This window comes from Polaromonas sp. AET17H-212 (assembly GCF_002379085.1).
Taxonomy (GTDB): Bacteria; Pseudomonadota; Gammaproteobacteria; order Burkholderiales; family Burkholderiaceae_C; genus Polaromonas.
This window is the reverse complement of the sequence record NZ_NBZW01000001.1, coordinates 336,407-449,334: the sequence shown is the minus strand read 5'-3', so window position 1 is coordinate 449,334 and position 112,928 is coordinate 336,407. Positions and strand designations below refer to the sequence as shown.

Here is a 112,928-nt window from a genome sequence, read left to right as displayed (position 1 = left end):
AACCGACATGAACACGTCACCGCGCGCTTCCAGAATCACCGCATCAGCTAAAAACACGATGGAGAGTGATTCATGGGTCAGGGATTCGGCAAGGATTACGAGCAGGGTGAAGGCGTCAACACGACGTCCAACCCCTTCATTCATGAAGTAGACGGCGGGCGCCGCCATGTGCTGCGTTGCACGACGGCGGCGGTGGCGCTGCTGATGGGTTCGCACACGCTCACGGCCAACGCCGCCACGGCGGCCAAGGGCAAACCGCTTGGTTTTACCGGGGTGCCGGTGTCCAGCGCCGATACGCTGGTGGTGCCACCTGAATACGATGCGCAGGTGCTTTACCGCTGGGGTGACGCGACCGGCATGGCCGGATCGGCGGCGCCGGCCTTCAGTGCCGATGCGTCCAACAGCTGGCAGGAGCAGTTGCTGCAGTCGGGCATGCACCACGATGGCATGGAGTATTTCCCGCTGGACAAGAACCCGCGCCACGGCCTGCTCGCCATCAACCACGAATACACCGACGACGGCCTGCTGCATAGCGATGGCATGAAGACCTGGAGCGCCGACAAGGTGCGCAAGTCGCAGGCGGCGCACGGCGTCAGCGTGATCGAGGTGGTGGAACGCGCCGGTGTCTGGCGCGTGATGCCCAACTCGCGTTACGCGCGCCGCGTCACCGGCAACACACCCATGCTGTTCAGTGGCCCGGCCGCCGGACACGCGCTGCTGAAAACTTCGGCCGACCCGGCCGGCCTGCGGCCGCTGGGCACGCTGAACAACTGCGCCGCCGGCCAGACGCCGTGGGGTACCTTTCTGACCTGCGAGGAAAACTGGAACGGTTACTTCTCGGCGCAAGACAAGCCGACCCCGGACGAGGCACGTTACGGCCTGCGCGCCAAGGGCTTTGGTTACCGCTGGCACGAGTTTGACGAGCGTTTTGACGCGGCCAAACACCCCAACGAGCCGCACCGCTTTGGCTGGGTGGTGGAAATCGACCCGCAGGACCCGACACAGACCCCGATCAAACGCACGGCGCTGGGCCGCATCAAACATGAGGGGGCCACGACAACCTTGAGCCGCGATGGCCGCGCGGTGGTCTACATGGGCGACGACGAACGGTTTGAGTACATCTACAAGTTTGTCAGCCGCGACAAGGTCAAGCCGGGCGGCTACCGCGCCAACCAGGAAATTCTGGACCACGGCACGCTGTATGTGGCGCGCTTTGATGCACAGGGTTACGGCCGCTGGCTGCCGCTGGTGCATGGCGAAGACGGTTTGAATGCCGCCGCCGGCTTTGCCAGCCAGGCCGAGGTGCTGATCAAGTGCCGCCAGGCTGCCGATGCCGTGGGCGCCACCAGGATGGACCGCCCCGAGTGGGTGGCGGTGCACCCCAACACCGGCGAGGTGTTTGTCACGCTGACCAACAACAGCAGCCGCGGCAAGGACGGTCGCATGGCCGATGCGGCCAACCCGCGCAATGACAACATCATGGGCCACATCATCCGCTGGCGCGAAGGCAAGGGACGTCAGGACAGCGCGGTCAGCCGGCTCGACGGCGACGCCAGCGCCACCGAGTTCCGCTGGATGCACTTTGCGCTGGCCGGCGACCCGAATGCCGGCAAGGCCGAATACCGCGGCACCATCAAGGGCGACATGTACGGCAGCCCCGACGGCCTGCAGTTCGATGCCGGTGGCCTGCTCTGGATACAGACCGACATCTCGACCTCGGCCATGCACAAGGACGCCTACCAGGGCATGGGCAACAACATGATGCTGTGCGCCGACCCGGTGACCGGCGAGACCAAACGCTTTTTGACCGGCCCGGCCGGCAGCGAGATCACCGGGATCACTTTCACGCCGGACCGCCGCGCGGTGTTCATCAACATCCAGCATCCGGGCGAGACCGCCAGCGAGCGCAGCGACCCGGCCCAGCCGAAAGCAGTGAGCCATTGGCCGGACGGCCCGACAGGCGGGCGGCCGCGCTCGGCCACCGTCGTCATCCGACGCAAGGATGGCGGCGTCGTCGGTACCTAGTGTCCATGCATCAACAGCCCCGCTCTCCGGGGCTTTTTTACAGCAATTTTTGAGTGTCGCGTGTCGAGAGTCGAGAGTCATTTGCGAGAAGACAACCAGGAGTCACCATGAAAGAACTGCCCAATCCCACCTTTGCATTGTCGCCAGTCGCAATGCCACGGGGGTCACTTCATCAAAGCTCTCATGCTGCCGATCCGGTCGCTGTTCAAGGGGCTGCGCCGGGAAAAATCCAGGTAAGCTGGGCCCGGCACCAGGACGAGGTCCGGCAAGCGCAGCGGCTGAGGTACCAGGTCTTTGCGCTGGAGATGGGGGCGACGCTGCCCAGCACGCTGCCGGGCCACGACATCGACCTGTTCGACGATTTCTGTGAACACCTGCTGGTGCGCGACGAAGCCAGCCAGGAAGTCATAGGCACCTACCGCGTGCTCACGCCGACCCAGGCCAAACGCGTGGGCAGCACCTACAGCGACACCGAGTTCGACCTGACGCGTCTGCGCGCCCTGCGCGAACGCATGGTCGAGCTGGGCCGCAGCTGTGTGCATGCCGAGCATCGCCACGGCGGTGTGATTCTGGCCCTGTGGGGTGCGCTGGCCGAGTTCATGGCGCGCAACCAGCTCGACACCATGATTGGCTGCGCCAGCATTCCGATGCAGCACAGCGGCCACCCGGAATACGGCAGCGGGCATGCCGCGGCCAGCATCTGGCGCCAGGTCCGGCAAAGCCACCTCGCATCCATCGAATACCACGTGACGCCGCGCCTGGCCCTGCCGGTCGAGCAGCTCGACGACTCGCTGGACGTTGAGCCGCCCGCGCTGATCAAGGGTTACCTGCGCCTGGGCGCCAAAGTGCTGGGCGCACCGGCCTGGGACCCGGACTTCAATTCGGCCGACCTGCCCATGATGATGCGCATTGCCGACCTGCCGCCGCGGTATCGCAAGCATTTTTCCGTGCGGGGGGACTGATGCGCACGCTGTTCGACAAGCTCGGCGCGCTCAACCCGGGTCTCCCACCGGGTGAGGAGGATGCGCATGACGAGGCCGCGCTGCGCAAGCGCTACCGCAGCATCTTCATCTCCGACCTGCACCTGGGCACGCCCGGCTGCCAGGCCGCGGCGCTGCTGGACTTCCTCCGGGCGCACCCCAGCGACTACCTTTACCTGGTGGGCGACATCGTGGACGGCTGGCAACTGCGGCGCAAATGGTACTGGCCGCAGTCGCACAACGACGTGGTGCAAAAGCTGCTGCGGCGCGCACGCAAGGGCTGCCGGATTGTCTACGTGCCCGGCAACCACGATGAGTTTGCGCGTGAATTCATTGGCCACCAATTCGGCGGCATCGAGGTCATCGAAGAAGCGGTCCACGTCACGGCCGATGGCCGCCGGCTGTGGATCGTCCACGGCGACTATTTCGACGCCGTTGTTCAGTGCGCCCGCTGGCTGGCTTATGTGGGCGACAACCTTTATGAATTCACGCTCAAGCTCAACCGCCACCTCAACAGCCTGCGCGCGCGCATGGGCCTGCCGTACTGGTCGCTCTCGGCCTACCTCAAACACAAGGTCAAGAGCGCGCTGAACTATGTCACCGACTTTGAAGTCGCGGTGGCCAACGAGGCGCGCCGGCGCGGCCACCAGGGGGTGGTTTGCGGCCACATCCACCGCGCCGAGATGCGCGACATCAACGGCGTGCTGTATTGCAACGACGGCGACTGGGTCGAAAGCCGCACCGCGCTGGTGGAGCACTACGACGGCAAGCTGGAGCTGCTGCACTGGGCGCCCACCCACGAAACGCAGGGCCGCGGCCAGGTGGCGGGCACGGTGGCCGCATGAAGATTGCCCTGGTTACCGACGCCTGGCAGCCGCAGGTCAACGGCGTGGTCACCACGCTGGTGGAGCTGGTGCGTGAGCTGCAGGCCCTGGGGCACACGGTCGAAGTCATCCATCCCGGCCTGTTCCGGACGCGGCCCTGCCCGGGTTATGCCGGCATCGACCTGGCCGTGCGCCCCAAGGCCTTGCTGACCGCCCGGCTCGATGCGTTTGCACCCGAGGCCATCCACATCGCGACCGAAGGCCCGCTCGGCTGGGCGGCGCGCAACTACTGCCGCAAGCGGGGCCTGCGTTTCACCACCGCGTTCCACACCAAGTTCCCGGAAATCCTTCATGCCGCGCTGAAAATACCGCTGTCCTGGGGTTATGCGCTGTTCCGTCATTTTCACAAGGCCTCCGCCGGGGTCATGGTTCCCACCCACGGCGTGTTGCGCATGCTGGAGCAGCGCGGTTTTCGCCAGCTGCGCAGCTGGACGCATGGGGTGGACACAGCCTTGTTCCCGTTTCATCCCGAGGCGCGGCTTTGCCCCCGCATGGGCACCCTGGTGCGGCCGGTGTCGCTGTTTGTCGGCCGCGTGTCGTATGAGAAAAACATCGAGGCTTTCCTGGCACTGGATATTCCGGGGACCAAGGTGGTCTGCGGTGTTGGGCCGCTGGAGGCGTCGCTCAAGGAGCGTTTTCCGCAGGTGCGCTGGCTCGGTGTGCTACCGCGGGACGAACTGGCCAAGGTGTACGCTGCCGCCGATGTGTTTGTTTTCCCCAGCCGGTCGGAAACCTTTGGCCTGGTGATGCTCGAGGCCATGGCCAGCGGAACCCCGGTGGCGGCTTACCCGGTCGACGGCCCGCTGGAGGTGCTGGGCAAGCCCGACGGCAGCCGCCACGGTGGTGTACTGGATGAGGACCTGAAGCGCGCCTGTTACAGCGCGATGGCGGTGCCGCGCCATGAGGCCCGCGCCCGTTCGCTGGACTTCAGCTGGGCGCATGCTGCCCAGCTGTTCGAAGGGTACCTGGTGCCGGTACGTGGCCAGGCCCCCGGTTCCCTTGCGGCGGCGCAAGCGGCAGCCTGAAACATTTGTCATGATGTTGTCACGCTTCTGTCATCAAATCCGCGCACACTGACAAGTCAGATTCATGACAATTACCAGTTCGGATCGAATGTTTCAAAATTCTGCCAATTCGCCCTCGGCTGCAAGCGCACCTGCTGCGGCTGCAGCGGTCCAGTTTCTGGACCGGGATCACAGCATCCTGGCGTTCAATGAGCGGGTGCTGGACTGGGCCAGGCGGCCCGACGTGCCGCTGCTGGAGCGGCTGCGCTTCCTGTGCATTGTTTCTTCCAACCTGGACGAGTTTTTCGAGGTGCGCGCGGCGCTGCACCTGACGGCTGCGCTCAATCAGGAGCAGAAGGCCCCTTACTCGACCGAGTCTTTCAAGGCACTGTCTGCCGCCGCCCACGACATGGTGGCGCGCCAGTACGCGCTGTACAACGACGAGTTGATGCCCGAGTTCGCGAAGCAGGGCATACGGATTGTTTCCCACGGTGACCGCAATGCGGCGCAGCGCCGCTGGGTCAAGGCCTACTTCGAACGCGAGGTCAGGCCGCTGTTGATCCCGGTCGGGCTGGACCCCTCGCACCCGTTTCCGCAGGTGGCCAACAAGTCCCTCAATTTCATCGTCAGGCTGGGCGGCAAGGACGCTTTCGGACGCCAGAACGACATTGCGATAGTCAAGGTGCCGCGGGTATTGCCGCGGCTGATCCACATGCCCGACAAGGGCTCGCAGAAAAAGCTGCTGTTTGTCTCGCTGTCGAGCATCATCCGGGCGCACCTGGCCGACCTGTTTCCGGGCCGCGAGGTGGGGGAATTTTCGCAGTTTCGCCTGACGCGCCATTCCGACCTGGCGGTGGATGAGGATGACGTGAAAAACCTGCGCACCGCACTGCGTCTGGGCCTGGAGCAGCGTCACTACGGGCAGGCCGTGCGGCTGGAGGTGTCGGCCGGCTGTTCCAAATACCTGGCGGATTTTCTGCTGGGTCAGTTCAGCCTGCCTGCAGAAGCGCTGTACCGGGTGCAAGGCCCGGTCAACCTGGTGCGCCTGACCCAGCTGGTGGACCTGGTCAATGACCCGAAGCTGCTTTTTCCGCCCTACAAGGCCTGTTACCCGACACAGCTGGTGCCGGGGCAGTCGTTTTTCGAGCGGCTCAAGCAGGGCGACGTGACCATCCACCAGCCCTTCGAGAGTTTCAACGGCGTGCTCGATTTCCTGCGCGAGGCGGTGAACGACCCTCAGGTGCTGGCCATCCGGCAGACCATTTACCGCACCGGGCCCGACTCTGAACTGATGGTCCTGCTGCGCGAGGCGGTGCGGCGCGGCAAGGAGGTCACGGTGGTGCTTGAGCTCAAGGCGCGCTTTGACGAGGAGGCCAACATCAACTGGGCCGAGATGCTGGAGTCGATCGGGGCGCAGGTGGTTTATGGCGTGGTCGGGCTCAAGACCCACGCCAAGATGCTGCTGGTGACGCGGCGTGAAGGCCGGCACCTGGTGCGTTACGCCCATCTCTCCACCGGCAACTACAACCCGACCACCGCGCGCCTGTACACCGATGTGAGTTACCTGACCGGCGACCCGGAGTTGACCGCGGAGATCGACAGCGTCTTCGGGCATCTGGCCAGCCAGAGCAAGCTGCCCCGGTTGCAGCGCCTGCTGGTCGCGCCGTTTCAGCTGCACCGCAGGCTGATCGAGAAAATCGATGCCCTGGCGGAAGCCGCAGCCCTCGGCAAGGACACGCGCCTGGTGGCCAAGATGAACGCCCTGACCGACGAGGGCCTGATGCTGGCCCTGGTCAGGGCCGGGCAGTGCGGCGTGAAAATCGACCTGGTGGTGCGCGGCGCCTGCATGCTGCCGGCCGGCGTTCCGGGGGTGACGGACAACATCCGCGTGCGTTCCATCATCGGCCGCTTCCTGGAGCATTCACGCGTGTTCTATTTCCGTTGTGACGGGGAGGAAACCCTGTACCTGTCCAGCGCCGACTGGATGAACCGCAACATGCTGCGGCGCGTCGAGCTGGCCTGGTCGGTGACCGATCCCGTGCTGCGCCAGCGCATCATTGACGAGTGCCTGGTCGCCTACCTGCATGACAGCCTGGATGCCTGGGATCTGCAGCCCGATGGAAGCTACCTGCGCGCCGGTGCATCGCCGCAGGGCGAGCAGCACGGTGCGCAGGCCGCGCTGATGGCCCGTTACTCGGCCGCCGGCGCCGCGGTGCACGGATAGGCCGCCATGGACCTGCTCCTGTGGCGTCATGCAGAGGCTGAAGAGGTGCCTGCTGAAGCACAAAGCGGGAGCGACCTCGAGCGTTCATTAACGCCGCGAGGCGAGAAGCAGGCGGCCCGCATGGCGGCCTGGCTGGACCGGCAGTTGCCGGAGCGGGCGCGCATCCTCGTGAGTCCCGCGCGCCGCTGCGAGCAGACGGCGCTGGCGCTGGGGCGCAAGTACAAGATCCGTGCAGAACTCGGGCCTGACGCGCCGCTGTCGCAATTGCTGGAACTGGTGCAATGGCCGGTCAACAAGCTGCCGATTCTGGTGATCGGCCATCAGCCGACGCTGGGGCAAACCATCGCTCAATTGCTGGGTTTGCAGGAAAGTGACTGCGCGGTGAAGAAGGGGGCGCTCTGGTGGCTGCGCACGCGTGAGCGCGAAGGGGGCTTGCAGACCGTGGTGGTCACGGTGCAATCACCGGAACTTCTTTGAACCGGTTGAACCCGTATGGAAAATCAGGCGCCCACCAGCACCACCGTCCACGGCATTTTTTGCCAGGCCAGGACTTCTTCGCGCAACAGGTGCGCTGACTGGGGGAAGGCCTCGGCCCAGCCCGGTCGGCAGACCAGCGAAAACTGCCGGTTACCGGCGCTGGTGATCTGCATGCCTTTGACGTCGGGGTCGCGGCGCGCGTGGCACAGGATCACCGCCAGCCGCAGGCAGAGCAGTTGCAGCACAAAAATCTCGTCCTCGAAATCGGCTTCCAGCTTGCGCAGCTTGCCGCGGTGACCCAGCACCAGCAGGCTCAGGCGGTGCAGTTCCTGCAGGGTGAAGCCCGGTGCATCGGCGTTGTCCAGGATGTAGGCGCCGTGCTTGTGGTAATCGCTGTGCGAGATGTGGCTGCCGATTTCATGCAGCAGGGCGGCCCAGTCGAGCTTGCGCTGGAAGCGCCCCAGTTCGGCCGGTGACAGGCCGGTGCTGGCCTGCGCGAAGAGCGCGCGGGCGACCTTGCTCACGCGCTGGGCCTGCGCGGTGTCGATGTCGAACTTGTGGGTCAGCCGCTGCACGCTGGTCGAGCGCAGGTCGGTGGTTTCCTCCTCGCGGTCCAGCAGGTCGTACAGCACGCCGTGGCGCAGGGCGCCCTGGGCGGTTTGCATCTGCTCGATGCCCATCAGCTCGAACACGGCGCGCAGCACGCTGACGCCGCCGCCGATCACGGCACGCCGGTCGTCCTTCATGCCCTCGAGTTTGAGGCGCTCTGCGCTCTGGGCCTTGAGCAGGCGTTCCAGCAACCAGTCCAGCCCTTCGCGCGTGACCAGGCCCTGGGGCCAGCCCCCGGCCATCAGCACGTCGCTGACAGCACCGACCGTGCCCGACGAGCCGTAGGCCACGTCCCAGCCGCCGCGGTAGAGGTTGACGGCTTCGTCCAGCACCGCCTTGGCCGCCACCTCGGCCGTCTGGAAGGCCCGGGCCGTGAACTGGCCATCGGGAAAATACTTCATCGACCAGCCCACGCTGCCGACGCGGTAGGACTCCATGGTCACCGCGTCCAGGCCCTTGCCCAGGATCATCTCGGTGGACCGGCCCCCGATGTCCACGACCAGGCGGCGTTCGCCGGACTGGGGCAGCAGGTGCGCCACACCCTGGTAGATCAGGCGGGCTTCCTCGCGCCCGGAGATCACGTCGATCGGAAAGCCCAGCACCTTGTGGGCGCGCTGCAGGAACACGTCGCGGTTGCGGGCCTCGCGCAGGGTCTGGGTGGCGACGGCCCGCACTTCCCCCTTCCTGAAACCGGCCAGGCGCTCGCCAAACCGCGCCAGGCAGTCCCAGCCGCGCTGCATGGCTTCCGGCGTGAGGTTGCGCTCCTCATCCAGGCCGTTGCCCTGGCGGACGGTTTCCTTGAGGTATTCGGTACGGTGGATCTGGCCGTGATCGAGGCGGCCTATTTCGAGGCGATAGCTGTTGGACCCGAGGTCCACGGCAGCCAGGCGGGTTCCATTTTGCATGTGTGAGCGTCTGAGAGGAGGCTCAGCATAGCACTCGCGCGGCACCCGCATCCGCAGTTGCGCCTCTAGCCGACCAGACGGCCGTCCGCCGTGGTCATGCTTTGCGTCACGTAGGTTGCGCTGCGGCGCTGGGCGTCATAGCTGACGCGGAATCCGCCGACGTCGACATCGGCGCGCCGCTGGAACTCGGCCAGTGCGGTCTGGCGCGTCAGCGGGCCATTGATGCTGCTTAAAACATCGTGGGTATAACGGGCCGCGATGAAACCCGCCAGGCTCAGCGGCACCGGCGGCTCGTCGAACAGGCGGCCCAGCGTTTCCCGATAAGTACGCACCACCGGCAGGCTGGCGTTGACCAGGGGCACCACCTGCGTGGCAATGACCGGTGTGGTTCGTGCGCCGCCCATTTGCATCATGGTCTGGATGTTCACATCGGCCAGTGCCACGATGTAGCGCTGCCGTGCCTGTTTGCCGAGGCCCTGCGTGAATTGGGCCAATTCGGGGGTACCGCCCAGAAAAAGCAGGACGGCCGGCGTGTTCGGCGTGAGTTTCTGGCCCAGAACGCCCAGATCGCCAGCACCGTGAAAGGACAACAGCTTGAGCCCCATGCTGCTGGCGATGCGTTCGACGTCGGCGCGATAAACCGTCTGGTCCTGGCTCGAGGCGTACACCGCGCCCAGTTCCTTCAAGCCCATTCCCGACAGGGTCTTCAGGGCGTGGGTGATCTGCTGCTGGCGGGCAGCAAAAATGGGGAAAGTCTGGTCGTCGATGGCGAGGCTGGAGTTTTGCAGCCAGGGGGCAGCATGGGCAATGGCCAGCCTGTCTTGCGGCAGTTGTGCAACGACCTGGCCGGCAACCTGGTCGCCGACGGTGCCCGAGAGCACCACGCACGAGGGATCGTCCTTGATTTTGTCCAGCGCGGCGCGCACGCTGGCGGCCGTGCCGTCGGTTTCCAGCGTCAGGTGCCGCACGGTTTTGCCGCGCAGGCCACCGCGGGCATTGATGTCCTGCCAGGCCGCTCGCGACCCGATCAGGAAGTCCTTGGAGACATCCTGCTGGGCCAGCGAAAAGTCAACCAACTGTGCAACGACAAGGCTGCGTGCATTGCCAGCTGACTTGCCGGGTTGGGCCAGGGCGGGAAGCGCGACCTGCGCCGCCAGAAGGCCGGCGCCCTGCAAAAGCTGCCGGCGCCGAAGCTTTGAGTGGAAATGCATGGTTTTTTTAACTCCACGGCGCAGCCTCGATGGCGTCACCGTCTGGTTTGAAGTGCTATTGAATGAGTAGCGGCTCACGCCCGCTGGATGGGGGCAGAGGCCGGAAATGCCTGAATAATGCAGAAAGTCCGGCGACAGCCGTCGCCGGACCCGGGCATGGTTTATTTCTTGACGGGGGGAATCATCACGCGGTCCACGGTGTGGATCACGCCGTTGCTGGCAACGATATTGGCGGTCTGCACCATGGACTCTTCAACGGTCACGAACTCGCCGGCCTTGGCCAGTGCAACGCTGGCGCCGTTGACGGTTTTGACGGAACCGTTCTTGACGTCACCGCTCATCACTTTTCCGGCAAGGACATGGTAGGTCAGTACGTCCTTCAGCATGGCCGGGTCTTTTGCAAGGGCGTCCATGGTTTTGGCAGGCACGGCCTTGAACGCATCGTTGGTGGGGGCGAACACCGTGAAGGGGCCGGTGCCGTTCAGGGTGGAGGTCAGGCCCGCCTTGACGATCAGGCTGTTGAGCGTGCTCAGCGATGGCGTGGCGGCGATGGTGTCGGCCACTGGCGCGGGCACGGAACGGGTTGCGCAACCGGCCACCATGGCGGCTGCAGCGGCGATCAAAATCAGACGGCGATGGAACATTGTGTTACTCCTGGTTAGAAAACAAGGTGATGATAGGAACGTTCCATGACAATTTCGTGACCCCTTGCATTGCACGGGGCTCCCGTGGGTTTGGGTGGCCAGGCTCGGCCGGATGGATGTAGGGTGTCATACGGCTGTCACACAAGCCTCCTACAGTCCTTACATCTTTCATCAACTCAAGAGGTGTACAAATGAATCTGAATTTCAAGGCGACCGTCGCCAGCGTGCTGGCCCTGACCGCTCTGTCTTTTGCCTCCTTGGCCAGCGCCCAGGACGTCACGGGTGCCGGCGCTTCCTTCCCCGCACCGATTTATGCCAAATGGGCAGATGCCTATAACAAGGCGACCGGGGTGCGGATCAACTATCAGTCCGTGGGCTCCGGTGCCGGCATTCGCCAGATCCGCGGCAAAACCGTCGATTTCGGTGCTTCCGATGCGCCGCTGACCGATGCTGAGTTGCTCAAGGACGGCCTGCTGCAATTTCCAACGGTGATTGGCGGCGTGGTTCCCGTCGTCAACATCAAGGGCATCGCTGCTGGCCAGATCAAGCTGACAGGCGCCGTGCTGGGCGACATCTACCTCGGCAAGATCACCAAGTGGAATGACGCAGCCGTCACCGCCTTGAATCCGGGCGTGCCGCTGCCGGACGCTGCGATTGCTGTGGTTCGCCGCGCCGATGGCTCGGGCACCAGCTTCATCTTCACCAACTACCTGTCCAAGGTGAACCCCGAGTGGAAGGCCAAAGTGGGCGAGGGCACCGCGGTGAACTGGCCAACCGGTGCTGGCGGCAAAGGCAACGAGGGCGTGTCCGCCTTTGTGCAGCGTCTGCCCAATTCGATTGGTTATGTCGAGTACGCCTATGCCAAGCAGAACAAGCAGACCCACGTGGCCATGCGCAATGCGGCCGGCAGTTATGTACAGCCCAGCGACACGGCGTTCAAGGCGGCCGCCGCCGGAGCCGCATGGAGCAAGTCGTTCTACCAGATCCTGACCGAGCAGCCAGGCAAGGACGCCTGGCCCATCACCGGCGCGACGTTCATCCTGATGCACGCCAAGCAGGACAAGCCGGCCCAGGCCACCCAGACGCTGAAGTTTTTCGACTGGGCCTATAACAGCGGCGACAAGATGGCCGATGACCTCGACTACGTGCCCATGCCTGACTCGGTGAAAGCAGTTATTCGCCAGTCCTGGAGCAAGATCACCGATGGTTCCGGAAAGGCCGTTGCGGTCAAGTAAGTACGCTTCGGAGTGGGCGAAGCGACGGGTGTCGCTTCGCCTTTTTTCATATCTGTTTAGGAGTCTGCCGTGGCAGCTACACTTCCTGCAAGTTCATACAGCAGCAGAGAAACAACCATGTCAGTTCCCCCCTCACCGACCCAGCGCCGATCAAGCCGGACGGCCGATCTGGTCTTCGAGTGGATGGCCCGGCTGGCGGCTGTCGTCACCCTGTTGTTGCTGGCCGCCATCATCCTGGCGCTCGTCATGGGCGCCTGGCCGGCCATCAAAGAGTACGGCCTGAGCTTTTTGTGGACTTCTGAGTGGGACCCGGTGCAGAACAAATACGGCGGCCTGGTCATGATTTACGGCACGCTGATGACCTCGTTTGTCGCGTTGCTGATTGCCGTGCCCGTGAGTTTTGGCATTGCATTGTTTCTGACCGAGCTGTCGCCGCGCTGGCTCAGGCGGCCGCTGGGTGTGGCCATTGAACTGCTGGCGGCCGTGCCCTCCATCGTTTATGGCATGTGGGGCCTGCTCGTCTTTGGCCCCATTCTTGCCCAATATGTGCAGGCGCCGTTGCAGGCCGCTTTTGGCGATGTGCCTTACCTGGGCGCGCTGTTCTCCGGTCCGCCTGTCGGCATCGGCATTCTGGCCGCGGGCATCATTCTGGCCATCATGATCATTCCATTCATCGCCTCCGTGATGCGTGATGTGTTTGAGGTCACCCCGCCCATGCTCAAGGAGTCGGCGTATGCGCTGGGCGCCACCACCTGGGAAGTTGTTTTCAGGATTGTGCTGCCCTATACCAAGGCCGGCGTGATCGGCGGCATCATGCTTGGTCTGGGGCGGGCGCTGGGCGAAACCATGGCGGTGACTTTTGTGATCGGCAACTTCAACCAGCTCGATTCCCTGTCGCTGTTTCAGGCGGCCAACAGCATCACCTCTGCACTGGCCAACGAGTTTGCGGAAGCCAGTGAAGGGCTGCACCAGGCCGCGCTGATTTACCTGGGCCTGGTCCTGTTTTTCATTACCTTCGTGGTCCTGAGTCTGTCCAAGCTGCTGCTGTCACGCCTGCAAAAAGGCGAGGGAGCCCGCACATGAGCAGCGCAGGAACCAACCCCGCCCAGCAGGCCCGGCTGGCCAAGTTTCGTCAGCGCAAGACGGTGAACATCGTCGCCATCACGCTGTCGCTGGGGGCCATGGCCTTTGGCCTTTTCTGGCTGATGTGGATTCTTTTCGAGACCTTCCGCCTCGGTCTGGGGGGGCTCAGCATCGCCCTGTTCACCGAAATGACGCCGCCGCCCAATGCTGAAACCGGCGGGCTGGCCAACGCCATCTTCGGCTCGCTCACCATGGTGCTGCTGGCGACCGCGCTGGGCACACCAATCGGCGTGCTGGCCGGCATCTATCTCGCCGAATATGGCGCCCACACGCGCCTGGGCAAGCTGACCGGTTTTGTCAACGACATCCTGCTGTCGGCTCCGTCCATCGTGGTCGGCCTGTTTGTGTATGCCTTGATTGTTGCCCAGGTCAAAAGCTTTTCAGGCTGGGCCGGTGTGGTTGCCCTGGCGCTGCTGATCATTCCGGTGGTCATCCGGACCACGGACAACATGCTCAAGCTGGTGCCAAACGCGCTGCGGGAAGCCGCCTATGCCCTGGGCAGCCCCAAGTGGAAGGTGATCATGGGCATCACGCTGCGTGCCGCGCAGGCCGGTGTCGTGACCGGGGTGCTGCTGGCAGTGGCCCGCGTGGCCGGTGAAACCGCGCCGCTGCTCTTCACCGCGCTGTCCAACCAGTTCTGGACCAGCGATTTGAGCCAGCCGATGGCCAGCCTGCCTGTGACGATATTCAAGTTCGCCATGAGCCCGTTCGAGAACTGGCAGAAGCTGGCGTGGGCCGGCGTGCTGCTGATCACGCTGGGTGTGCTGGCGCTGAACATCCTGGCACGCGTGCTTTTCAGAAACAAGAATTGAGGAAGAAGCGAGATGCAAACAACTCCCCTGGCGCGCAATGAAACGGTCAAGATGTCGGTGCGCGACCTGAATTTTTACTACGGCAAGTTCCACGCGATCAAGAACGTCAACCTGGACATTCCGGAAAAGAAGGTCACGGCTTTCATCGGTCCCTCGGGCTGCGGGAAATCCACCCTGTTGCGGACCTTCAACCGCATGTATGAGCTTTACCCCGACCAGCGCGCCGAGGGCCAGGTCATGATGGGCGGCGAGAACATGATCACGTCCAAGGAAGACGTTTCGCTGATCCGCGCGCGCATCGGCATGGTGTTCCAGAAACCAACGCCGTTTCCCATGTCCATTTACGACAACATTGCCTATGGCGTGAAGCTGTTCGAAAGCCTGAACGCCAGCGACATGGACGAGCGCGTCGAATGGGCGCTGGGCAAGGCCGCGCTGTGGAACGAGGTCAAGGACAAACTCAACCAGAACGGCGCCAGCCTGTCGGGCGGCCAGCAACAACGCCTGTGTATCGCACGCGGCATCGCGATCAAGCCGGAAGTGTTGTTGCTCGACGAACCCTGCTCGGCGCTTGATCCGCTGTCGACCGCCAAGATCGAAGAGCTGATTGCCGAACTGAAGGAAGACTACACGGTGGTCATCGTGACACACAACATGCAGCAGGCGGCCCGCTGCAGCGACTACACGGCCTACATGTACCTGGGCGACCTGATCGAGTTTGGTGCGACCGAAGACCTCTTCTTCAAACCCAAGCGCAAGGAAACCGAAGACTACATCACCGGCCGTTTCGGCTGACCAGACACCAGGAGCGCACCATGCCCGAAAAACATTTGTCCACCCAGTTTGACAGCGAACTCAACACCGTGTCCTCGCGCGTGATGGAGCTTGGCGGGCTGGTCGAATCCCAGATTCGCCACGCCATTTATGCGCTGTCGCAGTTCAGCGCCGAAACCGCCAACCAGGTCATTGAGACCGAGGCCCAGGTCAATGCGATGGAAGTCGACATTGACCGTGACCTGTCGTCCATCATTGCGCGGCGCCAGCCGACCGCACGCGATTTGCGGCTGCTGATTGCGATTTCGAAAACCACGGCGAACCTGGAGCGTGCCGGTGACGAGGCGGAAAAAATCGCCCGCATGGTCAAGTCCATCATTGAGAGTGGATCCTCGCGGGCCCTGCCTGCTTCTGAACTGAATGTGGCGGCAGAGCTTGCATCGGCACTGCTGCGCAAGGCGCTGGATGCGTTTGCCCGTCTCGATACGGCCGCGGCGGTTTCGATCCTGAAGGAAGATGACCTGATTGACAAGGAGTTTGATGGTTTCGTGCGCAAGCTCATCACCTACATGATGGAAGACCCGCGCACCATTTCGCCGAGCCTGGACCTGCTGTTCGTGGCCAAGGCCATCGAACGCGTCGGCGATCATGCCAAGAACATTGCCGAGTTCATCATCTACATCGTCAAGGGCGCCGACGTCCGGCACACCCCGATGGATCAGATCGAGTCGGCGGTCAAGTAATGGACCTCATCTGCACATGAAACACCTGCCGCGCATACTGATTGTTGAGGATGAGCCGGCGATTGCCGAGCTCATCGCAGTGAACCTGACGCACGGCGGCTTCTCCCCGGTGATTGCCGGCGACAGCGTTGCTGCGCAGCGCGAACTCGATGCGGTGCTTCCCGATGCGATTTTGCTGGACTGGATGCTCCCCGGGCAAAGCGGGCTGTCGCTGGCGCGGCACCTGCGCAAACAGGCCCGTACCAAAAGCATTCCCATCCTGATGCTGACCGCCAAGGGCGACGAACCCGACAAGGTCGCCGGCCTGGACGCCGGCGCCGACGACTACATCACCAAGCCCTTTTCCACGCAGGAGTTGCTGGCCCGCATACGCGCGGTGCTGCGCCGGCGTGCGCCGGAGTCGGTCAGCGACAGCGTGACGGTTGGCGAGTTGTTGCTCGACGCTGCCACGCACCGCATTTCCTTCCAGGGTCAGGAACTCAAGCTCGGCCCCACGGAGTTCAAGCTGCTGCACTACCTGATGAAACATGCCGAGCGGGTGCACAGCCGCAGCACGCTGCTGGACAAGGTCTGGGGCGACCACGTGTTCATCGAGGAACGCACGGTGGACGTGCACGTCAAGCGCCTGCGCGAGGCGCTCGGCGCGGCCGGTGCGATGGTGGAAACGGTACGCGGCGCGGGTTACAGGCTGACGGGGCTGGCAACGGTCGGTCAACCCGCTGCTGCACAATCCGGCACATGATCAATCGCTGGATAACTTTTGCAGCCCTTCTGCTGCTCGGGTCTGGCTTGGGTTGGTGGTTGGGCGGCAAGGAAGGCGCGGCGCCGGGACTTCTGATTGCCAGCATTGTCTGGCTCTTGATCGACAGCTTGCAGACGACGCGTTTGTTGAAGTGGTTGCGGGCCGAGCAGAACGCGGAAGAGCCGGGCTCGTTGCCCGGCGCATCGCCGCCAGCCGGCGGGGTGTGGGGTGAAATCGCCGACCGGACCCGTCGCATGCTGAAGAATCGTGATCGCCGTTACCAGGAAAGCCAGGCACGTCTCAACGAATTCCTGGCGGCCATGCAGGCTTCTCCGAACGGCGTGGTGCTGCTCGATGCGGACGGGCGGATTGAATGGTGCAACCAGACTGCCGCCCAGCATTTTGGTTTTGACGCCCAACGCGACGTGATGCAGCATATTGCCAACCTCGTGCGCGCTCCCGCTTTTACGGCCTACCTGGCCTCGGGCAACTTCTCCCGCGATGTGATGATCCCTGGCGGCCGGTCAACGCCGGCGCGGCCCGTCAGGCTGGCGGTGCATCTGCATGCCTACGGCAGGGACCGCAAGCTGCTTCTGTCGAGGGACGTCACCGCGCTTGAGCTGGCGGAAGCCATGCGCCGCGATTTTGTGGCGAATGTGTCACATGAAATCCGCACGCCGCTGACGGTGTTGTCGGGTTTTATTGAAACGCTGCAGACGCTGCCGCTCAAGGAGCCCGAGCGAGCCAGGTACCTGGGCCTGATGGCGCAGCAGTCGCAGCGCATGCAGACGCTGGTCAACGACCTGCTCACCTTGTCCCGGCTTGAGGGCAGCCCGTTCCCCGATACCGCTGAGTGGGTGACGACCGGTGCCTTGCTGGCGCAATGCGAGCAGGAGGCTCGCTCGCTGTCGGCCATGCTGGCCCCTGCGGGCCACAGGCTGGAGTTTGAACCGGGTCCACCCTGCGAGCTGGCGGGCGTGCAGAACGAACTTCTCAGCGCCATGTCCAACCTCGTGACCAACGCCGTGCGTTACACCCCGCCTTCAGGCCTGATCAAGGTCAGCTGGCGGCTGCTCGACGACGGTCGTGGGGAATTCCAGGTGCAGGACACCGGACCCGGCATCGCTGCGGAACACCTTCCACGCCTGACCGAACGTTTTTACCGGGTGGATCGCAGCCGCTCGCGTGAAACCGGCGGGACCGGGCTGGGCCTGGCGATTGTCAAACACGTGACACAGCGCCACGGTGCCGAGCTTCGCATCGAAAGCCAGCCTGGCCAGGGCTCGCGATTTTCGATTGTTTTTCCCGCCGCCCGGGTGCGCCAGCTTCAACCCGTTTGATGCTTCCGGCTGATGCTGCCTTGACCGGCTGCGTCAGACCGTGGAGACGATCTCGACATCATTGGCGTAGACGTCAACCCGTTTGTCGTACAGCGGGATGGTGGTGCCGTTGACCCGGTTGCTGACCAGTTTGCCCAGGTCCACGTCGGCAATCACGATCTGCTCCATGTTGGGCACACCCTCGGCAGCGATGCCGTCCCGCGCAAAGGGAAAGTCGGACGGGGTGATGATCGCGGCCTGGCCAAAATGAAGCCCCAGTCCCTCGACGGCAAGATTTCCCACGGTACCGGTCACGGCAACGTACACCTGGTTCTCGATGGCGCGCGCATGGCAGCAGTAGCGCACCCGCCAGAAACCCTGCCTGTCGTCGGTGCAGGACGGCACGAAAATGATGTCGGCTCCCTGTTCGCACACCTTTCTCGAGAGTTCGGGAAACTCGATGTCGTAGCAGATCAGGATGCTGATGCGACCGTAGGGCGTTTCAAACACCTTCAATTCGTTGCCCGGGTCCCCCTTCCATTTCTCTTTCTCCCAGCGTGTCAGGTGAATCTTGTCCTGGGTGAACACCTTGCCGCCGGGCGTGAAAAGATAGGCGGTGTTGAGCAGGCGTCCGTTGGTGATGGTCGGGTGGCTGCCGCCGATGATGTGGACACCCCAATGCGCCGCCAGCTCGGTGAACAGCGCGATGTAGCGGCCGGTGTAGCTGTCCATTTCCCGCACCGCGCTGCGCAGGTCGCTGGTGTCCATGAAGGACAGCAGCTGGGTGGTGAAAATTTCCGGAAACATCACGAATTGGGGTTTGTAGTCGCCGGCTGCTTTCATCACGAAGCGGACCTGGTTCTCAAAGCCGTCCCAGTCGCTGATGGCGCGCAGCAGGTATTGCACCGCGGCAATGCGTACGGTGGTCTGCTGGGGTTTGTGCGCGGGTTCGCGCGCGAGGTCGGTGCTGCTCATGCTGTCGCCTCTTGCTGCAGGGCTGCGGCCAGCTGCAGGGCGGGTTTTTGCGTCGGGTCGTAGTCCGGGTTGATCCAGGCGATCAGCGCGGCGTGACCGAGAGAATCGCTGTCTTCGGGCAGGTAGTTTTCCATGATGCCGCAGTAGCGGAATCCCTCACGCAGCTGAAAGCTCAGCACAGGGTCCACGAAATCACCCCATAAGGTTTTTTTTGCATAGAGTTCTATCGACATCTGATGTGCCACGACGCTATACCCCGGCAGTCTGCCGCAGGCAATGATGCGCCGGAGATTGAGTTGCCGGCAAATGCGGCGCCGGCCTTCGTACAGGGCGTGGCCGACCCGTTTGCCGCGCAGGCGCGGATCGACAAAAACCTCGGCGCCGTACAAGGTGAATCCTGCCGGGTTGTGCGTGTCGAAGGTGCCGGCGGCGGTGATCTGGGACCAGGTGTGTTCGTCTGCCCATTCGTCCCAGGCAATCACCAGCGCGCTGGCGCAGCCGACGATGCGCTGGTCCAGCGTGGCGACCAGCTGTCCTTCGGGGAACAGGTCCAGCTGGTGGGCCAGTTGATCGCGCCGCCAGGGTGCGATGGTGGGGTAGACATGAGCCTGCAGCTTCAGTAAGGCATCAATGTCCGCGGGAGAGGTCGGACGGACGGATAGTTTGGTCATGCACCATTTTTCTCCTGCGGCCAGGCCTTCGTCAGAGGGTGTTGACGCAAGTGGCCGTAGGAGAAGGGCCGCATTGCGACCGTACATGTCTTGCGCATGGCCTTCCGGCGCGGAGTGGCGGGCCGCTTACGGTCGCTGGCGGCCCGATGCCGTGCCCGGGTCGGCCGCCTGGCCGGACGGCGCCACGCTGACTCTTTTGTACAGCGCCACGTTTTCGTTCTTGTCGGTGGGTCGGCGCAAGGTGGCCAGGTAGGCCCAGTCGGGCAGGTTGACGTGTTTGCTCAGCGTGTCCTGCGCATCGGCGTCCACCACCAGGTAGGGACAGGCGGCCCTGGCACCGGCCTGGCGCAGCTCAAGCTGACCGTGGTACTGAAAAGCGGCCACCTGGGCGCTGTTCAGGCCGTACACCTCGACGCAGGCACCGGGCTCGACACGCGCCGCGACCTGCCGCGAGAGCGGTGCGTAGCTGCGGGCGTAGTCGAGCAGGGGCAGCCACAGCGTCATCAGCAGCAGCCAGCACAGCGTGGCGCCGCCGGCGGGCAGCACCATGGATTTCCACACCGCCGCGCGCTGGCGGCCGGCCCGCCACTTGACCAGCCAGGCCCAGGCCAGCGTGGCCAGCGCCGCAGCCAGAAAGGCCAGCCACGAAAAGCTGGGCTCAAAGCCAGGCGCCAGCTTGGCGACGTTGGCGGCGGGCTGCCTGGGCATGCCGGTCTGCATCGCTATCCAGATCACCCAGATGATGATGCCGCAGCCGGTGAAAAACAGCAGCGTGAACCAGTCAATCAGCGAAGCCACGCTGCGCTTGAGGGTGGGCAAGGCAAAGGCCGCCAGGGCCGCCAGCGGCGGCAGGCTCAGCAGCAGGCTGCGGTCCGACGCGGGGGTGGTCACCGTGGCGGCCAGCGCTACCAGCGCAAACCACAGCGGCAGGGCCACGTGCCGGCTGGTCAGTTGCCGGCGCCAGCGCCACAGGGTCCAGGCGGCCAGCGGCCAGGTGGGCCAGGTGAACCAGACCAGCAGGCGCGCGATGCTGCGCCATTCCTTGCGGTCGGCCGGGCTTTCCAGGCCGGGAATTTCAATGCGCCAGCGCCAGAGATCCAGCGCCCAGGACAAGGCCGCGACCGCCAGGGTCAGGACGCCGGTCAGCAGCACCCAGCGCCAGGCAGGGGCCGGCTGGTTGTCCGGCCGGGTGCTTTGCGCGCGGCCCAGCGCGACCAGGGTGCTGCCGGCGCCCAGGAGGGCCGCCACCGTGGGCGCGCCACTCAGCGCCAGTCCGGCCAGGCCGACCCCTAGCCCGAGGGCCGGGCCCATGATTTTCCAGGCGTTGCGGTAGGCGCTGGCCGCCACGGCATAAAAAACCAGTGCCGTGAAACCGAGCTGCGCCAGGGCGGGGGTGGTTTCATGCGAGAGCTGGGCCAGGCCGAGACTGGCGATCAATGCCAGCAAGGCGGCGTCGGCAATGGCCCGGGCGTAATCAACCGGGCTGGCTTCTCCGCCAAAGGCAAACGCCACGGGCTGGGCCTGCGGGCTGCGCGCCAGGTAGTAAACGGCGTACCAGGTGCACAGCAGCGTCAGCGCCAGCAGCAGGCCGAACGGTATCCGCGCTGCCAACGCAGGGTCAAGAAAGGGCAGTGCCTTGATCGCCAGTGCGCCCAGCCAGTAGGGCGCCAGCGCTTCAAACTCGCCGGCCTGCCCCAGCAGTTGCGGATGCAGCCAGCTGGTGTGGCCGGCTGCCAGTTCGCGCATGGTGCCAAAGGCCGCAATGTCGGCATTTTTCCAGGGCCCGCGCCCCAGAAAACCCGGAAGCACATAGGCCAGGCAGAACAGCAGCAGCGCCAACCGGGGCAAGCGGCGAACTGCGGACTGGGCAATGATGGCTGGCGAGGGTTTGTTCAAGGGAGGTCAGGCGAAGCGGAAGCCCTGATTTTGGGGCAAAAAAAAGCAGCCTGACATTCAGGCTGCTTTTTCGTGTGGCCGAAGCTGTTTCGCAGCTTACTCGGCAGCAGGCGCTGGTGCAGCGTCTTTGGCAGCGGTCTTGCCAAAACGGTTGCGGAATTTCTCGACGCGGCCACCCATGTTGTCCACGGATTTCTGTGTGCCGGTGTAAAACGGGTGCGATTCGCTCGACGTATCGAGTTTGTACAGCGGCAGTTCGCGGCCGTCTTCCATCTTCACCATTTCTTTGGTGTTGGCGCAGGAGCGGGTCACAAACTTGAAGTTATTGGACATGTCCAGGAAACAAACTTCGCGGTAGTTGGGGTGAATGCCTTCTTTCATGATCTTTCCTTGTTCGTTTCGGGAGCCACCCAGACCAGTTCTGGGCACTTTCCGTGAAGCCTCGCATTATGCCATGGAATCAAGCACTTACGTGCCCCCACGCTTTTCACTGCGTGTAAACGCTGCCCCCCGAGGGGGCGCTGCGCCTGCGGCCCGGCAAAGCCGGTTCCGCGGCCCCGGCTGGACTAATTCAGTCAGCGGGCAGGGGGTTAACCACCCCTTCGCATCATGTCGAAGAACTCGTGGTTGTTCTTGGTGGCCTTCATGTTCTTGAGCATCAGCTCCATGGACTCGATTTCGTCCATGTTGTACATGAATTGACGCAGGATGCGCGACTTTTGCAGGATCTCGGGGGCCAGCAGCAGCTCTTCCTTGCGGGTGCCGCTGCGGTTCAGGTGAATCGCCGGGAACACGCGTTTTTCGTAGAGGCGGCGGTCCAGGTGGATCTCGCAGTTGCCGGTGCCCTTGAACTCTTCAAAAATCACCTCGTCCATGCGGCTGCCGGTATCGACCAGCGCGGTGCCGATGATGGTCAGGCTGCCGCCTTCCTCGATCTTGCGCGCGGCGCCAAAGAAACGTTTCGGGCGCTGCAACGCGTTGGCGTCGACACCGCCGGTCAGCACCTTGCCGGAAGAGGGCAGCACGTTGTTGTAGGCACGGGCCAGACGGGTGATCGAGTCCAGCAGGATCACGACGTCCTTGCCGAGTTCGACCAGGCGCTTGGCGCGCTCGATCACCATTTCGGCGACATGCACGTGGCGGGCGGCGGGTTCGTCAAAGGTCGAGGAAATCACTTCGCCGCGCACGCTGCGCTGCATCTCGGTGACCTCTTCAGGTCGCTCGTCGACCAGCAGCACCATCATGACCACTTCGGGGTAGTTGGCGGTGATGGCGTGGGCGATGTTCTGCATCATCACGGTCTTGCCGGACTTGGGCGGCGCCACCAGCAGGGCGCGCTGGCCCTTGCCGATCGGGGCAATGATGTCGATGATGCGGCTGGTCAGGTTTTCCTCGCCCTTGATGTCTCGCTCGAGCTTGAACTGCTCGCGCGGGAACAGCGGCGTCAAATTCTCGAACATCACCTTGTGCTTGTTGGCTTCAGGTGCGCCGTCGTTGACCTTGTCGAGCTTGTTCAGCGCAAAGTAGCGCTCGCCGTCTTTCGGGGTGCGCACTTCGCCTTCGATCATGTCGCCGGTGTGCAGGTTGAAGCGGCGGATCTGGCTCGGGCTGATGTAGATGTCGTCGGTGGACGCGGTGTAGCTGGAGTCCGGCGCACGCAGGAAGCCGAAGCCGTCGGGCAGCACTTCGAGCACGCCGTCGGCGACGATGGTTTCACCCGTTTTGGAGCGCTTCTTGATGATCGCGAACATCAGCTCCTGCTTGCGCATGCGGCCGGTGTTTTCGATCTCAAGCTCTTCGGCCTGCTTGAGGACTTCAGACACGTGCAGTGCCTTGAGTTCGTTTAAGTGCATGGGGAAACCTTGCGTGAAGTCAACTCCTCGCGGAGTTCAGATAAAAAACGGGGGAGGTTTGAAAGGAAGCTAGAGGCGCTTCACAAACCGGGAACTCGAACCGGCCGGCAGCAGCCGGTCAGCGAACAGGGCCATTATGACAGGAAATTCGGGGGGTCTAGCGGGGTGATGGGGGTGCGGGAGCCGGTCCTGCCGATCCGCTTCATGCCGGATGGCGCCCCGGCAGGCTGTGCAGGGACAGCGCGCCGGTGGCTGGGGACAAGGCCGGTCAGGCCAGTTGCTGGTCGATGAAAGCAGTCAGCTGGGCCTTGCTCATGGCGCCGACCTTGGTGGCAGCGAGCTGGCCGTCCTTGAACAGCATCAGCGTCGGGATGCCGCGAATGCCGAACTTGGCGGGAATGTCGCGGTTTTCGTCCACATTCATCTTGGCGATCTGCAAGCGGCCGTCGTAACCGGTGGCGACTTCGTCCAGAATCGGGGCAATCATCTTGCAGGGGCCGCACCACTCGGCCCAGTAGTCGACCAGCACGGGTTTGGAGGCCTGCAGCACGTCGGCTTCGAAGGTGGCATCGGTGGTATGTTTGATCAGTTCGCTCGCCATGGCGGCTCCTTTGTCTGGTTAGGATGGTTACGATACGTTAAGGGCTAAAGTTGCAGTCATTGTGGCAGAAAGCAAGTGGCCGGGTCGGGCACGCCGGGGCTATGGCTCCGATAGTGATCATTCAATTTGCGGCTTTTGGCCACCGCGCCCGCTTCATTTCACGGACTTTGCCCATTCCTTTCCTGCGACCAGCCTTTCCCAAACCCCGCCATGCCACTTGCCCCGACCGCTGACGCCGCCTTGCCTACGCCTGATGCGCTGTGCTGGCAGCAGGCGATGGGCCAGCTGGCAGCCGTGGTGCGGGCGCGGAAGGTCCACCCGGCAGAGGCTGTGGTGTTGCTGCCCTATGCCCAGCTGATCCAGCAGGCACGCCGTGCCTGGGCTGCGCAGGCGGGCGAGACCTTTTTTGTTCCCCGCTTTGAGACCACCATGAACTGGGCCAGCGGCCTGGGCGGCACGCTGGGCTTGCATGTGCCCTCGGGCGACGATGTGCGCATGGATGTGGCGGTCGACATGCTGACGGCCGCCTCGCTGCTGGGCCGCGCGGGCCTCGGCGCCCAGCAGGATGCGCTGGCCGGCCGGCTGGTCGAGGCGGCCTGGAGCCTGGCCGGTGTGGCCGCTGCCGTCGTGCCGGCCGGGCGCCGGGCCTGGAGCGAGCGGCTGGCGCTGACGCTGGGTGCAGGCCTGGATTCGCCGGTGCTGGCGCTCGAGGCTGCTGTGGGGCGCATTGCGCTGGCCTGGGTTGCTGCTTCAAGCTATCCGACAGACCGTCTTTTCCAGGCGAAACCGCAGCTGTTTGCGGTGCTGGAAGGCTTTCAGGCTGATCCGCTCACCGAAGCCCTGAAGGCGCATTTCGGCGAACGTTCGGTTTCCATCCCGCTGTGCCTTTCCCTGGAACAGCCATCGGCACCGACTGCGCTGCATATTGCGCAAGACGCTGAAGACGAAGCCGGCCGCGCCGCCGCCTGCGTGCTGGCGCATCTGGCGCAAGGCCGCAGCCCGGTAGCGTTGATTGCGCAGGACCGGCAACTCACGCGCCGTGTCGGCGCCATGCTGGCCGAGCGCGGTATCGCCATGCGCGACGAAACCGGCTGGAAGCTCTCCACCACCCGCGCCGCCGCCAGCCTGATGAGCCTGCTGCGCGCCATGCCCTGGGATGCATCGACGGATGCCGTGCTGGACTGGTTGAAAAACGCAGCGGCATTTGACGCTGCCCTGGTCACTGCTGCTGAAACCGAACTGCGCAAGACCGGCGTGCGTGCCTGGCGCGACCTGCCGGATTTTCCGGAAGAAGACATCCTGCCGCCCGCCTTTGCGGCAACGGGTCCGCTGGCGCGCGAAGTGAACGCATTGCGCAGCCCATTCGGCCGGGCTCGCCCTCTGGCGATGTGGCTGCGTGACCTGCGCGCCCTCCTGCAAGCGGCGGGGCAGTGGGATGCGCTGGCGCAGGACGAGGCCGGGCAAACAGTGCTGGATGTGCTGCGCCTGCATGAAGGCGCCGAGACCGAATTCGAAGCATCGCCGGTGATGCGGCTGCATGACTTCACACAGTGGGCCAACCAGGCGCTCGAAGGCGGCAAGTTTTCCCCTGTGCATCCGCCCGCAGAGCAGGTGGTGATCCTGCCGCTGCCGCAACTGCTTGGCCGGCCCATGCAGGCCGTGGTGCTGCCCGGCTGCGATGAAATCCGCCTGCCGGTGTCGCCGGAACCCGCCGGCCCCTGGACGCCCGGCCAGCGCGAGCTGCTGGGCCTGCCGTCGCGGGAAGTGCTTGCCGCCGCCCAGCGCCAGGCCTGGCAGTACGCCCTGCACATGTCGCATCTCGATGTGCTCTGGCGCACCAGCGAATCGGGCGAACATCTGATCCCCAGCGGCTTTGTGCAGGAGCTGCTGCTGGACCGAGGGCAGGGTGAGGACGCAGCACAGGGCATGGCCACCGACCCTCGCAGCCTGCGTGCCGTGGCCACCCAGCCCACGCCCCATCCCTTTCCGACCGGTGAGGCCTTGCCCGTCACCCGGCTTTCGGCCAGCGCCTATGAAGATTTGCGGCGTTGCCCCTACCGCTTTTTTGCGCTGCGCCAGCTGCGGCTTCAGGAGCCCGAAGAACTCGAAAGCGAGCTGGGCAAGCGCGACTTCGGCAACTGGCTGCACAGCCTGCTGCGGCATTTTCATGAAGCACTCAAAGCGGCGCCAACGTCCGATATATCAGCGCGGACAGCTATGATAAATGTAGCGGCCGAGCGCGCCACGCAGGAGCTGGCACTCAGCGACAGCGAGTTTTTGCCTTTTGCCGCGGCCTGGCCCGGCGTACGCGAGGGCTATTTGAAATGGCTGGTGGACCACGAAGCCAGCGGCGCGGTATTCGACGAAGCCGAAGTCTGGCGCGAAGTGCCCGTCGGCTCGCTCACGCTGCTCGGCAAGCTTGACCGCATCGACCGCCAGCCGGACGGACACGCTCTGGTGATCGACTACAAGACCGAGTCGCGCACCACCACGAGCGAGCGCATCAAGAACGGCCAGGAGGACACCCAGCTGGCGTTTTATGCCGCCTTGATGAGCGACGACACCCTGGCGGCGGCCTATGTCAACCTCGGCGAAAAAGAGCCCACCAAAACCTATGAGCAGCCCGACATCGTCGGCTTGCGCGACGAGCTCATCGACAGCATCCTGACCGACATGGCGCGCATCGCACGCGGCGCCAAACTGCCGGCGCTGGGCGAAGGCAAGGCCTGTGATTACTGCGCTGGCCGAGGACTCTGTCGTAAAGACTTTTGGAGTCTGGACGGGGAATCCACGGCAGGAGAGGGCGTATGAGCGCTTCAACCCCAACGCTGATTCCCCACGCCGCCGCCTACGAGTGCAACGGCGAGCCGGTCTCCGCCGATGCGTTCTACGCCATCGCCTGCGACCCGCGGCGCAGCGTGGCGGTAGAGGCTTGCGCCGGTGCCGGCAAGACCTGGATGCTGGTGTCGCGCATCGTGCGGGCTTTGCTTGACGGTGCCACGGCCGCACCCGGGCAGCAGGTGCTGCCGCACGAGATCCTGGCGATCACCTTCACCAAAAAAGCCGCCGGCGAAATGCGCGAGCGGCTGGACGACTGGCTCAAGGCCTTTGCCCATGCCGACGACGAGACCCTTCAACGCGAACTGGAAATACGCGGCGTCCGGGTCGATTTTTCAAGCCAAAAAGGCCTGCAGTCCGCACAGGTCGTGCGCGAGCAGCTATCAAATTTATACCGCTCCATCCTCGCCAGCGGCCGCTCGGTGCAGATCCGCACCTTCCACAGCTGGTTTGCGGCCCTGCTGCGCAGCGCGCCGGTGGCGGTGCTGCAGCGCCTGGAACTGCCGGTGAACTACGAGCTGCTGGAGGACGACGCACCGGCACGCGCGCTGGTGTGGCGGCGCTTTTACGCCGCGGTGTCAGCTGATACAGCGCTCAAGGCCGACTTCGAAGCCGTGGTGCTGGCCTATGGGCGTTTCCAGGCCGACAAGGCTTTGCAGGCCGCACTCGACAAGCGCACCGAGTTCACGCTGGCCGATGAAAAAGGCGTGATCGACACCTCGGTGCAAGCCTTCAGCGCACAGTTCACCGAATTTGACGGCCTCGATGAACCGGAAGAGCTGCTCAGCACCAACCGCGTTCACCGGCAAACCCTCAGTGACGCCGCCGTGGCGCTGGGCCGCGCGAGCGCACCGACTTTTTCGGCCAAAGGCGTGGAGCTGGAGCGCGCCCTGACCGCCGGCGACTTCCCGGCGGCCATCGCGGCCCTGCTGACCGAGAAGGGCACGCCGCGCAAGTTCGGCGAAAAAATCGTCGGCATCGAGCAGGTGCGCATGGCCCAGGACTTGGTGCTGCGCGTGGTGGCGGCTCGCCAGCAGCACGACGCCTGGCTGTACCAGCAGCGCATGGCGCGCCTGACGCGCGTGCTGATTGCCCAGTTCACGGCCCTGAAGCGCGACCGCGGCTGGGTCGACATGAATGATGTCGAGCGCGCCGCGCTGCTGATGCTGGCCGACCCTGTCCTGTCGGGCTGGGTGCAGGAGCGGCTGGACGCGCGCATCCGCCATCTGATGATCGATGAGTTCCAGGACACCAACCCGCTGCAGTGGCAGGCGCTGTACGCCTGGCTCATCGGTTACTCGGGGGCGGGCTCGGCGCCCAGCGTGTTCCTGGTGGGCGACCCCAAGCAGAGTATTTACCGCTTCCGCCGTGCCGAGCCGCAGGTGTTTCGGGCCGCGCAGGCTTTTGTGGTGCATGGTCTGGGCGGTGATCTGCTGAGCTGCGACCACACCCGGCGCAATGCAGAAGCCGTGATCGACACCGTCAACTCGGTCATGGCCACAGCGCGTGAAACCGACGCGTACGAGGGCTTTCGCGAACACACCACGGCCTCGGGTCTGGCCGGCGCCGTGGGCCGCCTGCCGCCCATTCCCCGCGCCAGGGACGAAGAAGAAACCTCGCCGCTGGCCGTCGGCTGGCGCGACAGCCTGACGACGCCGCGCGAGCTGCCGGAAGAAACCCTGCGCACCCGCGAAGCGCGGCAGGCCGCTGCCTGGATCTCCGAACAGGTCGCCGCCGGGCTGCGCCCCCAGGATGTGATGGTCCTCTCGCGCAAGCGCGCCGGCCTGCTGCCGCTGCAGGACGAGTTGCGTGCGCTGCACATTCCCGCGCAGGTCGGCGAAAAAACCGAGCTCATCGACTGCTGCGAAGTGCTGGACGTGGTGGCGTTGCTCGACGTGCTGGTGTCGCCGCAGCACGACCTGTCACTGGCGCGCGCCCTGCGTTCGCCGCTGTTCGGGCTGGCCGACGAAAGCCTGGTGCAACTGGCCCTGCTGCAGCGCGAGCACCACCTGCCGTGGTATAGCCTGCTACAAAAAGAGGAGCTGCTTGCGTCCGGCCTGAAAGGGCTGGGCCCTGTTTTGAGCAAGTGGAAGAGCTGGCTGGACCGCCTGCCGCCGCACGATGCGCTGCAGGGCATTTACGACGACGGCGATGTGCTGGCGCGTTTTGGTGCTGCCGCCCCGACTGCGCAGCGCAGCGCAGTGCTGGCGAATCTGCGCGCGCTGCTGGGTGTGTCGCTGGCGCTGGACGGCGGGCGTTACGCCACGCCCTATGGTTTTGTGCGCGCGCTCAAGGCCGGTGGTACCCAGGCGCCGGCCGCCGTCAGCAGCGAGGCGGTCCGGCTGCTGACCATCCACGGCGCCAAGGGCCTCGAAGCCGAGGCCGTGCTGCTGCTGGACACCGACACCGTGGAACGCAACGCCGACAGCATGGGCGTGCTGGTCGACTGGCCTGGCGAGGCGACCGAGCCGCGCAAGTTTGTCTTTCTGGTCAGCGAAAGCCGCCCGCCGGCCTGCGCCGCCGACACGCTGGCCAGCGAGCTGGCTGCCCGCAAGCGCGAAGAACTCAACGCCCTGTATGTGGCGCTGACGCGTGCCCGCCATACATTGGTGATTTCTTCGATCGAGCCACATCGCGTGACCACTGAAAGCTGGTGGCAGCGTCTGCAGGCGCTGGTGGGCGAGTTGCCTGCACCGGTGGCCGATGAATCCGCTGCGGCGCGGCCGGACCTGGCGGACACCGGCGTTTTTTACCTGCCCGAGCTGCCTGCCTTGCCCGAAGCCCTGGCGCCCGCTGCGCCTGCGGTGGAGCGGGTGGATGAAGACTCGCTGAAGGCGCGCATCGGCAAGGCCATGCACCGCCTGCTGGAGTGGGGCGGCGCCTTGTCGACGGAACAGGTGAAGGCAGCGGCGCGCGAGTTTCGCCTGAGCCCGGCGCAGGGGGCCGAGGCTGCCGGGCTGGCCAGGCGCATCCTGGCGGGCGAGGGCGCCTGGGCATGGAGCCCCGACGCGGTGGCCTGGCACGGCAACGAGGTCGACCTGGTCTACGCCGGCCAGGCGCTGCGGCTGGACCGCCTGGTGCAGCGCAAGGATGCCGGCCATGAAGGCCACTGGTGGGTGCTGGACTACAAATCGGCAGCAGCGCCGGAGCTGCAGCCTGCGCTGGTGGCCCAGTTGCAGGACTACCGGGCGGCGGTGCAGCTGATTTACCCCGGCGCGCCAGTGAAGGCGGCTTTCCTGACCGGGCGGGGAACGGTCGTCGAGCTTTCCTGCGAACTGCAATAATCAGGGCATCAGCGCATCGGCCTGGTGCCGGCACCTTTGCCAGGCTTCAAGTCTTTTTGCATCGCAGCCCATGAGGGACGGGCGCTGCCAGCTATAAAAAACAGAGCAAACCGGCCCCACCGGCATGCCCTGCTTCCTGTGCCATTTCACATTGCCATCACGTGCAGACGGACATTTCCTTGAACGATTCAACTTCTCCCGCCGCGCCACGGCGTGTGGCCATCATCGGCGGCGGCCCCGCCGGGCTCATGGCCGCCGAGGTGCTGGCCGGTGCCGGCGCGGCCCTGTCCGTGCAGGTGTACGACGCCATGCCCTCAGTGGGCCGCAAGTTCTTGCTGGCCGGCAAGGGCGGGCTGAACCTCACCCATTCCGAAGCCGCCGAACCTTTCCTCAGCCGTTACGGCGAGCGCAGCGCGCAGCTGCAGCCGCTGCTGGCCGCCTTCGGCCCCGACCAGCTGCGCGGCTGGGCCCAGGCCCTGGGGGTGGAGACCTTTGTCGGCAGTTCGGGCCGCGTGTTTCCCAAGGACATGAAGGCCGCGCCGCTGCTGCGCGCCTGGCTGCAGCGCCTGCGCGCCGCGGGCGTGAAGTTTTCCATGCGGCACCGCTGGCTGGGCTGGGCCGACGACGGTTCGCTGACGTTTTCAACCCCCACCGGCCCGGTGCAGGTGCAGGCCGACGCCGTGGTGCTGGCCCTGGGCGGCGGCAGCTGGGCGCGGCTCGGTTCGGACGGCGCCTGGGTGCCGCTGCTGGCCGCCCGCGGCGTGGCGGTGGCGCCGCTGCAGCCTTCGAACTGTGGCTTTGACGTGGCCGCGCGGCCCGACAGCCCGGCGCAGGTCGCCGAGGCCGTGGCGGATGCCGGCGAAACCCGGCGGGAGTTCTTCAAGGAGCTGATCGGCCAGAGCCCGGCGCGCCAGGCCGGCTGGACCGACCATTTCTCCAGCCGCTTTGCCGGCCAGCCCTTCAAGTCGGTCGCCATCCATTTCACCGATTCGCAAGGCCGCAGCTTCCACCGCAAGGGCGAGTTCGTGGCCACCGCCACCGGCGTCGAAGGCAGCCTGATCTACGCCGCCTCCCCCCTGCTGCGCGATGAAATTGCACTGAAGGGCAGCGCAACTTTCCTGCTCGACCTGCTGCCCGACAAGTCGCCCGAGCAGGTGCTGGTCGAGGTGCGGCATCCGCGCGGCTCGCGCTCGCTGTCCAGCCACCTCAAGAGCCGGCTCAACCTCGACGGCATCAAGGCCGCGATGTTGTACGAGCTGCTCGGCAAGGACGCCATCCACGACCCGGTGCAACTGGCGCACGCGATCAAGGCCCTGCCGGTCAGGCTGGTGGCGGCCCGGCCCATCGACGAAGCGATCAGCAGCGCCGGCGGCGTGCCTTTTGAGGCCATGGACGGCCAGTTGCACCTGCAGACCTTGCAGGGCGTGCCGCAGCCGGTGTTCTGCGCCGGCGAAATGCTCGACTGGGAAGCGCCTACCGGCGGCTACCTGCTGAGTGCCTGTTTTGCCAGCGGACGCGTGGCCGGGCAGGGTGTTTTAAGCCATTTTGGGCTCTAGCCCAAACCATGCGGGCGCCATCAGCTATTGATTTGATAGCATATCCAGTATTTGTTTTTGAAGAGGTGTTGCCATGATCGTGCGTTTTCACATTGACCCGATGGAACAGGACCAGTACGAATACCGCGTCAGCTACGAAGGCGAGGACCTGTACAGCGACGCCGGGCTGGACAGCATCGAGGCCTGCATCGTGGCCGCCACCGAAGGGCTGGGGCAGGACGCCATCGCTGCCGAAGTGGCCTACAAGGGCATCATCAGTGGCACCTACGCGCTGGCGTCACTGGCCCTGGTGTCGGCGCAGATTGCCGAACATGCGCTGCAGACCACGGCGGCGATTGAAGAGGCTTTGGAAGGTTGATTGCCTAGATTGCCCCATCGCGCCGCTCGAAGTAGTTGCTCCAGGCGTTCAGCCGTTCCGACTCGACATGCAGCCGCAGGAAGTCCTCCGGCCCCACCTTCGACAACTCGTAGATGGCCTCCAGCCGTTGTGACTCCGCCTTGATCAGCCGGCCCAGTGCTTTCAGGTAGCGGGCCAGCTCCTCGTGGGTTGGTTTTTCAAATGTGTCCATGGAAAAAATTCTAGGGAAAAGTTTTCGATGGAGAAAGCCCAAAACGGCAGGCGGGCGCCGCCTCCGTTTGTAGGAATTTGGCTAGGCGTCTGATTTGTGTGAATTTTTTCCGCCCAACGAGGCGCTCCCCGCCGGTGCGGTTTTCGCGCCGCAGGCCTTGTGCGTGCAGGTTATCGCGGTGTTTGTGGCTGGCCCACGCCCTTGCGTTTCATCTCGCCCCATTTTGCTTCGCGTTGCGCCGCCCAGCGGTACAGCCCGATCAGCCGCCACCACGAGTTGAGCTGGCGGTAACCGAAATTTTCAAGGACCACCACCAGCGCGAGCACGGCGAGCTGGCGGAATTTCGGGTACATGCGAAATGAAATTTCTTCCAGCAACAGTCCGGACACCGACAGCAGGATGCCCAGCCCGATGGCCATGAAGAGGAACACGGAAAACGCCTGCCAGGAGACCAGCCCAAAGGCGTAGGCATAGAGCATGAAGAGGTAGCCTCCCAGCTCGACCAGCGGGCCCAGCCATTCAAACAGGATCATGAAGGGAAAAGCCAGCCAGCCAGGCGTTCCGCCGTTGCGGCTGAACATCAGCCCCCAATTGCTGGTCAGGCTTTCGGACAGGCCGCGTTGCCAGCGTACCCGCTGGTTCTTCAATGTCTTCCGGTCTTCGGGGGCCTCGGTCCAGCACACCGGCTCGGGCACGAACTCGATCCGGTAGGGCTTTCCCTGCTGACGCAGCATGCGGTGCATGCGGACCACCAGTTCCATGTCTTCCCCAATGGTGTTCGCGCGGTAGCCGCCAACGGCAATCACGACATCGGTCCTGAAAAGCCCAAAAGCCCCCGAGATGATCAGCATCGCGTTGAGCCTGGACCAGCCCAGTCGGCCGAACAGAAAAGCCCGCAGATACTCCACCACCTGAAAAAGTGCCCAGATGTTGGTGGGCAAGCCGACCTTGGTCAGGAATCCGTCAATCACTTCACAACCATTGGCGACCCGGACCGTTCCTCCAGTGGCCACCGTGTCAGGGTGCGTCAAAAAGGGCTTGGCAACGCGTTGCAGGCTGTCCCGTGACAGGATGGAGTCGGCATCGACGCCGCAGAACAGGGGGTGGTGCGCGGCGTTGATGCCGGCGTTCAGCGAGTCCGCCTTGCCGCCGTTTTCCTTGTCAATCACGCGCAGGTTGGGGTGGGTCATCGAACGGTAGATGCCGCGCACCGGCTTGGTGGCCAGACCCTCGCGCGGTGCCTCGGGGAAGGGGAGAAGCGAAAACTCCCGCTTGAGCACTTCCAGGGTGTTGTCCCGGGAGCCGTCATTGATGACAACGACCTCGAAATCGGAATAGGTCAACTGGAACATGGAACGAACCGAGGCGGTGATGGTTGCCTCTTCGTTGTAGGCGGGCACAAGAAGGCTGATGCCCGGCTCCAGACCGGTGAATGCCTGGGGCAGTGCGTCCAGCAACTTTTCCTGGTTGTTGCGATGGAGCGCAAAGACCGACAGGAGGTTGAGTGCCAGGTAACTCCCGTTGAGCAGGATGAAGTAGCCAAGGATGAGCCAGGTGATCCATTCGGTCATGGTGTCAGACCCCCTCAGGCGCCGCGCCGGCGCCATGCTCGGCCAGCACGTGGTCGAGCATGTCCCTCACCGGCGCTTCCGTGGCCTGGCTGCGCAGCTGGCTGAGTTTTTGGGTGCCGTAAAAAGGCATGTCGGCCAGAGCCTGCGCTGCACGGTAGCGCACCCACCACTGCGCATCCTGCAGCAGTGATTGCAGGGGGGCCAGGTCCTCGGCGTCGCCGAACTGGCCAAGAAACCGGGCTGACTCGACCCGCACCCTCCAGTCGGGGTGGTGCAGGAAACCACGCGCAGCCGGCAGCAGTGTCGGACCCGAGGCCATGTGCAGCGCAGCGACCAGCGTGTCTACCGAGGGGGCATGGGTCAGGATGTACTGCATGGACGGAAAGGGCAGTTGCAGATGCAACGCATCGGCCAGTTGAAGCGCTCGCGGCCAGTGCTGTGTGTCAATGGTGAGGATATTCTTGGAAAGATGGAGCCAGAATGCCTGGTTGGCCTCACCCAGGAAATTGGCGATTTGCGCGACATCCCAGTCACGCCGCCTGAGGATCAGGGGCAGGAGAAGTTCGGTACCTCGCAGGGGATCAATCTTGATCAGCGCCCGCGCAGCATGGAGGGACGCGAGGCTGTCCGTACCTGTGGCCTGCTGTGCGAGCTCATCCCATGCAGATGCCTCGCGAAGATGGCCCAGCGTCAGCAGGGCCAGCAGGCGCTCCGCCCGATCGCCTTTCCTGAGCAGGGTACGGACGGCTTCATCGCAGTGGAGTTGACGCGCCAATGCATTGAGCCTGTCGCCAGCCGGTCCCCTCAGGGATTCCTGCAGGTAGTTCCACAATTTCAGGAAATACAGAAGGTCACGTCCGTGCAGTGCGTCAGGAATGCGCGGGGTGCCGTCGCTGACCACCTCCAGCAGGACAGGGCGCCAGACGGCAATGAAGGCAGTTTCACGTTGCGCGCTTCTCCGCAGGCTCAGTCGCAGGCTCACGATCACCAGGACCAGCAGCGCAGTCAGTCCCATGGCGGAAATACCGACTCCGAAGGCAAACTTCAGGTAAGGGTCAGAAAGCGTATTCAGCACCAATGCGCACGCTGTTTCTGTTGTAGAAATTACCTTGTCGGGTGTGGGTCAGGGCATAGTTCACAGCCCATTGCCGGGTCAGCCAATGGCGGCCCCACCAGGCCGTTGACCTGACGTCGGCCAGCACCACCAGGCTTGGCGCGATGGTGGTGGCCTCCTGCCCTTTGCTGAAGATCAAACCAGTGAAACTGGCATCGCTGTAGTAATAGGAGGTTCGCACCTCGGTGCTGCTGGAGCTGACGCCAGACGCCCGCACGGGCTTCCAGGCGAAAGAGGCGCTGAAGGAGGAAAAATAGTGCTCCAGCATCAAGGTGGCCTGATCCACATGGGTGGTGTCATAACGCCGGTTGCTCAGCCCTCCCTGCATCAGCCAGGCGGGTGCAAACTCGTATTGCAGCGCGCCTTCCAGGCCCTGCCTGGGCAGCACCCGATGCGTCGGGCTGAGACTGCCTCCCACGGTGGCCGTCAGCCGGTCCGACAAAGGCGTGGTCAGCTGGCCGCTGATTTCCTGGTCGTCCAGCCCAAAACGGCTGGTCTGCCTGAGGCCGAGGGATCTGACGCTGCGTTTTTCGGGCTGGCTGGTCAGGCGCAGCGATGTCTCGCGCCAGTCCGGGCTGCCGTTGCTCAGGCTGCTGGTTTCCGCACCCAGCTCAACCTGCATGGTGGGGCTGCCAGGGGCCGCTGCATCCGCCCATACCGGGCTGGCCAGGACGTGGGCCAGAACAAGGCCGGAAATTCGGAGGGTTGTATTTCTCATCAACGGGTCATGCCTTGCGCGAGGAGAAGCGCTTGATGCGGGCGAGAAGTTCAGCGGGCTGGAACGGCTTGACAATGTAGTCGCTGGCACCTTCGTCCAGCGCCCGGACGATATCCTTCTCCTGAGTCTTGGCCGTCAGCATGATGACCGGGACAATCTTCCAGGCGGGTTGGGCACGCAGGATGGTGACCAGTGCAAAGCCGTCGAAGAAGGGCAGCATGACATCCAGCAGGACAATGGCTGGCGGCGGGTTCTGCTCGATGAACGCCTTGGCTTCCCGCCCATCGCGCGCCAGTTGCACCACGAAGCGCTCTCGCTCGAGGATGAATTTGAGCAACTGGGCGATGTGCTCGTCATCTTCTACCACCAAGGCAGACACGGTCGGGTGATCGGGTGATGTCATGGCAGTGATGCGAGTCGGTCCGGGCTGGATTCCATGGCGGCTATCGCGCAAGTCCTGATCCAGGCTCTCAGGCCACGTTGAGTTGAATAAGGTGACGAGCCTCGACCCCGGCACTGGCTCCGCAGTTAGGGCTGCTTGGTTCCCCATCTGACCCGGTTGGCCGCTTCACCATGCGGGAAGGCCCGTCATTGACTATTGTAAGGGCAAGGGCCGGGACTTAAAGGGCTGTGGCCATAAAAACCCTGCGCCCCGCGCTTTAGAATCATCCGATGTCCTACCTCGTCCTTGCCCGCAAATACCGCCCCCGGAATTTTTCTGAAATGGTCGGGCAGTCGCATGTGGTGCAGGCGCTCAGCAACGCCCTGGGCACGCAGCGGCTGCACCATGCCTACCTGTTCACCGGTACGCGCGGTGTGGGCAAGACCACCATCTCGCGCATCCTCGCCAAGTCGCTGAACTGCCTGGGCGCGGACGGGCAGGGCGGCATCACCGCCACCCCGTGCGGCGTCTGCCAGGCCTGCACCGACATCGACAGCGGCCGTTTTGTCGATTACACCGAGCTCGACGCGGCATCGAACCGCGGCGTCGACGAGATTGCGCAGTTGCTCGAACAGGCGGTTTACAAGCCGGTGGTGGGGCGCTTCAAGGTCTTCATGATCGACGAGGTGCACATGCTGACGAACACGGCCTTCAACGCCATGCTCAAGACGCTGGAAGAACCGCCCGAGTACCTCAAGTTCGTGCTGGCCACGACGGACCCGCAGAAAGTGCCGGCCACCGTGCTGTCGCGCTGCCTGCAGTTCAACCTGCGGCCGATGGCGCCGGAAACCATCCTGGAGCACCTGGTGCAGGTGCTGCGGGCCGAAAACATCGAGTCGGAGCCGCAGGCCCTGCGTCTGCTGGCACGCGCCGCACGCGGCTCCATGCGCGACGCGCTGTCATTGACCGACCAGGCGATTGCCTTCGGCTCCGGCCAGCTGCAGGAAGCCAGCGTGCGCCAGATGCTGGGCAGCGTGGACCGTAGCTATGTGTTCCAGCTACTTGACGCGCTGGCGCGTGGCGACGGCAAGAGTGTGGTCGAGACCTCCGAGGTGCTGCGCCTGAACGGCCTGAGCGCCGCCTCCACCCTCGAGGAAATGGCCACCGTGCTGCAACGCATGGCGGTGCTGCAGGCGGTGCCCGGCATGGACGCGGGCGACGACGCTGCCGACCCCGAAGTCGCCGCCACGGCGCGCCTGGCGCAAACCATGCCGGCCGACGAGACGCAGCTGCTGTACAGCCTGTGCCTGCATGGCCGCGCCGAGCTGGGGCTGGCACCCGACGACTACGCGGCGCTGACCATGGTGCTGCTGCGCCTGCTGGCCTTCAAACCCCCGGGCGCGATGACGGCGGCCGCCGCACAGGGGGGCGCCGTCGAGCCCCCAAAAAAGCCGCAGCCTGAGAGTGTGCCGGCCAGCGCCGTGGCCGCCCGTCCCGTCGCGGCGTCTGTCGCGCCCCCGGCGCTGGTTCGCCCCCCGGTGGCTGCGCCGCCGGTTCGCCAAAACCTGGAAGAAAATCGGCCTTCTGCCCTTGTTCAGCGGGCGCCAACTGCTCCTGATTTTGTAGCATCGAGGGAGCCCTTGCCGTGGGAAGACGCCTTGCCCATGCCGGCTTCGGCGTTGCCAGCGGCGCCCGCACCGCCCCCAGCGCCCGCGCCGGTGGCAGCCCCGGTGTTGCCCCCTGCCGCAGCCCTGGTCACGAACAGCCCGCTCGGCGACGTCTGGACGGCGCTGGTCAACCGCATGGTGGCGGCCGAAACGATAGGTGCGCTGGCGCGCGAACTGGCGCTGCAGTCCGAGCTGCGTACGCAGGCCGACGGGGTCTGGACCCTGCGCGTGGAGCGCGAGTCGCTGAACCAGGCCGCCGCGCGCGAAAAACTCCAGCTGGCCCTGCAGGCCGTGCTGCAGGACAGCGGCCAGGCACCGACACTGGTGGTCGAACTCGGCCCGGTCGGCGATTCGCCGGCCCGGCGCAATGCCGCCGCCGCGCAGGAGCGGCAACGCCTGGCCGAGGAAACCATTCAGAACGACCCGTTTGTGCAGGACATGATGCGCGACTGGGGCGCCCGAATTGTGCCGGGCAGCATCAAACCGCTCGCCCCGGTGGCGGGCAAGCCGATATGATTACCACCAAGTTTTAAAGGAAAAAAGACATGTTCAACAAAGGACAACTCGCCGGCCTGATGAAGCAGGCGCAGGCCATGCAGGACAACCTGAAAAAGGCGCAGGACGAGCTGGCGTTCATTGAAGTCACGGCGGAGTCCGGCAACGGCATGGTCAAGGTCACCATGACCTGCAAGCATGACGTCAAACGTGTCGAGATCGACCCCAGCCTGCTGACCGACGACAAGGACATGCTCGAAGACCTGGTGGCCGCCGCTTTCAACGCGGCCGTGCGCAAGGCCGAAGATCTGAGCCAGGAGAAAATGGGCAAACTCACGGCCGGCATGCCGGGCCTGCCCGGCGGGATGAAACTTCCGTTCTGACTTTGGTATTCGCATTCACAAGCAGGGGCCGCGGGTCCGGCTCTGCCGGCCCGCAGGCGCAGCGCCCCTTTTTCAGTGCAAGGGGCAGAGTGCTGCCGCAGGCTCGCAGTGAGCGAACGTGGGGGCTCACAATCCATGGCTGACTCCAATGCTCTCGAGGGCCTGACCCAGGCGCTGCGGCGCCTGCCGGGCGTGGGCGCGAAGTCGGCCGCGCGCATGGCGTTTCATCTGCTGCAGCATGACAAGCCCGGCGCCCTGCAGATCGCGCGTGCGCTCGAACATGCGGTGCGCAGCGTCAAACACTGCGCGCTGTGCAACACGCTGACCGAGCTCGACATCTGCAGCACCTGCGCCAACCCGGCGCGCGATCGCAGCAAACTCTGCGTGGTTGAAACCCCGGCCGACCAGGCGGCACTGGAGCGCACGCTGGCCTACCGCGGCCTCTACTTTGTGCTGATGGGCAAGCTCAGCCCGCTCGACGGCATCGGCCCGCACGACATCGGCCTGCAAAAGCTGTTCGACCGCGTGTTGCCCAGGGACGCGCAGGGTGATCCGCCCGCTGCCGCGGAGCGCGAGGTGCAGGAGGTCATCCTGGCCACCAACTTCACCGCCGAAGGCGAGGCCACCGCGCATGTGATCGCGCAGGCGCTCAAAAGCCGCGGCGTGCAGGTCACCCGCCTGGCGCGGGGCGTGCCGGTGGGCAGCGAACTCGAGTACGTGGACCTCGGCACGATTGCCCATGCGCTGGTGGATCGCCGCTAGCGCGCGGCTGCACCCCAGTTTCATTGCTACTGTTTTCATAGCTGACAACGCCCGTCCATCCATGACTGCAAGCCAGAAAGGCACCTCACAATGACTTATGCACGTTTCACCGTGGCCTACTGGTGCCTGCTGGCCGCTGCACTGCTGCCGATCGCCTGCGCGGCGCTGGCCAAGTGGGGCACGATGACGACGCCGGCGAACAAGGGCGGCTTCGACAACCACAACCCGCGTGCCTGGCTGGCGCGCCAGACCGACTGGCGCGCGCGTGCCAACCATGCGCAGGCCAACACCTTCGAGGCCTTGCCTTTCTTTTTTGCCGCCGTGATCATTGCGCACCAGCTGCAGGCGTCGCAGGTACGGCTCGACGTGTTTGCGTTCGTGTTTGTCGTGCTGCGCATCGCCTACGTCATGATGTACGTGGCCGACATGGCCAAGAGCCGCAGCGTGATCTGGTTCCTCGCGCTGCTGGTCAACATCGGCATTCTTTTTCTGGGCTATCGGTAACGTCTGGTAACCAGAAACCGTTCCGTACAAACCCGCACGGGATGATACCGATGCGGTTTTTTTTCGCGCTGGCTAAGCTCTTCCGAAGCTAAAAAATCCGAGAGAGAACCCGCCCATGAACCATTTCACCGTCAACCGCAGGACTTTCGCCAGTGCGGCCGCACTCGGTGCTGCCTCCCTGGCCTTTCCGGCCCTGCGCGCGCAAGGCAAGCTGGAGAAAACAAAAATCGCGCTGGCTGTCGGCGGCAAGGCGGCGTTTTATTACCTGCCGCTGACCATCAGCGAGCAGCTGGGCTACTTCAAGGCTGAAGGCCTGGAGGTGGAGATCAGCGACTTTGCCGGCGGTGCACGGGCGCTGCAGGCCGTGGTGGGCGGCTCGGCCGATGTGGTGTCGGGTGCCTACGAGCACACCATCAACCTGCAGTCGAAAAACCAGATGTTCCAGGCCTTTGTGCTGCAGGGCCGGGCACCGCAGATTGCCTTTGGCGTGTCCACCAAAAACATGCCCAACTACAAGTCGGTGGCCGACCTCAGGGGTAAAAAAATTGGCGTGTCCGCACCGGGCTCGTCCACCAACATGATGGCCAACCTGGTGCTGTCGCGCGCCGGTCTCAAGCCCAGCGATGTGAGTTTCATCGGCGTCGGCACCGCGGCCGGTGCGCTGGCGGCCCTGCGTTCCGGCCAGATCGATGCCATGAGCAACACCGACCCGGTGATGACCATGCTGGAGCAAAAAGGCGAGGTGAAAATCATCTCGGACACGCGCACGCTCAAGGGCACGGTCGATGTGTTCGGCGGTCCCATGCCGGCGGCCTGCCTGTATGCGCCCCTGGACTTCATCCAGAAAAATCCCAACACCTGCCAGGCGCTGGCCAACGCCATCGTGCATGGCCTGAAGTGGCTGCAAACGGCCGGCCCCGGCGACATCATCAAGACCGTGCCCGAGAACTACCTGCTCGGTGACCGCGGCCTGTACCTGGCGTCCTTCAACAAGGTGCGTGACGCGATCGCGCTGGACGGCCTCATTCCTGAAGAAGGTGCCAGGACGGCACTCAAGGCCCTGGCCAGTTTTGACCCCAGCATCAAGGCCGACCGGATTGTTCTGGCCAAGACCTACACCAACGAGTTTTCCCGGCGCGCGAAAGACAAGTTCAAGGCCTGAATAGGGCCCCCACGTTCGCTCGCTTCGCGTAGCTCTCTGCCCCCCGCGGGGGCGCTGCGCCTGCGGCCCGGCAGAGCCGGTTCCGCGGCCCCGGTTGGTATGAAATCCCCACAGCAACTTCACTTGTCGTTTTCCTCTGTTTAAGCCGCGCGGTTCGCAGCGACAATCTTTCCATGCCGCAACCCGCCAACGACCACGCCAGCAATTACGCGCTCGAACTGCTGGACATCCGCTGCACCTTCCGCTCGCCCGGCGATGCGGGACCGGGTTACACCGCGGTCGGGCAGACCACGCTGCGCATACGGGCGGGTGAATTTGTCTCTGTGGTCGGGCCAACCGGTTGCGGCAAGTCCACCTTGCTCAACATCGGTGCGGGCCTGCTGCCGCCCACCTCCGGCACGGTGAAGGTGTTCGGCCAGCCCCTGGCGGGCATCAACACCCGTGCCGGCTACATGTTCCAGACCGAGGCGCTGATGCCCTGGCGCAGCGCGATCGACAACGTCATGGTCGGCCTGCAATACCGCGGCGTGCCCGATGCCGAGGGGCGTGCGCAGGCACAGGCCTGGCTGGAGCGGGTCGGCCTGAGCGGCTTTGGCGACCGTTACCCGCACCAGCTCTCCGGCGGCATGCGCAAGCGCACCGCGCTGGCACAGGTGCTCGCGCTGGACCCCGACATCATCCTGATGGACGAGCCTTTTTCGGCGCTCGACATCCAGACCCGCCAGCTCATGGAAAACGAGGTGCTGGACTTGTGGGCGGCCAAAAAGAAGGCGGTGCTGTTCATCACCCACGACCTCGACGAAGCCATTGCCATGAGCGACCGCGTGGTGGTGCTGTCGGCCGGCCCAGCCACGGTGCCCATGGGCGAGTTCGCGATTGACCTGCCGCGCCCGCGCAACGTCGCCGAGGTGCGCACCCAGCCGCGTTTCATCGAGCTGCACACGCAGATCTGGGACGTGCTGCGCGACGAGGTGCTCAAGGGCTACGCTCAGCAACTCCGCAAGGTCTGAATCGCATGTGGTCCGTTCTCAAACCCTCCGACAAAAACCTGCGTGTTTGGCAAATCGGTCTGCTGCTGGCCTTTCTGGGCCTGTGGCAGTTGGCCTCACGCGACCAGCAACTGGCCTTTTTCCTGGGCGAACCCGTCAAGGTGGCGGGCCGGGTCTGGTCCTGGTTCATGCCTTTTGGCTTCGGCCCCAGCGTGCTGTTTGCCGACGGTCTGCCGGGCAATGCCGATATTTACCTGCACCTGGGCACGACGCTGCTCGAGACCGTGCTGGCCTTCGGCATCGGCACCGTGCTGGGTCTGGCCTGCGGCCTGTGGTTGGCACTGGCGCCCATGGCCAGCGCGATCATGGATCCCTACATCAAGGCTGCCAACTCGATGCCGCGCGTGATCCTCGCGCCCATTTTTGCGATGTGGTTCGGCCTGGGCATCTGGAGCAAGGTGGCGCTGGCGGTGACGCTGGTGTTCTTCATTGTGTTTTTCAATGTCTACCAGGGCGTCAAGGAAGTCAGCCCGGTGGTGCTGGCCAATGCAAGGATGCTGGGTGCGAATCAACGACAGTTGCTGCGCACCGTCTACCTGCCCAGCGCCACCAGCTGGGTGTTTTCCAGCCTGCACACCTCGGTCGGCCTGGCCTTTGTCGGGGCCGTGGTGGGCGAGTACCTGGGTTCGGCGCGCGGCGTCGGTTACCTGATCCTGCAGGCCGAAGGCACCTTCGACGTCAACACCGTGTTTGCCGGTATCGTGGTGCTGACAGCGTTTGCGCTGGTGCTCGACGGCATCGTCGGGCGCATTGAACGCAAGCTCATGAAGTGGCAACCCCGCACCGGTGAGACGGAGAAACTCTGATGGAACATTTTTCTGCACCTATACGTCTGTACTCTGGCCCCCTGAGCATGTTCGGCGCCAAGGTACAGATCGCCGCCCTGGAAAAAGGGTTGGACGTCGAGCTGGTCATGGTCCCCTTTGACATGCAGCGCCTGTACCAGCCCAAACATCCCGAGGTGCTGCGCATCAACCCCAAGCAGCAGGTGCCGGTGCTGGTGCATGGCGCGCTGGAACTGTTCGACTCGACCCAGATTTTTGAATACCTCGAAGAGCTGCAGCCCGAACCCGCGCTGTGGCCGGAAGGCGCTGCGGCAAAAGCCCGGGCGCGCCTGCTCGAGCACCAGTCGGACGAGGTGTATTTCCCGCCCATCGTCCGCCTGATGAGCCTGCAGGACCAGCCGCAGGACCCGGTGGCTGTCGCTGCACGTGAAGCGTCTGGACTTTTTTATTTGAGGATGGACGGCCTGCTGGCCGACGGTGATTACCTGGCTGGCGCGTATTCCTTCGCAGACATCGCGTTTTACATGGCGCAGCTGTTCGGCGAACGCATGGGCGCCGTGATGGATGGACGCACGCCACGCCTGCTGGCCTGGCGCGAGCGGCTTTCACAGCGGCCGGCGGTGCGCGAGGTGGCCGGCGCGATGGCGGCCTACCTGCAGTCGCAGGGCCGGCCGCTGCCGGGTTTTCTCGCGGCGCTGTTGCCGTCTCCACCGACGGCACCGGCCAGCCGGTCCTGATTCTTCCATCTGGTCATTTCGTCCTACATACACGCGGCAGGCCGGTCGCTACATTGGTGCCTGCCATGCCGCTGTGCCAACAGGCAGCCGGCATCCATTCACTCCCGCAAGGAATCCCCCATGAATCTCCATCTCAGCATCGGTCCCGTCGTCTCCCTGGTTGCAGGCATCCTGATCCTGATCATGCCGCGCCTGCTCAACTTCATCGTTGCGATTTACCTGATCATCATTGGCCTGCTCGGTTTGTTCGGGACCGGTTCGCTCAAACTCTAGGAGTCTGTGCGGCAGACGGCGCTTCGGCCCTTCAGCGCTTCAGCGCTTACCCAGCGCCAGCGCCAGCAGGGCCTGCTGCTGGGCGGGGTTGCGTCCGGCAATCAGCGCCAGCAGACCGGTGCGGTCCAGCAGGTTGATGCCGTTGTCCTTCGCAAACTTGCGCGCATTCTCGCTGCAGACCGACGAGGTCGCGCAGGTGCCGCGCTGGAGCTGGCGCGAGCGCATCAGATCGAGCAGGGGGTGCAGCTCGCGCACGCCGACCGGCTGGCCCGACCACTGCTTGCACCAGGCCACTGCCGCCGGGCTGTCCTTGCCCTGTTGCGCATGGCGCGAGTAAAGCCATAAGGTCACGCCGCCGGCGGTGCCATGCGACTGGCCCCGGATCTCAAAGCCGCCCTGCGCAAACAGCGCTTCACACACCGCGTCAAACTGCTGCGCCGACACCTGGTCCAACAGGGCCGGCGTCCATGAGGGCTGCGCCACAGGCGCCGTCGCCGGCACGCTGCGGGCTGGCTGTGTTGATGGGGCGGGTCTGCTGGCTGTTGCGGTGGTGGGGAAATCAATCAGCTTGTCGAGGGCAAAGGCTGTGCCGGGGGCGACGGCAAGCTTGCCGGGCGCGGGCAGCCGTGGCGGCCCCGCGCCCCTTGCCAGCTTGCTCCAGGGCGGCTCGAACGCCAGCGGGTCCACATACACTTCCGCATGGAGCCGGTCGGTCAGGTAACTGCCCACCAGGACGACCCCGAGCAGCAGGGCCGCAGCGCCCGCAGGCAGCAAGGCCCGTTCCTTCAGGGACATCACCAGCAGCGCCATGCCGATGGCAACGGCCAGCAGTCCGATGCCGAAAAAAAAGCGAAAGGCCGCGCTGGGCTTGACTGGCGTTCCGGGCTTGCTGACGGCCATGGCGCGTGTGATCCGAGGGGCTACTTGGCCCATGGCTGCTGGCACAGGCGGAAGTGGATCATGGCGCCATTTTTTCGAGGGCCTCTAGCGTTTTTTGGTCTTGATCACTGTTTTTCCCGGCGCACGCTTGACGGCTTGTACCCCGGCTTTGCCCGGCGCACGACTGACCGCCTGGACCCCGGCCTTGCCCGATCTGGGCCTGGCCGCACTGACGGCCTTGACCGGCAGGAACACCACGACCTGTTGCCCAAGTTTGAAAGCCGCGGATGCACCGACCTTGTTCCACTCGGCAACGGCGTCCGCACTCAGGCCGTAACGCCTGGCAATGCTGGCCACGGTTTCGCCCTTGCGTGCCTTGACGGTGCTCCTGCGCGTGACGATTTCCGGCGCCAGCGTCATCTGTGCGTTGTCGGCGACATGGCTGGTCACGTCGTTGTCCATTTTGGCGCTGCGTGACACCATCAGGGTCGAGCCCGCCTTGATCAGCATGCGTGGTGGAATGTTGTTGACGCCGCGCAGGTCGTTCTCGCTCATGCCGACGCGCTTGGCGGCGTCGCTGACGCTCAGGGTTGCGGGGGCGGTCCAGGCCGTCCAGCTGGCGTATTGACCCTGGGAGTAGGCCTCGAAGTTGCGCTGGAAAATCTTGGCATTGTCCCAGGGCAACAGGATGTGGGGCATGCCGGCCGCCAGAATCACGGGGCGGTGGGCCGATGGGTTGAGGGCCTTGAAGTTGCTGATTTCCACGTCGGCCAGCTTGGCGGCCAGCGCCACATCGATGTCGCGGGTGATCTGGACCTGCTGGAAGTAGGGATGGTTTTCAATCAGGGGCAGCTCGGCGCGGAAATTCTGCGGGTTGGCCACGATGTTCTTGACCGCCTGCAGCTTGGGCACATACAGGCGCGTCTCGTCGGGCATGCGCAGGTCCATGTAGGTGGTGCCCAGGCCATCCTTCTTGTTTCTGGCGATGGCGCGGCCCACACTGCCTTCGCCCCAGTTGTAGGCGGCCAGTGCCAGATGCCAGTCGCCAAACATGCCGTGGAGTTTCTGCAGGTAGTCGAGCGCGGCACGCGTCGAGGCCAGCACATCGCGGCGGTCGTCGCGGAAGGCGTTCTGTTTCAGGTCGAAGTACTTGCCGGTGGCCGGCATGAACTGCCACATGCCGGCGGCCTTGGCGCTGGAGACGGCCTGCGGATTGAAAGCGCTTTCAATATAGGGCAGCAGCGCGAGCTCGGTCGGCATGTTGCGGCGCTCCAGCTCTTCAACAATGTGGAACAGGTATTTGCTCGAGCGCTCCGTCATGCGCTGGATGTAGTCCGGCCGGCTGGCATACCACTGCTCGCGGTCGGTCACCAGCTCGCCTTGCAGGTCAGGCATGGCGAAGCCGCGGCGAATGCGTTCCCACAAATCGGCCGGCGGCTGCAGGCTGGCCACGGCGCTGGACGGGGTCTGCGCCGAATGGATGGGCGACAAGGGGCCGCCGGGGTAGACCGGCTGGGTCGCCGATGGCGAGGTGCTCAGGACCGGATCATCGGGCAGGCCGAGCTTGCTGTTGCTGCTGGCACAGCCGGCGAGCACGACCACAGCGAGGGAGACGGCGAAGGTTCTGAGGGGGGAAAGCAGCCGTGCAAGACGGTCAGGGAAAGCCGGAAAAGAAGCCGGGGAAACGGGGGAGGGTTTGAAAAACGCTGGCTGCGGCTCGGTCATTTGAATTGGTTCTTCCACTGCCTGATGGCGGCAAATACGGTGTTGTCGTCATGCGCCGCCGGATCAAAGCGCCGGGCGGCAGCCATGACCGTGGCCTGTCGGGTACGCAAAAAGGGGTTGATCATCAACTCCTGGGCAATCGAGGTAGGCAAGGTGGGCTCCCCGTCGTCTCTCAAAGCGGCACAGCGTGCATGGTAACCAATCAGCTCGCGGTTGTCAGGTTCTACCGCGAGTGCAAAACGCAGATTACTCATCGTGTATTCATGCGTGCAGCAGACGCGGGTGTCGCCGGGGAGGGCGGCGAGACGGTCCAGCGAAGCCAGCATCTGCGCCGGTGTGCCCTCGAAAAGACGGCCGCAGCCACCGGAAAACAGCGTGTCGCCGCAAAACAGCAGGGGCCGTCCGTCCACGAGGGGACAGTAAAACGCAATATGGCCGGCGGTGTGGCCCGGCACGTCGAGCACCTGGAAATCAAGGTCCAGTGCCCGCACGGTGTCGCCGTCCCGGAGGGCGGTGAAGGGCGGGGGGATGCGCTCGCGGGCCGGGCCGAACACCTTCGCGCCGGTGGCCTCGCGCAGCGCATCGACGCCCCCGGTGTGATCGGGGTGGTGGTGCGTGACTAAAATCGACTCTAATTGCAGTTGCCTGTCCTGCAGCGTGCGAAGCACCGGCTGCGCGTCGCCCGGATCGACCACGATGGCGCGCCGGCCGTCGTGCAGCAGCCAGAGGTAATTGTCGTCAAAAGCAGGGATGGGAATCAGGTACATGCAGCAGTCTCGATGGGCTCTCAAATTATAGGTTTCACAAACTGGTTCAAAACCCCACCCGGCGAGTATCTGCTGGCGTGGGAGCGTGAGCAATTCGACGAGGCCGTGGCCGACATGTTTGGCTACCACGCGCTGCAACTGGGCCTGCCCGAACTCGACGCGCTGCGCAGCAACCGCATGCCGCACAAATGGCTGGCACTGCAGGGCACCGAGTCAGAACTTCTTGGCAGAGCCAGCGCAAGCGCTGACGGCAGTCCGATCCCCGCAACTGCGGCAAGTTCCCCGCGTGTGGCCCTGCTGACCCATCCGGCCGCTTTGCCCTTTCCCGAGAACAGCCTGGACCTGGTGCTGCTGCCGCACACGCTGGAGCTCAGCAGCGACCCCCATGCCACCTTGCGCGAAGTCGAACGTGTGCTGGTGCCCGAGGGACGCGTGGTGATCAGCGGCATGAACCCGGCCAGCCTGTGGGGCCTGCGCCAGCGGCGTGCGCACTTTTACCGGCGCCTCGGTTACGGTGAACTCTTTTTGCCCGAAGCCGGCGAGTTTATCGGCTACTGGCGCTTGCGCGACTGGCTGCGCCTGCTCAGTTTTGAAGTCGAGTCCGGCCGGTTCGGCTGCTACCGGCCGGCCGTGAGCCGGCTCGCGTCGCTGGAGCGTTTTGCCTGGATGGACAAGGCCGGCGAACGCTGGTGGCCGATTTTCGGCGCGATGTATTTTCTGGTGGCCGTCAAGCGCGTGCGCGGCATGCGCCTGCTGGAGCCGAACTGGAAAACGCAGAAGGCCACCGCCCAGGCCCCGGTGGTCATTGCCAACCAGGTGCGCCGCCCGGAATCCTATTGATCACTTCCTCTTTTCCCAGAACAACCACCATGGACTTCCCGAACGCATGACTGATCTTCCGCCGACCACAGCCCAACATGTGGTGATTTATACCGACGGCGCCTGCAAGGGCAACCCTGGCCCCGGCGGCTGGGGCGCGATGCTGACCAGCGGTGACACGGTCAAGGAGCTGTTTGGCGGCGAGATGGGCACGACCAACAACCGCATGGAGATGACGGCGGTGATCGAGGCGCTGGCCGCGCTCAAGCGTCCCTGTCGTGTCACGCTGTACCTGGACAGTGAATACGTGCGCAAGGGCATCACCGAATGGATCAGCGGCTGGAAAGCACGCGGCTGGCGCACTGCGGCCAAACAGCCGGTGAAAAACATCGATCTTTGGCAAAAACTCGACAACCTGATCACCAGCAGTGGCCACACCATCGAGTGGCGCTGGGTCAAGGGCCATGCCGGCGACCCCGGCAACGAACGCGCCGATGCCCTGGCCAACAAGGGTGTGGTTCTGGCCCTGTCCAAGGGCTGACCCTGTCGGTGGCGGGGTAGTGTCAATGTAAAGCCGGCGTAAATCTGGCCCCGATTTTGCTCGGGATCTCCCCCCAATGACGCAGGTGGCGCAACCTGCTGTTACATTGATCCATTGTCAAAGTTTTGACCTTCATCAACCGTTCCCCCATGGCATCAAAAGCAATTTATTCTGTCGTCGCGGTGCTCGGCATTGCCGGCCTGTCCGGTGCCGCATGGTGGTACCAGAACAAGGCTCCGGCCAAGGCCGCGTCGGCGGGGCCGTCGCAGCCGGTAGCCGGTGCGCGGCCGACGGTTGAAGCCGCCAAAGTGACGGTCGTGAAACTCGTGGATGACGCCCAGGCCGTCGGCAGCCTGCGTTCACGCCGCAGCGTGGTGCTGCGCCCCGAGGTCAGCGGCCGCGTCACCCAGCTCAATTTCACCGACGGCCAGCGCGTGCGCAAGGGGCAGGTGCTGGTGCAGTTTGACGACCAGCTGCCGCTGGCGCAGGTGCAGCAAAGCCTGGCCGAGTTGTCGATCGCCCAGGCCAACCAGAAGCGCAACCAGGAGCTGGTCGCGCAAAATTTTGTCAGCCAGCGCTCCCTCGATGAAAGCGCGGCCAACCTGCAGGTGGCGCAGGCCAAGCTGTCGCTGGCCAAGGCCACCGCCGCCAGGCTGAAAATCATTGCGCCCTTCGACGGCATTGCCGGCATCCGCCTGGTCAATCCCGGGGACTACCTCAAGGACGGAGCCGACATTGTCAATATTGAAGACATCGACGCCGTGTTTGTCGACTTCCGCCTGCCCGAGCGTTTCCAGAACAAACTCAAGCGCGGCCAGACCGCCCTGGTGGACATGGACGCGTTGCCGGGCCGCAAATACACGGCGGTGGTGCAGGCGATCGATCCGCTGATTGACGCCAACGGCCGCTCGGTGGCAGTGCGGGCCTGCATCGACAACCGGCAGTTGCAGTTACGCCCCGGCATGTTTGCCCGTGTCAACGCGGTGTTCGGCGAGCGGGACAACGCCAGGGTGATCCCGGAAGAAGCGCTGGTGCCGCAGGGCGACAAGCAATATGTCATCAAGCTGCAGCCCGGACCGGAAGCCCAGACCTGGGTCGCGCGGCGGGTGGCGGTGCAGGTCGGTATCCGGCGGCCTGGCCAGGCGGAAATCACCAGTGGGCTGGAGCCCGGCGACATGGTGGTCACCACCGGCCAGCAACGCATTCAGCGCGACGGCATGACCGTGCGGGTGGTGGACCTGAGCGCGCCCGCGGCCTCCCGGCCATCCGATGGTGCGTCTGCCGCCGCGCCGGTGGCGGCGGCGCCCGAGGCTGCGCGCGTGCTGGCGGAAAAAACCATGGGTGGCGCCAATCCCTGCCTGGTGGGCATGCGTGAGGCGGGTCCCGCGCCTGCAGTGTCCGGAGCGACAGGCGGCAGTGCGCCGGCACCGGCTCCGGCCGAAGCCCTGCCTGAAGCCCGGGCCCGGGCGACACGCAAGCCTGCCTGAGTCCGACGCCATCCCCTGACTGGACCCTCTGATGCAACTGGCTGAAGTCTCGATACGCCGCCCGGTGTTTGCCACCGTGCTGTCCCTGCTGATCGTGCTGATCGGTGCGGTCAGTTTCCAGCGCCTGACGGTGCGCGAGTACCCGAAGATCGATGAGCCGGTGGTGACGGTCAGCGTGCGTTACCCGGGTGCCTCGGCCGAGGTGATCGAATCCCAGGTGACCAAGCCGCTCGAGGACTCGATCGCCGGCATCGACGCGGTGGATGTGCTGACTTCGATCAGCCGCGCCGACCAGAGCCAGATTTCCGTGCGTTTCCGGCTCGAGAAAGACGCCGACGCCGCGGCCGCCGAGGTGCGCGACCGCACCTCACGGGTGCGCAACAGGTTGCCGCAGTCGATTGAGGAGCCGGTGATTGCCAAGGTCGAGGCCGATGCGTTTCCCGTGATCTGGCTGGCCTTCACCAGCGACAGCCTGACCCGGCTGCAGATCAACGACCTCGTCAACCGCATCGTCAAGCCGCGCCTGCAAACCGTGACCGGCGTGGCCGATGTGCGCATCTTCGGTGAACGCAAATACGCGATGCGTGTCTGGCTCGATCCCCGGAAAATGGCCGCCTACCGCCTCACGACGCAGGACATCGAGGACGCGATCCGCCGCAGCAACCTGGAGGTTCCCGCCGGCCGCATCGAGTCGCAGCAACGCGAGTTCAGCGTGACCTCCGAGACCGGCCTGGTGCGTCCCGAGCAGTTCGGGGAGGTGGTGATCCGCAGCGTCAACGGCTTCCCGGTCAAGGTGCGCGATGTGGCGCGTGTCGAGGAAGGGGCGGCCGACGAGCGCAGCGGCGTGCGGCTCAATGGCCGGGCGGCCATCGGGGCCGGCGTGATCCGCCAGGCCACGGCCAACCCGCTGGACCTGTCGCAGGGCGTGCGCAACATGATTCCGCAGCTCAAGGCCGACCTGCCGCCGGAAGTCAACATCGACATCGCCAACGACAACTCGGTGTTCATCGACCGGTCGGTCAAAAACGTGTACCAGACCATTGCCGAAGCGGTGGCGCTGGTGGCGCTGGTGATTTTTGTGTTCCTGCGCACCTTTCGCGCGTCCATCATTCCCATCATCACCATCCCGGTGAGCCTGATCGGCACCTTTGCGCTGATGGCGCTGGCGGGCTTCACCATCAACACCCTGACCCTGCTGGCGCTGGTGCTGGCCATCGGGCTGGTGGTGGACGATGCCATCGTGATGCTGGAAAACATCTTCCGCCACATCGAAGAAGGGCTGGACCCGTTTTCGGCGGCCATCAAGGGCGCACGCGAAATCGGTTTTGCCGTGATCACCATGACGGCGACGCTGGTGGCGGTTTACGCACCGCTGGCTTTCACCCCGGGGCGGACCGGCCGGCTGTTTGTCGAGTTTGCGCTGGCGCTGGCCGGCGCGGTGGTCGTGTCGGGTTTTGTGGCGCTGACCCTGACGCCCATGCTGTGCGCCAAGCTGCTCAAGCACAACCCGGCACCGAATGTCTTTGACCGCGGCATGGAGCGCTTTCTCAATGCGGTCTCCGACCGCTATGCCAGTGCGCTGCGCTGGGTGCTCACCCGGCGTTACCAGCCGGTGCCCGGTCCGGCTGCAGCGGGCGGGAAGGTCCGGGCCTGGGTGCTGCAGGCGCGCTGGATCGTGGTGGGGGTCATGCTGGCCAGTGCGCTGGCCATCCTGCTGATTTTTCCGACCATGAAGCAGGAACTGTCGCCGCTGGAGGACCGGGGCACCATCCTGGCCACGGTCAATGCGCCCGACGGCGCCACGCTGGACTATACCAACCGTTATGCGCAGGCGCTGGAGAAAATGGGCCAGCCCTACAAGGAGTTCGACCGGATTTTCGCCAGCATCGGCAACCCCACCGTGTCGCAGGCCAGTGTCATCTATCGCACGGTGGACTGGGATGACCGCAAGCGCAGCACGCTCGAGATGGCGCGCGAACTGCAGCCCAAATTCGCCAGCCTGCCGGGCGTCACCGCCTTTCCGATCACGCCGCCCTCGCTGGGCCAGGGCTTTCGCGAGCGGCCCCTCAATTTTGTGATCCAGACCTCGGACAGCTACGAAAACCTGGACCGGGTGGTGGAGCAGATTCTCGCGGAGGTCGCCAAAAACCCGGGCATCCAGTCGCCGGTGTCGGACCTTCGCCTGAACAAGCCCGAGTTGCGCATCGACGTCAACCGCGAAAAAGCCGCCGACCTGGGCGTCAGCGTGGAAGTGGTGGCCAAGGCGATTGAAACCATGCTGGGCGGGCGCAATGTGACGCGTTACAAACGCGACGCCGAGCAGTACGACGTGATCGTGCAGACCGAGGCCAGCGGCCGCAGCACGCCGGAAGACATCGAGGGCATTTATGTGCGCGGCCGCAGCGACGCGATGATTCCGCTGTCCAGCCTGGTCACGGTGCGCGAGGCGGTGTCGCCGCGCGAGCTCAACCACTTCGGCCAGCGGCGGGCTGCCTCCATCACCGCCAACCTGGCGCCCGATTATTCGCTGGGCCAGGCGTTGACCTTCATGAACGAAACCTCGGCCAAGGTGCTCAAGCCTGGCTACAGCACCGACCTGAACGGCACCTCACGCGAGTTCAAGAACTCCCAGGGCGCCTTGGTCATTGTGTTTGTGCTGGCGCTGGTCTTCATTTTCCTGGTGCTGGCCGCGCAGTTTGAAAGCTTCATCGACCCGCTGGTGATCATGTTGTCGGTGCCGCTGTCGATGATTGGTGCGCTGATGGCGCTCAAGCTGTCAGGCGGCTCCCTCAACGTCTATTCGCAGATCGGGCTGATCACGCTGGTCGGCCTGATCACCAAACACGGCATCCTGATCGTCGAGTTCACGAACCAGCTGCGCGGGCAGGGCATGGACATGCTGGAGGCGCTGGTCAAGGCGTCCGCGCAGCGCCTGCGCCCGATCCTGATGACCACCGGCGCCATGGTGCTGGGTGCCTTGCCGCTGGCGCTGGCCACCGGTGCCGGCGCCGAAAGCCGCATCCAGATCGGCTGGGTGATTGTGGGCGGCATGTCGCTGGGCACGCTGCTCACCGTGTTCGTGGTGCCGACCATGTACGCGCTGTTTGCCCGCAGCACGATTCCGGGTGCCAACAAGGCCGTGGCCAAAGAGGTGCCCGCGGGGACGCAAATTGCGGGTAAATCAAATCTGCATCAAGTTTGATGCCATGGCCTGCGGGTAAACACGCGCAGCTTGCTGTCGCTTCACGGCGCCGTCATGGCGGGGCGCGCCATGCGTTGCCCGACCGGTTTGCCGTCAAGCAGGCGGTCCGTCAGGCCTGCTCCCGACCAGCGCGAGCCAGGCCGTCAAGGCAAAGATGCACCCGTGCTCGGTGACATGCAGGATTGCGTGTTCAACACATTCAGATTCGGCAAGCTGACGTTGCCCCGCTGAAGGGGCCGGCAATGTTCGGACTGAGTGAATTGGGCTGGTGTGATCTCCATGCGTGACAGTGACCCGCACCAGCAAGGCGAAATTATCAACACACCTTTGTTCGGTTTTACACCTTTATTCAGTTTTCACTTATATTAGCAATAAGTTTGAGCGTGTGAAGCTCAATTGAACTTGATCTTTCTCAGGCTTTGTCTACAGTGCAGCCAACGCTTCTGATCGGTAATCAGGAATAAATATAGAAGGAACAATCAATGCAAATCATGAACGAATGTGAACTCCCCCAGCGGCCCTACTGGCCGGCCTGGGCCGCAGGGCTGGCACTCGGGGTTGTGCTGCTGATGACTTTTGTTCTGACCGGGCATGGCTTGGGGGCGACGGGTTTCACGACGCGGCTGAGCGCCTGGCTGGGCGATGCAGCCGTGCCTGGCTGGACGCAGGCCAACGATTACCTGGGCCCCATGCTGGAGGGCGGCCCGGTGCTGTCATCCTGGATCACATGGCAGGTGCTGGGGGTGTTCATCGGCGCGCTGGTTTCCGCGGTTCTGGCCGGACGTGTGGCCTTGCGGATCGAGGGGGCCGGTTCTTCCGGGCGAAGCGGGCGCCTGCTCAAGGCGCTGGCAGGCGGCATTCTCGCCGGTTTCGGTGCGCGCATTGCGGCCGGGTGCACCAGTGGGTTGGGCTTGTCCGGCTCGGCTGTGCTGGGGGTGGCAGGGTTTGTATTTCTTGGCGCATTTTTTGTGGCCGGTCTGATTGTCTCGCGCCTGACCGGTGGAGGTGTGAAATGAATGCTCTGATGGCTGCAAGCGGCCCCCTGGTGGGCGTGCTGCTTGGTTTCGGTTTTGGGTTTGTGCTGGAGCGCGCCGGTTTTGGAAGCGGCTGCAAGCTGACGGCGCAATTTCGCCTGACCGACTGGTCCGTGTTCAAGGTCATGTTCACCGCCATTGTTTTTGCGGCGGTCGGCATTTACGTGCTCGAGCTGGCTGGCTGGGTGGAGGCTGCTTCCATCTATGTTCCGGCTCCCTACCTGTGGGCTGTTGCTGCAGGTGGCGCATTGATCGGTGCGGGTTTCGCCGTGGGCGGTTACTGCCCGGGCACCTCGGCGGTGGGGGTGATGACGGGCCGGATCGATGCCCTGGTGTTTTTTGGGGGGATTCTGATCGGCACGTTTGCCTTTGCCAGCCTGTTTCCATGGCTGGACCCGCTCACTACCGCCGGTGAATTGACCAAGGGCGATCGCCTGCCGGAGGCGCTGGGGGTTCCGGAATGGCTGGTGCTGGCGGTTCTGGTGGCCGCTGCGGTCGGCGTATTTTTTCTCGGTGGCTGGTTTGAGCGCCGGGCGCGGCAACGCGGCGCGGCCTGACCCCACGTCACGCCATTGTTTTTTTCAAGGAGTTTGATGATGAAAAGTTCTCGCGCCAATCTGGGCTCGCTGGTGTCGGCCCTGGCCATGACCCTGCTGACCGTGCCGGTGGCTCCGGCTGCACTGGCGGCGGCCGACGCGCCTGCCAAGGCGGCTTCCGCGCCCTGTGCCGCTGCCAATCCCTGTGCCGCCAAAAAGCGCGCAGGCAAGGCGGACAACCCCTGCGCTGGCAACCCGTGTGCGGCCAAGCGCCGGCGTGCCAACAAGGACGATGCCAACCCGTGCGCGGGCGTCAGCCGCAAGAAAAGCAGCGACAACCCCTGCGCCGGGAAAACCAGGTAATCAGGATTGTCATGGCCGGCGGGGACACCAGGCAGGAGGCGGCCCGCTCTGCGTTGGCGCGCCAGTTGGCGCTGGCCCGACGGGGGCGCTCCCTCCTGCATCCTTTCATTGGGCGTACTCAGTGCTTTGAAGCCTGGCGGCATTACCCGGCAAGCGATGCGGTGGATGTCACCGGACGCTGGCAGTTTTACTACCATGCGCATGGCGACAGTCGGGACGGTGGCGCCCGTCATCCCCAGGAGCATGGGCACATTCACCTGTTCCGGCGCGATCCGCAAGGGCAGCTTTCGCATCTGGCCGGACTGTCACTCGATGCCCGTGGCACGCCCCTGACCTGGTTTGCCACCAACCGGTGGGTGACCGGGGAGCGCTGGATGGCTGCGCGCCAGATGGCGCAAGGCCTGAACGACCTGCAACTGCGTCTGCGCGGCCCGCTGGCCGGCGTGGCGCTTTGGCTGGCCGACATGGTGCGGGTCTATGCCGCCCCCTTGCACGACATGCTGCTGGCCCGTGATGAGGGCCTTGCCAGGCATTGCGAACATCACCAGGCCAGCCGCAAGTCGGCCTGGGAAAACCGGCAGATTGCCGTATGGAGTTCGTTCCCCATTGACTGGCCCCAGGATGCAGTCGAGCTGCAAGGTCAGGTTTCAAGTCAACACAACTGAAGGAGATCAAGATGAAAACGCAAATTCGTTACCTCGCGGGCCTTGCCCTGCTCGGGCTGGCCCCATGGAGCTGGGCCCTGCAGGTGCCTGGCCCGGTGGTTGATGGCGAGTGGCTGGCCAAGAACAAGGCGGAAGTCACGGTGCTGGACGTGCGTCCGAGCCAGAAATCCTTCACGCTCGCGCCGCAGTTCGAGACCGACAAGAAGACCGGCAAGAAATTCCTGGTCGAACTGGGCGGCCACATTGCGGATGCCACGCCGGTGGACAACAAGAAAGTGCGCGTTGATCGCATGATGGGCGGCAACAAGGTCAGCGCCATGATTCCCGAGCGCGCGGATTTCGAGAAGCTGGCGCGCCAGTGGGGCGTGCAGGCCGGCCGTCCCATCGTCATCGTCGCCGCCGGCATGGAACCGGTGGACTTCAACGATGCCGCGCGCCTGTACTGGCAGTTCAAGGTCTACGGTGAAGACAATGTGGCCATCGTCAACGGCGGCACCGCCGCCTGGCTGGCCGAAGGCCGCGAGGTCAGCGTGGCGCCGGCCAAGGTCAACGAGGGCAACTGGGCAGCAAAGGCCGATCGCACGGCCGAACTCATGGCCAGTTCCGAGGATGTCGAAAAAGCCATGAACACCAAGTCGGCGCAACTGGTCGATGCGCGCAATACCTCCATGTACCTGGGGCTGAGCAAGCGCAGCACCGTCGGTGCCTACGGCCACATCCCTGGCGCGAAGAATGTGTCGTCCGAGCTGCTGACCACCGAAGGCGGCGACGCCACGCGCATGCTGGCCGCAAACACCTACCGTGACGTCTTGAAGATGAGCGGCGTTGATCCGCAGGCGCCTGCCATCACTTACTGCAATACCGGTCACCTCGCTTCCGGTGCCTGGTTTGTGATGTCTGAAATTCTGGGCAACAAGCAGACCCGGCTGTATGACGGCTCCATGCTCCAGTGGACGCTGGAAAAGCGGCCGGTGCAGTCGGTCGCACGGGCTCAGTAAAGACAAGGAGAGAAGGCCAGGGCGGGGCTCTCAAGCCCCGGGGCCGGATGCGAATGGCGCGTCCCCCGCTTGATGCCGTTCGGATTAGATCGCGCCCTCGAACATCATCACGTCGACGTCCTCACCCACGGCCACGCTGCCCTGCGCATGGTGCAGCACGATCAGGCCATTGGCCTGGGCCATGGAACTGAGCACCCCCGAGCCCTGGTTGCCGGTCGTCTTGACCTGCAGTGAACCGTCGGCGGCGGTGGACACCCAGCCGCGCTGGTACTCGGTGCGGCCCGGTTTCTTGCGCATGGGCTCCAGGCTGCGGGCCCTGAGCAGCGGTGGAGCCGGGGCCGTGTTGCCCATCATCTGCAGCAGGGCCGGACGCACAAAAGCCAGAAAAGTGACCATTACCGCGACCGGGTTGCCGGGCAGGCCGAACAGGATGGCGCCATTCGGATTGCTATTTTTTTGGAAGCGGCTCTCGCCCGCATCTATTGGGCTGGAGGCCGATTTGGCTTGAGAGATCCGGCCCACCGCCATCGGCCGCCCGGGACGCATGGCAATTTTCCAGAAGGCCACGTCGCCGAGTTTTTTCATCATGGCCTTGGTGTAGTCGGCCTCGCCGACACTGACGCCGCCGGAAGTGATGATGGCATCGGCCTGTGCGGCTGCGTTGCCGAACGCGGCCTCCAGCAGGGCCGGGTCGTCGCGCACCACCCCCATGTCGATCACCTCGCAACCCAGCCGCGTCAGCATGCCGAACACCGTGTAGCGGTTGCTGTCGTAGACCGCACCTTCGCGCGGCGCCTCGCCCAGCGACAAGATTTCATCGCCGGTGGAAAAGTAGGCCACGCGCAGCGGCCGCCGGGTGGCCACGGTTTTCAAGCCCAATGAGGCCGCCAGCCCAAGGCGGGCGGGCGTCAAAGGCTCACCTTTTGATAGCGCCGGCCGGCCTTGCATGAGGTCTTCACCACGCAGGCGGCGGTTGTCGCCGGGGCTCAGCAGTTGCGCGGGGAGGGTGATGCGGTCGCCCTGAACGCTGGCAAATTCCTGCGGCACCACGGTGTCCAGCCCGGCCGGCATGATGGCGCCGGTCATGATCTTCACACACTCGCCGGCCTCGACCGTGCCCTGCCAGGCTTTGCCGGCCAGCGCCGTGCCCACGACTTTCAGGGTCAGCGCCGTTCCCGCAGCAAGCTGGGCGCCAGCGAAGGCATACCCATCCATGGCCGAGTTGTCGTGGGGCGGCACGTCAAACGGCGACACCACGTCGGCCGCCAGCACGCGGCCCAGCGCCTCGAACAGCGGCAGTTCCACGACCTCCTGCACCGGTTCCACCAGCCGGGACAAAAACTGCAGCACATCCGCGGCGGACAGCGCCTGCGGATCGTAGCCCTGGAGTTCGGCGGCGATCTGGGCGATGGACTTCACGGGCGCAGGGCTTCGAGTTGGTGCAACTCGGCCAGCGTGTTGGCGTTGAAGAAGGCGCGCGGGTCGTCGCCCGGCAGGTTGAAGGGCACGAGCACGGTTTTGTGCTGCGCCGTCCACGCATCGATCTTGCGGCCGCCGCCGGCGGTGAACAGCATCAGGCTCTCCAGCAGGCGGGTGCGCAGCAGGCAGAAGACCGGCTGCGCGCGCAACTGGCCATCTTCCTCGGGGGCGGCCACCACGGCGATGTCGGCATCCTCGCGCACCATGGCTTCGGCCAAGCGGGCGACCAGGTCCTCGCTGAACAACGGGGTGTCGCAGGGCACGGTCACCAGGTAGGGCGTCTCGCAGCGCTCCAGCCCGGTCAGAAAGCCGGCCAGCGGGCCCGAAAACTCGCCGAGCCCGGCCGCGTCGGGCCAGACCGGCACGCCAAACGATTCGTAGGCCGCGAGGTTGCGGTTGGCATTGACCATCACCTCGCCGACCTGCGGCGACAGCCGCAGCAGGGTGTGCAGCGCCAGCGGCACGCCGTTGAAGCTTTGCAGGCCCTTGTCGGCGCCACCCATGCGCGAGCCGCGTCCGCCGGCAAGGATGATGCCGGTGATTTCTGCGCCGTCTATCGTGTCAATCATTCGTTTTCCGGCCTAGCCGCCTATGTAACTCATCTCGACACGCTTGTTTCCCTCGGCGCCCGGCACGGCCACATCCGGCGGCAGGGCCGCGCGCAGCTCCGAATACCGGTCGTCGCGGCGCTGCCAGATGTGGGCGACGGCGCCGGAAATCTGCTCGTCCGAATAGTGGCTGTCGCGCAGCAGGGCGCGCAGGTCGTGGCCCTGGTGGGCGAACAGGCATAAAAACAGCTTGCCTTCGGTGGACAGGCGGGCCCGGTTGCAGTCGCCGCAAAAGGCCTTGGTCACGCTGCTGATCACGCCGATCTCGCCGCCGCCGTCGGTGTAACGCCAGCGTTCGGCGGTTTCCCCCAGGTAGTTGGGGTCGATGGCGTCGAGCGCAAACTCCTGCTGCAGGCGATCGATGACCTCGGCCGAGGGCATCACCTCGTCCATGCGCCAGCCGTTGGTGGCGCCGACGTCCATGTATTCGATAAAACGCAGCACCACGCCCGAGTGGCGAAAGTGCCGGGCCATGGGCAGGATCTCGGCATCGTTGGTGCCGCGTTTGACCACCATGTTGACCTTGATGGGCGCCAGGCCCACCTTGTGCGCGACCTCGATGCCCTTGAGCACGTCGGCGACCGGAAAATCCACATCGTTCATGCGCCGGAACACCGCGTCGTCCAGCGCGTCCAGGCTCACGGTGACGCGCTGCAAGCCGGCGTCTTTCAGGGCCTGGGCCTTTTTGACCAGCAGCGAGCCGTTGGTCGTCAGGGTGATGTCCAGCGGTTTGCCCTGTGGCGTCTTGAGCTGCGCCAGCATCCCGATCAGCACCTCCAGGTGCTTGCGCAGCAGCGGTTCGCCGCCGGTCAGCCGGATTTTCTCGACACCGTGCGCGACGAAAATTTTCGTCAGGCGCGTGATCTCTTCAAAACTGAGCAGCGAGGTCTGCGGCAAAAACGCATAGTCCTTGTTGAAGACTTCGCTGGGCATGCAGTAGCTGCAACGGAAGTTGCAGCGGTCGGTCACGCTGATGCGCAGGTCGTGCAGCGGCCGGGCCAGCGTGTCGGCCAACATCCCGGTGGGTGCCTGCAACCGGGCAGGGATGTGCGGCACGCGCGCGGCGTAACGGATGTCTGCGATGGGAATGATTTTGTCGGTCATATGCGCCTTCTTACCCGCAATTTAACGCATTGGGGCCGTGCCGGCCGTTTGGCTGCCACTTGCCCCTGCTGCCCGCGCTTAAACGCAGCGCCCGCCATCCACCTCGATACACACACCGCTGATGAAAGCCGCTTCGTCGCTGGCCAGGTACAGCGCGGCATTGGCCACGTCGAGCGCAGTCGAAAAACGCCCGAGCGGAATGCTGGACAAAAATTTGGCGCGGCGCGCTTCGCCTTCGGGGCCGGTGACCGTGCCGCCGGCAAACTGGGTGGACAGCGCGGTGTCGGGGTTGAACACCGGGTTGATGCAGTTCACGCGGATGTTGTCGGGGCCGAGTTCGGCCGCCAGCGACTTCGAGGTCGTGATGACCGCACCCTTGGAGCCGTTGTACCAGGTCAGGCCGGGGCGCGGGCGCACGCCGGCGGTGGACGCGATGTTGATGAAACTGCCGCCGCCCTGCGCGCGGAACACCGGCGTGGCGTGGATGGTCGAGAGGTAAATGCTTTTGACGTTGATCGCGTAGCAGCGGTCGAACTCTTCTTCGGTCGTTTCCAGCGCGGGCTGGTTGCGGTGCGTCCAGCCGGCGTTGTTGACCATCACGTCGAGCTTGCCGTAACGCTGCACCGCCGCAGCCACCAGCGCCTGGACCTCGGCGGTTTTGGTCACGTCTGCCTTGAAGAAGGACGCGGTGCCGCCGGCCTTGACAATGTCGGCCACGACTTTTTCACCCAAGGCGGTGTTGATGTCGTTGACGATGACCTTCGCGCCTTCCGCGGCCAGGCGTTTGGCAATGCCTTCGCCGATGCCGCCACCGGAGCCGGTGACGATGATGGATTTGTCCTGGAGTCGCATGGTGTTTCCTTGGGTGCTATAAAAGGCATAGCTGCTAGCGCCCGAATGGAAAGGGCTGCAGCCTGTTTTTTCTTGAAAAATGAAGAGCGGGTTCAGCCGTGCCGGATGGCCACGGTCTTCAGCGTGGTGAAGCCGTACAGTGCCTCAAAGCCTTTTTCGCGCCCGTAACCCGACGACTTGACGCCGCCGAAGGGCAACTCCACGCCGCCGCCGGCGCCATAGTTGTTGATGAAGACCTGGCCGCTCTGGACACGTTTGGCCATGCGGAACTGGCGGCCGCCGTCGCGGGTCCAGATGCCGGCCACCAGGCCGAACTGGGTCGCGTTGGCGAGTTCGACGGCATGCTCTTCGCCCTCGAAACTCATGGCGCAGAGCACCGGGCCAAACACCTCTTCCTGCGCCAGGCGGTGCATCACCGGCACGTCGCGCAGCAAGGTGGGCGCCTGGTAAAAACCGGTGTCCGGCGCTTCGTCGACGATCTGGCCTTGCGCCACCATGGGGATGCCGGCGACCTGCGCATCGCTCAGAAAGTCCCAGACGCGCTGCTGCTGGGTCTGGCGGATCAGCGGTCCGACGTCCAGGTCCATGGTCGCGGGACCGACGCGCAGCTTCTCGAAGGCCTGGCCCAGGCGAGCCAGCAGCGGTTCGTAAATCTGCTGGTCCACCAGCAGGCGCGAGCCGGCCGAGCAGGTCTGGCCGGCGTTTTGCACGATGGCGTTGACCAGCGCCGGAATCGCCATGTCCAGGTCGGCATCGGCAAAAACGATTTGCGGGCTTTTGCCGCCCAGTTCCAGCGTGACCGGGCAGTGGCGTTCGGCCGCCACCTGCTGGATCAAGGTGCCCACCGTCGGGCTGCCGGTGAAGCTGATGTGGTGGATGCCCTTGTGGCGGGCCAGGGCGTCGCCGACCTCGTGGCCGTAACCGGTCACGATGTTGATGGCACCGGCCGGAAAACCGACCTCGGCGGCGAGCTGGGCCACACGGATCAGCGACAGGCAGGCGTCTTCGGCGGGCTTGACCACGCAGACGTTGCCGGCGGCCAGTGCGCCGCCGACGCTGCGGCCGAAAATCTGCATCGGGTAGTTCCACGGAATGATGTGGCCGGTCACGCCGTGCGGCTCGCGCCAGGTCATCACGCTGTAGCCGTCCAGGTAGGGCAGGGTTTCGCCGTGCAGCTTGTCGCAGGCGCCGGCGTAAAACTCGAAATAACGCACCAGCGCGGCCGCATCGGCCCTGGCCTGCTTGGTCGGTTTGCCGCAGTCGCGCTGCTCGATCAGGGCCAGCTCCTCGGCATGTTCTGCCACCTTGCGTGAAAGCGCCATCAGCAGGCGGCCACGCTCGGCGGCACTGACCTTGTGCCAGACTGTGTGCAGGCAGTCGTGCGCCGCCTGAACCGCCGTGTCAATGTCCTGCGCGTTGCTGCGCTGGATGTCTTCGAACACCTGTCCGTTGGACGGGTCGATCACAGGAATGGTTTTGCCCGAGGCGGACCGGACCGGTGCATTGGCGATGTAATTGAGTTGCATGCATATGATTTTCCGCGAAAACGCAGGGTTCGCAAAAAATCCGGCTGGATCGGGCCGCCGCTCCTTCTTCAGGAGGGGAATATGCTATGAAATGAATAGCGGCCGAGCCAGTCTGCCCGGAACTATGCCCCGACAGGGGTGTAGGCGCTGGTGTTGCTGGCCAGCCAGCGCGCCGACAGGTCGCTGCTCTGCTGGTTGGGGTGAAAGTCCGGGCGCAGATACTCGCGCCAGGGTTTGAAGGTCTGGCGGATCAGTCCGCGCTGACCGAACAGGTAGCTGGCGGCGCTTTTCCAGGTGCGCCACTTCCACAAGGTGCCATCGTGGTGCAGGTTGTTGACGGTCTGGCGCAGGGTGTCGGTCAAAAACACAAAAGTGATGCGGCGGAACCACTTGATGCGCCATTCCTGGCTGCCACCGAGCGCGGCATACAGGTCAAAGGCGGTGTTCTTGTGCTCCGACTCTTCGGCACTGTGCCACAGCCACATGGTTTTCAGGCGCGGCTCGCAGCCGTCGAGCAGGTCATGGTTGCGCAGCATCCACTCCGCAAAAATCGCGGTGAAGTGTTCGTTGGCCGCAGTGATGGCCAGCGCGTGGCGCGGGTTGGTGCCGGCCAGCAACTGCATGTTTTTTTCAGCACGCGGCGCCCAGTCATTGACCAGGCCCTGTTTTTCCAGATGGCTGTTGAAGAGGCTGTGAACGCGGCGATGCGTGGCCTCCTGCCCGATAAAGCCCTGGACCTCGGCCTTGTACTGGTCCTGCAAGGGAGGCGGCAGGGCTTGCAGGCCGTTGCGCACCGAATCAATGAAGAACTGCTCGCCGACCGGAAAACTCATGGACAGTGCGTTGAAAAAAGCCGTGCGAAACGCATCGCCGGCACACCAGTGCCGCGGCAGGGGCGTCTCAAGGTCAATCAGCAGGCGGCGTACAACCAGTTCACTCATGTTTTCTCCCGTGGACATAACCGTGGTACTTGTGGGTACCAGTGACAATGACTATAGGGTGGCGCTGTGGTACTGTCAAGTACCACCAAATACCGTCATGGTTTTAACTTTGCATGGAGGATGCCTGACCGATGTATTCCGAAGACATTCCCGCCGCCGGCCTGGAAGCAACCAGGGCCTACCGTTCGCGCCTGCTCGAAGGCATGGCGCACAGCGTGGCGCTCAAAGGCTATGCCGACACCACGGTGGCCGACATCGTGCGCGAGGCCGGCGTATCCAAACGCACGTTTTACGAGTGTTTTGCCACCAAGAAAGACTGCCTGATCGCGCTTTACGTGGCGGCCAGCCATGGCGCGTTCAAGGTGCTCAAGGACGCGATCGACCCCGGCCGCGACTGGAAGATCCAGGTCGAGCACGCGATGGGCGCCTACCTGGGTTGTCTGGCCAGCAACCCGGCGTTGCTGCGCACACTGTTCATCGACATCCTCGGGTTGGGCCCCGAGGGCCTGCAGGTGCGGCGCCAGATGAACCAGGAACTGGCCGATTTTGTGGTGCAGGTCGTGCATGCCGGCCACCGGCACAGCCCGCAGGACGCGGCGTTGACTGCGGCCATGGCGATGGCGGTGGTCGGTGGCATCAATGAGCTGGTCCTGCAGGCCATTGAAAGCGACCGCACAGCGGAGCTGGCGGCCCTGACACCGGCCTGCAGCGCGCTGGTGCGCGCCGTGCTGGCCGCGCCGCACCCATAAAAAAAAGGCCCGCCGAAGCGGGCCGAGGTAAAGCGTGGCTTGTTCTTCTTTTATTTCGCTGGCGTCGGCGTGGCCGCTGCACCTGGCGCCTGGACAGGTGCCGGTGCGGGCATGCCGGGCGCGGTCGGGGTGACCGCCGGAGCGGCCGGTGCACTCACGGCTGCCGGCGCCACCGCGGGGGTGGCCGGCGCTGCATTGGCATTGCCGCCATGGAACTTCATCATCAGCGGCACGATCAGCAGCGCCACGATGTTGATGATCTTGATCAGCGGGTTGATGGCGGGGCCGGCCGTGTCCTTGTAGGGGTCACCCACGGTGTCGCCGGTCACGGCGGCCTTGTGGGTTTCGGAGCCCTTGCCGCCATGGTTGCCGTCTTCGATGTACTTCTTGGCGTTGTCCCAGGCACCGCCACCGGTGCACATGGAGATCGCCACGAACAGGCCGGTCACGATGGTGCCCATCAACATGCCTCCCAGGGCCGCCGGACCGAGCAGCAGGCCGACCAGAATCGGCACCACCACGGGCAGCAACGACGGAATCATCATTTCCTTGATGGCCGCAGTGGTCAGCATGTCGACGGCGCGGCCGTATTCGGGCTTGGCCGTGCCTTCCATGATGCCCTTGATCTCGCGGAACTGGCGCCGCACTTCAACCACCACCGCACCGGCGGCGCGGCCCACGGCTTCCATGGCCATCGCACCGAACAGGTAGGGAACCAGGCCGCCGATGAACAGGCCGATGATGACCATCGGGTCGCTCAGGTCAAAGCTGATGGCCTTGCCGTAGGCTTCGAGCTTGTGTGTGTAGTCGGCAAACAGCACCAGCGCGGCCAGACCGGCCGAACCGATGGCGTAGCCTTTGGTCACGGCCTTGGTGGTGTTGCCCACTGCGTCCAGCGGGTCGGTGACGGCGCGCACCTCGGGTGGCATGTCGGCCATTTCAGCAATGCCGCCGGCGTTGTCGGTGATCGGGCCGTAGGCATCAAGCGCCACCACAATGCCGGCCATGCTCAGCATGGAGGTTGCGGCAATCGCGATGCCGTACAGGCCGGCCAGCTGGAACGAGACCCAGATCGCGATACAGACGCAGATCACCGGTCCGGCGGTCGAGCGCATGGACACACCCAGGCCGGCAATGATGTTGGTGCCGTGGCCGGTGGTGGAGGCCTGCGCAATATGGCGCACCGGGGCGTACTGCGTGCCGGTGTAGTACTCGGTGATCCAGACCAGCGCGCCGGTCAGCACCAGGCCGACGGCGCAGGCGCCAAACAGCGCCATCTGGCTGCCCACGGCCTTGATCGCGTTGTCGGGCATCAGCCAGGTCGTGACAAAGTAAAAGGCGATCAGCGACAGGCCGCCTGCCACCGCCAGGCCTTTGTAAAGCGCCGGCATCACATTGGTCATGCCGGGTGAAGCCTTCACAAAGAAGCAGCCGATGATGGACGCGATGATGGACACCGCGCCGAGCGCCAGCGGATAGACCACGGCGCTGGTTCCTGCATTGGTGACGAGCAGGGCGCCCAGCACCATGGTGGCGATCAGCGTCACCGCGTAGGTTTCAAACAGGTCGGCGGCCATGCCGGCGCAGTCGCCCACGTTGTCGCCGACGTTGTCTGCAATCACGGCCGGGTTGCGCGGGTCGTCCTCCGGGATGCCGGCCTCGACCTTGCCCACCAGGTCGGCGCCGACGTCGGCGCCCTTGGTGAAAATGCCGCCGCCGAGGCGGGCGAAGATGGAAATCAGCGAGGCGCCAAAGGCAAAACCGATCAGCGGATTCAGCAGGTTGGCCAGGTTGGCATTGGGCGTGTAGTTGCCATTGCCGACCAGAAACCAGTAAAAGGCGGTGACGCCCAGCAGGCCCAGACCGACGACCAGCATGCCGGTGATCGCGCCGCCGCGAAAGGCGATGTCCAGCGCCGGGCCAATGCCCTTGGTGGCGGCCTGTGCGGTGCGCACATTGGCGCGCACCGAGACGTTCATGCCGATGAAGCCGCAGGCACCTGACAGCACCGCGCCAACGACAAAGCCGATGGCGCTGGGCACGTCAAGAAAGAGGCCAATCAGAATCGCCAGCACCACGCCGACGATGGCGATGGTCTTGTATTGGCGCGCCAGATAAGCGGCGGCACCGGTTTGAATCGCGGCTGCAATTTCCTGCATGCGCGCGTTGCCTGCGTCCTGGGAAAGAATCCAGCTGCGGGCCCAGAAGCCGTAAGCCACGGCGGCCAGTCCGCAGACGAGCGCAAGAAGAAGCGCTGAGTTGCCTGTCATAGAGAGATCTCCTACGTTGTTTTTCGCTTGGAGGAGGCGCCACGCTAGCGGTGCCTCCGCTGCGTTGCTTCCTCGTTGCTCGTGTCCTACGTAGAGACAAGACGATTGGCCAACCTTTGAAATTTAACGCCAAATCGTGACAAGTTCGCGAAGCGTCAGGTCCGAATCAGTAAAATGAGGGTAAATACTGACTGAGCCGTCCACCTTTTCATTACTTCAACACAAAGAGACCATGTCCCTCGATAAAGTTACCCCCGGTAAAAACGCTCCCGACGCTTTCAACGTGATCATCGAAATCCCGATGAATGCCGACCCGGTCAAGTACGAGGTGGACAAGGAGTCCGGTGCGATTTTTGTGGACCGCTTCATGAGCACGTCCATGCATTACCCGACCAACTACGGCTATGTGCCCAAGACCCTCAGCGGCGACGGCGATCCGGTCGATGTGCTGGTGATCACGCCGGTGCCGCTGATCCCCGGAGTGGTGGTGACCTGCCGCGCCATCGGCATCCTGAAAATGACCGACGAGGCCGGCGAAGACGGCAAGGTGCTGGCCGTGCCGGTGGACAAGAAGTGCTCGCTGTACACCCAGTGGCAAAAGCCCGAAGACATGAACCCGCTGCGCCTGAAAACCATCGCCCATTTCTTTGAGCACTACAAGGACCTCGAAGACGGCAAGTGGGTCAAGATCCAGGGCTGGGAAGGGCCGGAGGCGGCACGCAAGGAAATCACCGATGGCATTGCCAACTACCAGAAAGAGCAAACCAGCATTGCTTGATTTTCAAGCGCTTTTGGCCTCCAGCCCCTGGCAGGCGAAAGCAGCTATCAAAACGAGAACAGACGGTGCAGGCGTCAGCCGATCACCAGCGCCTGTTCGATCCTGTGGAACAGCATGTCGGCATGTACCGCGCTGTAGCGGATGCTGACTTGCTCGGCGTCCGCCAGGGCCTGCACATCGTCCCAGCCCAGGGCGCGGTAACCACGCCCCTCGTCCGGCGTCGCTGCGCCCTCGGTGCGGGTGACCGTGATGCACACCCGGGTCTGGTCACCGGCGGGTTCGCTGCTGAGCACCACGTTGGCGGGGGCGTGCGCCGCGTCGGTCAGCGCAATCAGGCTGGCGGTGAACACAGTGCGCAACGCAAAAACAGAGGTGGCGACATCGGGCGCGTTGACCTGGTTGGCGACCGTGAAGCCGCGAAAGGCCAGATCGGTCGCCAGCATGCCCAGCGCTTCCTCGATGCCGGCCTCCAGCGCGATGCTGCCGTTTTCCTTGGGGACGACCCAGGTGATCAGGTTCATGCTGGCGGCGGATGCCGAACGCGACAGTGTGCTGATCGACTTGCTGTTGTCGCGCAGAACGGCCAGGTCGGGGGTCTCTGCCTGCAGCCGCCGGTCGAGAATGGCGGCAATCATGCCTATGGGCTGCAGTGTGCCGGCCATGTGGTGGCGGATGGCCGGCGCGATGCGGCGCAGCAGCGCGTAGCGGGCGGCCTCCTCGCGGAGCAGGTCCTGGGTGGGGGCGGCTACCGGCAGGCGGACAGGGGTGGGTGTCATAACTTTTGATTCACGTTCAGGGAGGGCAACTCAAACATCCTATCATCGGGGCCTCGCTGCGCGGCCCGCTTGCGGTTGCGGGCAAGCCGCCAGCGGGGACAGCTTGTCCCGTCCCGCGGGGCGGCATCGCCACGCACAGCCCGCAGTTTGCCGGAGCTTGCTGGAACGGCGTGTCGGACAGCGACGACTCTTGCGTAGGAAGGCCGCGGCAAAAGCCTGGCCAGGCTGAACAACCGGCGCGCAAGCTGATGGCCGCATGACAAAATACCGATCTTCCCAACCGATAAGCTGGAGTCCTGCATGAACTTTGCGCCTGACCTTGCCGCGGTTACCCACGGCATACAGCTCGCTGTGGCGCCGGTGTTCCTGCTCACGGCCGTTTCCGGGATGATTGCCGCCGTGGCGGGCCGGCTGGCCCGCATCATTGACCGCGCGCGTTTTCTGGAGAATCGGCTGGAAAGTGGCGGCGTCGAGGAGGCCAAAGCCATCAGGATGTATGCGGAGCTGGGCGAACTGCGGCACCGTGGCTGGCTGGTCAACGGCTGTCTGGCCCTGCTGACCTTTTGCGCCATCCTGATCGGCCTGACCATTGTGCTGCTTTTCCTCGGCGAGACCAGCGACCTGCCCACGCTCAAGATCGCCACGGTGAGTTTCCTCTCGGGGGTGTTCTGTTTCCTGCTGGCGCTGCTGTGTTTCCTGGCCGAAACCCTGCTGGCAACGCGCCTGCTCAAGTTTGCACAACTGCCGGTACAGCCACCGGCGCCCTGACATTCCACCGGCTTGCGGTGAAAAGAGCCTGGCGCTCCCGCTGCACCGGGTCGAAAAACCATTTTGAACCCAACTCTCAGGACTACCTATGTTGCTTGATGCCGATGACTCCCAACTCGTGCTGGTGGACTACCAGGTCCGCCTGATGCCCGCCATTTTTGAAGGCGACCTCGTGGTTGCCAATGCGCTGCGGCTGGCCGGCATGGCCAGGCTCATGGAGGTGCCGGTCTGGGGCACGGCGCAGACGCCCGACAAGCTGGGCCCCAACCTGCCCGGGGTCGCTGCTGCCATCGCGGCGGCCGGCGGCAGGACGCTGGACAAGATGCATTTCAACGCCGTGGACGATGGCCTGGCCGAGTGGCTGCGGCCACCCGCCCGCAAGGCCCCTGCAGGCGGCAATGCCCGCAGCCTGCCCAAACACCTGCAGAAGGCCGCGCCGGCAGAAGAAGAAGGGCGGGGCGTCATCGTGATGGCCGGCTGCGAGGCGCATGTGTGCCTGCTGCAGACCGCGCTGGGCCTGCTCGAAGAGGAGTTCGAGGTCTGGGTCGTGACCGACGCCTGCAGTTCGCGCACCGAACGCAACCGCGATGCGGCCTTCGACCGCTTGGCCGGCGCCGGCGCCGAACTGGTGACGACCGAGATGGTGGCGTTTGAGTGGCTGCGCACCGCGGAGCATCCGGCGTTCAGGGACGTGCTGGCCCTGGTGGAGTAGCGCGCGCAATTCATTGAGCGCAGTGATCGGACAAGCACCCTGATCACCGCCGCTCGGGCTGGGTTTGTTATAAGAACTGACTGCAACAGGAGAACACACCATGTCCAGTGTTGGTTACCACGAACCCATCAATGAACTGTCCGACGAAACCCGGGACATGCACCGGGCCATCGTCTCGCTCATGGAGGAGCTGGAGGCGGTGGACTGGTACAACCAGCGCGCCGATGCCTGCAAAGACCCCGACCTCAAGGCCATCCTCCAGCACAACCGTGACGAGGAAAAGGAACATGCGGCCATGGTTCTCGAGTGGATCCGCAGGAAGGATCCTAAATTTTCGAGTGAGATGAAAGACTACCTCTTCACGGACAAGCCCATCGCGCACAAGTGAGCCACGCGTTCCTGGCCGTGGCGCGGCCGGTGGCCAAGGGGGCTGACGGGTGGGTGAGAAGGGCTTTGCCAAATCGGCGCCAGCCGCTACGATGGTGCTGGACTTGCCCTTCCGTCGGGGGATGAATCGTGTGACCTTTCCCGCGCGGCGGGGTGTCACTCTGTAGCCCCACCAGTACGGGTGTCGTCTGCCTGGAAGTTGGCCGTCCCGTTTCTTCCCTGGAACCCAGCGATCTGCAGGAGACACCATGCGTACTTCAACCCTTCTGGCCCTCGTGCTCTTCGGGCTTGCCGGACTCGCCTTTGCGCAACAGGCCACGTTTCAGACCAAATCACTCACGCCGGAAACGGCGCTGACAGCGGCCAGGGCGGCCATGGAGGCCTGCCGCCAGCAAGGCTACCAGATCGGCGTGGCCGTGGTCGACCGTGCCGGCCTGACCCAGGTCTTTCTGCGTGACCGTTTCGCGGGTCCGCACACCGTGGAGGTCGCCACCAACAAGGCGTGGACGGCTGTCAGTTTCCGCACCTCCACGCTGGCGCTGGCGGCGGAAACCCAGGCGGGCCGGCCCATGAGCGGCATTCGCGGCGTGCCGCGCATGCTCGCGGTGGGGGGTGGCCTTCTGATTGAGGGTGGCGGCGCCATTTATGGCGCCATTGGTGTCTCTGGTGCCCCTGGCGGCGAAGTTGATGAGGTCTGCGCTCAGGCCGGGATCAAGGCGATCGCCGACGCGCTTGAGTTTTGACGCCATCGAGGCGGGCTGTCCGTCGGTTGGGGGGGGGGCAATGGCAGGGTTACCGCCTTTTTCATCGGACGGCCCTCCAAGTGCTGCCGTGGCTCGGTTGTGCAGGTGCGGTTTGGCGCTGGGCGACCAAGTCGGGCGGACCACCGACAGACTTTGAGATGTCCTGGGGAACCTGTCAGTCCCATGCAAGTCTGTTATAAATAATTATGAATTCAGTTTAGAGACTAACCGGAGACAACCATGTTCAAAGCCCTGCAACTCAACAAGTCCGATGCCGGCTTTTCTGCCGCGCTTGTTTCTCTCGATGAAGCCCAGTTGCCGGCCGGCGATGTGCTGGTGCAGGTCGAGTATTCGACCCTGAACTACAAGGATGGCCTGGCCATCACCAACACCGGCCCGGTGGTGCGCAGCTGGCCCATGGTGGCGGGCATTGATGGTGCGGGCACGGTGCTCGAATCCAGCCACCCCGCGTGGAAAACCGGCGACCGTTTCATCCACAACGGCTGGGGCCTGGGCGAGACGCGCTGGGGCCTGATGGCCGAACGCGCGCGCCTGCAGGGCGACTGGCTGGTCAGGCTGCCGGCCGCTTTCACCACACGCCAGGCCATGGCCATCGGCACGGCGGGTTACACCGCCATGCTGTGTGTGCTGGCGCTGGAAAAGCATGGCCTGAAGCCCGGCGACGGTGAGGTGCTGGTCACGGGTGCCACCGGCGGTGTCGGCAGCGTGGCGGTGGCGCTGTTGGGCAAGCTCGGTTACCGCGTGGTGGCGGCCACCGGCAAGGCCAGCGAGGAAGCTTATCTGAAGCAACTGGGCGCGGGCGCCGTGATGGACCGGGCCGAGCTGGCTGCACCGGGCAAGCCGCTGCAAAAGGAACGCTGGGCCGCCGTGGTGGACGCGGTCGGTTCGCACACGCTGGCCAATGCCTGCGCGCAAACGCGTTACGGCGGCGTGGTGGCGGCCTGCGGGCTGGCCCAGGGGGCGGACTTTCCGGTCACGGTGATGCCCTTCATCCTGCGTGGCGTGACACTGGCAGGCATCGACAGCGTGCTGGCCCCGCTGGCGCGCCGCCAGCAGGCCTGGGACAGGCTGGCGACGGACCTGGACCCGGCCAAACTCGAAGCCATCGTGGAAGAAGTACCACTGAGCCGGGCGGCAGAAAAAGCCGCTGACTTGATGGCCGGCAAGGTGCGCGGCCGCATCGTCGTCAAGATCTGAGCCCTGGACCCAACGAAACATTCCGGAGACAAACGCATGACAAGCTACGCCGACTTCTACCGTCAGTCGATCGAGCAGCCCGACGCCTTCTGGGCCGAGCAGGCCAGACTGATTGACTGGCAGCAGCCTTTCACGCGGGTCTGCAACGACGACAAGCCGCCGTTTGTGAACTGGTTTGAAGGCGGTACCACCAATCTGTGCCACAACGCGGTGGACCGGCATCTGAAAGACCGGGCCGGCCGGGCGGCGCTGATTTACGTGTCGACCGAAACCGGCATCGAAAAAACCTACAGCTTTGCCGAATTGCATGTCGAAGTGCAGCGCATGGCGGCCAGCCTGAAGGCGCTGGGCGTGCAAAAGGGCGACCGCGTGCTGATCTACATGCCCATGATTGCCGAGGCGGCGTTTGCCATGTTGGCCTGTGCGCGCATAGGCGCCATTCATTGCGTGGTGTTCGGAGGGTTTGCCAGCGGCTCGCTGGCCTCGCGCATCGAGGACGCGACGCCCAAGGTGATCGTCAGTGCCGACGCGGGCTCGCGCGGCGGCAAGATCGTGCCTTACAAGCCGCTGCTGGACGAGGCGATCCGCCTGTCCAGCCACAAGCCCGAGGCGGTGCTGCTGGTGGACCGCGGACTCTCGCCGATGCAACTGATGGCCGGGCGCGACCAGTTGTGGTCGGATCTGCGCGCCAGGCACCTGGACGACCAGGTGCCCTGCGAATGGATGAAGTCCACCGACATCAGCTACACGATTTACACCAGCGGCACCACGGGCAAGCCCAAGGGCGTGCAGCGCGACACCGGCGGCTACGCGGTGGCGCTGGCCGCCAGCATGCAACACATCTTCGACGGCCGGCCGGGCGAAACCTATTTCTCGACCAGCGACATCGGCTGGGTCGTCGGCCACAGCTACATCATTTATGGTCCGCTGATTGCCGGCATGGCGACGCTGATGTACGAGGGCCTGCCGACACAGGGCCTGGACAAGCAGCCCGACGGCGGCATCTGGTGGCGCCTGGTCGAAAAATACAAGGTCACGGCCATGTTCAGCGCACCGACGGCGGTGCGCGTCTTGAAGAAGCAGGACCCGGCGCTGCTCAAGAAATACGACCTGTCCAGCCTGCGCGCGTTGTACTTGGCCGGTGAGCCGCTGGACGAGCCGACCGCGCGCTGGATCAGCGAGGGCTTGAACGTGCCCATCATCGACAACTACTGGCAGACCGAAAGCGGCTGGCCGATCCTGACGATTGCCAACGCGGTCGAGAAAAAACCCAGCAAGTTCGGCAGCCCCGGCATTCCGATGTACGGCTACAACGTCAAGCTGCTGCACGAGTCGACCGGCGAAGAGCTGACGCAGCCGAACGAAAAGGGGGTGGTCGTGCTGGAGGGGCCGACGCCGCCGGGCTTCATGCAGACGATCTGGAAGGACGATGCGCGTTTCGTCAACACCTACTGGAAAAGCGTGCCCGGCAAGATGGTCTACAGCACCTTCGACTGGGGCATACGCGACGAGGACGGTTACTACTTCATCCTGGGCCGCACTGACGACGTGATCAATGTGGCGGGACACCGGCTGGGCACGCGCGAGATCGAGGAAAGCATTTCCGGCCATGCCGGTGCGGCGGAGGTGGCCGTGGTCGGTGTGGCGGACAGCCTCAAGGGGCAGGTGGCCATGGCGTTTGTGGTGCCCAAGGACAGCAGCGTGCTGACGGACGGCGCCGCGGCACTCAAGCTCGAAGGTGAGATCATGAGGCGCGTGGACCAGGACCTGGGCGCGCTGGCCCGGCCCTCGCGTGTGCGTTTTGTGTCGGTGCTGCCGAAAACCCGCAGCGGCAAGCTGCTGCGGCGCGCGATCCAGGCGGTGTGTGAGGGGCGCGACGCCGGCGACCTGACCACCATGGACGATCCGGCAGCACTGCAGCAGATCCGGGACCTGATGGGCGCAGCCTGACAGCCGGGGCGCGCCCCTGCCTCTTGATGCAAAAAGTGGTGTTGGCCATGATGGCACTTGCGCCATCAGCTATGAAAAATGTAGCATTCCGGCTGTTTCAATAGCCTTGGGCGGGTGAAGGCAGGCGATCGCGGTGGCCTGCGACCGGATCGCGGTTATTTCTTGAAAACCACCGCGCCGGTGACCATGCCGGCACCGGGGTTCCTGGCATAGGTCAGGCCCGTATACGGGCTGGCGGTCTGCGCTACCGCGTTGTGAGTCGGGCGCCAAAATGGGCCGGCGTATCCAGGACATGCGCCTGAATGGCAAGCCCGTTGAAGCCTGGGCCGCCCAAACTCAATCTGCCGAGCCTGGTCGGCATGCCGGTAATCCCGGCCTGGCCTGAGGCGCCGGGTCCAGCCGGCAGCGGCTGACACTTCCTGACAAAACCCGGGCGCCTGGGTGGCGGCCCGGGTTTCGTCATTTAGCCATTCGGTGGCACAATTGAGGGTGTTTCTGAAGGCCCTTCCTTGCCACAGTCGCATCCGCTAATCGGTCCAGCCGTGTTGCGGAAGGTTAATCAACCAGCCACATCCTGCTGTGGCCAGCTAATGTTTCCCCAAGGGAAACGGAGGTCAGCGTAATGAGTTCCCTGCCGGCGGCATCGTCCGTCTATTCGGCCTATCAAGGCAACACCTATCTCTTCGGCGGCAATGCGCCCTATGTCGAAGAGATGTACGAAAACTACCTTGCCAACCCCGGCAGCGTGCCCGACAACTGGCGCGAGTATTTCGACGCCCTGCAAAATGTGCCTGCCGTTGACGGCAGCAACGCCAAAGACGTGCCGCATCTGCCGGTCGTCAACGCCTTCGCCGAACGTGCCAAGCAGGGCGTGACCCGTGTGGTGGGTGCTTCCACCGCCGACTCCGAGTGGGGACGCAAGCGCACGGCCGTCCAGCAGCTGATTGCCGCCTACCGCAACGTCGGCGCCCGCTGGGCCGACCTGGACCCCCTCAAACGCACCGAGCGCGACAACATTCCCGAGCTCGACCCGTCGTTCTACGGGTTCACCGATGCCGACCAGGAAGCGGTGTTCAACACCAGCAACACCTTCTTCGGCAAGGAAACCATGAGCCTGCGCGAGCTGCTCAATGCGCTGCGCGAGACCTACTGCGGCACCATCGGTGCCGAGTACATGTACATGACGGACCAGAACCAGAAGCGCTGGTGGCAGCAAAAACTCGAAGCCATCCGCAGCAAGCCTCATTTCACGCCCGAGAAGAAACGCCACATCCTGGACCGCCTGTCGGCGGCGGAAGGCCTGGAGCGTTTCCTTCACACCAAATATGTCGGGCAAAAACGCTTCTCGCTCGAAGGCGGCGAGAGCTTCATCGCCAGCATGGACGAACTGATCCAGCGCGGCGGCAGCATCGGCGTGCAGGAGATCGTGATCGGCATGGCCCACCGCGGCCGCCTGAACGTGCTGGTCAACTCGCTGGGCAAGGTGCCGGCCGACCTGTTTGCCGAGTTTGAGCACACCGCCCCGGAAGACCTGCCCAGCGGCGACGTCAAGTACCACCAGGGTTTCAGTTCCGACGTCACCACCCCCGGCGGGCCGGTGCACCTGAGCCTGGCGTTCAATCCCTCGCACCTCGAAATCGTCAATCCAGTGGTCGAGGGCTCGGTGCGCGCCCGCATGGATCGCCGCGCCGACCCCAAGGGCTTGCAGGTGTTGCCGGTGCTGGTGCACGGCGACGCGGCGTTTGCCGGGCAGGGCGTGGTCATGGAAACCCTGGCCCTGGCCGAGACCCGGGGCTACTCCACCGGTGGCACGGTGCACATCGTGATCAACAACCAGATCGGTTTCACCACCAGCGACCCGCGCGACAGCCGCTCCACGCTGTACTGCACCGACGTCGTCAAGATGATCGAGGCGCCCGTGTTGCACGTCAATGGCGACGACCCGGAAGCCGTGGTGCTGGCGACCCAGCTCGCGCTCGAGTTCCGCATGGAATTCCAGAAGGACGTCGTGGTGGACATCATCTGTTTCCGCAAGTTGGGCCACAACGAGCAGGACACGCCGGCGCTCACGCAGCCGCTGATGTACAAGAAAATTGCACAACACCCCGGTACCCGCAAACTGTACGCCGACAAGCTGGCGGCGCAGGGCATGGGCGAGACGCTGGGTGACGACATGGTCAAGGCCGTGCGCGCCGCGCTGGATGCCGGCAAAAGCACCTTTGACCCGGTCATCACCAACTTCAAGAGCAAGTACGCGGTGGACTGGAGCCCCTACCTGGGCAAGAAATGGACCGACGCCGGCGACACCGCCATTCCGATGGCCGAGTGGAAACGTCTGTCTGAAAAAATCAGCACCATCCCGCCGACGGTCACGGCCCACCAGCTTGTCAAGAAGGTGTACGACGACCGCGCAGCCATGGGCCGCGGCGACATTCCGGTGGACTGGGGCATGGGCGAACACATGGCGCTGGCCTCGCTGGTGGCCAGCGGCTACCCGGTGCGCCTGTCCGGCGAGGACTGTGGACGCGGCACATTCACCCACCGCCATTCGGTGATCCACGACCAGAGCCGTGAGAAGTGGGATACCGGCACCTATGTGCCGCTGCAGAACGTGGCCGACAACCAGGCTCCGTTTGTCGTGATCGACTCCATCCTGTCGGAAGAGGCGGTGCTGGCGTTCGAATACGGTTATGCCTCCAACGATCCCAACACGCTGGTGATCTGGGAAGCACAGTTCGGCGACTTCGCCAACGGTGCACAGGTCGTGATCGACCAGTTCATCGCCTCGGGCGAGGTCAAGTGGGGCCGTGTCAACGGCATCACGTTGATGCTGCCGCACGGTTATGAAGGCCAGGGGCCGGAGCACAGCTCGGCGCGCCTGGAGCGTTTCATGCAGCTGTCGGCCGACACCAACATGCAGGTGGTCCAGCCGACGACGGCCAGCCAGATCTTCCATGTGCTGCGCCGCCAGATGGTGCGCAACCTGCGCAAGCCGCTGGTCATCATGACGCCCAAGTCGCTGCTGCGCAACAAGGATGCCACCTCGCCACTGTCCGAGTTCACCAAGGGCGGTTTCCAGACGGTGATCCCCGACAGCGGCGGGCTCAAGGCCGACAAGGTCAAACGTGTCGTCGCCTGTTCGGGCAAGGTCTACTACGACCTGGCCAAGAAGCGCGAGGAAAAGGGCGTCGACGACGTCGCCATCCTGCGTGTGGAGCAGCTCTATCCCTTCCCACACAAGGCTTTTGCGGCCGAGCTGAAGAAGTACCCGAATGTCACCGACATCGTCTGGTGCCAGGACGAGCCGCAGAACCAGGGCGCCTGGTTCTTCGTGCAGCACTACATCCATGAAAACATGGCCGAAGGCCAGAAGCTGGGTTACTCGGGCCGTGCGGCCTCGGCGTCCCCGGCCGTGGGTTATTCGCACCTGCACCAGGAACAGCAAAAAGCGCTGGTCGACGGCGCCTTCGGCAAGCTCAAGGGCTTTGTCCTGACCAAATAAGAGGGCTGCGCCGGCTGGCGCACCCCATCGAACCCACAACCCGAAAGAATTCACATGGCTATCGTAGAAGTCAAGGTCCCGCAGTTGTCCGAATCCGTGGCGGAAGCCACCATGCTGCAGTGGAAGAAAAAAGTCGGCGACGCCATCGCCATCGACGAAATCCTGATCGAGATCGAAACCGACAAGGTGGTGCTGGAAGTGCCCGCGCCTGCCGCCGGTGTCCTGGCCGAGATCCTGGTCGCCGACGGTGGCACGGTCACGGCCGAACAGCTGATTGCCAGAATCGATACCGAAGGCAAGGCCTCTGCTGCTGCACCTGCCGCAGCAGCGGTGGCTGTGGCCACTGCCTCCGCCCCCGCTGCTGCGCCTGCGGCTTCCGGTGGCAGCATGGCCGGTGTGCCGATGCCTGCCGCCGCCAAGCTGATGGCCGACAACCAGTTGGCTTCCGGCTCGGTTCCCGGAACCGGCAAGGATGGCCGGGTCACCAAGGGCGACGTGCTAGTCGCGGTGGCCGGCGGTGCCCCATCTGCTCCTAAATCAGTAGCTGCCAGCGCAATACCTACGGGCGCTCCAACCACTTCCTTGCCTCAAGTGGCGGCGCCGACCAGGGCCCGCGACCTGGGCGACCGTCCCGAGCAGCGCGTGCCCATGAGCCGCCTGCGTGCCCGTATTGCCGAGCGCCTGCTGCAATCGCAGTCGACCAACGCCATCCTGACCACCTTCAATGAAGTCAACATGGCGCCGGTGATGGAAATGCGCAAGAAGTTCCAGGACCAGTTCACCAAGGAGCACGGCGTGAAGATCGGCTTCATGAGTTTCTTTGTGAAAGCCGCCGTGCATGCACTGAAGAAATTTCCGGTGATCAATGCGTCGGTCGACGGCAATGACATCGTCTACCACGGCTACTTCGACATCGGCATCGCCGTCGGTTCGCCGCGCGGCCTGGTGGTGCCCATTCTGCGCAATGCCGACCAGATGAGTTTTGCCGACATCGAAAAGAAGATTGCCGAGTTCGGGAAAAAAGCACAGGACGGCAAGCTGGGCATTGAAGACATGACCGGCGGCACCTTCTCGATTTCCAACGGTGGAACCTTCGGCTCCATGTTGTCGACCCCGATCATCAACCCGCCCCAGTCGGCCATCCTGGGCGTGCATGCCACCAAGGACCGCGCCGTTGTAGAGAACGGTCAGATCGTGATCCGCCCGATGAACTACCTCGCCATGAGCTACGACCACCGCATCATCGACGGCCGCGAAGCCGTGCTCGGCCTGGTGGCGATGAAGGAAGCGCTGGAAGACCCGGCACGTTTGTTGTTTGACATCTAAGGAGCCGTACATGTCCAAACAATTCGACGTGATCGTCATTGGTGGCGGTCCCGGTGGCTACATTGCCGCCATCCGCGCTGCCCAGCTGGGCTTCAACGTCGCCTGCATCGACGAGTGGAAAAACGCCAAGGGCGGGCCGGCCCTGGGCGGTACCTGCACCAACATCGGCTGCATTCCGTCCAAGGCCTTGCTGCAATCGTCGGAACATTTCGACCACGCCAGCCACCACTTTGCCGACCATGGCATCGAGGTCCAGGGCCTGGGCCTGGACGTTGCGAAGATGCTGGCGCGCAAGGACACGGTCGTCAAGCAGAACAACGACGGCATCGTCTACCTGTTCAAGAAGAACAAGGTCACCTTCTTCCATGGCCGAGGCTCTTTCGTCGCGGCGAAGGACGGTCTTTATGACATCAAGGTGGCGGGAGCCGCCGAGGAAACCCTCTCCGGCAAACATGTCATCGTGGCCACGGGTTCGAATGCACGCGCCTTGCCCGGCGCGCCTTTTGATGAAGAAAATATCCTGTCCAACGATGGCGCCCTGCGTATCGGTGCCGTGCCCAAAAAGCTGGGCCTGATCGGCTCCGGCGTGATCGGCCTGGAAATGGGCTCGGTCTGGCGGCGCCTCGGTGCCGAGGTGACCATCCTGGAAGGCCTGCCCACCTTCCTGGGGGCTGTTGATCAGCAGATCGCCAAGGAAGCGCACAAGGCCTTTGTCAAGCAGGGTCTGAAAATCGAGCTCGGCGTCAAGGTTGGCGAGATCAAGTCCGGCAAAAAAGGCGTATCCGTCGCCTGGACCAATGCCAAGGGCGAGGCCCAGACGCTCGATGTCGACAAGCTGATTGTCTCGATCGGCCGGACCGCCAACACCATCGGCCTGACGCCGGAAACCGTGGGCCTGGCGCTGGACGAGCGTGGCGCCATCGTGGTCGACGAAGAATGCAAAACCAACTTGCCCAACGTCTGGGCCGTCGGTGATGTGGTGCGCGGCCCCATGCTGGCGCACAAGGCGGAAGAAGAGGGTGTGGCGGTGGCCGAGCGCATTGCCGGCCAGCACGGCCATGTCAACTTCAACACCATTCCCTGGGTCATCTACACCAACCCCGAGATTGCCTGGGTCGGCCAGACTGAAGAGCAGCTCAAGGCGGCGGGCCGGGCCTACAAGGCCGGCACCTTCCCCTTCATGGCCAACGGCCGCGCGCGCGCCCTGGGCGATACCACCGGCATGGTGAAAATGCTGGCGGACGCCGCCACCGACGAAATTCTCGGCGTGCACATCGTCGGCCCCTTCGCCAGCGAACTGATCGCCGAATGTGTTGTGGCCATGGAATTCCGTGCCAGCGCAGAAGACATTGCGAGAATCTGCCATGCCCATCCGTCGCTCAGCGAGGCCACCAAGGAGGCGGCGCTGGCCGTCGACAAGCGGACGCTGAATTTCTGATTCCCGGCACCGAAGCCTTGACGATGTCGGTGCGTTCGGATTACGAGTCTGAACTGAAGACGCGGGGTTACACCAGTGACCCCGCCCAGTTGCGGGCGGTGGACGCGCTGGAGCGTTGTGCCACCGAATGGGCGGCGTTCAAGGAGAAGCGTTCCAATCCGCTCAAGAAGCTGATCAACCGGCCCGACATCCCGCGCGGGGTTTACATGTACGGCGGGGTGGGGCGCGGCAAAAGCTTCCTGATGGACTGCTTTTACAACGCGGTTCCGCTCAAGCGCAAGACGCGCCTGCATTTTCACGAATTCATGCGTGAAGTTCACCGGGAACTGCGCGATCTCCAGGGCACGGTCAACCCGCTCGACGAGCTGGGTAAACGTATTGCCAAACGTTACCGCCTCATCTGCTTTGACGAGTTTCACGTCGCCGACATCACCGATGCGATGATTCTGCACCGCCTGCTGGCGGCGCTGTTTGACAATGGCGTGGGTTTTGTCACCACCTCCAATTTCCATCCCGACGACCTCTACCCGAACGGCCTGCACCGGGACCGCATTTTTCCGGCGATAGCGCTGCTCAAGCAGAACCTTGAAGTCATCAGCGTGGACAACGGGACCGACTACCGCCGGCGCACGCTCGAGCAGGTCAGGCTCTACCACACGCCGCTGGGGCCGCAGGCCGACGCGGAGATGGAGGAAACTTTTCAGCGGCTGGCGGAGTCCCATGACGAATCGCCGGTGCTGCACATCGAGTCGCGAAAAATCTATGCCAGGCGCAAGGCGGGCGGCGTCGTCTGGTTCGATTTCAAGACCCTGTGCGGCGGACCGCGTTCGCAAAATGACTACCTGGAAATCGCCACCCAGTTTCACACGGTGCTTCTCAGCAATGTGCCGCACATGCCTGTGCGCATGGCATCCGAGGCGCGGCGCTTTACCTGGCTGGTTGATGTGTTGTACGACCGGCGTGTCAAACTCATCATGTCGGCCGAAGTCCCCCCGGAGGCGTTATATACCGAAGGTCCCCTGGCACACGAGTTTCCCCGGACGGTTTCCAGGCTCAATGAAATGCAGTCTGCCGAGTTTTTGGCGCTGGAGCGCAGAAATGTGGATACCACCCTGACATGAAAAAACTGTTTCTTTTCCTGCTGCTGTCCACCCTGGGTTTCGCGTCAAGCGCTCAGACCCAGGATGAGTTGGTGTCGGCCGCCGCCGAACGCGAACGGCAGCGCATCAGCGCCGAGCGCGCCAGCCTGGAGGCGGCGTTTGCTGCGGAAGAAGACGCCTGTTACAAGAAGTTTTTTGTCAACAGCTGCCTCAATGCCATCAAACCCAGACGGCGCGAGGCGATGGCCGACCTGAAGTTACGGGAAGTTGCCCTCAATGAGCAGGAGCGCCGGCAAAAGGCGGCCGAGCAGGTTCGCAAGATCGAGGAAAAATCGTCACCCGAGGCTGAGCGGCAGGCGGCCGAGCGCCGCGCGACGGCGCTGGAAGCCACCAAAGCCCGCGAAGAGCGGACGCGCCAGAAGGCCAGCGACCGCAGCGATTTGCAGCAGAACGAAGCATCCAATGCGGCCGCGGCGGCCGGTAAGGACCAAGGCGCGAAGCAGAGGGCCCAGGCGCGTGCAGACAAGCAGGCCGCCAGTGCCAAAGAGGCCCAGATTTACAAGGACAAGCAGCAGGAAGCGCAGGAGAGAAAAGCCACCCGCGAGCAGAGGCTGCGCGAGCAGACGAAACCGGCGGCCAAGCCCTTGCCCGCCCCTGGCTGAGGTCAGGCCAGTGCCTCAAGCTTGACGATCACCAGCGACAGGTTGTCGCCGCTGCCGTGAGCCCGCGACCGTGCTTTCTGGATCAGGAATTCGGTGGCCTCGCGTGGCGACAACATCGACAGGGCGGAGCCCATCTCACTGGGACTGAAATAGTGCCAGACACCGTCGCTGCAGGCGATCAGTGAGTCGCCCGGACCCAGGTGGGGAATGTAGTGCTGGCTCACCGGTGGCGCCTCCTCGGTGCCCAGACAGCCCATCAAGATGTTGGACTGCGGATGCACGTTGGCTTCTTCCTCGGTGAGTTCGCCTTTGTCCACCAATGTCTGGACATACGAGTGGTCGATGGTCCGCGTGACCAGTTTGGCGCCCCGAAAATGGTAAATACGCGAGTCGCCGGCGTGGACCCAGTGGCAGTCGCCGCCCGGGTTGATCAGAAACGCAGCCAGCGTGCTGTGCGGCTCCTGTTCGGCGGAAATGGCCGTGAGCTTGATCACGGTGTGGGCTTCTTCCAGCAGCTGTTTGAGCATGGCCACCGCATCGTCGGTGTCGGGGGCATAACGCTCGAACAGCTGTTTGGCGGTCATCATGACCTGGTCGGACGCCTTGCGCCCACCGCTTCGGCCGCCCATGCCGTCGGCCACGATGCCGAGCATGCAGCCGGCGATGCGCGGGTGGCTGAGCAGGGCCACCTGGTCCTGCTGGTAGTCGCGGTCTCCCTTGTGGATACCGGTTGACGCCGTAATTCGATAACCTTTGGACATATTGAAATGGCCGAGTCATGTGGACTCGATTTATCTCCGTAATCGACGTATTATCAGATGAAGCTGCCCGCCCGGATAAAAAAACTTGGACTTCAACCTGCACTCCCCGGAGCGTCACCTCATAGACCTCAAGATCGAACATGCGGATCTCAATGCCCTGGTGGACCTCACCGCACATGCCGTACCGATCGACGAGTTGATGCTCAGGCGCCTGAAAAAACGCCGCCTGTTGCTGCGTGACCTGATCTCCCAGCTCGAGCTGGCCCTCGACCCGCCCGAACCCGCCTGATGAACCTGGAATCGCAAGTTCTGGAGGCTTTTGCCCCCGAAGGTGTGCTGGCGCGCGCAGCCGAGCATTTTGTCCCGCGCAGCGGACAGACCGAGATGGCCCTGGCCGTGGCGCGCGCCATCGAAGGCGCGTATCCGCTGGTGGTGGAGGCCAGCACCGGTGTCGGAAAAACCTTCTCTTACCTGGTGCCGGCCCTGCTCAGCGGCGAGCGGGTGCTGCTGTCCACCGCCACCAAGGCCCTGCAGGACCAGTTGTTCGGACGCGACCTGCCGGCCCTGGTCAAGGCCCTGGGCGTGCCGGTCAGCACCGCCTTGCTCAAGGGGCGCGGCAGTTACCTCTGTCTGCACCGCATGGAGATGGCCCGCCATGACGCGAACTTTCCGGAGCGTAGCTCGCTTCGCACGCTGGCCAAGGTGGAGGAGTGGGCGCGCGGAACGGACACCGGCGATCTGGCTGAACTGCCCGGGCTGGACGAACGTTCACCAGTGATCCCCTGGGTGACCTCCACCCGGGAAAACTGCCTCGGCGCCCAGTGCCCACGCTTTCGCGCCTGCCACGTCAACCATGCACGCCGTGAAGCGCTGGCGGCCGACGTGGTGGTGATCAACCACCACCTGTTTTTTGCGGATCTGGCGGTGCGCGAGTCTGGCGTGGCCGAACTGCTGCCGACCGTGCGCATTGCGATTTTTGACGAGGCGCACCAGCTCAATGAAACCGGGGTGCAGTTTCTCGGGAAAAACCTGTCGACCGGACAACTCCTCGATTTTGCGCGCGACATGCTGGGCACCGGGCTGCAGCTGGCGCGCGGCCTGCTGGACTGGCAGGCGCTGGCCGGGGCGACCGAACATGCCGCGCGTGACCTGCGCCTGTGTGTGGGCAAGGCCTATCCGGGCAGCAAGCTGCGCTGGACCGATGCCGCGCCCGAAGGCCTGGCCCCCGTCGAATGGGCGCAGGCGCTGGCGGCCGTCAGCACCGCGCTGGCCGGCGCCTGTGAGGCCCTGAACACCGTCAGTGAGATGGCCCCGGATTTCGTGCGCCTGCACGAGCGCGCGGCCGAACTGGAGGCGCGGGCCCGTGCGTTTGCCCTTGACCCCGAGCCCGGCGGTGTCCGCTGGCTGGATGTGGGCACCCAGCTGCGGCTGGTGGAGTCCCCGCTGGACATCGCCCAGGCCATTCAGGCCAGGGTGTTCAGCGACGACAAAGCGGCGGCGAAAACCTGGGTCTTCACCTCGGCCACCTTGGGCGACGATGCGCAACTGAGCTGGTTCACGCAGCCCTGCGGCTTGACCGGCGCCACGGTGTTGCAGGTGGGCAGCCCGTTCGACTATGCGCGCCAGGCGGCGTTTTACGTTCCTCGAAACTTCCCCAAGCCGGGCGACCCGACGCACACGGCTGCGGTGGCGGCCTCCGCTGCGGACTGGGCACGCCGGCTGGGCGGCCGCACCATGGTGCTGACAACGACCTTGCGCGCCTTGCGCGCCATCGGCGAGGCCCTGCAGGCGAGCTTTGAAAGTTCGGCTGAGATCGAGGTGCTGGTGCAGGGGGCGATGCCCAAGCGGACCCTGATTGAGCGTTTTCGCCAGGCCGACAGCCATGGCGGACGCGGCTGTGTGCTGGTGGCGTCCGCCTCCTTCTGGGAAGGCATCGATGTGCCGGGTGAGGCGCTGCAGCTGGTGATCATCGACAAGCTGCCGTTTCCGCCACCCAACGACCCGATGGTGGAGGCCAGGTCGCGGCTGCTGGAGTCAGAAGGCAAAAGTGCTTTCAACGACTATTTCCTGCCGGAAGCTGCCGTGGCGCTGAAGCAGGGTGCCGGACGGTTGATTCGCCGCGAGACCGATCAGGGCGTGCTGGTGGTCTGCGACAGCCGCCTGGCATCCATGGGTTACGGCAAGCGGCTGCTGCGTGCGCTGCCGCCCATGCAGCGCCTCGCGTCGGAAGAGGAGTTGAACGAGCGGCTGGATCTGCTTACCAGAACTTGTACCAGGGCCCATCCACCGACTTGAAGCCCTTGGACAGGTATTCGCTCTGCGGGAAGCTTCTTTCCATCACGCGTTTGGTGTCGTCACGCAGCTGGGTCATGTTGAGGGCGTCATAGGACTTGTACAGAATGAACAAGGCTTCTTCGAGCACCGGCACATCGCGGTAGTCTGCAATCGCGGTTTGCGCACGGTTGATGGCCGAGATGTAGGCGCCACGGGTGTAGTAGTAGCGGGCCACATGGACTTCATACTGGGCCAGGGAGTTGACGATGTAGTTCATGCGCAGGCGTGCGTCGGCCGAATACTTGGACTCGGGAAAACGGTTGACCAGCTCCTTGAAGGACTCGAAAGATTCCTTGGCGGCCTTCTGGTCCCGCTCGGACAGGTCCTGCTTGTACAGGAAGCTGAACAGGCCCAGGTTTTCATTGAAGTTGACCAGGCCCTTGAGGTACAGGGCATAGTCGATTGCCGGGCTGGCCGGGTGCAGCTTGATGAAGCGGTCCAGCGTGGCCAGGGCCTGTGCCTGCTCGCCGCTCTTGAACTGGGCATAGGCTTTTTCCAGCTGGGCTTGTTGCGCCAGCGGTGTACCGGCCGCGCGGCCTTCGAGCTTTTCAAACAGCGGGACAGCCTTGTCGTAGGCGCCGGAATTCACTTCGTCCCTGGCTTCCGTGTAAATCTTGTTGGGGCTCCAGTTGGCCGTGGGGTCCTTCACGGTGGAAGAACATGCCGAAAGGACGAATGCACAGACAAGCATGGCCGCTGCCACGGGGCGTGTGGCTGGAACAACCGATAATTTGGTGGAAAACATCGCAATTGATCCTATTGATGACTGATTCTGTACAAAGCAAACTGATTATATCGAGCGCCACTGCGGCGGGCACTCTGACCGATGACATTCTGGGGGAGGGCGAGACGGCCGCCGATGCCGAGTTGCGCGAGGTCAGTGTTCCCGTGGAGAGTCACGGTGCGCGCCTGGACCGGGCACTGGCTGGCATTGTGCCCGAGTTCTCCCGCAGCTATCTGCAGCAACTGATCGAGGCGGCCGCGGTGCAGCTCAATGGCGTCACGGTGACCAAGGTCTCCGCCAAGGTCAAGGCCGGCGACGACCTCAAGATCGAACTCAAGCCCACGCCGCAAAGCCAGGCCTTCAAGCCGGAGGTGATGGCGCTGGAGGTTCTTTTTGAGGACGAGCATCTGCTGGTTATCAACAAACCGGCCGGCCTGGTGGTGCATCCGGCGCCCGGCAACTGGAGCGGCACGCTGCTCAACGGGCTGCTGGCGCGCGATCCCCAGGCCAGCCTGCTGCCGCGCGCGGGCATTGTGCACCGGCTGGACAAGGACACCAGCGGCCTCATGGTGGTGGCGCGCAGGCGCCAGGTCATGGACCAGCTGGTGGCCATGATTGCCGAGCGAAGTGTCAGCCGCGAATACATCGCGCTGGCCCACGGCGCCTGGGAAGGGCCAAAGTCGCGCCAGGTCGAGGCGCCGATAGGCCGCGACCCGCGCAATCGCCTGCGCATGGCGGTGGTGGACCTGGAGAAAACGGCCGGCAAGACCGCCTCGACCGGCTTTTACCTGCTGCAAAACGAAGGGCCGTTTTGCCTGGTACGCTGCCGGCTGCAGACCGGCCGGACGCATCAGATCAGGGTGCACATGGCCTCCATCGGCCATCCGCTGGTGGCCGACGAGGTGTATGGCGGCAAGCCTGCCGCGGGCATGGCGCGGCAGGCCCTGCATGCCTGCCGACTGGCTTTCACCCACCCCGTCACCGGCGCAGCCCTCGAGTTCAGGGCGCCGCTGCCGGCGGATCTGGCCGCGGCGCTGGCCCAGCTGGGGCTGGGATACAATCAAATCCAGTAGTTTTCTGCTACCCGCCGCATGGCGCGCCCAGATGTTGTGGTTGCGCATGAATGTGAACTGCGCCGCCAGGCGCCTTTATCTCGAATCATTTCGGAACCAAGACCATGAATACGACGGATGCCAAGCGCGTCCTCGAAACGGCACTTATTTGCGCGCAGCAGCCGCTGCCTTTGCGTGAGATGGGTGTTTTGTTCAACGGGGCACTGACCGCCGACACCCTCAAGCTCCTGCTGGAGGATCTGCAAAACGACTGGTCCGGGCGGGGGGTGGAGCTGGTGCATGTCGCGACCGGCTGGCGTTTCCAGAGCCGGCCGCAGATGCGCGAGTACCTCGATCGCCTGCACCCTGAAAAACCGCCGCGCTACACCCGTGCCACGCTGGAGACGCTGGCCATCATTGCCTACCGCCAGCCGGTGACACGCGGCGACATGGAAGACATCCGGGGCGTGACCATCAACAGCATGCTTCTGAAGCAGCTCGAGGACCGCGGTTGGGTCGAGGTCATCGGCCACCGCGAAACTGTCGGGCGGCCGGGGCTGTATGCCACGACGCGGCAGTTTCTCGACGATCTGGGACTGGAGTCGCTGGACCAGTTGCCGGTCATGGACGCCACGGCGGCGCAGGCGTCCATGCTCGATCAGATCGAGTTTGGCATGTCCGCGGCTGTGGCCGGCGACGAGGCGACGCCCGGGCCGGCCGGCTTGCCGGTCGCAGAACTTTCCGATGCGGCGGATGCCGGCCATTCGCAGGACGCTCCGTTAACCAGCCTCACGGCCACCGATCCCAACGCCTGAACGCAAACGCATGAATCAAAAAGACAATCCGCCTCCGGCCACCGCTCCCACCTCCCAGGTTGATGAGCCCATTGTGCCGCCAGCCCCCGATTCAGCTGCGCAGCCAGCTCCTGATTTGATAGCAATCGGGGTGCCGCCTGCTGGCGATGCGGCCAATGTGGTGCCGGGCAGGCCCGAGCGCGCGGCGCCGGTGACGCCGGCGCTGGCCCGTTTTGAAGACGTGGTGACCGGCCAGTTCGATGCCGATGAAGAAGAAGACGTGGCGCTTGAGCTTCCCAAGCGCGTGCTGCTGCCCCAGCCGGAAACGCCCAAACTGCACAAGGTGCTGGCGCAGGCGGGACTTGGTTCCCGGCTGGAAATGGAGCAGCTGATTTTGGAAGGCCGGATTTCCGTCAATGGTGAACCGGCTCACATTGGCCAGCGCATCCAGTTTGGCGACACCGTCAAGGTCAACGGCAAGCCGATCCGCGTGCGCATCGACCCGCCGCCGCCGCGGGTCATCGCCTACCACAAGCCTGCCGGTGAGGTGGTATCGCATGACGATCCGCAAAACCGGCCGACGGTGTTTCGCCGTCTGCCCAAGCTGTTCCAGGGCAAGTGGCAATCGGTGGGCCGGCTCGACCTGAACACCGAGGGACTTTTGCTGCTGACCAGTTCCGGTGAACTCGCCAACAAACTCATGCATCCCCGTTTTGGTCTGGAGCGAGAGTACGCGGTGCGTGTGCTGGGCGCGCTGAACAACGAGGAGAAAAAGCGCTTGCTCGACGGCGTGCAGCTCGACGACGGCCTGGCCCAGTTCAGCACGATTGAAGCCGGCGGCGGCGAGGGCGCCAACTGTTGGTACCGCGTGACGATTTCAGAAGGTCGCAACCGCGAGGTGCGCCGCATGTTCGAAGCCGTGGGTCACGCTGTCAGCCGCCTGATCCGCATCCGTTACGGTGCGGTGGTGCTGCCGCGCGGTCTCAAGCGCGGCGCCTTTGTCGAACTCGACGAACGCGATATCGATGCGCTGACCAACGCTGTCGGACGCTCAGAGGCCCGTGCCGATCCGCGTGGCGCCAACAGGAGCACCGGGGAAGCCGGGGCGGGCGGGGAAGCCGGCTCCGGCGAGGGCCGGCCAGGGCGCGGGCCGCGCCGCAACGACCGCCCACGCGGCGGACGGGGACGGCCCGACAACGGCGCCAACCGGGCACCGGATGCGCAGGTCATGCCGGAAAAAAGCCGGACGACCGAGCAAGGCGATCATGGCGATGAGGCCGGCCATGATCCGCTGGACCTTCAGCCACCCCTGAATCGCAACGAAGCGCCACGCGACGCCAACCGTCGCCGTGGCGCCAAGGGCGGGCGCGGCAACGGGGGCAACCCCGGCGCCGGTCCCCGCTCCGGCCCGCCTGGCAAGTTTGGCGGCAACACCGGCGGGCAGGGCCCGAAACGCCGCGACGACCGGGGCGGCGACCGTGACAACCGCGGTGACAAGGGCCCTGGCGGAGCGCAGCCCGACCCGATGAAGACCTCGTTTGGTTATATCGGTGCGGAAACCTTTACCCGCCAGCGGCAGGCGCCGGGCCAGGGCCAACGTCGTGCGGGGAGCGGTACGGGCGGCGGCGGTGCTTCGGGCCCACGGCGCAGCGGCGGAGGTGGCGGTGGCGGTGGCGGTGGAAACCGCGGCGGAAATCGCAGCGGGGGCGGCAACCGCGGCGGAAATCGCTGACTCCCCGGCGCGTCCAGACGCTCTTTTGCCCAAGGGCCATTGTCCGCGGGTTAAAATCAGAGGCTTTATTCGATTTGAATAAATCCCAGAAAATCAAGGTTAAGGAAATCTCATGGCGATCGAACGCACCCTCTCCATCATCAAACCCGATGCCGTGGCAAAAAATGTCATTGGTCAAATTTATGCGCGCTTTGAGGCTGCCGGCCTGAAGGTGGTTGCTGCGCGGATGGCGCATCTGTCGCGCGGCGAAGCCGAAGCCTTTTATGCCGTGCATAAAGAGCGTCCTTTCTTCAAGGATCTGGTTGAGTTCATGATTTCCGGCCCGGTCATGATTTCCGCCCTGGAAGGCGAAAACGCGATCCTGAAACACCGCGACCTGATGGGTGCGACGGATCCGAAGAAAGCCGCCGCCGGTACCATTCGCGCCGATTTCGCCGACAGCATCGATGCCAATGCCGTGCATGGCTCCGACGCCGTCGAAACTGCCCAGGTGGAGATCAGCTTCTTCTTCGCGGGCATGAACATCTATTCGCGCTAAAAGCGCAAGCTTCCCGCAATGACCGCCAACCTGCTTGATTACGATCTGGAAGGGCTGGCGGCCTTTTGCGAAGGGCTCGGAGAAAAACGTTTCCGGGCCACCCAGCTTTTTCGCTGGATCCACCAGAAGGGCGCGACCGATTTTGGCCAGATGACCGATCTGGCGAAGTCGCTGCGGGAAAAACTTCCCGCTTCCGCTCACATCCAGAGCCTGAAGGTGGTTTCGCGCCACGATTCTGCCGACGGCACCATCAAGTGGCTGTTCGACGTCGGTGCCGGCGATGTCATTGAAACCGTTTTTATTCCCGAGACCGACCGCGGCACGCTTTGCATTTCTTCGCAGGCTGGCTGCGCCGTCGGCTGTCGTTTTTGTTCCACCGGACATCAGGGCTTCAGCCGCAACCTGACAACGGCCGAGATCATCGGCCAGCTCTGGTATGCCGAACACTTTCTGCGCAAGCACCTTGGTAAAACCGAGCGTGTCATTTCCAATGTGGTGATGATGGGCATGGGCGAGCCGCTGCAAAATTTCGCGCAACTGCTGCCGGCCCTGCGCGTGATGCTGGACGACCATGCCTATGGCCTTTCGCGCCGGCGCGTGACCGTCTCGACCTCGGGCGTCGTTCCCATGATGGACCGCCTGGCGCAGGATTGCCCGGTCGCGCTGGCGGTGTCGCTGCATGCGCCGGAAGACGAGCTGCGCAGCAACCTGGTGCCGCTGAACAAAAAATACCCGATCGCTGAGCTGCTCGAGGCCTGCACGCGTTACCAGGCCGCGGCACCCCGGGACTTCATCACCTTTGAATACTGCATGCTCGACGGCGTCAATGACCAGCCCGAACATGCGCGCATGCTGGTGGAATTGATGCGCCGGCATTCGCTGCAAGGCCTGGCCTGCAAGTTCAACCTGATCCCCTTCAATCCGTTTCCGGCCTCCGGCTTGAAGCGCTCCGACATGCCGCAGGTGCTGGCTTTCGCCAAAATCCTGATGGATGCCGGCATCGTGACCACCGTGCGAAAAACCCGGGGCGACGACATCGATGCCGCCTGCGGCCAGCTCGCCGGCGATGTGCAGGACCGCACCGGTGTCCAGCAGCGCATGGCCACGCAGCGGCAAGGTATGCTCAAGGGCATCAAGATAGTCTCCAGAGAGGTCGGTGTATGAAGCGTGTCCGCAATGTCCTGTTGATGTCTGTCTGCTGGGCGGCTGTGCTGCTCGCCGGCTGTGCCGGCAAACCGGGTTCCGCCCCGGGCGCCACGAGCGGGCGCGGGGAAATCATGACGGAGTCGGACGAGCCGGACGTGCGCAAACGCGCGCGCATCCGCCTGGAGCTGGCTGCCAACTATTTTCAGCAGGGGCAGACCAACGTCGCCCTCGACGAACTCAAGCAGGCGCTGGTGACCGACCCGACCTATGCCGATGCCCACAACCTGCGCGGCCTGGTCTACATGCGCATGAATGACAATGCGCTCGCCGAGGACAGTTTTCGCCGGGCCATGGCGCTCAATCCACGGGACGGCGACGTGCTGCACAACTATGGCTGGCTGCTCTGCCAGCAAAACCGCCACAGCGAATCGGCCGCACTGTTCGCGCGGGCCATCGCCACGCCCCAGTACAGCGGCCAGGCCAAAACACTGATGACGCAGGGGCTGTGTCAGGTGCGGGCAGGGCAGAAAGCGGAGGGCGAGCGCAGCCTGCTGCAGTCCTATGAGCTGGACGCCGGCAACCCGGTCACCGGCTACAACCTGGCGGGCCTGCTTTTCGAGCGCGGGGACCTGGTACGCGCGCAGTTTTACATCCGCCGCTTGAACAACAGCGATCTGGCCAATGCCGAAACGTTGTGGCTGGGGGTGAAGGTGGAGCGCAGGCTGGGCAGCCGCGAAGCGATGCTGCAGCTGGCCGATCAGCTGAAAAAACGCTTCGGCCAGTCACGCGAGGCCGCAGCTTACGAAAGAGGAGCCTTCAATGACTGACGCTGACGGCCGGCTGCCAGGCAGCGCTGCACTGGCGCAGCAAGACTTGCCGCCCCACGCCCTGCAAGACCAGGCAGATGCCGGGCCTGCGGTCAGTGCCGGTTCCCTGATCCGGCAGGCGCGCGAGGCCGCAAGCCTGCACATCGCGGCATTGGCGGTGGCCTTGAAGGTACCGGTCAAAAAGCTCGAAGCGCTGGAGGCCGACAGGCTGGACCTGTTGCCGGACGCCGTCTTTGTCCGGGCGCTGGCGGCAAGCGTCTGCCGCACCCTCAAGATCGATACGGCTCAGGTGCTGGCGCTGTTGCCGCAAACCGGCAAGCCCACTCTCGGGCAGCAGAGTGCGCCCATCAACGCCCCGTTCCGCTCCCCTGGTGACGGACCTGGTCCCTCCCTGCTGGCGCAGATCTCCCGGCCAGCCGTTCTGGCGGGCTTGCTGCTGGTGCTGGGTGCCCTGGTCCTGATCTTCCTGCCAGCCGTCCAGCAGTCCGGCATCGCCAGCCAATCGGCGTCGCCTTCACCTGCCGTTGGCGACACACCTGCGGTCCCGTTGGGCGCGCTGTCCGGGGTGGCCATGGCCAAGACCGAATTGCTGGAAATGGACAAACCCGCCGTGGCCGACAGCGCGGCCCAGCCGTCTGCCTCTGCGGGGGTGGCTGCAGCCGCCCCGGCGCTGGCACCGCAGCTGTCCACGGTCGCGCCGCTGCCCATGCCCGTCGCTGTGTCGGTGGCCATGGCGGTACCCGCCACGCCGGCGGCGGTGACCGTGCCGTCCGCAGCGGCCGGCATCATCGTGTTCAAGGCCAAAGGGGCGTCCTGGGTCGAAGTCACCGATGCCAAAGGCACGGTGGTTTTGCGCCGTACCCTGGCTGCCGGCGAGGAAGCCGGGGCATCAGGCGTGCTGCCGCTGGCGGCCGTGGTGGGTCGGGTCGATGCGACGCAAGTCGAAGTGCGGGGCAAGGCCTTTGACCTGGTTTCCGTGAGCAAAGACAACGTTGCACGTTTCGAGGTGAAGTAGTGGCAGCATGTTTTCCCGTGGAGTCGGCCGCGCCCAAGGCGCGCCTGTCGTCCCAGGCGCGTGTGGTCTGGGGTTCGCGTGTGGTCACCGTGGGTGGCGATGCGCCCGTGCGTGTGCAGTCCATGACCAACACCGACACGGTGGACGCGATCGGCACAGCCATCCAGGTCAAGGAACTGGCCATTGCCGGCTCGGAAATGGTCCGCATCACCGTCAATACGCCGGAAGCTGCGGCGCAGGTGCCCTATATCCGCGAGCAGCTCGACCGCATGGGCATCGACGTGCCGCTGATCGGCGACTTCCATTACAACGGCCACCGGCTGCTGACCGACTACCCGGCTTGTGCCGAGGCGCTGTCCAAGTACCGCATCAACCCCGGCAACGTGGGCAAGGGCGACAAACACGACCGGCAGTTCGGGCAGATGATAGAAGCGGCGGTCCGCTGGAACAAGCCGGTGCGCATTGGTGTCAACTGGGGCAGCCTGGACCAGGAACTGCTGGCCGCCCTGATGGACGAGAACAGCCGGCGCGACCAGCCTTGGGACGCGAAACAGGTGATGTACGAGGCGCTGATCACCTCGGCCATCGGCTCGGCCGAACTGGCCGAACAGATGGGCATGGACCGAAATCAGATCATCCTGTCCTGCAAGGTCAGCGGCGTGCAGGACCTGATCTCGGTCTACCGTGAACTGTCAAACCGCTCGCGTTACGCGCTGCACCTCGGCCTGACCGAAGCCGGCATGGGTACCAAGGGCACGGTGGCGTCCGCCGCCGCGCTGTCGATCCTGCTGCAGGAAGGCATCGGCGACACCATCCGTGTCTCGCTGACGCCGCAGCCCGGTGAAGCGCGCACGCAAGAGGTGCTGATCGCCTCCGAAATCCTGCAGGCGCTGGGCCTGCGCAGCTTTGTGCCTAGCGTCACGGCCTGTCCCGGCTGCGGCCGCACGACCAGCACCACTTTCCAGGAACTGACCAAGGAAATCGACGATTTCCTGCGCGCCCAGATGCCGGTATGGCGAGCCCGCTATCCCGGCGTGGAGAAACTCAAGGTCGCGGTGATGGGCTGCATCGTCAACGGACCGGGCGAGAGCAAACATGCCGACATCGGCATCAGCCTGCCGGGCTCGGGCGAAGCACCGGCCGCACCGGTCTATATTGACGGCGAAAAAGCGGTGACGCTGCGCGGCGACCAGATCGCGCAGGAATTCCGGGTCATTGTCGAAAACTACATTGAAAAGCGCTTTGGCACGCCAGCCGTCGCCCAGGTCGCTTAAACAAAGATTCCATGGCTGAAAAACTGACTGCCGTCAAAGGCATGAACGACATATTGCCGCCTGATTCGGCGCGCTGGGAATGGCTGGAGGACAAGGTGCGTGCGCTGATGGCGCGTTATGCCTACCGCAACATCCGCACGCCCATCGTCGAGCCGACGGCGCTGTTTGTGCGCGGCCTCGGCGAGGTGACCGATATTGTCGAAAAAGAGATGTACTCGTTCGAGGACAGGCTCAACGGCGAAGCCCTGACCCTGCGGCCCGAAAACACCGCCGGTGTGGTCCGGGCCGTGGCCGAGCACAGCATGCTTTACGACGGTGGCAAGCGCCTGTATTACATGGGCCCGATGTTCCGGCACGAGCGCCCGCAACGCGGCCGTTACCGGCAGTTTCACCAGATCGGTGCCGAAGCGCTGGGCTTTCCCGGCGCCGAAGTCGACGCCGAGCTGATCCTGCTGGCCGATGCCTTGTGGAAAGAACTGGGCTTGAAGGACGTGCGGCTGGAGCTCAACAGCCTGGGACAGCCCGACGAACGCAGGCAGCACCGCGCGGCGCTGATCGGCTATTTCGAAACCAATGCCGACCAGCTCGACGAAGAGGCCAAACGCCGGCTGCACAGCAATCCGCTGCGCATCCTGGACACCAAAAATCCGAAAATGCAGGCCCTGGTGGAGGGCGCGCCGCGGCTGATTGATTTCCTGGGCGAGGCATCACTGGCGCATTTCAGCAGCGTCAAGGCCATTCTCGAGGCCAACGGCATCGCCTACAGCATCAACCCGCGGCTGGTGCGTGGCATGGACTACTACAACCTCACGGTGTTCGAGTTCATCACCGACAGCCTGGGCGCGCAGGGCACGATTTGCGGCGGTGGCCGTTACGACTACCTGATCGAGCAGATCGGTGGCAAGGCCGCGCCGGCCGTGGGCTGGGCGCTCGGCGTGGAGCGGGTGCTCGAGCTGATCAGGGAGCAGGGCGGGGCCGCGGACCTGCCGGTGCCGGACGCCTATGCGATAGTTCCTGAAACCTCGGCTTTGCCCGTGGTGCTGAAAACCCTGCAGGCCTTGCGCGCCCTGGGTGTCAGCGTGCAGATGCATGCGGCCGCCGGTGCGGTCGCAGACGGCATGGGCAGCATGAAATCCCAGTTCAAGAAGGCCGACGCCAGCGGCGCCCGCTTCGCCCTGATCTTTGGCGAGGTCGAACTGGCGCAGGGCAGCGTGGCCGTCAAGCCCCTGCGCGGCGAAAAAGTCGAGGCTGCCCAAGTGCAAACCCTGCAGCCGCTGGCGACCGTGGCCCTGTGGGCGCACAGCCTGCGGGCCGGCGTCTGACAGCGACCCCTACAATCAACACAATTCATTTGGCGGAACCAGCAGAGCTCTATGGCAAAACATCTCGATTTGGAAGAACAGGAGCAGCTCGACGAGCTGAAACACTTCTGGAAGCAGTACGGCGACCTGATCACCTGGGGCTTGATTGTCATTTTTGGCGCTTTTGCAGCCTGGAACGGCTACCACTACTGGCAGCGTGATCAGGCCGCCAAGGCGGCCATGATGTACGACGAGGTCGAGCGTGCCGCCCAGTCGGGAGACACCAGCCGGCTGGACCGCGCGATGGCCGACATGAAGGAGCGTTTTGCCGGGACGGCCTTCGCCCAGCAGGCCGGCCTGCTGGCGGCCAGGACCTACTACGACAAGGGCAACATTGATGCCGCCAAGGGCTCCTTGAGCTGGGTGGCCGGCAAAAGCGCCGATGAGGGTTACCAGGCGATTGCCAAGCTGCGTCTGGCGGGTTTGTTGCTGGAAGCCAAAGCCTACGACGAGGCCCTGCAGCAGCTTTCCGGCAGTTTTCCCAAGGACTTTGTTGCGCTGGCGGCAGATCGCCGCGGCGACATCCTCGCCGCACAAGGCAAGAAAAGCGAAGCCCGCGCCGAATACGAAAAAGCCTACAAAGGCCTGGATGAGCGCACCGAGTACCGGCGCCTGGTCGAAGTCAAACTCAATGCGCTCGGGTTGAACCCGTCGGCGGCATTGGCCCCTGCTGCAGCCGCCGCTGCAGTTTCTCCCGCGCCCGCCCCGGAGGTCAAGCCGTGATTTTCAAGTCTTTTCGGCCTCTGGCCCACACGTTAAAAGCGCCTGCAGCTATCTTTTTGATAGCATCCCTGGCGGGGTGTTCGATGTTCAGCAGCTCCGTCAAAAAGCCGCAGCCGGCCGAATTGCAGCCGGTGGTGGCGCTGGTACCGGCCAAACAGGTCTGGACCGCCCGTATCGGCGAGATTTCTTTCCCGCTTCAGGTGAACGTCTCGGGCGACACCGTGGTGGCCGCAAGCAGCGATGGCACCGTGGTGGCGCTGGACGCGCGCAGTGGCCGCGACTTCTGGCGCACCAGCATCGGCGCACCGATCGCGGCCGGCGTCGGCAGTGACGGCAAGGTCGCCGCTGTGGTCACGCGGGCCAACGAAGTCGTGGCCCTGTCGGGCGGCAAGGAAATCTGGCGCCAGAAACTGGCGGCCCAGGCCTTCACCGCACCGTTTGTGGCCGGTGGCCGGGTGTTTGTGCTCGCGGCCGACCGGTCGGTCAATGCCTTTGACGGTCAGACCGGGCGCAAGCTCTGGTCCCAGCAGCGCCCCAGCGAGCCTCTGGTGCTGCGCCAGTCGGGTGTCATGCTCGCCGTCGGCGACACGCTGGTGGTGGGTTTGGCCGGCCGCCTGACCGGCCTCAATCCGCTTAATGGCAGCATCCGCTGGGAGGCCCCGATTGCCTCGCCACGCGGCATCAATGATGTGGAGCGCCTGGTGGACCTGGTCGGCACCGTGAGCCGTACCGGTAACACGGTCTGCGCCCGGGCTTTCCAGGCCAGCGTCGGCTGTGTCGATGCCCAGCGCGGCGCCCTGCTGTGGACCAAGCCCGCCAATGGCGCGCAAGGCATCGATGGCGACGACAGCCTGGTGTTTGGCACCGAAGCCGACGGCAAGGTGCTGGCCTGGCGCCGCAGCGACGGCGAGAGCGCCTGGAGCTCGGACAGCCTGCGTTACCGCAGCCTGAGCGCGCCGCTGGTCGTGGGCCGCTCCGTCGCCATCGGCGACTCGGCCGGTTTTGTGCACCTGTTGTCCCGTGCGGACGGTTCTTCGCTGAACCGCCTCGTGACCGACGGCTCGCCGGTGGCGGCTTCCCCGGTGCTGGCCGGCAATATCCTGATCGCGGTGACGCGTTCAGGTGCTGTTTTCGGCTTCGCGCCCGAGTAGATGTTGGCCCCCACGCTTGTCACTTCGTGTACTGCGCTGCCCCCCGGGGGGGCGCTGCGCCTGCGGACTGGCAGAGCCAGATCCGCGGCCCCTGCTGGTAAAGAGGGCGCCCCCACGCTCCTCGCATCGCTTCGTTCGCTGCCCCTTTTGATCGTCATCTCGTGAAACCTGTTATCGCCCTGGTCGGTCGCCCCAATGTGGGCAAATCGACGATCTTCAACCGCCTGACCAAGTCGCGTGACGCGATCGTGGCCGACTATGCCGGCCTGACGCGGGACCGCCACTACGGCAACGGCCATTTGGGCGCACAGGAGTTCATCGTCATCGACACCGGCGGCTTCGAGCCCAAAGCCGTCGATGGCATCTACAAGGAAATGGCCAAACAGACCCGGCAGGCGGTGGCTGAGGCCGACGTTGTGGTGTTTGTGGTCGATGCGCGTGCCGGGGTCAATGCCCAGGACCACGAGATCGCCAAATACCTGCGCAAGCTGGGCAAGCCGACGGTGTTGACCGCCAACAAGGCCGAGGGCATGACCGAGGGCGTGCAGCTGTCCGAGTTTTTCGAGCTCGGTCTGGGCGAGGTCCTGCCGGTGTCTGCCTCGCACGGGCAGGGCATGCGCACGCTGGTCGAGATGGCGCTGCAGCCGCTGAACCTGCCGGATCCGGACGAGGAGGGCGAGCCCAGCGACCCGACGGTGATCAAGCTGGCGGTGGCGGGCCGACCCAATGTGGGTAAATCGACGCTGATCAATACCTGGCTGGGCGAGGAGCGCCTGGTGGCGTTTGACCAGCCCGGCACCACGCGCGATGCCATTTCCGTGCCCTTCGAGCGCGGTGGGCAGAAATTCGAGCTGATCGACACCGCCGGTTTGCGCCGCAAGGGCAAGGTGTTCGAGGCGATTGAAAAGTTCTCGGTGGTCAAGACCCTGCAGGCCATCGAAAGCGCCAATGTGGTGCTGCTGCTGCTGGACGCGACCCAGGGCGTGACCGACCAGGACGCCCACATTGCCGGCTACATCCTGGAGAGCGGGCGCGCGGTGGTGCTGGCCGTCAACAAATGGGATGCGGTGGACGCCTACCAGAAGGAAATCCTGCAGCGGTCCATCGAAACGCGGCTGTCCTTCCTGAAGTTTGCCACCATCCACAATATTTCGGCGATCAAGCGCCAGGGCCTGGGCCCGGTCTGGAAATCGATTGTCCAGGCCCATGCCTCGGCCAACCGCAAGATGTCGACCCCGGTGCTGACCCGCCTGCTGCTCGAGGCGGTTCAGTTCCAGAGCCCGCAGCGGGCCGGCATGTTCCGTCCCAAGCTGCGTTATGCGCACCAGGGCGGCATGAACCCGCCCATCATCATTGTTCACGGCAATTCGCTGGAACACGTCACCGACGCCTACAAGCGCTTTCTGGAAGGGCGCTTCCGCAAGGAGTTCGATCTGGTGGGCACGCCGCTGCGCATCCAGATGAAATCGTCCAGCAACCCCTATGCGGACAAAGATTCCGCCTAGGACTACATGCATGGCCAGGCGGCTGTGGTAAGGTGAAGTCCTATCAACTCTTGAACACGGAAAATATCGTGAGCAATAACAAAGGTCAGCTTTTGCAGGACCCTTTCCTCAATACTTTGCGCCGTGAGCATGTGCCGGTGTCGATTTACCTCGTCAACGGCATCAAGCTTCAGGGTCAGATCGAATCTTTCGATCAGTATGTGGTCCTGCTGCGCAACACCGTCACCCAGATGGTCTACAAACACGCCATTTCGACCATTGTTCCTGGCCGTGCAGTCACCTTCGCTGCATCGGAATCCCAAGAAAGCCCAGCCAGCTGAGTTCCCAGGACCTCACCCCGGCGTCGGCGCCGCTGGCCATTCTGGTCGGGGTCGATCTGGGCCTCCCCAATTTTGATGCCGGCCTGGAAGAGCTGGGCCTGCTGGCCCAGACGGCCGGCCTGCAGCCGGTTGCCCGTGTGGTCTGCAAGCGCAGGGCGCCGGATGCCGCGCTGTTCATTGGCAGCGGCAAGGCCGACGAGATCAAGATGCTTGCGCTGGAGACCGGCGCCAGCGAAATCCTGTTTGACCAGTCCCTGAGCCCGGCCCAGCAACGCAATCTGGAGCGGGTGCTCGGCCTGCCGGTCAACGACCGCACCCTGCTGATTCTCGAGATTTTTGCCCAGCGCGCGCGCAGCCATGAAGGCAAGCTGCAGGTCGAACTGGCGCGCCTGCAGTACCTGTCGACGCGTCTGGTCAGGCGTTGGTCCCATCTGGAGCGGCAGACTGGCGGCGCCGGTGTTCGCGGCGGTCCAGGCGAGAAACAGATCGAACTCGACAAACGCATGATCGGCGAGTCCATCAAGCGCACCAAGGAACGCCTGACCAAGGTCAAGAAGCAGCGCCAGACCCAGCGGCGCCAGCGTGAGCGGCGCAACTCCTTCACGATTTCCCTGGTCGGCTACACCAATGCCGGCAAGACGACGCTGTTCAACGCCCTGGTCAAGGCGCGCGCCTACGCGGCCAATCAGCTGTTTGCGACGCTGGACACCACGACCCGGCAGCTGTACCTTGGCGACGCTGCGCGCTCCGTGTCGCTGTCGGACACGGTCGGCTTCATCCGCGACCTGCCGCATGGCCTGGTGGATGCGTTTGCCGCCACCCTGCAGGAGGCGGCGGATGCCGATTTGCTGCTGCATGTGGTCGATGGCGCGAACCCGGACCATCTCGAGCAGATCGAGCAGGTGCAACGCGTGCTGGCCGAGATCGGCGCGGCCGACGTGCCGCAGATTCTGGTCTTCAACAAGCTCGACGCCCTTGAAAAAGCGCGCCGGCCGCTGCAGCTAAGTGACAGTTTCGAGGTCAAGGATGCCTTTTCGGACACGGGCCGGCGTGTGGACCGGGTTTTTGTCAGCGCACAGACCGGCGAGGGCCTGCCCCTGTTGCGCGAGCTGCTGGCCCGCCATGCCTCGCAGGCGCCCGTCGAAGATAGCCCCCCAATCGATGAGGCCGTGGCCTGATTAGGCACAATGTGGGAATCATAAAAAAAGTGAGCTCGATTTCATGAACCTGAACCCTGTGTTACAGACGCTGACGACCCTGCCGGGAAGGCTGAGGCATCGCGCCCGAGGAATGTTCAATTTGAACGATCCGCGCTGGGGCCGCGACGACGACAACAAGACCCCGCCCGACGAGTCCAAACCCGAGTCCGGCCGCGATGAGGTGCCGCCGGTGCGGCCACCAGCGCCGAACCGGCCGCAGGGTCAGGGTCAGGGACCCAACCAGGGACCACCCGACCTCGACGAGTTGTGGCGTGACTTCAACCGCAAGCTGGGCGGTCTTTTTGGCGGCGCCAAAAATGCCGGGCAGCGGGGCCGCGGGCCCGGCGGGCTGGGCGGGGGCGGCAGTGGCGGCCCCGGCGGGTTCCAGCCCGATATGAAAAGTGCGGGCATCGGTGTCGGCCTGATTGCCGGCGTGGCCGTGCTGATCTGGCTGGGTACCGGCTTCTTCATCGTGCAGGAGGGCCAGCAGGCCGTCATCACCCAGTTCGGCAAGTACAACTCGACCGTGGGTGCCGGTTTCAACTGGCGCCTGCCTTACCCGGTGCAGCGCCATGAAATCGTCGTGGCGTCCCAGATCCGCTCCGTCGACGTGGGCCGCGACACCATCATCAAGGCCACCGGCCTGCGTGAGTCGGCCATGCTCACGGAAGACGAGAACATCGTCGAGATCAAGTTTGCGGTCCAGTACCGCCTGAACGACGCGCGCGCCTACCTTTTCGAGACGCGGGATCCGGCCGCCACCGTGGTGCAGGCGGCTGAAACCGCGGTGCGCGAGGTGGTCGGCAAGATGAAAATGGACTCGGCGCTGGCCGAGGAGCGCGACCAGATCGCTCCGCGCGTGCGCACCCTGATGCAGACCATCCTGGACCGCTACAAGGTCGGCGTGGAAGTGGTCGGCATCAATTTGCAGCAAAGCGGTGTACGTCCGCCCGAGCAGGTGCAGGCCTCGTTTGACGACGTGCTCAAGGCCGGGCAGGAGCGCGAACGCGCGAAGAACGAAGCCCAGGCCTACGCCAACGACGTGATTCCGCGCGCGGTCGGTTCGGCATCGCGCCTCAAGGAAGAGTCGGAAGCCTACAAGGCCAGGGTGGTGGCACAGGCCCAGGGTGATGCGCAGCGCTTCCGCTCCGTGCTGGCGGAGTACCAGAAGGCGCCCCAGGTGACGCGCGACCGCATGTACACCGACGCCATGCAACAGGTTTACAGCAACGTGACCAAGGTGCTGGTGGAGTCGCGCCAGGGATCCAACCTGCTGTACCTGCCGCTCGACAAGCTGATGCAGGCCACCACGGCCGCCAAGACCAGCACCGCCGAGCCAGCCGGATCGGCGGCCTTGCCACCGGTCGCGCCGCCCACCTCGACCCTTGATACGCGGGCCCGTGACACCTCACGCACCCGCGACCGCGAAACACGCTAAGGAACTGCCGTGAATAGAGTTGGATTTATTGCTTCTTCGATGCTGGTGGCGCTGGCATTGCTCAGTTCCATGTTGTTTGTGGTTGACCAGCGGCAGTTCGGCGTGGTGTACGCACTGGGCCAGATCAAGGAAGTCATCCTCGAGCCCGGCCTGAATTTCAAATTGCCGCCGCCTTTCCAGAACGTCTCGTACATCGACCGGCGGCTGCTGACCCTGGACAGCACCGATGCCGAACCGATGCTGACTGCCGAGAAGCAGCGCGTGGTGATCGACTGGTATGTCAAATGGCGCATCACCCAGCCCTCGGAATACATCCGCAATGTGGGGCTGGACGAGCGTGCCGGTGCCAACCAGCTGAACCGGGTGGTGCGCAATGCCTTCCAGGAAGCCATCAACAAGCGCACCGTCAAGGACCTGCTGTCGCTCAAGCGTGAAGCCCTGATGGCCGACGTGAAGACCGAGGTGCTGGAAGTCGTGCGCGGCGCCAAGCCCTGGGGTATTGACGTGATCGACGTGCGCATCACGCGTGTCGACTACGTGGAGGCCATCACCGAGTCGGTTTACCGCCGCATGGAGGCCGAGCGCAAGCGGGTCGCCAACGAGTTGCGCTCCACCGGTGCTGCGGAGGGCGAAAAAATCCGCGCCGATGCCGACCGCCAGCGCGAGGTCACCATCGCCAATGCCTACCGCGAAGCGCAGAAAATCAAGGGGGAGGGCGATGCGCAGGCCGCCGCCGCCTACAGCGATGCCTTTGGCCGGGACCCGCAGTTTGCCCAGTTCTACCGCAGCCTGGACGCCTACAAGGCCAGCTTCGACAAAAAGGGCGACGTGATGGTGATCGATCCTTCGTCCGACTTCTTCAAGGCCATGCGCAGCTCAGGCAGCGGTACGGCTCCGGCCGGCAAAAAGTAACGGCCCCTCTTGGACGGCAGCACGATCTGGCAGGCACTGGCCTTGATGCTGGTGATCGAGGGGCTGCTGCCGTTTTTCTCGCCGCGCGGCTGGCGCGGCATGTTCGAGAAGATCCTCAAGCTCACGGACGGCCAGATCCGCTTTTTCGGGCTGGGCAGCATCGTTGCCGGCCTGGTGTGGATGGCCTTTCTGCTCTGATCGCCAGCCGCTGACGCGGCGGTCTGGCGCCTGTATTTGCGTCCGCCGGGCATCTGTGTGCCGGCGCGGGCCGAAAACAGGCCGCAAGCCCGGTAAAATCCTGTTTTTAACAGCCCACGAAAAATACATGCCCGCCTGGTCGTCATCATGGCAATTGCCGGATCAAATTGCCGATGTCCTGCCCTCCGAGGCGCGTCACATCGAAGAGCTGCGTCGCCTGTTTCTCGACACGGCGCGCAGCTACGGCTACGAGCTGGTCATGCCGCCGCTGCTCGAGCACCTCGAATCCCTGCTGACCGGCACCGGTGAGGCGCTGGACCTGCAGACCTTCAAGCTGGTGGACCAGCTCTCGGGCCGCACCCTGGGCCTGCGCGCCGACACCACACCGCAGGTGGCCCGCATCGACGCCCACCTGCTCAACCGGCAGGGCGTGGCCCGCCTGTGTTACTGCGGCCCGGTGCTGCACACCCGGGCCGACCGCCCGCATGCCACGCGCGAGCCGCTGCAGTTCGGCGCTGAAATTTACGGTCACGCCGGCCTGGAAGCCGACCTCGAAGCCCAGTTGCTGGCGCTGGAAGGCTTGAGCGCCGCCGGCGTCACGCAGCTGTCGGTGGACATGGCCGATGTGCGCATCGTCAGCAGCCTGCTGGCAGGTGCGAAGGTGAGTGCAACCATGCTGGCCCGGATTCATGCCGCCCTGGCGAGCAAGGACGCCAGTGAGCTGGCCAGCCTGACGGCCAGCCTCAACGGCGAGTTGCCTGCCGCGGCACGCCAGGGACTGCTCGCCCTGCTGCAGTTCTATGGCGACGAGAAGGTACTGCTGGAGGCCGAAAAAGCGTTCAAGGCCTTGCCCGAAGCGCTCAAGGCGCTGCAGAACCTGAAGTGGCTGGCCACCCATGTCAGCAGCCTGGCGAACGGTGTCAGCATCGGTTTTGACCTGGCGGACCTGCGTGGTTATGCCTACTACAGCGGCACCCGTTTTGCGATTTATGGCCGTGGCCAGCGCGACGGCGCCCAGGGCGCCGAGCTGGTGCGCGGTGGCCGCTATGACGAGGTCGGTGCCGTGTTCGGGCGCAACCGTCCGGCGGCCGGCTTCAGCCTGGACCTGAAAGAACTGGTCAGCGTGCTGACACCCAAACCCTTGCGTCCCGCCATCCGCGCCCCCTGGGGCGAAGAAGCCGGGCTGCGCGGCGCAATTGCCGCGCTGCGCGCCGGTGGTGAAACCGTGGCCTGCGTGTTGCCCGGCCATGAACACGAAGTTGATGAATTTGACTGTGACCGCGAACTGGCCAGCGTGGCCGGCCAGTGGCAGGTCCAGCCGCTGGGCAACAAGCCGGCCTGAAGCCGCGCCGCCCGCCTAACTAACCCTCCTGAAAGCAGACTGAAGATGACAAAGACAATCGCCGCAACCGCCGGCCGCAACGTGGTGGTCGTGGGTACCCAGTGGGGTGACGAGGGCAAGGGCAAGCTGGTGGACTGGCTGACCGAAAGCTCGCAGGGCGTGGTGCGTTTCCAGGGCGGCCACAATGCCGGCCACACGCTGGTCATCAACGGCATCAAGACGGCCCTGCACCTGATCCCCAGCGGCATCATGCGCCCCGGCGTCAAGTGTTACATCGGCAACGGCGTGGTGCTCTCGGCCGCCAAGCTGTTTGAAGAAATCGAAGGGCTGGAAAAAGCCGGTGTCGAGGTGCGTTCGCGCCTGCGCATCAGCGAAGCCTGCCCGCTGATCCTGCCGTTTCACGCGGCCCTCGACATTGCGCGCGAGACCCGCCGCGAAACCGGCGGCACGGTCAAGATCGGCACCACCGGCCGCGGCATCGGCCCGGCCTATGAAGACAAGATCGCCCGCCGCGCCCTGCGCGTGCAGGACCTCAAATACCCCGAGCGCTTTGCCGCCAAGCTGCGCGAGCTGCTGGACCTGCACAACTTCGTGCTGACCGGCTACCTCAACGCGCCGGCCATTGAGTTTCAGCCGGTCTATGACGAAGCCATGCGCCACGCAGAACTGCTCAAGCCCATGATGGCCGACGTCTCGCGCGAACTCAACGACGCGCATGCCGAGGGCGCGAATCTGCTGTTCGAAGGCGCGCAGGGCACGCTGCTCGACGTGGACCACGGCACCTACCCGTTTGTCACCTCCAGCAACTGCGTGGCCGGCAACGCGGCCGCCGGCGCCGGCGTCGGCCCCGGCATGCTGCACTACATCCTGGGCATCACCAAGGCCTACTGCACCCGTGTGGGCGGCGGGCCGTTCCCGACCGAGCTCGATTGGGAAACACCGGGCACGCCGGGTTACCACATGAGCACCGTGGGTGCCGAAAAAGGCGTGACCACCGGGCGCAGCCGGCGCTGCGGCTGGTTCGATGCGGCCCTGCTCAAACGTTCGGCGCAGGTCAACGGCCTGTCCGGCCTGTGCATCACCAAGCTGGATGTGCTCGACGGCATCGAGAAGCTGGAGCTGTGCACCGGCTACGAGCTCGACGGCCACATCACCGACATCCTGCCCATGGGCGCCGAGGAAATTGCCCGCTGCAAGCCGATTTACGAAACCCTGCCGGGCTGGACCCAGAGCACGGTGGGTGTGACCGACTACGACAAGCTGCCAGCCGCGGCCCAGCGTTACCTGCACCGCATCGAGGAAGTCACCGGCGTGCCGATTCACATGATCTCGACCAGCCCCGACCGCGACCACACGATCTTGTTGCGCCACCCCTTCGTGGCCTGATTGCTTTTCTGCAGTGTTTTCAGTTAAATCGTGCTCCAGCCCGGTCGGGGCGGGCGCAAACAGCTATTGAATCAGGAGCATTTTCATGTTGACCGAAGACGGCAAGCACCTTTATGTCAGTTATGACGAGTACCACAACCTGATTGAAAAACTGGCGATCAAGATCCACCAGTCCGACTGGCAATTCGACACCATCCTGTGCCTGGCGCGCGGTGGCATGCGGCCCGGCGACATCCTCTCGCGCATTTTCGACAAGCCGCTGGCCATCATGTCCACCAGCTCCTACCGCGCCGACTCCGGCACAGTGCAGGGCAACCTCGACATCGCGCGTTTCATCACCACACCCAAGGGCGAGATCGCCGGCAAGGTGCTGCTGGTCGACGACCTGGCCGACACCGGCCACACCCTCAACGCCGTGATTCACCAGCTGCGCAACAACTACAAGCCGATCAGCGAGCTGCGCAGCGCGGTGATCTGGACCAAGGGCGTGTCCGCCTTCCAGCCGGACTACTCGGTCGAGTTCCTGCCGACCAACCCGTGGATTCACCAGCCCTTCGAGGGCTACGATGCGTTGCGACCCGCGCAACTGATGGAAAAGTGGAAGATATAGCCTCACCGGGGATTGACGCCTGAATCGCGGCCTTTCCCTTCAAGCAGGGGCCGCGGGACCGGCTTTGCCGGACCGCAGGCGCAGCGGCCCCCTTGGGGGCAGGGAGCTACACGCAGTGAGCGACCGTGGGGGCTCAGCTAACATCGGCGCATGAGCGATATTTCCACCCAGCTGATCCACCACCCCTACAAGCCGCCCGCCGGCTTTGACGCTGTCAATCCGGCCGTCCAGAAGTCCTCGACGGTCATCTTTCCAACTGTGGCGGCCTTGCGCCAGCGCGACTGGAAACACAAGACCGGCTACACCTACGGCCTGCACGGCACGCCGACCACCTTCACGCTCGAGGAACGCATCGCCACGCTGGAAGGCGGGCAGTTCTGCACGCTGGTGCCCAGCGGCCTGGCGGCGCTGGCGCTGGTCGACATGGCGCTGCTCAGGGCCGGTGACGAGGTGCTGATTCCCGACAACGCCTACGGACCCAACAAAACCTTTGCGCAGCATGAGCTTGCCGGCTGGGGGGTCAGCTTCCGTTATTACGATCCCATGCAGCCCGCCGACCTGGCCGCCAAACTGAGCGGCAAAACGCGCCTGGTCTGGCTCGAGGCACCGGGCTCGATCACGCTGGAGTTTCCCGACCTGCCGGCGCTGGTGGCGGTTGTCCAGGCGCACCGCGACGTGCATCCGCAAGGCATCGTGACCGCGCTGGACAACACTTGGGGCGCGGGCATTGCCTTCAACGCCTTTGCGCTGGGTGCCGACATTTCCGTACAGGCCCTGACCAAATACCCGAGCGGCGGCGCCGACGTGCTGATGGGCTCGGTCGTCACGCGCGACGAGGCGCTGCATCACCTGGTGCATTTCTGCCATATGCGTGTCGGTTACGGCGTGGCCGGCAACGACGCCGAACTGGTGCTGCGCGGGCTGGGCAGCATGACCCTGCGTTACGCCGCGCAGGACAGCGCCACGCGCACGCTGGCGGCCTGGCTGCAGCAACAGCCGCAGATCGAAGCCGTGCTGCACCCGGCGCTGGCCGGCTCGCCCGGCCATGCAACCTGGCAACGCGACTGCACAGCCGCAGCCTGCCTGCTGAGCATCGTGTTCAAGGCCGGCTACCCGCAAGCCCAGGTGGACCGCTTCTGCGACAGCCTGCAGCTGTTCAGGCTCGGCTACAGCTGGGCCGGCCCCATGAGCCTGTGCGTGCCTTATGACGTGCCGGCGATACGGACCACGCCCTGGCCCTTCCAGGGCGGCCTGGTGCGGTTTTCGATCGGGCTGGAGGCGGTGGCCGACCTGCAGGCCGACCTGGCGAACGCGCTGGCGGCGATGCAGTACAGTTAGGACATATTCCTGAAGAAAGCACGCTGTGGCAACTCCCAATTATTCCTACGAAAAACGTCAGAAAGAGCTGGCCAAAAAGAAGAAGAAAGAAGAAAAGCTCAAGCGCAAGGCCGAAGGCAAGCCGGACCTGCCCGATGACGATACGCCCGATGGTGAAGACGCAGGCGGCACGCCGCCACCGGCCGATCCTGCACCCTGAGGTGCCGGAGACCTTCGGTCATCTGAATCAAATCGGGCTCCAGCCCTTGATCTACCATCGCAAATAGCTCTCTTTTTGAGAGCTGATGCGGCCACCAGGCCCCGCAGGGACAGGCAGCTGTTCCTCCGGGGCCTGTTTGTTGGGGTCTGCGTTTCAGCCGGCCAGCATGCGGGCGGCGAGCTCGGCCATCGCCGCGGCCGTGTGGTCGCGTGGCGCGAGGACCCGGGCGGTTTCGTAGTGGCTGAAGTTGCGCCGCATCGACTGCAGGTACACCGGGTCGTAGTGCCTGACCAGCAACTCGCGCACCACGGAGGCCACGTCGCCGCTGCGTGCACGCGCCTGCCAGTCCTGCACGGTGTCCTTGCCGCGGGCCTCGGTCAGCGCGCCCAGGCGCTCGCAAAAGAAGGCGATGTCCTTGACAAAAAAATCATAGTCCTCGAGCAGCAGCGCGACACGTTCGTCTTCGGCCAGCTCCAGCTGCAGGCAGGGGGCGGCGCGCATGGCGGCGATCAGGCCTTCGGGCACGGCCACGTTGCCGACCTTCTTGCTTTCGCTCTCGATGTAGACCGGCCGGGCCGGATCGAAGCTGCGCAGCGCGGCCCAGATCAGGCTGTCAAAAGCCTTCTGGCTGGGCTGCGGCACGCCGGGGATCAGGCCCAGCACCGAACTGCGGTGGTTGGCCAGCGCCTCCAGGTCCAGCACCTGCGCGCCCTGGGCCTGCAGGGCCTGCAGCAGCCGGGTTTTGCCGCTGCCGGTGGTGCCGCACACCACCTGGTAGCTGTGGCGGGCGGCGAGTTGCGGCAGGTCGGCGACCAGGGCGGCCCGGAAGGCCTTGTAGCCGCCGTCCACCAGGGTCACCTTGAAGCCGATCTGGTCCAGGATCAGCGCCAGCGAACCGCTGCGTTTGCCGCCGCGCCAGCAGTACACCAGCGGTTGCCATTCGCGCGGCTTGTCCAGCACCTCGCGCTGGATGTGGGCCGCAATGTTTTTGGCAACCAGCGCGGCGCCCAGCTTTTTCGCCTCGAACTGGTTGATCTGCTTGTAACGCGTGCCGACAATCCTGCGTTCCTCGTCGTTCAGGCTGGGCCAGTTGACGGCGCCGGGCAGGTGGTCCTCGGCGTATTCTCCTTCGCTGCGGGCGTCGATGACGGTCGAGAAATCGGCAAGGCGGACCAGCGCCTCCTGGGCCGTGATGCGGTCGATGCTCACTTGAGAAGTTTTCTCAGTTCAGGCCAGACATTGGCCAGCATCAGCGGATGCGCCTGCTCATTGGGATGGATGCGGTCGGCCTGGAACAGCCGGGTGGCATCGTCGGTGTCGCCCACGCCCTTGAGCAGGAAAGGCACGAGCGCGGCCTTGCGGTCTTTCGCGACCTTGGCAAACAGGCCGGAAAATTTGGCCGCATAGTCGCTGCCGTAGTTGGGCGGCACCTGCATGCCCACCAGCAGCACCCTGGCGCCGGCCTTCTGCGCCGCCTGCGTCATGGCGCGCAGGTTGCCTTCGGTCATGTCCAGCGGCAAGCCGCGCAGGGCGTCGTTGCCGCCCAGCTCGATGATGACCACGCCGGGCTTGTGCTGGCTCAGCAGGGCCGGCAGGCGCGAGCGCCCGCCCGAGGTGGTGTCGCCACTGATGCTGGCGTTGACCACCCGGGCCGGAATTTTTTCGCTGGCCAGGCGCTGCTCCAGCAACCTGACCCAGCCGCTGCCGCGTTTGAGGCCGTATTCGGCGCTCAGCGAATCGCCGACCACCAGAATCGTCGGGCCGGCGCCGGCCGCCGCTTGGGCAACCGCCTGGGCCTGCCCGTTCTGCGGCAATACCAGCATGAAAGTGCAGAGCATCAGGCCGAGCAGACCCGCGCGCCGCCCGGGCTTGGTAAAGTCAGGGCGAATCATTCCCAAAATATCCGACAAGGCTGGCATGTTTGAACCCGTTGTTCCTGTTTCTGCAGCGCCGTCCACCTTGGCGGCAGGGGCGGGAAACCGTTCATCTTCAATTATTTCCGTCGAGCATGTTTTCAAGAGCGTGAGCGACTCGACGGGTACGCTGACCATTTTGCGCGATATTGACTTCGCACTTGCGGCCAGGGAGACTGCCGCCATTGTCGGGGCTTCCGGTTCGGGCAAAAGCACGCTGCTGTCCATCATCGCCGGGCTGGACACACCCACCCAGGGCACGGTGAGGCTGGCCGGCCAGGACCTGTTTGCGCTCAGCGAAGACGACCGCGCGGCGCTGCGGGCCCAGAAGGTCGGTTTTGTGTTCCAGAGCTTCCAGCTCATGGGCAACCTCAACGCGCTGGAAAACGTGATGCTGCCGCTGGAACTGTCGGGCGCGAAGAATGCGCGGGCGCAGGCCAGCGAGATGCTCAAACGTGTCGGCCTCGGTGAACGCCTGGGCCACTACCCCAAGGTGTTGTCGGGCGGCGAGCAGCAGCGAGTGGCGCTGGCCCGGGCCTTTGTGGTGCAACCGGCGGTGCTGCTGGCCGACGAGCCCACCGGCAGCCTGGACTTTGCCACCGGCGAAAAAGTCATGGCGCTGATGTTCGAACTCAACCAGGAACTGGGCACCACGCTGGTGCTGGTGACGCACGACCCTGCCATCGCTGCGCGCTGCGAGCGGCGCATCACCATCGAGGCGGGACAGGTCGTCGCGGCTTAGGGTCAAATGGGCCTGTAGCGCCCGATGTATATGCGCAGGAAGCTATCAATAGAATAGCGATCGGGGCAGGGCGCAGACCCTGGCGCTGGAGTGTTTGCATCGCCGCCAGAACGCCGGCACGGTTGGCGGGTCGGTCGATTTCGGCCGCCAGGGACTGCGGCAGCGTCTCCCGCGCGGTATGCCGGGCCACTTCCTTCTTCACGATCATTTTCACCAGCGGGCCGATGAACTGGCTCAGGGCCTGCTCAAGCTGCGCGTCGCTGAAGCAAAAACATTTTGTTATTATTTTGGGCATCCCCTCTTGCTGCCCATCCCCCTGGCGCGCCCTGCTGTCAGGAGGCGAGGTGGTGCAGCGATAATCAAAGGATGTCTTCTTCCCCCAAAGTCCTGTTCGGCTTCCACGCCGTCGGCGTGCGCATCAAAACCGCGCCGCAATCCGTTTTCGAGGTGTTTTTTGACGTGTCGCGGCGCGACGCGCGCATGCGCCAGTTTGTCGACCGCGCCCGGGAGGCCGGCATCCGGCTGATCGAGTCGGACGGGCTGCGGCTGGCCAAGATGTGCGGCAGCCACGGCCACCAGGGCGTGGTGGCGCGGGTCGACGCCGTGCCGCAGGTCAAGTCGCTGGACGAACTGCTGGAGCAGCTCGAGGCCGCCGGGGAAGAGTCGCCGCTGCTGCTGGTGCTCGACGGCGTGACCGACCCGCACAACCTCGGCGCCTGCCTGCGTGTGGCCGACGGCGCCGGCGCGCACGCGGTGATTGCGCCCAAGGACCATGCGGCCGGTATCAGCGCGACGGTCGCCAAGGTGGCCAGCGGCGCCGCCGAAACCATGCCGTATTTCATGGTGACCAACCTGGCGCGCACCCTGGGTGAGCTCAAGGAACGCAACATCTGGTGCATAGGCACCAGCGACGATGCCGAAAAAACCATTTACGACGTGGACCTGAAGGGCCCGGTGGCGCTGGTGCTGGGTGCCGAAGGCGAGGGCATGCGCCAGCTGACACGCAAGACCTGCGACGAGCTGGTCCGCATCCCGATGCGCGGCGCCGTCGAAAGCCTCAACGTCTCGGTGGCCAGCGGCGTCTGCCTTTACGAGGCGCTGCGCCAGCGCAGCTGAGTGCGGCGCCAACTGCTCTTTTTTTGATAGCTGCTGGCGCCCGTTCCTTATAGGAAAAAGCCCGTTTTCATTCAGATCCAGCCGAACCAGCCCAGCAGCGCGCCCGCCCCCAGCAGCCACAGCAAATGCATGCGGGTGCGCCAGACAATCAGCGCCGTCACCACGGTCAGCAGCGCCACCGGCCAGTCTCTCAGGCTGGCGACGTTGGCGCTGGCGAGGATCCAGCCGGTGGCGATCAGCAGCGCAATCACGATGGGCGCCATGCCCTGCTTGAAGGCGCGCACCCAGCGCAGGTTGCGGTTGCGGTGGCCCCAGCTGGCGGCCAGGTAGGTCAGCGTGGTGCTGGGCAGCATGATGCCCAGCATGGTGACCAGCACGCCGAACAGGCCCAGCAGCGGGCCGCCCGCGTTCAGGCCCACCTGCCAGCCCATCAGCGCGACAAACAGCACGTTGGGGCCGGGCGCGGCCTGCGCAATCGCCACCGAAGCGTTGAACTGCGGATCGGTCAGCCAGTGCTGCCGGTCCACCAGGTAGCGGTGCATGTCGGGCGCGGTGGTGATGGCGCCGCCTATCGACAGCAGCGACAGTGACAGGAAATGCACAAACATGCCGAGCCAGTCGGTCCATTGCAGGTTCAGGCTCATGCTGCGAGCTTGCGGTAGGTCAGGGTGCAGGCCAGCCCGCCGAGGCCGAGCAGCACATAAGCCAGCGGCAGGCGCAGCAAGGCGATGGCGGCAAAACACGCCACGGCCAAGGCAATACACAGCGGCAGCCCCAGCGGATGGGTTTTCAGCGCGCCCATCAACTTGAGGCCGGTGGCGGCAATCAGGCCCGCGGCCACCGCCCCCATGCCGCGCAGGGCGCCGGCCACGCCGGGGTGGCCGGCGAACTGCGCATACACCAGCGCCAGCAGCAACACCACCAGCAGCGGCACCGCCAGCATGCCGGCCAGCGCCACCATGGCGCCGCGCAGACCGAAGTAGCGGTGACCGATCATCAGCGAGAGGTTGACGACGTTGGGGCCGGGCATGATTTGCGCGACGGCCCATTCCTCGACAAACTCCTCGCGCGTCATCCAGCGTTTTTTCTCGACCAGTTCACGCTGCACGACGGCCAGTACACCGCCGAAACCCTGCAGCGCCAGCAGGGTGAAGGAGACAAACAGGTCGCTCAGGGACTGGGGCTGCGGGCGGGGGACTTCTTCTGGGCCGGGCGATGCATTCATGGCCCGATTATCGCCGGGCCGGCGCCGCGCCGCGGGTTGCCAGCCACAAACCGGATGCTATTAAAAAGATAGCTGCTGCCGACCATGGGGAAAGGGCTTCGCCGAGAAAAAGCACACCGAGCAGGGCTGCCGTCAGTGGATTGAGCGCGAGAAACACGGTGACCCGCGTCGGCGATTCGTGCTTGAGGGCGTAGAGCCACCAGAAGTAGCCGATGCCGCTGGAGATGCCGATCAGTGCGACCACGGTCCAGCTCTGCAGGCCGAGCGCCATGACCCGCGCCGGCCAGTTCTCGGCCAGGGCCAGCAGGCCGAGAAACAGCACCGACACCAGCATCGCAAAACTGGACACCGCCAGCGTCGGGTAGCGCTGCAGGTAAGGGCGGTACAACACGCTGCACAGCGCGCCGACGCCGGCACTGGCCAGCACCGCCGCCTCACCCCACCAGTGGCCCGGGTGCGGTGCCTGGAGTTTGGGCCACAGCGACAGCGCCACGCCGGTGATGGACAGCAGCACACCGGCCAGCAGCGCGGCCGAAATGCGTTCGCGCCCGAGCGCGCTGGACAGCAGCAGG

Annotated in this window: 106 protein-coding genes and 1 other RNA gene (1 of these 107 cut by a window edge); 74 read left to right on the top strand and 33 right to left on the bottom strand. The window is 64.4% G+C overall.

Going from position 1 to position 112,928, the window contains the following annotated elements; translation table 11 throughout:
• Positions 1-72 precede the first annotated feature (72 nt).
• The 6 genes from B7G53_RS02065 to B7G53_RS02040 all read left to right on the top strand — a co-directional run bounded on the left by B7G53_RS02065 (position 73) and on the right by B7G53_RS02040 (position 7,594).
• On the top strand, positions 73-2,025 hold the full coding sequence (locus B7G53_RS02065; RefSeq protein ID WP_096662739.1) for a PhoX family protein: 1,953 nt from the start codon (positions 73-75) through the stop codon (positions 2,023-2,025).
• 107 nt (positions 2,026-2,132) lie between these two features.
• Positions 2,133-2,987 (top strand): GNAT family N-acetyltransferase, encoded by an 855-nt coding sequence (locus B7G53_RS02060; RefSeq protein WP_096662734.1) that lies wholly within the window; start codon positions 2,133-2,135, stop codon positions 2,985-2,987.
• Positions 2,987-3,850: a UDP-2,3-diacylglucosamine diphosphatase gene (locus B7G53_RS02055; protein ID WP_096662731.1), complete on the top strand. Its 864-nt coding sequence runs from the start codon at positions 2,987-2,989 to the stop codon at positions 3,848-3,850. The genes B7G53_RS02060 and B7G53_RS02055 overlap by 1 nt, the downstream gene beginning before the upstream one ends.
• Positions 3,847-4,914 (top strand): glycosyltransferase family 4 protein, encoded by a 1,068-nt coding sequence (locus tag B7G53_RS02050; protein WP_096662729.1) that lies wholly within the window; start codon positions 3,847-3,849, stop codon positions 4,912-4,914. Before B7G53_RS02055 ends, B7G53_RS02050 begins: the two co-directional genes overlap by 4 nt.
• 88 nt (positions 4,915-5,002) lie before the next feature.
• Entirely contained in the window at positions 5,003-7,117 is a 2,115-nt protein-coding gene (gene ppk1, locus B7G53_RS02045; RefSeq protein WP_096662726.1) for a polyphosphate kinase 1, read from the top strand.
• Between the two features lie 6 nt (positions 7,118-7,123).
• Positions 7,124-7,594, top strand: coding sequence for a SixA phosphatase family protein (locus B7G53_RS02040; protein ID WP_096662723.1), 471 nt, complete (start codon positions 7,124-7,126; stop codon positions 7,592-7,594).
• A 23-nt stretch (positions 7,595-7,617) separates the two neighbouring features.
• On the opposite strand, the gene ppx is transcribed toward B7G53_RS02040, so the two are convergent.
• The 3 genes from ppx to B7G53_RS02025 all read right to left on the bottom strand — a co-directional run bounded on the left by ppx (position 7,618) and on the right by B7G53_RS02025 (position 10,963).
• On the bottom strand, positions 7,618-9,108 hold the full coding sequence (gene ppx / locus B7G53_RS02035) for an exopolyphosphatase (protein ID WP_096662720.1): 1,491 nt from the start codon (positions 9,106-9,108) through the stop codon (positions 7,618-7,620).
• Between the two features lie 65 nt (positions 9,109-9,173).
• Positions 9,174-10,319, bottom strand: a complete 1,146-nt coding sequence (locus tag B7G53_RS02030; protein WP_096662717.1) for an ABC transporter substrate-binding protein — start codon at positions 10,317-10,319, stop codon at positions 9,174-9,176.
• Between the two features lie 161 nt (positions 10,320-10,480).
• The gene (locus B7G53_RS02025) at positions 10,481-10,963 is read right to left on the bottom strand and encodes a fasciclin domain-containing protein (protein ID WP_096662714.1); all 483 of its coding nucleotides are present in this window, start codon (positions 10,961-10,963) and stop codon (positions 10,481-10,483) included.
• Positions 10,964-11,154: 191 nt separating this feature from the next.
• Here B7G53_RS02025 and pstS point away from each other — a divergent pair, with 191 nt between their 5' ends.
• From pstS to phoR, 7 genes are all read left to right on the top strand, one after another.
• Positions 11,155-12,198: a phosphate ABC transporter substrate-binding protein PstS gene (pstS, locus tag B7G53_RS02020; protein WP_096662711.1), complete on the top strand. Its 1,044-nt coding sequence runs from the start codon at positions 11,155-11,157 to the stop codon at positions 12,196-12,198.
• Between the two features lie 117 nt (positions 12,199-12,315).
• Entirely contained in the window at positions 12,316-13,281 is a 966-nt protein-coding gene (pstC, locus tag B7G53_RS02015) for a phosphate ABC transporter permease PstC (protein ID WP_096662708.1), read from the top strand.
• The gene (gene pstA, locus B7G53_RS02010; protein WP_096662705.1) at positions 13,278-14,153 is read left to right on the top strand and encodes a phosphate ABC transporter permease PstA; all 876 of its coding nucleotides are present in this window, start codon (positions 13,278-13,280) and stop codon (positions 14,151-14,153) included. The genes pstC and pstA overlap by 4 nt, the downstream gene beginning before the upstream one ends.
• 12 nt (positions 14,154-14,165) lie before the next feature.
• Positions 14,166-14,948 carry a phosphate ABC transporter ATP-binding protein PstB gene (gene pstB, locus B7G53_RS02005; protein WP_096662702.1) on the top strand — a complete coding sequence of 261 codons (783 nt, stop codon included), beginning with the start codon at positions 14,166-14,168 and terminating at the stop codon, positions 14,946-14,948.
• 20 nt (positions 14,949-14,968) lie between these two features.
• On the top strand, positions 14,969-15,670 hold the full coding sequence (gene phoU / locus B7G53_RS02000; RefSeq protein WP_096662699.1) for a phosphate signaling complex protein PhoU: 702 nt from the start codon (positions 14,969-14,971) through the stop codon (positions 15,668-15,670).
• A 16-nt stretch (positions 15,671-15,686) separates the two neighbouring features.
• Entirely contained in the window at positions 15,687-16,412 is a 726-nt protein-coding gene (gene phoB / locus B7G53_RS01995) for a phosphate regulon transcriptional regulator PhoB (RefSeq protein ID WP_096662696.1), read from the top strand.
• Positions 16,409-17,752, top strand: coding sequence for a phosphate regulon sensor histidine kinase PhoR (gene phoR / locus B7G53_RS01990; protein WP_096662693.1), 1,344 nt, complete (start codon positions 16,409-16,411; stop codon positions 17,750-17,752). Before phoB ends, phoR begins: the two co-directional genes overlap by 4 nt.
• Positions 17,753-17,785: 33 nt before the next feature.
• On the opposite strand, the gene B7G53_RS01985 is transcribed toward phoR, so the two are convergent.
• From B7G53_RS01985 to trxA, 6 genes are all read right to left on the bottom strand, one after another.
• Positions 17,786-18,706: a carbon-nitrogen hydrolase family protein gene (locus tag B7G53_RS01985; RefSeq protein ID WP_096662690.1), complete on the bottom strand. Its 921-nt coding sequence runs from the start codon at positions 18,704-18,706 to the stop codon at positions 17,786-17,788.
• Complete coding sequence (locus B7G53_RS01980; protein ID WP_176491252.1) at positions 18,703-19,377, bottom strand: GNAT family N-acetyltransferase; 675 nt, start codon at positions 19,375-19,377, stop codon at positions 18,703-18,705. The genes B7G53_RS01985 and B7G53_RS01980 overlap by 4 nt, the downstream gene beginning before the upstream one ends.
• Before the next feature lie 126 nt (positions 19,378-19,503).
• Positions 19,504-21,273 (bottom strand): hypothetical protein, encoded by a 1,770-nt coding sequence (locus B7G53_RS01975; RefSeq protein WP_096662684.1) that lies wholly within the window; start codon positions 21,271-21,273, stop codon positions 19,504-19,506.
• Between the two features lie 96 nt (positions 21,274-21,369).
• Positions 21,370-21,654, bottom strand: coding sequence for a type B 50S ribosomal protein L31 (locus B7G53_RS01970; protein WP_096662681.1), 285 nt, complete (start codon positions 21,652-21,654; stop codon positions 21,370-21,372).
• 209 nt (positions 21,655-21,863) lie between these two features.
• Positions 21,864-23,126 carry a transcription termination factor Rho gene (gene rho, locus B7G53_RS01965; protein WP_096662678.1) on the bottom strand — a complete coding sequence of 421 codons (1,263 nt, stop codon included), beginning with the start codon at positions 23,124-23,126 and terminating at the stop codon, positions 21,864-21,866.
• A gap of 268 nt (positions 23,127-23,394) precedes the next feature.
• Positions 23,395-23,727, bottom strand: a complete 333-nt coding sequence (trxA, locus tag B7G53_RS01960) for a thioredoxin TrxA (RefSeq protein ID WP_077594529.1) — start codon at positions 23,725-23,727, stop codon at positions 23,395-23,397.
• A 210-nt stretch (positions 23,728-23,937) separates the two neighbouring features.
• On the opposite strand from trxA, the gene B7G53_RS01955 reads away from it, so the two are divergent.
• The 4 genes from B7G53_RS01955 (at position 23,938) to B7G53_RS01940 (ending at position 31,763) form a co-directional block, all read left to right on the top strand.
• Positions 23,938-26,538 (top strand): PD-(D/E)XK nuclease family protein, encoded by a 2,601-nt coding sequence (locus B7G53_RS01955; protein WP_096662672.1) that lies wholly within the window; start codon positions 23,938-23,940, stop codon positions 26,536-26,538.
• A complete protein-coding gene (locus B7G53_RS01950) occupies positions 26,535-29,849 on the top strand; it encodes a UvrD-helicase domain-containing protein (RefSeq protein WP_096662669.1) in 3,315 nt (1,104 codons plus the stop codon). The genes B7G53_RS01955 and B7G53_RS01950 overlap by 4 nt, the downstream gene beginning before the upstream one ends.
• Positions 29,850-30,097: 248 nt before the next feature.
• Positions 30,098-31,405 carry a TIGR03862 family flavoprotein gene (locus B7G53_RS01945; protein ID WP_441338957.1) on the top strand — a complete coding sequence of 436 codons (1,308 nt, stop codon included), beginning with the start codon at positions 30,098-30,100 and terminating at the stop codon, positions 31,403-31,405.
• Positions 31,406-31,478: 73 nt separating this feature from the next.
• The gene (locus B7G53_RS01940) at positions 31,479-31,763 is read left to right on the top strand and encodes a hypothetical protein (RefSeq protein WP_096662665.1); all 285 of its coding nucleotides are present in this window, start codon (positions 31,479-31,481) and stop codon (positions 31,761-31,763) included.
• 4 nt (positions 31,764-31,767) lie between these two features.
• Here the strand turns inward: B7G53_RS01940 and B7G53_RS01935 are convergent, their stop codons facing one another.
• From B7G53_RS01935 to ffs, 6 genes are all read right to left on the bottom strand, one after another.
• Positions 31,768-31,974, bottom strand: a complete 207-nt coding sequence (locus B7G53_RS01935) for a hypothetical protein (RefSeq protein WP_096662663.1) — start codon at positions 31,972-31,974, stop codon at positions 31,768-31,770.
• A gap of 170 nt (positions 31,975-32,144) precedes the next feature.
• On the bottom strand, positions 32,145-33,545 hold the full coding sequence (locus tag B7G53_RS01930) for a glycosyltransferase family 2 protein (RefSeq protein ID WP_096662661.1): 1,401 nt from the start codon (positions 33,543-33,545) through the stop codon (positions 32,145-32,147).
• Positions 33,546-33,549: 4 nt separating this feature from the next.
• Positions 33,550-34,560 carry a HEAT repeat domain-containing protein gene (locus B7G53_RS01925; protein ID WP_096662659.1) on the bottom strand — a complete coding sequence of 337 codons (1,011 nt, stop codon included), beginning with the start codon at positions 34,558-34,560 and terminating at the stop codon, positions 33,550-33,552.
• 40 nt (positions 34,561-34,600) lie between these two features.
• Positions 34,601-35,281: a YaiO family outer membrane beta-barrel protein gene (locus tag B7G53_RS01920; protein WP_217992576.1), complete on the bottom strand. Its 681-nt coding sequence runs from the start codon at positions 35,279-35,281 to the stop codon at positions 34,601-34,603.
• Positions 35,282-35,384: 103 nt separating this feature from the next.
• Positions 35,385-35,780, bottom strand: coding sequence for a response regulator transcription factor (locus tag B7G53_RS01915; protein ID WP_096662655.1), 396 nt, complete (start codon positions 35,778-35,780; stop codon positions 35,385-35,387).
• A 90-nt stretch (positions 35,781-35,870) separates the two neighbouring features.
• Positions 35,871-35,967, bottom strand: an RNA gene (gene ffs / locus B7G53_RS01910) — signal recognition particle sRNA small type.
• An 82-nt stretch (positions 35,968-36,049) separates the two neighbouring features.
• Between ffs and dnaX the strand changes: the two genes are divergently transcribed.
• The 9 genes from dnaX (at position 36,050) to B7G53_RS01865 (ending at position 43,576) form a co-directional block, all read left to right on the top strand.
• Entirely contained in the window at positions 36,050-37,942 is a 1,893-nt protein-coding gene (gene dnaX / locus B7G53_RS01905) for a DNA polymerase III subunit gamma/tau (protein WP_096662654.1), read from the top strand.
• Between the two features lie 29 nt (positions 37,943-37,971).
• A complete protein-coding gene (locus tag B7G53_RS01900; RefSeq protein WP_096662652.1) occupies positions 37,972-38,304 on the top strand; it encodes a YbaB/EbfC family nucleoid-associated protein in 333 nt (110 codons plus the stop codon).
• Positions 38,305-38,439: 135 nt separating this feature from the next.
• Positions 38,440-39,066, top strand: a complete 627-nt coding sequence (recR, locus tag B7G53_RS01895) for a recombination mediator RecR (protein WP_096662650.1) — start codon at positions 38,440-38,442, stop codon at positions 39,064-39,066.
• 90 nt (positions 39,067-39,156) lie between these two features.
• The gene (locus B7G53_RS01890; RefSeq protein ID WP_096662648.1) at positions 39,157-39,570 is read left to right on the top strand and encodes an MAPEG family protein; all 414 of its coding nucleotides are present in this window, start codon (positions 39,157-39,159) and stop codon (positions 39,568-39,570) included.
• Between the two features lie 115 nt (positions 39,571-39,685).
• Positions 39,686-40,732 (top strand): ABC transporter substrate-binding protein, encoded by a 1,047-nt coding sequence (locus tag B7G53_RS01885; protein WP_096662646.1) that lies wholly within the window; start codon positions 39,686-39,688, stop codon positions 40,730-40,732.
• Between the two features lie 173 nt (positions 40,733-40,905).
• Positions 40,906-41,742: an ABC transporter ATP-binding protein gene (locus B7G53_RS01880; protein ID WP_096662644.1), complete on the top strand. Its 837-nt coding sequence runs from the start codon at positions 40,906-40,908 to the stop codon at positions 41,740-41,742.
• A 5-nt stretch (positions 41,743-41,747) separates the two neighbouring features.
• Entirely contained in the window at positions 41,748-42,587 is an 840-nt protein-coding gene (locus B7G53_RS01875) for an ABC transporter permease (RefSeq protein WP_096662642.1), read from the top strand.
• Positions 42,587-43,303: a glutathione S-transferase family protein gene (locus B7G53_RS01870; RefSeq protein WP_096662640.1), complete on the top strand. Its 717-nt coding sequence runs from the start codon at positions 42,587-42,589 to the stop codon at positions 43,301-43,303. The genes B7G53_RS01875 and B7G53_RS01870 overlap by 1 nt, the downstream gene beginning before the upstream one ends.
• Before the next feature lie 120 nt (positions 43,304-43,423).
• Positions 43,424-43,576, top strand: a complete 153-nt coding sequence (locus B7G53_RS01865; RefSeq protein WP_096662638.1) for a DUF3096 domain-containing protein — start codon at positions 43,424-43,426, stop codon at positions 43,574-43,576.
• 39 nt (positions 43,577-43,615) lie between these two features.
• Here B7G53_RS01865 and B7G53_RS01860 read toward each other — a convergent pair whose 3' ends face one another.
• The 3 genes from B7G53_RS01860 to gloB form a co-directional block, all read right to left on the bottom strand.
• Entirely contained in the window at positions 43,616-44,476 is an 861-nt protein-coding gene (locus B7G53_RS01860) for a restriction endonuclease (RefSeq protein WP_217992575.1), read from the bottom strand.
• 84 nt (positions 44,477-44,560) lie between these two features.
• Entirely contained in the window at positions 44,561-46,180 is a 1,620-nt protein-coding gene (locus tag B7G53_RS01855) for a transglycosylase SLT domain-containing protein (protein WP_255249878.1), read from the bottom strand.
• On the bottom strand, positions 46,177-46,947 hold the full coding sequence (gene gloB / locus B7G53_RS01850) for a hydroxyacylglutathione hydrolase (RefSeq protein ID WP_096662634.1): 771 nt from the start codon (positions 46,945-46,947) through the stop codon (positions 46,177-46,179). The genes B7G53_RS01855 and gloB overlap by 4 nt, the downstream gene beginning before the upstream one ends.
• A 12-nt stretch (positions 46,948-46,959) precedes the next feature.
• Between gloB and B7G53_RS01845 the strand changes: the two genes are divergently transcribed.
• The 9 genes from B7G53_RS01845 to B7G53_RS01805 all read left to right on the top strand — a co-directional run bounded on the left by B7G53_RS01845 (position 46,960) and on the right by B7G53_RS01805 (position 56,592).
• Entirely contained in the window at positions 46,960-47,787 is an 828-nt protein-coding gene (locus B7G53_RS01845) for a class I SAM-dependent methyltransferase (RefSeq protein WP_096662632.1), read from the top strand.
• Between the two features lie 46 nt (positions 47,788-47,833).
• The gene (rnhA, locus tag B7G53_RS01840) at positions 47,834-48,307 is read left to right on the top strand and encodes a ribonuclease HI (RefSeq protein ID WP_096662630.1); all 474 of its coding nucleotides are present in this window, start codon (positions 47,834-47,836) and stop codon (positions 48,305-48,307) included.
• Between the two features lie 149 nt (positions 48,308-48,456).
• Positions 48,457-49,794, top strand: a complete 1,338-nt coding sequence (locus B7G53_RS01835) for an efflux RND transporter periplasmic adaptor subunit (protein ID WP_096662628.1) — start codon at positions 48,457-48,459, stop codon at positions 49,792-49,794.
• Positions 49,795-49,825: 31 nt separating this feature from the next.
• Positions 49,826-52,996: an efflux RND transporter permease subunit gene (locus B7G53_RS01830; RefSeq protein WP_096662626.1), complete on the top strand. Its 3,171-nt coding sequence runs from the start codon at positions 49,826-49,828 to the stop codon at positions 52,994-52,996.
• A 482-nt stretch (positions 52,997-53,478) separates the two neighbouring features.
• A complete protein-coding gene (locus B7G53_RS01825) occupies positions 53,479-54,012 on the top strand; it encodes a YeeE/YedE thiosulfate transporter family protein (RefSeq protein WP_255249877.1) in 534 nt (177 codons plus the stop codon).
• Positions 54,009-54,587, top strand: a complete 579-nt coding sequence (locus tag B7G53_RS01820; RefSeq protein ID WP_217992574.1) for a YeeE/YedE thiosulfate transporter family protein — start codon at positions 54,009-54,011, stop codon at positions 54,585-54,587. Before B7G53_RS01825 ends, B7G53_RS01820 begins: the two co-directional genes overlap by 4 nt.
• 39 nt (positions 54,588-54,626) lie before the next feature.
• Positions 54,627-54,929 carry a hypothetical protein gene (locus B7G53_RS01815; RefSeq protein WP_141396272.1) on the top strand — a complete coding sequence of 101 codons (303 nt, stop codon included), beginning with the start codon at positions 54,627-54,629 and terminating at the stop codon, positions 54,927-54,929.
• An 11-nt stretch (positions 54,930-54,940) separates the two neighbouring features.
• Positions 54,941-55,594, top strand: coding sequence for a DUF6969 family protein (locus B7G53_RS01810; protein WP_096662620.1), 654 nt, complete (start codon positions 54,941-54,943; stop codon positions 55,592-55,594).
• An 11-nt stretch (positions 55,595-55,605) separates the two neighbouring features.
• Positions 55,606-56,592, top strand: coding sequence for a rhodanese-like domain-containing protein (locus B7G53_RS01805; RefSeq protein ID WP_096662617.1), 987 nt, complete (start codon positions 55,606-55,608; stop codon positions 56,590-56,592).
• Positions 56,593-56,676: 84 nt separating this feature from the next.
• Here the strand turns inward: B7G53_RS01805 and moeA are convergent, their stop codons facing one another.
• The 6 genes from moeA to B7G53_RS01775 all read right to left on the bottom strand — a co-directional run bounded on the left by moeA (position 56,677) and on the right by B7G53_RS01775 (position 63,102).
• Complete coding sequence (gene moeA, locus B7G53_RS01800) at positions 56,677-58,011, bottom strand: molybdopterin molybdotransferase MoeA (RefSeq protein WP_096662615.1); 1,335 nt, start codon at positions 58,009-58,011, stop codon at positions 56,677-56,679.
• Positions 58,008-58,640 carry a molybdenum cofactor guanylyltransferase MobA gene (mobA, locus tag B7G53_RS01795; RefSeq protein ID WP_096662613.1) on the bottom strand — a complete coding sequence of 211 codons (633 nt, stop codon included), beginning with the start codon at positions 58,638-58,640 and terminating at the stop codon, positions 58,008-58,010. Before mobA ends, moeA begins: the two co-directional genes overlap by 4 nt.
• Before the next feature lie 12 nt (positions 58,641-58,652).
• Positions 58,653-59,783 (bottom strand): GTP 3',8-cyclase MoaA, encoded by a 1,131-nt coding sequence (gene moaA, locus B7G53_RS01790; RefSeq protein ID WP_096662611.1) that lies wholly within the window; start codon positions 59,781-59,783, stop codon positions 58,653-58,655.
• A gap of 78 nt (positions 59,784-59,861) precedes the next feature.
• Positions 59,862-60,635 (bottom strand): SDR family oxidoreductase, encoded by a 774-nt coding sequence (locus B7G53_RS01785; protein WP_096662609.1) that lies wholly within the window; start codon positions 60,633-60,635, stop codon positions 59,862-59,864.
• Positions 60,636-60,727: 92 nt separating this feature from the next.
• Complete coding sequence (locus B7G53_RS01780) at positions 60,728-62,161, bottom strand: aldehyde dehydrogenase family protein (protein ID WP_096662606.1); 1,434 nt, start codon at positions 62,159-62,161, stop codon at positions 60,728-60,730.
• Between the two features lie 122 nt (positions 62,162-62,283).
• Positions 62,284-63,102 (bottom strand): metal-dependent hydrolase, encoded by an 819-nt coding sequence (locus B7G53_RS01775; RefSeq protein WP_096662604.1) that lies wholly within the window; start codon positions 63,100-63,102, stop codon positions 62,284-62,286.
• A 131-nt stretch (positions 63,103-63,233) separates the two neighbouring features.
• Here B7G53_RS01775 and B7G53_RS01770 point away from each other — a divergent pair, with 131 nt between their 5' ends.
• On the top strand, positions 63,234-63,851 hold the full coding sequence (locus B7G53_RS01770) for a TetR/AcrR family transcriptional regulator (protein ID WP_176491251.1): 618 nt from the start codon (positions 63,234-63,236) through the stop codon (positions 63,849-63,851).
• 50 nt (positions 63,852-63,901) lie between these two features.
• Here the strand turns inward: B7G53_RS01770 and B7G53_RS01765 are convergent, their stop codons facing one another.
• On the bottom strand, positions 63,902-66,121 hold the full coding sequence (locus B7G53_RS01765; protein ID WP_096662602.1) for a sodium-translocating pyrophosphatase: 2,220 nt from the start codon (positions 66,119-66,121) through the stop codon (positions 63,902-63,904).
• Between the two features lie 232 nt (positions 66,122-66,353).
• Between B7G53_RS01765 and ppa the strand changes: the two genes are divergently transcribed.
• A complete protein-coding gene (gene ppa, locus B7G53_RS01760) occupies positions 66,354-66,899 on the top strand; it encodes an inorganic diphosphatase (RefSeq protein ID WP_096662600.1) in 546 nt (181 codons plus the stop codon).
• 74 nt (positions 66,900-66,973) lie between these two features.
• Here the strand turns inward: ppa and B7G53_RS01755 are convergent, their stop codons facing one another.
• Complete coding sequence (locus B7G53_RS01755) at positions 66,974-67,675, bottom strand: hypothetical protein (RefSeq protein WP_096662598.1); 702 nt, start codon at positions 67,673-67,675, stop codon at positions 66,974-66,976.
• Positions 67,676-67,975: 300 nt separating this feature from the next.
• Here B7G53_RS01755 and B7G53_RS01750 point away from each other — a divergent pair, with 300 nt between their 5' ends.
• The 11 genes from B7G53_RS01750 to B7G53_RS01700 all read left to right on the top strand — a co-directional run bounded on the left by B7G53_RS01750 (position 67,976) and on the right by B7G53_RS01700 (position 81,481).
• Positions 67,976-68,443 (top strand): DUF2721 domain-containing protein, encoded by a 468-nt coding sequence (locus B7G53_RS01750; RefSeq protein WP_096662596.1) that lies wholly within the window; start codon positions 67,976-67,978, stop codon positions 68,441-68,443.
• Positions 68,444-68,531: 88 nt separating this feature from the next.
• Positions 68,532-69,155 (top strand): isochorismatase family protein, encoded by a 624-nt coding sequence (locus B7G53_RS01745; protein WP_096662594.1) that lies wholly within the window; start codon positions 68,532-68,534, stop codon positions 69,153-69,155.
• Positions 69,156-69,255: 100 nt separating this feature from the next.
• Positions 69,256-69,543: an encapsulin-associated ferritin-like protein gene (locus tag B7G53_RS01740; protein WP_096662592.1), complete on the top strand. Its 288-nt coding sequence runs from the start codon at positions 69,256-69,258 to the stop codon at positions 69,541-69,543.
• 247 nt (positions 69,544-69,790) lie between these two features.
• Positions 69,791-70,285, top strand: coding sequence for a GlcG/HbpS family heme-binding protein (locus B7G53_RS01735; protein ID WP_096662590.1), 495 nt, complete (start codon positions 69,791-69,793; stop codon positions 70,283-70,285).
• Between the two features lie 240 nt (positions 70,286-70,525).
• A complete protein-coding gene (acuI, locus tag B7G53_RS01730; RefSeq protein ID WP_096662588.1) occupies positions 70,526-71,503 on the top strand; it encodes an acrylyl-CoA reductase (NADPH) in 978 nt (325 codons plus the stop codon).
• Positions 71,504-71,539: 36 nt separating this feature from the next.
• Positions 71,540-73,453, top strand: a complete 1,914-nt coding sequence (locus B7G53_RS01725; RefSeq protein WP_096662586.1) for a propionate--CoA ligase — start codon at positions 71,540-71,542, stop codon at positions 73,451-73,453.
• A 622-nt stretch (positions 73,454-74,075) separates the two neighbouring features.
• Positions 74,076-76,955 carry a 2-oxoglutarate dehydrogenase E1 component gene (locus B7G53_RS01720; protein ID WP_441338954.1) on the top strand — a complete coding sequence of 960 codons (2,880 nt, stop codon included), beginning with the start codon at positions 74,076-74,078 and terminating at the stop codon, positions 76,953-76,955.
• Positions 76,956-77,009: 54 nt separating this feature from the next.
• Complete coding sequence (gene odhB, locus B7G53_RS01715; protein WP_096662584.1) at positions 77,010-78,281, top strand: 2-oxoglutarate dehydrogenase complex dihydrolipoyllysine-residue succinyltransferase; 1,272 nt, start codon at positions 77,010-77,012, stop codon at positions 78,279-78,281.
• Between the two features lie 10 nt (positions 78,282-78,291).
• Positions 78,292-79,719: a dihydrolipoyl dehydrogenase gene (gene lpdA / locus B7G53_RS01710; RefSeq protein WP_096662582.1), complete on the top strand. Its 1,428-nt coding sequence runs from the start codon at positions 78,292-78,294 to the stop codon at positions 79,717-79,719.
• 23 nt (positions 79,720-79,742) lie between these two features.
• Positions 79,743-80,840 (top strand): cell division protein ZapE, encoded by a 1,098-nt coding sequence (zapE, locus tag B7G53_RS01705; protein WP_096662580.1) that lies wholly within the window; start codon positions 79,743-79,745, stop codon positions 80,838-80,840.
• Positions 80,837-81,481 (top strand): hypothetical protein, encoded by a 645-nt coding sequence (locus B7G53_RS01700; protein ID WP_096662578.1) that lies wholly within the window; start codon positions 80,837-80,839, stop codon positions 81,479-81,481. The genes zapE and B7G53_RS01700 overlap by 4 nt, the downstream gene beginning before the upstream one ends.
• A gap of 2 nt (positions 81,482-81,483) precedes the next feature.
• Here the strand turns inward: B7G53_RS01700 and B7G53_RS01695 are convergent, their stop codons facing one another.
• Positions 81,484-82,242, bottom strand: coding sequence for a PP2C family protein-serine/threonine phosphatase (locus B7G53_RS01695; protein WP_096662576.1), 759 nt, complete (start codon positions 82,240-82,242; stop codon positions 81,484-81,486).
• A gap of 85 nt (positions 82,243-82,327) precedes the next feature.
• Between B7G53_RS01695 and B7G53_RS01690 the strand changes: the two genes are divergently transcribed.
• Together B7G53_RS01690 and B7G53_RS01685 are read left to right on the top strand one after the other, a co-directional pair.
• Positions 82,328-82,531 carry a DUF465 domain-containing protein gene (locus B7G53_RS01690; RefSeq protein WP_096662574.1) on the top strand — a complete coding sequence of 68 codons (204 nt, stop codon included), beginning with the start codon at positions 82,328-82,330 and terminating at the stop codon, positions 82,529-82,531.
• Complete coding sequence (locus B7G53_RS01685; RefSeq protein ID WP_096662572.1) at positions 82,531-84,537, top strand: ATP-dependent DNA helicase; 2,007 nt, start codon at positions 82,531-82,533, stop codon at positions 84,535-84,537. The genes B7G53_RS01690 and B7G53_RS01685 overlap by 1 nt, the downstream gene beginning before the upstream one ends.
• Here the strand turns inward: B7G53_RS01685 and B7G53_RS01680 are convergent.
• Positions 84,500-85,321 (bottom strand): outer membrane protein assembly factor BamD, encoded by an 822-nt coding sequence (locus tag B7G53_RS01680; protein ID WP_096662570.1) that lies wholly within the window; start codon positions 85,319-85,321, stop codon positions 84,500-84,502. The genes B7G53_RS01685 and B7G53_RS01680 overlap by 38 nt on opposite strands.
• A gap of 17 nt (positions 85,322-85,338) precedes the next feature.
• Between B7G53_RS01680 and B7G53_RS01675 the strand changes: the two genes are divergently transcribed.
• The 22 genes from B7G53_RS01675 (at position 85,339) to B7G53_RS22745 (ending at position 107,360) form a co-directional block, all read left to right on the top strand.
• Positions 85,339-86,373, top strand: coding sequence for an RluA family pseudouridine synthase (locus B7G53_RS01675; RefSeq protein WP_096662569.1), 1,035 nt, complete (start codon positions 85,339-85,341; stop codon positions 86,371-86,373).
• Positions 86,374-86,477: 104 nt separating this feature from the next.
• Complete coding sequence (scpB, locus tag B7G53_RS01670; protein WP_096662567.1) at positions 86,478-87,167, top strand: SMC-Scp complex subunit ScpB; 690 nt, start codon at positions 86,478-86,480, stop codon at positions 87,165-87,167.
• 10 nt (positions 87,168-87,177) lie between these two features.
• On the top strand, positions 87,178-88,878 hold the full coding sequence (locus B7G53_RS01665; protein WP_096662565.1) for a pseudouridine synthase: 1,701 nt from the start codon (positions 87,178-87,180) through the stop codon (positions 88,876-88,878).
• 112 nt (positions 88,879-88,990) lie between these two features.
• Positions 88,991-89,416, top strand: coding sequence for a nucleoside-diphosphate kinase (ndk, locus tag B7G53_RS01660; RefSeq protein WP_096662563.1), 426 nt, complete (start codon positions 88,991-88,993; stop codon positions 89,414-89,416).
• Positions 89,417-89,434: 18 nt separating this feature from the next.
• A complete protein-coding gene (rlmN, locus tag B7G53_RS01655) occupies positions 89,435-90,580 on the top strand; it encodes a 23S rRNA (adenine(2503)-C(2))-methyltransferase RlmN (protein ID WP_096662561.1) in 1,146 nt (381 codons plus the stop codon).
• Entirely contained in the window at positions 90,577-91,389 is an 813-nt protein-coding gene (gene pilW, locus B7G53_RS01650) for a type IV pilus biogenesis/stability protein PilW (protein ID WP_096662559.1), read from the top strand. Before rlmN ends, pilW begins: the two co-directional genes overlap by 4 nt.
• Complete coding sequence (locus B7G53_RS01645; RefSeq protein WP_096662557.1) at positions 91,382-92,404, top strand: helix-turn-helix domain-containing protein; 1,023 nt, start codon at positions 91,382-91,384, stop codon at positions 92,402-92,404. Before pilW ends, B7G53_RS01645 begins: the two co-directional genes overlap by 8 nt.
• A gap of 17 nt (positions 92,405-92,421) precedes the next feature.
• On the top strand, positions 92,422-93,678 hold the full coding sequence (gene ispG / locus B7G53_RS01640; protein ID WP_441338956.1) for a flavodoxin-dependent (E)-4-hydroxy-3-methylbut-2-enyl-diphosphate synthase: 1,257 nt from the start codon (positions 92,422-92,424) through the stop codon (positions 93,676-93,678).
• 11 nt (positions 93,679-93,689) lie between these two features.
• Positions 93,690-95,000, top strand: a complete 1,311-nt coding sequence (hisS, locus tag B7G53_RS01635; RefSeq protein WP_096662553.1) for a histidine--tRNA ligase — start codon at positions 93,690-93,692, stop codon at positions 94,998-95,000.
• A gap of 51 nt (positions 95,001-95,051) precedes the next feature.
• Positions 95,052-95,762, top strand: a complete 711-nt coding sequence (locus B7G53_RS01630; RefSeq protein WP_096662551.1) for a YfgM family protein — start codon at positions 95,052-95,054, stop codon at positions 95,760-95,762.
• On the top strand, positions 95,759-96,913 hold the full coding sequence (gene bamB, locus B7G53_RS01625) for an outer membrane protein assembly factor BamB (protein WP_096662549.1): 1,155 nt from the start codon (positions 95,759-95,761) through the stop codon (positions 96,911-96,913). The genes B7G53_RS01630 and bamB overlap by 4 nt, the downstream gene beginning before the upstream one ends.
• Positions 96,914-97,074: 161 nt before the next feature.
• Positions 97,075-98,418, top strand: coding sequence for a ribosome biogenesis GTPase Der (gene der / locus B7G53_RS01620; RefSeq protein ID WP_096662547.1), 1,344 nt, complete (start codon positions 97,075-97,077; stop codon positions 98,416-98,418).
• A gap of 68 nt (positions 98,419-98,486) precedes the next feature.
• Complete coding sequence (gene hfq, locus B7G53_RS01615) at positions 98,487-98,738, top strand: RNA chaperone Hfq (RefSeq protein ID WP_441338953.1); 252 nt, start codon at positions 98,487-98,489, stop codon at positions 98,736-98,738.
• Entirely contained in the window at positions 98,735-99,916 is a 1,182-nt protein-coding gene (hflX, locus tag B7G53_RS01610) for a GTPase HflX (protein ID WP_096662543.1), read from the top strand. Before hfq ends, hflX begins: the two co-directional genes overlap by 4 nt.
• A gap of 43 nt (positions 99,917-99,959) precedes the next feature.
• Positions 99,960-101,375 (top strand): FtsH protease activity modulator HflK, encoded by a 1,416-nt coding sequence (gene hflK / locus B7G53_RS01605; RefSeq protein ID WP_096662541.1) that lies wholly within the window; start codon positions 99,960-99,962, stop codon positions 101,373-101,375.
• A gap of 9 nt (positions 101,376-101,384) precedes the next feature.
• The gene (hflC, locus tag B7G53_RS01600) at positions 101,385-102,287 is read left to right on the top strand and encodes a protease modulator HflC (protein WP_096662539.1); all 903 of its coding nucleotides are present in this window, start codon (positions 101,385-101,387) and stop codon (positions 102,285-102,287) included.
• A gap of 9 nt (positions 102,288-102,296) precedes the next feature.
• The gene (locus tag B7G53_RS01595; protein WP_096662537.1) at positions 102,297-102,485 is read left to right on the top strand and encodes a DUF2065 domain-containing protein; all 189 of its coding nucleotides are present in this window, start codon (positions 102,297-102,299) and stop codon (positions 102,483-102,485) included.
• A gap of 127 nt (positions 102,486-102,612) precedes the next feature.
• Positions 102,613-103,827 (top strand): ATP phosphoribosyltransferase regulatory subunit, encoded by a 1,215-nt coding sequence (locus B7G53_RS01590; RefSeq protein ID WP_096662535.1) that lies wholly within the window; start codon positions 102,613-102,615, stop codon positions 103,825-103,827.
• 57 nt (positions 103,828-103,884) lie between these two features.
• Positions 103,885-105,213 (top strand): adenylosuccinate synthase, encoded by a 1,329-nt coding sequence (locus B7G53_RS01585; protein ID WP_096662864.1) that lies wholly within the window; start codon positions 103,885-103,887, stop codon positions 105,211-105,213.
• A gap of 85 nt (positions 105,214-105,298) precedes the next feature.
• Entirely contained in the window at positions 105,299-105,823 is a 525-nt protein-coding gene (locus tag B7G53_RS01580; protein ID WP_096662533.1) for a phosphoribosyltransferase, read from the top strand.
• Between the two features lie 150 nt (positions 105,824-105,973).
• Positions 105,974-107,161 (top strand): PLP-dependent transferase, encoded by a 1,188-nt coding sequence (locus B7G53_RS01575; RefSeq protein WP_096662527.1) that lies wholly within the window; start codon positions 105,974-105,976, stop codon positions 107,159-107,161.
• Positions 107,162-107,186: 25 nt separating this feature from the next.
• Complete coding sequence (locus tag B7G53_RS22745) at positions 107,187-107,360, top strand: hypothetical protein (protein ID WP_170954706.1); 174 nt, start codon at positions 107,187-107,189, stop codon at positions 107,358-107,360.
• Positions 107,361-107,513: 153 nt separating this feature from the next.
• Here B7G53_RS22745 and mnmH read toward each other — a convergent pair whose 3' ends face one another.
• Both mnmH and B7G53_RS01565 read right to left on the bottom strand, forming a co-directional pair.
• Entirely contained in the window at positions 107,514-108,569 is a 1,056-nt protein-coding gene (gene mnmH, locus B7G53_RS01570; RefSeq protein WP_096662525.1) for a tRNA 2-selenouridine(34) synthase MnmH, read from the bottom strand.
• Positions 108,566-109,183, bottom strand: a complete 618-nt coding sequence (locus B7G53_RS01565) for an arylesterase (RefSeq protein WP_397406537.1) — start codon at positions 109,181-109,183, stop codon at positions 108,566-108,568. Before B7G53_RS01565 ends, mnmH begins: the two co-directional genes overlap by 4 nt.
• A gap of 94 nt (positions 109,184-109,277) precedes the next feature.
• Here B7G53_RS01565 and B7G53_RS01560 point away from each other — a divergent pair, with 94 nt between their 5' ends.
• Both B7G53_RS01560 and rlmB read left to right on the top strand, forming a co-directional pair.
• On the top strand, positions 109,278-110,015 hold the full coding sequence (locus tag B7G53_RS01560; protein WP_096662521.1) for an ABC transporter ATP-binding protein: 738 nt from the start codon (positions 109,278-109,280) through the stop codon (positions 110,013-110,015).
• A 366-nt stretch (positions 110,016-110,381) separates the two neighbouring features.
• Positions 110,382-111,131 (top strand): 23S rRNA (guanosine(2251)-2'-O)-methyltransferase RlmB, encoded by a 750-nt coding sequence (rlmB, locus tag B7G53_RS01550; RefSeq protein WP_096662517.1) that lies wholly within the window; start codon positions 110,382-110,384, stop codon positions 111,129-111,131.
• A 71-nt stretch (positions 111,132-111,202) separates the two neighbouring features.
• Here the strand turns inward: rlmB and B7G53_RS01545 are convergent, their stop codons facing one another.
• The 3 genes in view from B7G53_RS01545 to B7G53_RS01535 are tightly spaced (at most 7 nt apart) and all read right to left on the bottom strand, a layout consistent with a single transcriptional unit that may run on beyond the window.
• Positions 111,203-111,775 carry a chromate transporter gene (locus tag B7G53_RS01545; RefSeq protein ID WP_096662515.1) on the bottom strand — a complete coding sequence of 191 codons (573 nt, stop codon included), beginning with the start codon at positions 111,773-111,775 and terminating at the stop codon, positions 111,203-111,205.
• Entirely contained in the window at positions 111,772-112,356 is a 585-nt protein-coding gene (locus B7G53_RS01540) for a chromate transporter (RefSeq protein ID WP_096662513.1), read from the bottom strand. The genes B7G53_RS01545 and B7G53_RS01540 overlap by 4 nt, the downstream gene beginning before the upstream one ends.
• A gap of 7 nt (positions 112,357-112,363) precedes the next feature.
• Positions 112,364-112,928: the 3' portion of a DMT family transporter gene (locus tag B7G53_RS01535; protein WP_217992573.1), read on the bottom strand. 353 nt of this gene lie beyond the right edge of the window; the window shows 565 of its 918 coding nt (coding positions 354-918); its start codon lies off the right edge, out of view — the gene reads right to left on this strand; it ends in the stop codon at positions 112,364-112,366.

Excerpts from the sequence above, each read along its gene's own strand:
- phoR (WP_096662693.1), top strand. The coding sequence starts at position 16,409 with ATGATCAATCGCTGGATAACTTTTGCAGCCCTTCTGCTGCTCGGGTCT.
- pstA (WP_096662705.1), top strand. The coding sequence starts at position 13,278 with ATGAGCAGCGCAGGAACCAACCCCGCCCAGCAGGCCCGGCTGGCCAAG.
- B7G53_RS02040 (WP_096662723.1), top strand. The coding sequence starts at position 7,124 with ATGGACCTGCTCCTGTGGCGTCATGCAGAGGCTGAAGAGGTGCCTGCT.
- B7G53_RS01565 (WP_397406537.1), bottom strand. The coding sequence starts at position 109,183 with ATGCTGGTATTGCCGCAGAACGGGCAGGCCCAGGCGGTTGCCCAAGCG.
- B7G53_RS01815 (WP_141396272.1), top strand. The coding sequence starts at position 54,627 with ATGAAAAGTTCTCGCGCCAATCTGGGCTCGCTGGTGTCGGCCCTGGCC.
- pstB (WP_096662702.1), top strand. The coding sequence starts at position 14,166 with ATGCAAACAACTCCCCTGGCGCGCAATGAAACGGTCAAGATGTCGGTG.
- B7G53_RS01770 (WP_176491251.1), top strand. The coding sequence starts at position 63,234 with ATGTATTCCGAAGACATTCCCGCCGCCGGCCTGGAAGCAACCAGGGCC.
- B7G53_RS01925 (WP_096662659.1), bottom strand. The coding sequence starts at position 34,560 with ATGGGACTGACTGCGCTGCTGGTCCTGGTGATCGTGAGCCTGCGACTG.
- B7G53_RS01920 (WP_217992576.1), bottom strand. The coding sequence starts at position 35,281 with ATGCAGGTTGAGCTGGGTGCGGAAACCAGCAGCCTGAGCAACGGCAGC.
- B7G53_RS01545 (WP_096662515.1), bottom strand. The coding sequence starts at position 111,775 with ATGAGCCTGAACCTGCAATGGACCGACTGGCTCGGCATGTTTGTGCAT.
- B7G53_RS01890 (WP_096662648.1), top strand. The coding sequence starts at position 39,157 with ATGACTTATGCACGTTTCACCGTGGCCTACTGGTGCCTGCTGGCCGCT.
- B7G53_RS01685 (WP_096662572.1), top strand. The coding sequence starts at position 82,531 with ATGAACCTGGAATCGCAAGTTCTGGAGGCTTTTGCCCCCGAAGGTGTG.
- B7G53_RS01980 (WP_176491252.1), bottom strand. The coding sequence starts at position 19,377 with ATGACCAAACTATCCGTCCGTCCGACCTCTCCCGCGGACATTGATGCC.
- B7G53_RS02055 (WP_096662731.1), top strand. The coding sequence starts at position 2,987 with ATGCGCACGCTGTTCGACAAGCTCGGCGCGCTCAACCCGGGTCTCCCA.
- pstS (WP_096662711.1), top strand. The coding sequence starts at position 11,155 with ATGAATCTGAATTTCAAGGCGACCGTCGCCAGCGTGCTGGCCCTGACC.
- B7G53_RS01695 (WP_096662576.1), bottom strand. The coding sequence starts at position 82,242 with ATGTCCAAAGGTTATCGAATTACGGCGTCAACCGGTATCCACAAGGGA.
- B7G53_RS01810 (WP_096662620.1), top strand. The coding sequence starts at position 54,941 with ATGGCCGGCGGGGACACCAGGCAGGAGGCGGCCCGCTCTGCGTTGGCG.
- B7G53_RS01820 (WP_217992574.1), top strand. The coding sequence starts at position 54,009 with ATGAATGCTCTGATGGCTGCAAGCGGCCCCCTGGTGGGCGTGCTGCTT.
- ppx (WP_096662720.1), bottom strand. The coding sequence starts at position 9,108 with ATGCAAAATGGAACCCGCCTGGCTGCCGTGGACCTCGGGTCCAACAGC.
- B7G53_RS01575 (WP_096662527.1), top strand. The coding sequence starts at position 105,974 with ATGAGCGATATTTCCACCCAGCTGATCCACCACCCCTACAAGCCGCCC.
- zapE (WP_096662580.1), top strand. The coding sequence starts at position 79,743 with ATGTCGGTGCGTTCGGATTACGAGTCTGAACTGAAGACGCGGGGTTAC.
- B7G53_RS01745 (WP_096662594.1), top strand. The coding sequence starts at position 68,532 with ATGTTGCTTGATGCCGATGACTCCCAACTCGTGCTGGTGGACTACCAG.
- B7G53_RS01665 (WP_096662565.1), top strand. The coding sequence starts at position 87,178 with ATGAATCAAAAAGACAATCCGCCTCCGGCCACCGCTCCCACCTCCCAG.
- B7G53_RS01780 (WP_096662606.1), bottom strand. The coding sequence starts at position 62,161 with ATGCAACTCAATTACATCGCCAATGCACCGGTCCGGTCCGCCTCGGGC.
- B7G53_RS01785 (WP_096662609.1), bottom strand. The coding sequence starts at position 60,635 with ATGCGACTCCAGGACAAATCCATCATCGTCACCGGCTCCGGTGGCGGC.
- phoB (WP_096662696.1), top strand. The coding sequence starts at position 15,687 with ATGAAACACCTGCCGCGCATACTGATTGTTGAGGATGAGCCGGCGATT.
- B7G53_RS01720 (WP_441338954.1), top strand. The coding sequence starts at position 74,076 with ATGAGTTCCCTGCCGGCGGCATCGTCCGTCTATTCGGCCTATCAAGGC.
- moaA (WP_096662611.1), bottom strand. The coding sequence starts at position 59,783 with ATGACCGACAAAATCATTCCCATCGCAGACATCCGTTACGCCGCGCGC.
- B7G53_RS02065 (WP_096662739.1), top strand. The coding sequence starts at position 73 with ATGGGTCAGGGATTCGGCAAGGATTACGAGCAGGGTGAAGGCGTCAAC.
- B7G53_RS02050 (WP_096662729.1), top strand. The coding sequence starts at position 3,847 with ATGAAGATTGCCCTGGTTACCGACGCCTGGCAGCCGCAGGTCAACGGC.
- dnaX (WP_096662654.1), top strand. The coding sequence starts at position 36,050 with ATGTCCTACCTCGTCCTTGCCCGCAAATACCGCCCCCGGAATTTTTCT.
- B7G53_RS01775 (WP_096662604.1), bottom strand. The coding sequence starts at position 63,102 with ATGAGTGAACTGGTTGTACGCCGCCTGCTGATTGACCTTGAGACGCCC.
- B7G53_RS01970 (WP_096662681.1), bottom strand. The coding sequence starts at position 21,654 with ATGAAAGAAGGCATTCACCCCAACTACCGCGAAGTTTGTTTCCTGGAC.
- B7G53_RS01765 (WP_096662602.1), bottom strand. The coding sequence starts at position 66,121 with ATGACAGGCAACTCAGCGCTTCTTCTTGCGCTCGTCTGCGGACTGGCC.
- rlmN (WP_096662561.1), top strand. The coding sequence starts at position 89,435 with ATGACCGCCAACCTGCTTGATTACGATCTGGAAGGGCTGGCGGCCTTT.
- B7G53_RS01750 (WP_096662596.1), top strand. The coding sequence starts at position 67,976 with ATGAACTTTGCGCCTGACCTTGCCGCGGTTACCCACGGCATACAGCTC.
- B7G53_RS01825 (WP_255249877.1), top strand. The coding sequence starts at position 53,479 with ATGCAAATCATGAACGAATGTGAACTCCCCCAGCGGCCCTACTGGCCG.
- B7G53_RS01830 (WP_096662626.1), top strand. The coding sequence starts at position 49,826 with ATGCAACTGGCTGAAGTCTCGATACGCCGCCCGGTGTTTGCCACCGTG.
- acuI (WP_096662588.1), top strand. The coding sequence starts at position 70,526 with ATGTTCAAAGCCCTGCAACTCAACAAGTCCGATGCCGGCTTTTCTGCC.
- B7G53_RS01735 (WP_096662590.1), top strand. The coding sequence starts at position 69,791 with ATGCGTACTTCAACCCTTCTGGCCCTCGTGCTCTTCGGGCTTGCCGGA.
- B7G53_RS01590 (WP_096662535.1), top strand. The coding sequence starts at position 102,613 with ATGCCCGCCTGGTCGTCATCATGGCAATTGCCGGATCAAATTGCCGAT.
- scpB (WP_096662567.1), top strand. The coding sequence starts at position 86,478 with ATGAATACGACGGATGCCAAGCGCGTCCTCGAAACGGCACTTATTTGC.
- rlmB (WP_096662517.1), top strand. The coding sequence starts at position 110,382 with ATGTCTTCTTCCCCCAAAGTCCTGTTCGGCTTCCACGCCGTCGGCGTG.
- B7G53_RS01540 (WP_096662513.1), bottom strand. The coding sequence starts at position 112,356 with ATGAATGCATCGCCCGGCCCAGAAGAAGTCCCCCGCCCGCAGCCCCAG.
- B7G53_RS01845 (WP_096662632.1), top strand. The coding sequence starts at position 46,960 with ATGGGCTCTCAAATTATAGGTTTCACAAACTGGTTCAAAACCCCACCC.
- B7G53_RS01985 (WP_096662690.1), bottom strand. The coding sequence starts at position 18,706 with ATGAGCAGCACCGACCTCGCGCGCGAACCCGCGCACAAACCCCAGCAG.
- B7G53_RS01645 (WP_096662557.1), top strand. The coding sequence starts at position 91,382 with ATGACTGACGCTGACGGCCGGCTGCCAGGCAGCGCTGCACTGGCGCAG.
- B7G53_RS01865 (WP_096662638.1), top strand. The coding sequence starts at position 43,424 with ATGAATCTCCATCTCAGCATCGGTCCCGTCGTCTCCCTGGTTGCAGGC.
- B7G53_RS01935 (WP_096662663.1), bottom strand. The coding sequence starts at position 31,974 with ATGGACACATTTGAAAAACCAACCCACGAGGAGCTGGCCCGCTACCTG.
- B7G53_RS01580 (WP_096662533.1), top strand. The coding sequence starts at position 105,299 with ATGTTGACCGAAGACGGCAAGCACCTTTATGTCAGTTATGACGAGTAC.
- B7G53_RS01860 (WP_217992575.1), bottom strand. The coding sequence starts at position 44,476 with ATGGCCGTCAGCAAGCCCGGAACGCCAGTCAAGCCCAGCGCGGCCTTT.
- pstC (WP_096662708.1), top strand. The coding sequence starts at position 12,316 with ATGTCAGTTCCCCCCTCACCGACCCAGCGCCGATCAAGCCGGACGGCC.
- B7G53_RS01880 (WP_096662644.1), top strand. The coding sequence starts at position 40,906 with ATGCCGCAACCCGCCAACGACCACGCCAGCAATTACGCGCTCGAACTG.
- trxA (WP_077594529.1), bottom strand. The coding sequence starts at position 23,727 with ATGGCGAGCGAACTGATCAAACATACCACCGATGCCACCTTCGAAGCC.
- odhB (WP_096662584.1), top strand. The coding sequence starts at position 77,010 with ATGGCTATCGTAGAAGTCAAGGTCCCGCAGTTGTCCGAATCCGTGGCG.
- rho (WP_096662678.1), bottom strand. The coding sequence starts at position 23,126 with ATGCACTTAAACGAACTCAAGGCACTGCACGTGTCTGAAGTCCTCAAG.
- B7G53_RS01885 (WP_096662646.1), top strand. The coding sequence starts at position 39,686 with ATGAACCATTTCACCGTCAACCGCAGGACTTTCGCCAGTGCGGCCGCA.
- pilW (WP_096662559.1), top strand. The coding sequence starts at position 90,577 with ATGAAGCGTGTCCGCAATGTCCTGTTGATGTCTGTCTGCTGGGCGGCT.
- B7G53_RS01955 (WP_096662672.1), top strand. The coding sequence starts at position 23,938 with ATGCCACTTGCCCCGACCGCTGACGCCGCCTTGCCTACGCCTGATGCG.
- ppk1 (WP_096662726.1), top strand. The coding sequence starts at position 5,003 with ATGTTTCAAAATTCTGCCAATTCGCCCTCGGCTGCAAGCGCACCTGCT.
- ppa (WP_096662600.1), top strand. The coding sequence starts at position 66,354 with ATGTCCCTCGATAAAGTTACCCCCGGTAAAAACGCTCCCGACGCTTTC.
- B7G53_RS01950 (WP_096662669.1), top strand. The coding sequence starts at position 26,535 with ATGAGCGCTTCAACCCCAACGCTGATTCCCCACGCCGCCGCCTACGAG.
- lpdA (WP_096662582.1), top strand. The coding sequence starts at position 78,292 with ATGTCCAAACAATTCGACGTGATCGTCATTGGTGGCGGTCCCGGTGGC.
- B7G53_RS01930 (WP_096662661.1), bottom strand. The coding sequence starts at position 33,545 with ATGACCGAATGGATCACCTGGCTCATCCTTGGCTACTTCATCCTGCTC.
- B7G53_RS01560 (WP_096662521.1), top strand. The coding sequence starts at position 109,278 with ATGTTTGAACCCGTTGTTCCTGTTTCTGCAGCGCCGTCCACCTTGGCG.
- recR (WP_096662650.1), top strand. The coding sequence starts at position 38,440 with ATGGCTGACTCCAATGCTCTCGAGGGCCTGACCCAGGCGCTGCGGCGC.
- B7G53_RS01700 (WP_096662578.1), top strand. The coding sequence starts at position 80,837 with ATGAAAAAACTGTTTCTTTTCCTGCTGCTGTCCACCCTGGGTTTCGCG.
- rnhA (WP_096662630.1), top strand. The coding sequence starts at position 47,834 with ATGACTGATCTTCCGCCGACCACAGCCCAACATGTGGTGATTTATACC.
- B7G53_RS01740 (WP_096662592.1), top strand. The coding sequence starts at position 69,256 with ATGTCCAGTGTTGGTTACCACGAACCCATCAATGAACTGTCCGACGAA.
- ndk (WP_096662563.1), top strand. The coding sequence starts at position 88,991 with ATGGCGATCGAACGCACCCTCTCCATCATCAAACCCGATGCCGTGGCA.
- B7G53_RS01805 (WP_096662617.1), top strand. The coding sequence starts at position 55,606 with ATGAAAACGCAAATTCGTTACCTCGCGGGCCTTGCCCTGCTCGGGCTG.
- B7G53_RS01900 (WP_096662652.1), top strand. The coding sequence starts at position 37,972 with ATGTTCAACAAAGGACAACTCGCCGGCCTGATGAAGCAGGCGCAGGCC.
- B7G53_RS02060 (WP_096662734.1), top strand. The coding sequence starts at position 2,133 with ATGAAAGAACTGCCCAATCCCACCTTTGCATTGTCGCCAGTCGCAATG.
- B7G53_RS01675 (WP_096662569.1), top strand. The coding sequence starts at position 85,339 with ATGACTGATTCTGTACAAAGCAAACTGATTATATCGAGCGCCACTGCG.
- B7G53_RS01870 (WP_096662640.1), top strand. The coding sequence starts at position 42,587 with ATGGAACATTTTTCTGCACCTATACGTCTGTACTCTGGCCCCCTGAGC.
- B7G53_RS01945 (WP_441338957.1), top strand. The coding sequence starts at position 30,098 with ATGGCCGCCGAGGTGCTGGCCGGTGCCGGCGCGGCCCTGTCCGTGCAG.
- B7G53_RS02025 (WP_096662714.1), bottom strand. The coding sequence starts at position 10,963 with ATGTTCCATCGCCGTCTGATTTTGATCGCCGCTGCAGCCGCCATGGTG.
- B7G53_RS01630 (WP_096662551.1), top strand. The coding sequence starts at position 95,052 with ATGGCAAAACATCTCGATTTGGAAGAACAGGAGCAGCTCGACGAGCTG.
- phoU (WP_096662699.1), top strand. The coding sequence starts at position 14,969 with ATGCCCGAAAAACATTTGTCCACCCAGTTTGACAGCGAACTCAACACC.
- B7G53_RS01755 (WP_096662598.1), bottom strand. The coding sequence starts at position 67,675 with ATGACACCCACCCCTGTCCGCCTGCCGGTAGCCGCCCCCACCCAGGAC.
- B7G53_RS01680 (WP_096662570.1), bottom strand. The coding sequence starts at position 85,321 with ATGTTTTCCACCAAATTATCGGTTGTTCCAGCCACACGCCCCGTGGCA.
- B7G53_RS01940 (WP_096662665.1), top strand. The coding sequence starts at position 31,479 with ATGATCGTGCGTTTTCACATTGACCCGATGGAACAGGACCAGTACGAA.
- B7G53_RS01875 (WP_096662642.1), top strand. The coding sequence starts at position 41,748 with ATGTGGTCCGTTCTCAAACCCTCCGACAAAAACCTGCGTGTTTGGCAA.
- B7G53_RS01835 (WP_096662628.1), top strand. The coding sequence starts at position 48,457 with ATGGCATCAAAAGCAATTTATTCTGTCGTCGCGGTGCTCGGCATTGCC.
- B7G53_RS02030 (WP_096662717.1), bottom strand. The coding sequence starts at position 10,319 with ATGCATTTCCACTCAAAGCTTCGGCGCCGGCAGCTTTTGCAGGGCGCC.
- mobA (WP_096662613.1), bottom strand. The coding sequence starts at position 58,640 with ATGATTGACACGATAGACGGCGCAGAAATCACCGGCATCATCCTTGCC.
- hflK (WP_096662541.1), top strand. The coding sequence starts at position 99,960 with ATGAACCTGAACCCTGTGTTACAGACGCTGACGACCCTGCCGGGAAGG.
- gloB (WP_096662634.1), bottom strand. The coding sequence starts at position 46,947 with ATGTACCTGATTCCCATCCCTGCTTTTGACGACAATTACCTCTGGCTG.
- B7G53_RS01725 (WP_096662586.1), top strand. The coding sequence starts at position 71,540 with ATGACAAGCTACGCCGACTTCTACCGTCAGTCGATCGAGCAGCCCGAC.
- hisS (WP_096662553.1), top strand. The coding sequence starts at position 93,690 with ATGGCTGAAAAACTGACTGCCGTCAAAGGCATGAACGACATATTGCCG.
- B7G53_RS01855 (WP_255249878.1), bottom strand. The coding sequence starts at position 46,180 with ATGACCGAGCCGCAGCCAGCGTTTTTCAAACCCTCCCCCGTTTCCCCG.
- B7G53_RS01915 (WP_096662655.1), bottom strand. The coding sequence starts at position 35,780 with ATGACATCACCCGATCACCCGACCGTGTCTGCCTTGGTGGTAGAAGAT.